This is a genomic window from Tractidigestivibacter montrealensis (genome assembly GCF_024741235.1).
GTDB classification, from domain to species: domain Bacteria; phylum Actinomycetota; class Coriobacteriia; order Coriobacteriales; family Atopobiaceae; genus Tractidigestivibacter; species Tractidigestivibacter montrealensis.
The window spans coordinates 517,080-632,422 of record NZ_JANSKA010000001.1 but is presented as its reverse complement, the minus strand read 5'-3'; the positions used below and the strand labels follow the sequence as shown (position 1 = coordinate 632,422).

Annotated in this window: 90 protein-coding genes, 5 tRNA genes and 1 other RNA gene (2 of these 96 cut by a window edge); 69 read left to right on the top strand and 27 right to left on the bottom strand. The window is 62.9% G+C overall.

Features of this window, described 5'->3' with window-relative positions:
• The 6 genes from NVS32_RS02745 to NVS32_RS02720 form a co-directional block, all read left to right on the top strand.
• Window positions 1-63, top strand: partial view of a hypothetical protein gene (locus NVS32_RS02745; protein ID WP_258498547.1) — the final stretch only. The gene continues 597 nt to the left of window position 1, outside the view; 63 of the gene's 660 nt are visible here — the last part of the coding sequence; its start codon lies beyond the left edge, outside the window; the stop codon is at window positions 61-63.
• A 359-nt stretch (window positions 64-422) separates the two neighbouring features.
• Window positions 423-3,977, top strand: coding sequence for a pyruvate:ferredoxin (flavodoxin) oxidoreductase (gene nifJ, locus NVS32_RS02740; protein WP_258498546.1), 3,555 nt, complete (start codon window positions 423-425; stop codon window positions 3,975-3,977).
• Window positions 3,978-4,284: 307 nt separating this feature from the next.
• Complete coding sequence (locus tag NVS32_RS02735; RefSeq protein WP_258498545.1) at window positions 4,285-5,508, top strand: hypothetical protein; 1,224 nt, start codon at window positions 4,285-4,287, stop codon at window positions 5,506-5,508.
• Window positions 5,501-6,844: a sensor histidine kinase gene (locus NVS32_RS02730; RefSeq protein ID WP_258498544.1), complete on the top strand. Its 1,344-nt coding sequence runs from the start codon at window positions 5,501-5,503 to the stop codon at window positions 6,842-6,844. Before NVS32_RS02735 ends, NVS32_RS02730 begins: the two co-directional genes overlap by 8 nt.
• Before the next feature lie 85 nt (window positions 6,845-6,929).
• Window positions 6,930-7,649, top strand: a complete 720-nt coding sequence (locus tag NVS32_RS02725) for a LytR/AlgR family response regulator transcription factor (RefSeq protein WP_199589539.1) — start codon at window positions 6,930-6,932, stop codon at window positions 7,647-7,649.
• Between the two features lie 48 nt (window positions 7,650-7,697).
• Entirely contained in the window at window positions 7,698-8,159 is a 462-nt protein-coding gene (locus tag NVS32_RS02720) for a metallophosphoesterase family protein (protein WP_258498543.1), read from the top strand.
• An 18-nt stretch (window positions 8,160-8,177) separates the two neighbouring features.
• On the opposite strand, the gene NVS32_RS02715 is transcribed toward NVS32_RS02720, so the two are convergent.
• Both NVS32_RS02715 and trxA read right to left on the bottom strand, forming a co-directional pair.
• Window positions 8,178-8,855 (bottom strand): phosphatase PAP2 family protein, encoded by a 678-nt coding sequence (locus NVS32_RS02715; protein ID WP_118111619.1) that lies wholly within the window; start codon window positions 8,853-8,855, stop codon window positions 8,178-8,180.
• 131 nt (window positions 8,856-8,986) lie between these two features.
• Window positions 8,987-9,307, bottom strand: coding sequence for a thioredoxin (gene trxA / locus NVS32_RS02710; RefSeq protein ID WP_032110617.1), 321 nt, complete (start codon window positions 9,305-9,307; stop codon window positions 8,987-8,989).
• Window positions 9,308-9,466: 159 nt separating this feature from the next.
• Here trxA and NVS32_RS02705 point away from each other — a divergent pair, with 159 nt between their 5' ends.
• The 3 genes from NVS32_RS02705 to NVS32_RS02695 all read left to right on the top strand — a co-directional run bounded on the left by NVS32_RS02705 (window position 9,467) and on the right by NVS32_RS02695 (window position 13,529).
• On the top strand, window positions 9,467-10,024 hold the full coding sequence (locus tag NVS32_RS02705) for a hypothetical protein (RefSeq protein ID WP_258498542.1): 558 nt from the start codon (window positions 9,467-9,469) through the stop codon (window positions 10,022-10,024).
• 68 nt (window positions 10,025-10,092) lie between these two features.
• Complete coding sequence (pgi, locus tag NVS32_RS02700; RefSeq protein WP_258498541.1) at window positions 10,093-11,787, top strand: glucose-6-phosphate isomerase; 1,695 nt, start codon at window positions 10,093-10,095, stop codon at window positions 11,785-11,787.
• 380 nt (window positions 11,788-12,167) lie between these two features.
• The gene (locus NVS32_RS02695; RefSeq protein ID WP_258498540.1) at window positions 12,168-13,529 is read left to right on the top strand and encodes an ATP-binding protein; all 1,362 of its coding nucleotides are present in this window, start codon (window positions 12,168-12,170) and stop codon (window positions 13,527-13,529) included.
• An 8-nt stretch (window positions 13,530-13,537) separates the two neighbouring features.
• Here NVS32_RS02695 and NVS32_RS02690 read toward each other — a convergent pair whose 3' ends face one another.
• From NVS32_RS02690 to NVS32_RS02675, 4 genes are all read right to left on the bottom strand, one after another.
• On the bottom strand, window positions 13,538-14,383 hold the full coding sequence (locus tag NVS32_RS02690) for a radical SAM protein (protein WP_258498539.1): 846 nt from the start codon (window positions 14,381-14,383) through the stop codon (window positions 13,538-13,540).
• Window positions 14,380-15,783, bottom strand: coding sequence for an AmmeMemoRadiSam system protein A (gene amrA, locus NVS32_RS02685; RefSeq protein ID WP_258498538.1), 1,404 nt, complete (start codon window positions 15,781-15,783; stop codon window positions 14,380-14,382). The genes NVS32_RS02690 and amrA overlap by 4 nt, the downstream gene beginning before the upstream one ends.
• 109 nt (window positions 15,784-15,892) lie before the next feature.
• Window positions 15,893-16,486, bottom strand: coding sequence for a hypothetical protein (locus NVS32_RS02680; RefSeq protein WP_258498537.1), 594 nt, complete (start codon window positions 16,484-16,486; stop codon window positions 15,893-15,895).
• Between the two features lie 372 nt (window positions 16,487-16,858).
• Window positions 16,859-17,578: a GntR family transcriptional regulator gene (locus NVS32_RS02675; RefSeq protein ID WP_118078273.1), complete on the bottom strand. Its 720-nt coding sequence runs from the start codon at window positions 17,576-17,578 to the stop codon at window positions 16,859-16,861.
• A 229-nt stretch (window positions 17,579-17,807) separates the two neighbouring features.
• Between NVS32_RS02675 and NVS32_RS02670 the strand changes: the two genes are divergently transcribed.
• The 8 genes from NVS32_RS02670 to NVS32_RS02635 all read left to right on the top strand — a co-directional run bounded on the left by NVS32_RS02670 (window position 17,808) and on the right by NVS32_RS02635 (window position 28,255).
• On the top strand, window positions 17,808-19,214 hold the full coding sequence (locus tag NVS32_RS02670; protein WP_258498536.1) for a glycoside hydrolase family 1 protein: 1,407 nt from the start codon (window positions 17,808-17,810) through the stop codon (window positions 19,212-19,214).
• A gap of 37 nt (window positions 19,215-19,251) precedes the next feature.
• Complete coding sequence (locus tag NVS32_RS02665) at window positions 19,252-20,715, top strand: PTS sugar transporter subunit IIC (protein WP_118078263.1); 1,464 nt, start codon at window positions 19,252-19,254, stop codon at window positions 20,713-20,715.
• 229 nt (window positions 20,716-20,944) lie between these two features.
• Window positions 20,945-21,247 carry a PTS sugar transporter subunit IIB gene (locus tag NVS32_RS02660; protein ID WP_118078262.1) on the top strand — a complete coding sequence of 101 codons (303 nt, stop codon included), beginning with the start codon at window positions 20,945-20,947 and terminating at the stop codon, window positions 21,245-21,247.
• A 76-nt stretch (window positions 21,248-21,323) separates the two neighbouring features.
• Complete coding sequence (locus NVS32_RS02655) at window positions 21,324-21,665, top strand: PTS lactose/cellobiose transporter subunit IIA (RefSeq protein WP_118078261.1); 342 nt, start codon at window positions 21,324-21,326, stop codon at window positions 21,663-21,665.
• Between the two features lie 200 nt (window positions 21,666-21,865).
• An RNA gene (ffs, locus tag NVS32_RS02650) (signal recognition particle sRNA small type) lies at window positions 21,866-21,961 on the top strand.
• A 96-nt stretch (window positions 21,962-22,057) separates the two neighbouring features.
• Window positions 22,058-22,717 carry a DedA family protein gene (locus tag NVS32_RS02645; RefSeq protein ID WP_258498535.1) on the top strand — a complete coding sequence of 220 codons (660 nt, stop codon included), beginning with the start codon at window positions 22,058-22,060 and terminating at the stop codon, window positions 22,715-22,717.
• A gap of 1,061 nt (window positions 22,718-23,778) precedes the next feature.
• The gene (locus NVS32_RS02640; protein WP_258498534.1) at window positions 23,779-25,098 is read left to right on the top strand and encodes a CapA family protein; all 1,320 of its coding nucleotides are present in this window, start codon (window positions 23,779-23,781) and stop codon (window positions 25,096-25,098) included.
• Window positions 25,099-25,288: 190 nt separating this feature from the next.
• On the top strand, window positions 25,289-28,255 hold the full coding sequence (locus NVS32_RS02635) for a glycoside hydrolase family 3 C-terminal domain-containing protein (protein ID WP_258498533.1): 2,967 nt from the start codon (window positions 25,289-25,291) through the stop codon (window positions 28,253-28,255).
• An 81-nt stretch (window positions 28,256-28,336) separates the two neighbouring features.
• On the opposite strand, the gene NVS32_RS02630 is transcribed toward NVS32_RS02635, so the two are convergent.
• From NVS32_RS02630 to NVS32_RS02610, 5 genes are all read right to left on the bottom strand, one after another.
• Window positions 28,337-29,194 carry a MetQ/NlpA family ABC transporter substrate-binding protein gene (locus NVS32_RS02630; RefSeq protein WP_258498532.1) on the bottom strand — a complete coding sequence of 286 codons (858 nt, stop codon included), beginning with the start codon at window positions 29,192-29,194 and terminating at the stop codon, window positions 28,337-28,339.
• Between the two features lie 74 nt (window positions 29,195-29,268).
• Complete coding sequence (locus NVS32_RS02625) at window positions 29,269-29,940, bottom strand: methionine ABC transporter permease (RefSeq protein WP_258498531.1); 672 nt, start codon at window positions 29,938-29,940, stop codon at window positions 29,269-29,271.
• Window positions 29,933-30,679 carry a methionine ABC transporter ATP-binding protein gene (locus NVS32_RS02620; protein ID WP_258498530.1) on the bottom strand — a complete coding sequence of 249 codons (747 nt, stop codon included), beginning with the start codon at window positions 30,677-30,679 and terminating at the stop codon, window positions 29,933-29,935. Before NVS32_RS02620 ends, NVS32_RS02625 begins: the two co-directional genes overlap by 8 nt.
• Window positions 30,680-30,969: 290 nt before the next feature.
• Entirely contained in the window at window positions 30,970-32,193 is a 1,224-nt protein-coding gene (locus tag NVS32_RS10990; protein ID WP_258498529.1) for an ATP-binding protein, read from the bottom strand.
• Window positions 32,194-32,366: 173 nt separating this feature from the next.
• Entirely contained in the window at window positions 32,367-33,083 is a 717-nt protein-coding gene (locus tag NVS32_RS02610; protein ID WP_258498528.1) for a LytR/AlgR family response regulator transcription factor, read from the bottom strand.
• Between the two features lie 145 nt (window positions 33,084-33,228).
• Here NVS32_RS02610 and NVS32_RS02605 point away from each other — a divergent pair, with 145 nt between their 5' ends.
• The 13 genes from NVS32_RS02605 (at window position 33,229) to rbr (ending at window position 49,180) form a co-directional block, all read left to right on the top strand.
• Window positions 33,229-36,351 (top strand): glycoside hydrolase family 3 C-terminal domain-containing protein, encoded by a 3,123-nt coding sequence (locus tag NVS32_RS02605; protein WP_258498527.1) that lies wholly within the window; start codon window positions 33,229-33,231, stop codon window positions 36,349-36,351.
• A gap of 476 nt (window positions 36,352-36,827) precedes the next feature.
• Window positions 36,828-39,335: a glycoside hydrolase family 3 N-terminal domain-containing protein gene (locus NVS32_RS02600; protein ID WP_258498526.1), complete on the top strand. Its 2,508-nt coding sequence runs from the start codon at window positions 36,828-36,830 to the stop codon at window positions 39,333-39,335.
• A gap of 112 nt (window positions 39,336-39,447) precedes the next feature.
• Window positions 39,448-40,158 carry a LytR/AlgR family response regulator transcription factor gene (locus tag NVS32_RS02595; RefSeq protein WP_258498525.1) on the top strand — a complete coding sequence of 237 codons (711 nt, stop codon included), beginning with the start codon at window positions 39,448-39,450 and terminating at the stop codon, window positions 40,156-40,158.
• A complete protein-coding gene (locus NVS32_RS02590; RefSeq protein ID WP_258498524.1) occupies window positions 40,158-41,528 on the top strand; it encodes an ATP-binding protein in 1,371 nt (456 codons plus the stop codon). The genes NVS32_RS02595 and NVS32_RS02590 overlap by 1 nt, the downstream gene beginning before the upstream one ends.
• 214 nt (window positions 41,529-41,742) lie before the next feature.
• Window positions 41,743-43,959 carry a DNA polymerase III subunit gamma/tau gene (gene dnaX, locus NVS32_RS02585; protein WP_303646452.1) on the top strand — a complete coding sequence of 739 codons (2,217 nt, stop codon included), beginning with the start codon at window positions 41,743-41,745 and terminating at the stop codon, window positions 43,957-43,959.
• Window positions 43,960-44,018: 59 nt separating this feature from the next.
• Window positions 44,019-44,366, top strand: a complete 348-nt coding sequence (locus tag NVS32_RS02580) for a YbaB/EbfC family nucleoid-associated protein (protein WP_258498523.1) — start codon at window positions 44,019-44,021, stop codon at window positions 44,364-44,366.
• A gap of 2 nt (window positions 44,367-44,368) precedes the next feature.
• Window positions 44,369-44,974, top strand: a complete 606-nt coding sequence (gene recR / locus NVS32_RS02575) for a recombination mediator RecR (protein ID WP_258498522.1) — start codon at window positions 44,369-44,371, stop codon at window positions 44,972-44,974.
• Window positions 44,975-45,025: 51 nt separating this feature from the next.
• Window positions 45,026-45,871 (top strand): hypothetical protein, encoded by an 846-nt coding sequence (locus NVS32_RS02570; RefSeq protein WP_258498521.1) that lies wholly within the window; start codon window positions 45,026-45,028, stop codon window positions 45,869-45,871.
• A gap of 215 nt (window positions 45,872-46,086) precedes the next feature.
• Window positions 46,087-46,163: transfer RNA gene (locus NVS32_RS02565), tRNA-Asp, on the top strand.
• Between the two features lie 239 nt (window positions 46,164-46,402).
• Window positions 46,403-47,140 (top strand): HAD family hydrolase, encoded by a 738-nt coding sequence (locus NVS32_RS02560; protein WP_258498520.1) that lies wholly within the window; start codon window positions 46,403-46,405, stop codon window positions 47,138-47,140.
• Between the two features lie 25 nt (window positions 47,141-47,165).
• Window positions 47,166-47,645, top strand: a complete 480-nt coding sequence (locus tag NVS32_RS02555) for an RrF2 family transcriptional regulator (protein ID WP_258498519.1) — start codon at window positions 47,166-47,168, stop codon at window positions 47,643-47,645.
• Complete coding sequence (locus tag NVS32_RS02550) at window positions 47,645-48,544, top strand: HhH-GPD family protein (protein WP_258498518.1); 900 nt, start codon at window positions 47,645-47,647, stop codon at window positions 48,542-48,544. The genes NVS32_RS02555 and NVS32_RS02550 overlap by 1 nt, the downstream gene beginning before the upstream one ends.
• Before the next feature lie 90 nt (window positions 48,545-48,634).
• Complete coding sequence (gene rbr / locus NVS32_RS02545) at window positions 48,635-49,180, top strand: rubrerythrin (protein ID WP_059052776.1); 546 nt, start codon at window positions 48,635-48,637, stop codon at window positions 49,178-49,180.
• Between the two features lie 98 nt (window positions 49,181-49,278).
• Here rbr and NVS32_RS02540 read toward each other — a convergent pair whose 3' ends face one another.
• On the bottom strand, window positions 49,279-50,028 hold the full coding sequence (locus NVS32_RS02540; RefSeq protein WP_258498517.1) for a DUF975 family protein: 750 nt from the start codon (window positions 50,026-50,028) through the stop codon (window positions 49,279-49,281).
• 409 nt (window positions 50,029-50,437) lie between these two features.
• Here NVS32_RS02540 and NVS32_RS02535 point away from each other — a divergent pair, with 409 nt between their 5' ends.
• Window positions 50,438-51,757, top strand: a complete 1,320-nt coding sequence (locus NVS32_RS02535) for an O-acetylhomoserine aminocarboxypropyltransferase/cysteine synthase family protein (protein WP_258498516.1) — start codon at window positions 50,438-50,440, stop codon at window positions 51,755-51,757.
• Between the two features lie 184 nt (window positions 51,758-51,941).
• On the opposite strand, the gene nth is transcribed toward NVS32_RS02535, so the two are convergent.
• Window positions 51,942-52,619, bottom strand: coding sequence for an endonuclease III (nth, locus tag NVS32_RS02530; protein ID WP_258498515.1), 678 nt, complete (start codon window positions 52,617-52,619; stop codon window positions 51,942-51,944).
• Window positions 52,620-52,905: 286 nt separating this feature from the next.
• Here nth and glgB point away from each other — a divergent pair, with 286 nt between their 5' ends.
• The 15 genes from glgB to NVS32_RS02450 all read left to right on the top strand — a co-directional run bounded on the left by glgB (window position 52,906) and on the right by NVS32_RS02450 (window position 78,651).
• A complete protein-coding gene (gene glgB / locus NVS32_RS02525; protein ID WP_258498514.1) occupies window positions 52,906-55,128 on the top strand; it encodes a 1,4-alpha-glucan branching protein GlgB in 2,223 nt (740 codons plus the stop codon).
• Between the two features lie 130 nt (window positions 55,129-55,258).
• Window positions 55,259-57,688 carry a glycogen/starch/alpha-glucan phosphorylase gene (locus NVS32_RS02520; RefSeq protein ID WP_258498513.1) on the top strand — a complete coding sequence of 810 codons (2,430 nt, stop codon included), beginning with the start codon at window positions 55,259-55,261 and terminating at the stop codon, window positions 57,686-57,688.
• Between the two features lie 73 nt (window positions 57,689-57,761).
• The gene (locus NVS32_RS02515; RefSeq protein WP_258498512.1) at window positions 57,762-58,907 is read left to right on the top strand and encodes a glucose-1-phosphate adenylyltransferase; all 1,146 of its coding nucleotides are present in this window, start codon (window positions 57,762-57,764) and stop codon (window positions 58,905-58,907) included.
• A gap of 3 nt (window positions 58,908-58,910) precedes the next feature.
• Window positions 58,911-60,005 (top strand): glucose-1-phosphate adenylyltransferase subunit GlgD, encoded by a 1,095-nt coding sequence (gene glgD / locus NVS32_RS02510; protein ID WP_258498511.1) that lies wholly within the window; start codon window positions 58,911-58,913, stop codon window positions 60,003-60,005.
• A gap of 11 nt (window positions 60,006-60,016) precedes the next feature.
• Window positions 60,017-61,516, top strand: coding sequence for a glycogen synthase GlgA (gene glgA, locus NVS32_RS02505; protein WP_258498510.1), 1,500 nt, complete (start codon window positions 60,017-60,019; stop codon window positions 61,514-61,516).
• Window positions 61,517-61,519: 3 nt separating this feature from the next.
• Window positions 61,520-64,795 carry a 4-alpha-glucanotransferase gene (locus NVS32_RS02500; protein WP_258498509.1) on the top strand — a complete coding sequence of 1,092 codons (3,276 nt, stop codon included), beginning with the start codon at window positions 61,520-61,522 and terminating at the stop codon, window positions 64,793-64,795.
• A 260-nt stretch (window positions 64,796-65,055) separates the two neighbouring features.
• Window positions 65,056-66,825: a phosphotransferase gene (locus tag NVS32_RS02495; RefSeq protein WP_258498508.1), complete on the top strand. Its 1,770-nt coding sequence runs from the start codon at window positions 65,056-65,058 to the stop codon at window positions 66,823-66,825.
• 23 nt (window positions 66,826-66,848) lie between these two features.
• Window positions 66,849-67,793, top strand: coding sequence for a DMT family transporter (locus NVS32_RS02490; RefSeq protein WP_118310723.1), 945 nt, complete (start codon window positions 66,849-66,851; stop codon window positions 67,791-67,793).
• A 197-nt stretch (window positions 67,794-67,990) separates the two neighbouring features.
• A complete protein-coding gene (gene mfd, locus NVS32_RS02485) occupies window positions 67,991-71,461 on the top strand; it encodes a transcription-repair coupling factor (RefSeq protein WP_258498507.1) in 3,471 nt (1,156 codons plus the stop codon).
• Between the two features lie 232 nt (window positions 71,462-71,693).
• Entirely contained in the window at window positions 71,694-73,805 is a 2,112-nt protein-coding gene (gene mazG / locus NVS32_RS10985; protein WP_117651981.1) for a nucleoside triphosphate pyrophosphohydrolase, read from the top strand.
• Between the two features lie 136 nt (window positions 73,806-73,941).
• Entirely contained in the window at window positions 73,942-74,730 is a 789-nt protein-coding gene (locus NVS32_RS02470; RefSeq protein WP_052009808.1) for a septum formation initiator family protein, read from the top strand.
• Entirely contained in the window at window positions 74,730-75,728 is a 999-nt protein-coding gene (locus NVS32_RS02465; RefSeq protein WP_117651983.1) for a Ppx/GppA phosphatase family protein, read from the top strand. Before NVS32_RS02470 ends, NVS32_RS02465 begins: the two co-directional genes overlap by 1 nt.
• A gap of 17 nt (window positions 75,729-75,745) precedes the next feature.
• A tRNA-Leu gene (locus NVS32_RS02460) sits at window positions 75,746-75,830 on the top strand.
• A 171-nt stretch (window positions 75,831-76,001) separates the two neighbouring features.
• Entirely contained in the window at window positions 76,002-77,660 is a 1,659-nt protein-coding gene (locus tag NVS32_RS02455; RefSeq protein WP_233516537.1) for a thiamine pyrophosphate-binding protein, read from the top strand.
• The gene (locus NVS32_RS02450) at window positions 77,653-78,651 is read left to right on the top strand and encodes a transketolase family protein (protein ID WP_258498506.1); all 999 of its coding nucleotides are present in this window, start codon (window positions 77,653-77,655) and stop codon (window positions 78,649-78,651) included. The genes NVS32_RS02455 and NVS32_RS02450 overlap by 8 nt, the downstream gene beginning before the upstream one ends.
• Window positions 78,652-78,684: 33 nt before the next feature.
• On the opposite strand, the gene NVS32_RS02445 is transcribed toward NVS32_RS02450, so the two are convergent.
• The 4 genes from NVS32_RS02445 to NVS32_RS02430 all read right to left on the bottom strand — a co-directional run bounded on the left by NVS32_RS02445 (window position 78,685) and on the right by NVS32_RS02430 (window position 81,291).
• Window positions 78,685-78,981: a PTS sugar transporter subunit IIB gene (locus NVS32_RS02445; protein ID WP_032110590.1), complete on the bottom strand. Its 297-nt coding sequence runs from the start codon at window positions 78,979-78,981 to the stop codon at window positions 78,685-78,687.
• 162 nt (window positions 78,982-79,143) lie between these two features.
• Window positions 79,144-79,218 (bottom strand) — tRNA-Glu (locus NVS32_RS02440).
• 31 nt (window positions 79,219-79,249) lie between these two features.
• The gene (locus NVS32_RS02435; RefSeq protein WP_258498505.1) at window positions 79,250-80,221 is read right to left on the bottom strand and encodes a hypothetical protein; all 972 of its coding nucleotides are present in this window, start codon (window positions 80,219-80,221) and stop codon (window positions 79,250-79,252) included.
• On the bottom strand, window positions 80,218-81,291 hold the full coding sequence (locus NVS32_RS02430) for a tetratricopeptide repeat protein (protein ID WP_258498504.1): 1,074 nt from the start codon (window positions 81,289-81,291) through the stop codon (window positions 80,218-80,220). Before NVS32_RS02430 ends, NVS32_RS02435 begins: the two co-directional genes overlap by 4 nt.
• A gap of 421 nt (window positions 81,292-81,712) precedes the next feature.
• Between NVS32_RS02430 and NVS32_RS02425 the strand changes: the two genes are divergently transcribed.
• From NVS32_RS02425 to deoC, 3 genes are all read left to right on the top strand, one after another.
• Entirely contained in the window at window positions 81,713-83,569 is a 1,857-nt protein-coding gene (locus NVS32_RS02425; protein WP_258498503.1) for a carbon starvation CstA family protein, read from the top strand.
• A gap of 374 nt (window positions 83,570-83,943) precedes the next feature.
• On the top strand, window positions 83,944-85,170 hold the full coding sequence (locus NVS32_RS02420) for an iron-containing alcohol dehydrogenase (protein ID WP_032110588.1): 1,227 nt from the start codon (window positions 83,944-83,946) through the stop codon (window positions 85,168-85,170).
• A gap of 623 nt (window positions 85,171-85,793) precedes the next feature.
• Window positions 85,794-86,435 carry a deoxyribose-phosphate aldolase gene (deoC, locus tag NVS32_RS02415; RefSeq protein ID WP_258498502.1) on the top strand — a complete coding sequence of 214 codons (642 nt, stop codon included), beginning with the start codon at window positions 85,794-85,796 and terminating at the stop codon, window positions 86,433-86,435.
• Between the two features lie 92 nt (window positions 86,436-86,527).
• Here the strand turns inward: deoC and NVS32_RS02410 are convergent, their stop codons facing one another.
• From NVS32_RS02410 to NVS32_RS02395, 4 genes are all read right to left on the bottom strand, one after another.
• Window positions 86,528-87,367, bottom strand: a complete 840-nt coding sequence (locus NVS32_RS02410; RefSeq protein ID WP_258498501.1) for a YjjW family glycine radical enzyme activase — start codon at window positions 87,365-87,367, stop codon at window positions 86,528-86,530.
• An 11-nt stretch (window positions 87,368-87,378) separates the two neighbouring features.
• A complete protein-coding gene (locus NVS32_RS02405; protein WP_258498500.1) occupies window positions 87,379-88,893 on the bottom strand; it encodes a YjjI family glycine radical enzyme in 1,515 nt (504 codons plus the stop codon).
• Entirely contained in the window at window positions 88,890-89,627 is a 738-nt protein-coding gene (locus NVS32_RS02400; protein ID WP_118343495.1) for a Crp/Fnr family transcriptional regulator, read from the bottom strand. The genes NVS32_RS02405 and NVS32_RS02400 overlap by 4 nt, the downstream gene beginning before the upstream one ends.
• Window positions 89,628-89,774: 147 nt before the next feature.
• Window positions 89,775-90,890, bottom strand: a complete 1,116-nt coding sequence (locus NVS32_RS02395) for a PfkB family carbohydrate kinase (RefSeq protein WP_118343496.1) — start codon at window positions 90,888-90,890, stop codon at window positions 89,775-89,777.
• Window positions 90,891-91,109: 219 nt separating this feature from the next.
• Between NVS32_RS02395 and NVS32_RS02390 the strand changes: the two genes are divergently transcribed.
• The 8 genes from NVS32_RS02390 (at window position 91,110) to NVS32_RS02355 (ending at window position 99,867) form a co-directional block, all read left to right on the top strand.
• Complete coding sequence (locus NVS32_RS02390; protein ID WP_258498499.1) at window positions 91,110-92,300, top strand: phosphopentomutase; 1,191 nt, start codon at window positions 91,110-91,112, stop codon at window positions 92,298-92,300.
• A gap of 2 nt (window positions 92,301-92,302) precedes the next feature.
• Window positions 92,303-93,031: a purine-nucleoside phosphorylase gene (gene deoD / locus NVS32_RS02385; protein WP_258498498.1), complete on the top strand. Its 729-nt coding sequence runs from the start codon at window positions 92,303-92,305 to the stop codon at window positions 93,029-93,031.
• 96 nt (window positions 93,032-93,127) lie between these two features.
• On the top strand, window positions 93,128-94,225 hold the full coding sequence (locus NVS32_RS02380) for a BMP family ABC transporter substrate-binding protein (RefSeq protein ID WP_258498497.1): 1,098 nt from the start codon (window positions 93,128-93,130) through the stop codon (window positions 94,223-94,225).
• A 97-nt stretch (window positions 94,226-94,322) separates the two neighbouring features.
• Window positions 94,323-95,852: an ABC transporter ATP-binding protein gene (locus tag NVS32_RS02375; RefSeq protein ID WP_303646451.1), complete on the top strand. Its 1,530-nt coding sequence runs from the start codon at window positions 94,323-94,325 to the stop codon at window positions 95,850-95,852.
• Entirely contained in the window at window positions 95,849-97,153 is a 1,305-nt protein-coding gene (locus tag NVS32_RS02370; RefSeq protein WP_258498496.1) for an ABC transporter permease, read from the top strand. The genes NVS32_RS02375 and NVS32_RS02370 overlap by 4 nt, the downstream gene beginning before the upstream one ends.
• Window positions 97,143-98,060 carry an ABC transporter permease gene (locus NVS32_RS02365; RefSeq protein ID WP_258498626.1) on the top strand — a complete coding sequence of 306 codons (918 nt, stop codon included), beginning with the start codon at window positions 97,143-97,145 and terminating at the stop codon, window positions 98,058-98,060. Before NVS32_RS02370 ends, NVS32_RS02365 begins: the two co-directional genes overlap by 11 nt.
• A gap of 29 nt (window positions 98,061-98,089) precedes the next feature.
• Complete coding sequence (locus tag NVS32_RS02360; RefSeq protein ID WP_258498495.1) at window positions 98,090-98,545, top strand: cytidine deaminase; 456 nt, start codon at window positions 98,090-98,092, stop codon at window positions 98,543-98,545.
• Window positions 98,542-99,867: a pyrimidine-nucleoside phosphorylase gene (locus NVS32_RS02355; protein ID WP_258498494.1), complete on the top strand. Its 1,326-nt coding sequence runs from the start codon at window positions 98,542-98,544 to the stop codon at window positions 99,865-99,867. Before NVS32_RS02360 ends, NVS32_RS02355 begins: the two co-directional genes overlap by 4 nt.
• 102 nt (window positions 99,868-99,969) lie before the next feature.
• On the opposite strand, the gene NVS32_RS02350 is transcribed toward NVS32_RS02355, so the two are convergent.
• On the bottom strand, window positions 99,970-101,508 hold the full coding sequence (locus NVS32_RS02350) for a Mur ligase family protein (RefSeq protein WP_258498493.1): 1,539 nt from the start codon (window positions 101,506-101,508) through the stop codon (window positions 99,970-99,972).
• 94 nt (window positions 101,509-101,602) lie between these two features.
• On the opposite strand from NVS32_RS02350, the gene NVS32_RS02345 reads away from it, so the two are divergent.
• From NVS32_RS02345 to nagB, 4 genes are all read left to right on the top strand, one after another.
• Window positions 101,603-101,678 (top strand) — tRNA-Val (locus NVS32_RS02345).
• 86 nt (window positions 101,679-101,764) lie between these two features.
• The gene (gene rph / locus NVS32_RS02340) at window positions 101,765-102,508 is read left to right on the top strand and encodes a ribonuclease PH (RefSeq protein WP_258498492.1); all 744 of its coding nucleotides are present in this window, start codon (window positions 101,765-101,767) and stop codon (window positions 102,506-102,508) included.
• 43 nt (window positions 102,509-102,551) lie between these two features.
• Complete coding sequence (gene rdgB, locus NVS32_RS02335; RefSeq protein ID WP_258498491.1) at window positions 102,552-103,175, top strand: RdgB/HAM1 family non-canonical purine NTP pyrophosphatase; 624 nt, start codon at window positions 102,552-102,554, stop codon at window positions 103,173-103,175.
• Between the two features lie 254 nt (window positions 103,176-103,429).
• On the top strand, window positions 103,430-104,164 hold the full coding sequence (gene nagB / locus NVS32_RS02330; RefSeq protein WP_258498490.1) for a glucosamine-6-phosphate deaminase: 735 nt from the start codon (window positions 103,430-103,432) through the stop codon (window positions 104,162-104,164).
• 203 nt (window positions 104,165-104,367) lie between these two features.
• On the opposite strand, the gene NVS32_RS02325 is transcribed toward nagB, so the two are convergent.
• On the bottom strand, window positions 104,368-105,444 hold the full coding sequence (locus NVS32_RS02325) for a M24 family metallopeptidase (RefSeq protein ID WP_258498489.1): 1,077 nt from the start codon (window positions 105,442-105,444) through the stop codon (window positions 104,368-104,370).
• A 196-nt stretch (window positions 105,445-105,640) separates the two neighbouring features.
• Between NVS32_RS02325 and NVS32_RS02320 the strand changes: the two genes are divergently transcribed.
• The 3 genes from NVS32_RS02320 to NVS32_RS02310 all read left to right on the top strand — a co-directional run bounded on the left by NVS32_RS02320 (window position 105,641) and on the right by NVS32_RS02310 (window position 106,939).
• Window positions 105,641-105,940 carry a Veg family protein gene (locus tag NVS32_RS02320; protein ID WP_032110571.1) on the top strand — a complete coding sequence of 100 codons (300 nt, stop codon included), beginning with the start codon at window positions 105,641-105,643 and terminating at the stop codon, window positions 105,938-105,940.
• 16 nt (window positions 105,941-105,956) lie between these two features.
• Entirely contained in the window at window positions 105,957-106,847 is an 891-nt protein-coding gene (locus tag NVS32_RS02315; protein WP_052009806.1) for a 4-(cytidine 5'-diphospho)-2-C-methyl-D-erythritol kinase, read from the top strand.
• Window positions 106,848-106,862: 15 nt separating this feature from the next.
• Window positions 106,863-106,939, top strand: a tRNA-Pro gene (locus NVS32_RS02310).
• Window positions 106,940-107,033: 94 nt separating this feature from the next.
• Here the strand turns inward: NVS32_RS02310 and NVS32_RS02305 are convergent.
• Window positions 107,034-107,351 (bottom strand): MGMT family protein, encoded by a 318-nt coding sequence (locus NVS32_RS02305; RefSeq protein WP_032110658.1) that lies wholly within the window; start codon window positions 107,349-107,351, stop codon window positions 107,034-107,036.
• Window positions 107,352-107,728: 377 nt separating this feature from the next.
• Between NVS32_RS02305 and NVS32_RS02300 the strand changes: the two genes are divergently transcribed.
• On the top strand, window positions 107,729-108,553 hold the full coding sequence (locus tag NVS32_RS02300; protein WP_032110570.1) for a Cof-type HAD-IIB family hydrolase: 825 nt from the start codon (window positions 107,729-107,731) through the stop codon (window positions 108,551-108,553).
• A 23-nt stretch (window positions 108,554-108,576) separates the two neighbouring features.
• Here the strand turns inward: NVS32_RS02300 and NVS32_RS02295 are convergent, their stop codons facing one another.
• The 3 genes from NVS32_RS02295 to NVS32_RS02285 form a co-directional block, all read right to left on the bottom strand.
• Entirely contained in the window at window positions 108,577-109,188 is a 612-nt protein-coding gene (locus tag NVS32_RS02295; RefSeq protein WP_032110569.1) for an NUDIX domain-containing protein, read from the bottom strand.
• A gap of 93 nt (window positions 109,189-109,281) precedes the next feature.
• A complete protein-coding gene (locus NVS32_RS02290) occupies window positions 109,282-110,589 on the bottom strand; it encodes an alpha-amylase family glycosyl hydrolase (protein WP_032110568.1) in 1,308 nt (435 codons plus the stop codon).
• 138 nt (window positions 110,590-110,727) lie between these two features.
• Window positions 110,728-111,543, bottom strand: a complete 816-nt coding sequence (locus NVS32_RS02285; RefSeq protein WP_258498488.1) for a spermidine synthase — start codon at window positions 111,541-111,543, stop codon at window positions 110,728-110,730.
• A gap of 167 nt (window positions 111,544-111,710) precedes the next feature.
• Between NVS32_RS02285 and tatA the strand changes: the two genes are divergently transcribed.
• The 4 genes from tatA to NVS32_RS02265 form a co-directional block, all read left to right on the top strand.
• Complete coding sequence (tatA, locus tag NVS32_RS02280) at window positions 111,711-112,052, top strand: twin-arginine translocase TatA/TatE family subunit (protein ID WP_258498487.1); 342 nt, start codon at window positions 111,711-111,713, stop codon at window positions 112,050-112,052.
• Window positions 112,053-112,103: 51 nt separating this feature from the next.
• Window positions 112,104-112,583, top strand: coding sequence for a transcription elongation factor GreA (greA, locus tag NVS32_RS02275; protein ID WP_258498486.1), 480 nt, complete (start codon window positions 112,104-112,106; stop codon window positions 112,581-112,583).
• 206 nt (window positions 112,584-112,789) lie between these two features.
• Entirely contained in the window at window positions 112,790-115,030 is a 2,241-nt protein-coding gene (lysS, locus tag NVS32_RS02270; RefSeq protein WP_258498485.1) for a lysine--tRNA ligase, read from the top strand.
• A gap of 148 nt (window positions 115,031-115,178) precedes the next feature.
• Window positions 115,179-115,343, top strand: the start of a protein-coding gene (locus NVS32_RS02265; RefSeq protein WP_258498484.1) for an ATP-dependent Clp protease ATP-binding subunit. Its footprint extends 2,433 nt past the window's final position; only the first 165 of its 2,598 coding nucleotides appear in the window; it begins with the start codon at window positions 115,179-115,181; the stop codon falls past the right edge of the window.

Here is a 115,343-nt window from a genome sequence, read left to right as displayed (position 1 = left end):
CGTGGTACCAAGCTTGCCGATGGCTACGCAAGGCTTCTCGACGCGCAAAAGAAAAAGCGATAGGTGCACCCCACATTGCGGTAAACGGTTCAATAATTGCGGTAAGCGGTAAGGGGGTTTGGCAAATTCCTGATATGCAGCAGCGGCGCCTCCAAAACCTACGAGGCGATACGGACCGCATCGCCCCAGTTCAATGAATCCCTAGTTAGAACAGGGTATTTAAGCCAACTTGAGCCCTGCTGTTCGATGACCTGCGATGCTCTCGTTGCTGTGTGAAGCCGGGTGTGTTGCGGTATCATAAAATTGTCTGGGTAACTGCTTTTCGCAGTTTTCAAGGCACAAGTCTCGGGGCCAGCCAGTCCCCGGGTCACAAAGTTTGGCAACTTCCGTCATGACGGCGGTATTGCTGAGAAGGAGAGGATATGGCGAGAAAATTCAAGTCGATGGACGGCAACGAGGCTGCGGCTTGGGTGTCGTATGCCTACACGGAGGTGGCGGGCATCTACCCGATCACGCCGTCTAGCCCCATGGCCGATCATGTCGACCAGTGGGCCGCCAAGGGCATGAAGAATGTCTTTGGTACTCCGGTGAAGGTCGTTGAGATGGAGTCCGAGGCCGGCGCCGCAGGCACCGTTCACGGCTCTCTTGGCGCGGGCGCCCTCACGAGCACCTACACCGCATCCCAGGGCCTGCTCCTTATGATCCCCAACATGTACAAGATTGCTGCCGAGCAGCTCCCCACGGTCTTTCACGTGAGCGCTCGTACGGTTGCTACGCAGTCGCTGAACATCTTTGGTGATCACTCCGACGTTATGGCTTGCCGCCAGACCGGCTTCGCCATGCTTTGCGAGAGCAACGTCCAGCAGGTCATGGATCTTTCCCCTGTTGCGCACCTTGCTGCCGTCAAGGGCAAGACCCCGTTCCTCAACTTCTTCGACGGCTTCCGTACCTCCCACGAGATCCAGAAGGTCGCGACGTGGGACTTCGACGAGCTGGGCGAGATGCTCGACATGGGTGCCGTGCAGGCCTTCCGTGACCACGCGCTCAACCCTGAGCACCCCCACGCCCGTGGCTCCCACGAGAACGGCGACACGTTCTTCCAGAACCGCGAGGCCTGCAACACCCTCTACGACGAGCTTCCCGACGTCGTCGAGGCCTACATGGACGAGATCAACAAGCGCATCGGCACGGACTACAAGCCGTTCAACTACTACGGCGCTCCTGATGCCGACCGCGTCGTGGTCTGCATGGGCTCCTTCTGCGACACGCTCAAGGAGGTCATCGACTACCTGGTAGCCAAGGGTGAGAAGGTCGGCCTGGTCGAGGTTCACCTGTATCGTCCGTTCTCCATCAAGCACCTCGTGGCCGTTCTGCCCGAGACTACCAAGAAGATCGCCGTCCTCGACCGCACCAAGGAGCCCGGCTCCGTGGGCGAGCCCCTCTACGAGGATGTCGTCTCTGCTCTGTACGAGGCTGGCCTCTCCAACATCACCGTCATCGGTGGCCGTTACGGCCTTGGCTCCAAGGACGAGCCGCCCGCGGCAGCATTTGCCGTGTACGACGAGCTCAAGAAGGACTCCCCCAAGCAGGAGTTCACCATCGGTATCGTGGACGACATCACCAACCTGTCGCTGCCCATGGATCCCGATGCCCCCAACACCGCTGCTCCTGGCACCATCGAGTGCAAGTTCTGGGGCCTTGGCGGCGACGGTACGGTTGGCGCCAACAAGAACTCGATCAAGATCATCGGCGACCACACCGACAAGTACGTCCAGGCGTACTTCCAGTACGACTCCAAGAAGACCGGCGGCGTCACCATCAGCCACCTGCGCTTTGGTGATTCCCCCATCCGCTCGCCCTACTACGTCACGAAGGCCGACTTCGTGGCTTGCCACAACCCCAGCTACATCGTCAAGGGCTTCAAGATGGTCCGCGACGTCAAGCCGGGCGGCACGTTCCTCGTGAACTGCCAGTGGGACGACGCTGAGTTCGCCGAGAAGATGCCTGCCGCCGGCAAGCGCTACATCGCGCAGAACAACATCAACGTCTACCTGATTGACGCTATTGACCTCGCCGCCAAGGTTGGCATGGGCAAGCGCACCAACACGGTGCTCCAGTCCGCGTTCTTCTCGCTGGCCAAGGTGCTTCCGCCCGAGGACGCCATCAAGTACATGAAGGACGCCGCGACCAAGTCCTACATGAAGAAGGGCCAGGCCGTCGTCGACGCCAACCACAAGGCCATCGAGGCCGGCGCCAGCGCGTACCGCAAGTTCGAGGTGCCTGCTGACTGGGCCAACGCTACCGACGAGCCCTCTACTCTCACCCTCGAGGGTCGCGAGGCCATCGTGAAGCAGGTCAAGGAGCTGCTCACCCCGATTGACATGATGGACGGCGACAGCCTGCCCGTCTCCGCCTTCGAAGATCACGCCGACGGTCAGTGGGAGCTCGGTGCTTCCGCATACGAGAAGCGTGGCGTTGCCGTTATGGTGCCGCGTTGGGATCCCACGAAGTGCATCCAGTGCAACACCTGCTCGTATGTGTGCCCGCACGCCACCATCCGTCCGGTTGCCATGACCGAGGAGGAGGCCGCTGCTGCCCCCGAGGCCATGCGTACCACCGACCTCAAGCTCCCCAAGGGCACCGGCTACAAGTTCACCATCGCCGTGTCCCCGCTTGACTGCATGGGCTGCTACAACTGCGTTGCCATGTGCCCCAAGAGCGACGTCAAGGAGGGTGGCGCCCTCACGATGGTGCCCCAGGAGGCCGAGGCCGATCAGGCAGAGGTCTGGGATTACGCCGTCAACAAGGTCACCGAGAAGAGCGAGCTTGCCGGCGATGCCAACATCAAGGCGTCCCAGTTCCACAAGCCGCTGCTTGAGTTCTCCGGTTCCTGCGCCGGCTGCGCCGAGACCAGCTATGCTCGCCTCGTGACCCAGCTCTTTGGCGACCGCATGTTCATCTCCAACGCCACCGGCTGCTCCTCCATTTGGGGCAACCCCGCGGCCACCTGCCCGTACACCACGAACGCCGAGGGCCACGGCCCCGCGTGGAACAACTCGCTGTTCGAGGACAACGCCGAGCACGGCTTTGGTATGGAGGTTGGCTACGAGGCCGAGCGTGACCGCGTTGTGGCCATGACCGAGGCCATGCTTGAGTCCGGCGCTTCCGACGAGCTCAAGACCGCTGCCACCGCATGGCTCGAGGCCCGCAACGACGCCGATGCCTCCAAGACCACGGCTGCTGCCTTCGTCAAGGCGCTTGAGGCTGCTGGTACCCCGGAGGCCGAGAAGCTCCTGGCCGAGAAGTCCTATCTCACCAAGAAGTCCTTCTGGATCTTCGGCGGCGACGGTTGGGCGTACGATATCGGCTTTGGCGGCCTTGACCACGTCCTGGCTCAGAACCGCGACGTCAACGTCTTTGTCTTCGACACCGAGGTCTACTCCAACACGGGTGGCCAGGCCTCCAAGGCCTCTAACCTTGGCCAGGTCGCGCAGTTCGCTGCTGCCGGCAAGACCACCAAGAAGAAGTCCCTCGCCGAGATTGCCATGAGCTACGGCTACATCTACGTCGCTCAGGTTGCCATGGGCGCCAACCCCATGCAGACCCTCAAGGCCATCCGTGAGGCTGAGGCCTACAATGGCCCGTCGCTGATCATCGGCTACAGCCCCTGCGAGATGCACTCCATCAAGAAGGGCGGTATGATGCACTGCCAGGAGGAGATGAAGCGCGCCGTCGATTGCGGCTACTGGAACCTCTTCCGCTTCGATCCTGCTGCGCCCGATGGCAAGAAGTTCGCGCTCGACTCCAAGGAGCCGAAGGGTGGCTACCAGGACTTCCTGATGAACGAGGCACGCTATGCTCGTCTCGTCAACGAGTTCCCCGGCCGCGCTCAGGAGCTCTTCGCCGAGAACGAGGAGGCCGCGATGGCTCGTTACGCGCACCTTCTCAAGCTTAAGGACATGTACGCCGACGCGTAGCGTGTCCATCTAGCAAGACTCGCTGCCGGCTTGTCCGTACAGCAAAGGAGGCCCCTGCCCTACGGCGGGGCCTCTTCTTGTGGACAGCCTGGCTTCTCTCGTCCCCTTTGTTCCTTATCGGTATTTAAGAATTACGCCGCTCGCCAACTGGGCAAACATGGGGTTCGATTCTCAAATACCGATAAAGAACGAGAATGGGACTGTGGGGTGCCGGCGGACCGGCCGGCAGAGGACCGCCCGCGTGCGGTACCATGGGACACACCACTCTGCAAGGCTGTGGCAAACGTTCGTCCAACCGGAGGCTTCCGTGAATCCCGTCATCGTGATTCCCTCGTACTGGGCCGAGAGCCAATCTCACGGCCGGCTGGGAGAGCGCGGCTCCTACGACTACTCCACGCCCATTACCAAGCCGCTGCCAGAGCTCGAGATATGCCTCTCGTCGCTTGAGCAGGTTCGCGGCGTGGATCGTGTCATAGTCCTCCTTGTTGCCGCCCCGTCTTGCGCCAAGTCCGCGCGCGCCCGCGTGAACTCCATCTGCCGCAGCCATATGGACCTGAACCCCATCGTTATTGGTGACGAGGAGGCATCGGCGGTTCAGGAGCAGTGCTCCGGCATGTATGCCAAGCTGCAGGGCGACCCCATTGCGCTGCGGGGCTACGGTGCCATTCGCAACATGGGCCTGGCGGTTGCCTCGGCCTTTGGCCACGACGCCGTGGTCTTCCTTGATGACGACGAGGTGGCGCTCAACGAGGACTACCTCATCGACGCCGTCTACGGCCTTGACTCGCTTACCCGTCAGGACCTGCCCATCCTTGCAAAGAGCGGCTGCTACGTAGACGTGCGCAGTTCCCCCTACGCGCCCGTCCAGACGGAGTGGTGCGAGCGGCTGTGGTCCAAGCACGTTGGCTTCAACGAGATGATGAAGCGCTACCTCACCTCGCCAACGCGCATTCTCCGCTCGAGCTATCTTTGCGGCGGGTGCTGCTCCATCCACGCCTCCGCGTTCACGCGGGTGCCCTTCGACCCCTACATAACGCGCGGAGAAGACCTCGACTACCTTCTTGACCTGCGTGCCAATGGCATCGACGTGTGGTTTGACAACACATGGCACGTGCGCATGCAGCCTCCGGAGGAGATGGCGTCTACGCCATCCATCTTCATGCAGGACGTCTACAGGTGGTTCTACGAGTACCGCAAGCTCGAGGCCATGAACGGGCGCCGAGACCTGCGCACCGTCACCCCCGAGTCGCTCATGCCGTACCCGGGACCATGGCTTACCCCACAGGTGCGCTCGCGCGTGAGGGGCACGGCCACCCGACGGGCCCTTGTGGGGCGCGACCGTGCAGACTACCTGCGTATCCTGCGCACCGGCTGCCGTGAGGCGGATCGATACGCGCAGGTAGCAACCACGCGCTACCTCTCGTTTGCAACTATCTGGCCGAGCATTGCCTCGTCCATCTGGAACAGTCGATATCTCCAGCGTGAGCTCCTAAGCACGGGCTCGCCCGCGAAAGGAAGCTCCCATGAGTAATGACAACTCGGCCTCGCTCTCGCCAAGCGTCATAAACATCGCCCTTAGTGCCGTGACGGCATTCCTGCTGCTTCTTGTAGCGTGGGGCGTCGCGGAGGGTAACGTCACGGCCTCCATGCTTGCGGGTGCGGGGCTTGCCGTGGTCATCGTTGCCTTTGGCACCATCAACCTGGTGCCAGACACCATGCGCGCCGAGGCAACCGAGAGGACCCTTGCCATTGCCTCCGAGACCCTTCGCAGCTGCAACCATGGCCTCACGCCCGATAACGCCGCGCGCATCTGCCGCCTGCTGCTTCCCGAGACGGCAGCGGTGGGCATTGCCGTAACCAACACCAAGAAGGTCCTTGCCTACGAGGGCGAGCACAGCGTAGGCACGCCTGCTGGCAGCGAGAACACAGTTCCCACGCTTGAGGTCCTCGAGAGCAAGCGCATGGAGACGTTTGTATCGATGGACGACGGTGACCAGACCACGCGCCACTTCAACCTGGTCCAGAATCGCTCTGGTCGCGCCTTTGGCATCATCGTGCCGCTTCTGGTGCAGGACGAGCCCATGGGTACAATCAAACTCTACTACCGCAGCGGCACGGACATCGACCGGACGCAGCTGGCCATCGCCAAGGGCTTTGGCGAGCTCCTCTCGACGCAGCTCTCGTCCTATGAGCTTGACCGCCAAGCCGAGCTTCTCGCACGCGCCGAAATCAAGGCGCTCCAGGCGCAGATCAACCCGCACTTTCTCTTCAACACGCTCAACACCATCGCGTCACTCACGCGCACGGACCCAACCAAGGCGCGCGACCTTCTCCGCGAGTTCTCGATCTTCTACCGCCGCACGCTCGAGGGGTCCGATCAGCTCATCCCACTTTCGCGCGAGCTCGAGCAGACGCGGCGCTACCTCAAGATCGAGAAGGCCCGCTTTGGCGAGGACCGCATTCTGGAGGAGGAGTTCGTGGAGCCCGGCTGCGAGAGCCTCCCCGTGCCCTCGTTCCTGGTGCAGCCCATTGTTGAGAATTCCGTGCGCCACGCCATGCGCGAGGAGGGCGCGCTCCACATAGACATCCACGTTGCCGTGGACGGCAACGACGTGCTGGTGGCAGTGGCAGACGACGGCCTTGGCATGGACCAGAAGACGGCCGACAGGCTCTTGGCCGCGGCCTCAAAGCCCTCTGGCGAGGAGAAGGGCACCGGCATTGCCCTCAAGAACGTTGCCGAGCGCGTGGAGCGCTTCTATGGCACGGGTTCCGGTGTGGAGATCATCTCCAAGCCAGGAGAGGGAACCTGCGTGACCCTGCGACTGGGCGAGGCGGCCCTGACGTTGCATAACGGGTCCAAGGGGTAGCATACTAACGGTAAACGGTAGGCAAAGATGCTTCTTTGCGTGTCTGCGGCGGGATGTGTGCCGCAGCGGAAGGTAGGTTGTTGCAATGCTGCGTGCGATGATTGTCGATGACGAGGCTCCCGCCCGTTCCGAGCTGCGTTACCTCCTCGAGGAGACCGGGCGCGTGGATGCCATCACCGAGGCGTCAAGCGCACGCGAGGCGGTCGAGCGACTCATGGAGGCGCGTGCGGACGTCATCTTCCTTGACGTCTCGATGCCCAAGACCAACGGCATGCAGCTCGCAGAGGCGCTCCACAAGCTTAAGAACCCGCCTGCGGTAGTCTTTGTGACCGCCTACAGCGAGTATGCACTCGAGGCCTTTGAGGTCGACGCCATCGACTACCTCATGAAGCCTGTCGAGACGGACCGCCTCAACCAGGCCCTGGACAAGGTGCAGTCGCGCGTTAAGCCGCAGCCCCAGTCGCACTCCTCGGTAGAGCGCATCCCCGTGGTGAAGAGCGGCCGCAAGGTGCTCGTCCCCATCGACCAGATTCGCTACATCGAGGCCAAGGACGACTATTCCTGCATCTACACGGACGACGACCGCTACCTCTCCACGATTTCGCTTGCCAAGCTCGAGCAGAAGCTCGCGCCGCACGGCTTCTTCCGCGTGCACCGCGGCTACATCGTGAACCTCGAGTACGTCGAGGACGTCGAGGTGGTTTCCAGCGGCATCCTTCAGCTGGGCATCAATGGCATTGAGGGCAAGAAGATCTCGGTCTCGCGTCGCCGCGTGGTTGCCCTTAAGCGCGCGCTTGGTCTCTAGGGCCTGACGGGCAGCGGGAGCGACAGGGTAAGAGAGAGCAAGGCTAGGATGCGCTACGACATCATCTCGGACACGCATGGGTACCTCTCGAAGAGGCTGCTCGACGAGCTTCAGGGTGCAGACACCATAGTCCACGCGGGGGACATCTGCTCCGCGTCCGACTACCGCGCGCTCGGCCAGATTGCTCCGGTACAGCTATGCCTGGGTAACAACGACTGGTCATACGACTTTGGCCCCGAGGTCAAGCGTGTCAAGGTTTTCTTCTCGAGCGGATTGCGCTGGGAGGTCTGCCACTATCGCGAGCGGCTTGATCTCAAGCTCTGCGACATTGCCATCTGCGGCCACACGCACCGCCCGTTTGCCGAGAGGGATCGTGCAACAGGCGTGCTGGTAATGAACCCCGGCAGCCCTACCTACCCGCGTTCCGGTGGCCCCAGCATGGGGCGCATCATCTGCGAGGAGGGCAAGGTCGTCTCGGCACGAATCATCCCCCTGGATGAGGGCGAGTAAGCACCGTATCGCCGGCTATCAACGTATTGCTGCGTCCTTCTCGTCCAACATCAGCGGCACCACAAGCTTGGTGTAGAGCGCAAGCCAGATGAGCGAAACGCAGAAGCCAGCAATCACGTCGGAGGCGTAGTGGACGCCCAGGTAGATGCGGCTGATGCCGATGAGGGCGATCACCAGGCCAAAGCCAATCACACAGAGCCAGCGCACAAAGCGGTCGCGCTCGTAGTGCCACACCATCCAGGCGAGAAGTCCGTAGAACGCCATTGCCACCATGGAGTGTCCGGAGGGGAAGCTGTAGCCCGTCTCGGCGATAAGGCGAAAGCCATCCGGCCTGGGTCGCTGCACCAGCTGCTTGAGCAGGACGTTGAGCGCTACCGCGCACACCAGGTTCACCGCTGCGCAGGCTCCCGGCCGGCGGCCCGGGGCAAACGCCTCTACCGCCAGCAGCATGGCGAGAAGCGCTACGGGCTGGGCCAGCTCAGAGATTGACTCCATGTACGGCGTGAGCCACGGCTGGCGAAGCGTCTGAACAAAGAGCAGGTAGGCACCGGTGTCCAGCTTGGTGAGCTCGCCTTCGCCAACCTCCTCCAGAAGCCAGATGAAGATGCATGCAGCCACGGCCGCAAGAACCAGGCGAAGGTTCTCTCGCACCAACCTCCCAAAGGCGTGGCCCTTCTCTGCCAGCTGATCGGCCATGCAAGTCCCTTCCCGAGTACAGGGTACAAAAGGGGCGGATGCCGCAATGGCATCCGCCCCGCGTTACGTACAAGTCTAGGCCATGTGGCGCCCTGCCAGGCGGCAACGCGCCACGCACCCAGCGCCAACCCTTACAGGTAGGCCTCGAGCTCCTTCTTGAGCTCGGCCTTGGGCATGTTGCCCACCATGGTGTGGACGGGCTTGCCGTTCTTGAACAGGATGAGCGTGGGGATGGAGACAATGCGGAACCTGGTGGCAAGGTCTGCCTCCTCGTCCACGTTGCACTTGTAGACGTCGAGCTTGTCGCTCAGCTCGCCAGAGATCTCCTCGACCACGGGGCCAAGTGCGCGGCAGGGGCCGCACCAAGAGGCCCAGAAGTCCACAAGGACGGGCTTTGCGGAGCTAGTAACAACGGAATCGAACTTGTCAGTGGTGATAGGGGTTGTAGCCATGTCTGCCTCCCAGCGGATGCGGACGCCTTCGCCCGCGGTTTCGTGTCGAGACGGCTTATACCCGATTTACACTGGGTGTGACATGGGGCGCAAAATGCTATCTCCATTATCACATGTGAACGGTCGCTTGCCGTGGCGAGTGGCCCTTGGGAGAATGCAATGGCAACAGAGCGGGACAGGCGTCGCGAGGCGTACGTGGAGAAGGCCAGGGCAGAGCTTTCTGACCTGGCGGCGCGCGGCGTGCGCATGGGTGGCAACGCCTTCTCCGCGGTTGTTCTCGCCAAGGGAGATCTCTCTCCCGAGGAGCAGGCTGGCGCAGAGCTTCTTTCTGGCCCAGACGGTGTGGCGCTGAGAAAGTCGCTGGCCAAGTTGGGCTACGAGCCGGAGGATTGGTGCACGATCTGCCTTCCGGAGCCGGGGAGTCCTGGTGTGCTGCCTGCCCCCCTTGTGCGAGAGGCGCTTACGGCACTTGACCCCGCAACCCTTGTATGCTGCGACGAAGCGGCGGCGCAGGCCGTGCGTGATGCCTACGCGGATGACCTTGCGGAGCTCCAGAGCTTCCAGGAGGCGATGCTGGAACCTGGTTATGTTGTCTCTGTGCACGGGGTGCGCGTGCTTGCTCTTGGCGGGTTTGCGTCCGCCCTGAGCGACCAGCACCAGAAGCAGCTCATGTGGGCTCGGCTCAAGCAGATACCTCCCTTGGGCGAGCCCTTCTGACGTTCAAACAACCTCCAGACGCGGTATCCTTGAGCTGTATGCTGTCCATTGCGACAAGGAGCTACGCCATGCCAAACATTCCCGCACCTGTCGACGCTACCAAGACCGCGGCCTGGAAGGCGCTTCAGGACCATTACGACAAGCTGGTCTCTGAGGGCATTAGCCTCAAGGAGTGGTTCGCCGAGGACGCAGACCGCGTGGACAAGTTCTCCTACGACCTCAACGACCTTCACTTTGACCTCTCCAAGAACCTTGTGACTGAGGAGACCGTCAAGCTCCTATGCGACCTCGCGCGCGAGGTGGGCGTCGAGGAGCACCGCGATGCCATGTTCGCTGGCACGCACATCAACACCACCGAGGACCGTGCCGTGCTGCACACCGCGCTGCGCCGTCCTGCCGCAGACGCCGGCAAGCTCGTGGTGGACGGGCAGGACTGCGTCGCCGACGTCCACGAGGTTCTCGACCGCATGTACGCCTTTGCCGAGCGCGTGCGCTCGGGAGAGTGGAAGGGCGTCACGGGCAAGGCCATCAAGAACGTTGTCTCCATTGGCATTGGCGGCTCCGACCTGGGTCCGGTCATGGTGTACGAGGCCTTGAAGCCCTATGCCGACGCTGGCATCAACGTGCGCTATGTCTCCAACATCGACCCCAACGACATGGCCGAGAAGGTCAAGGGCCTCGACCCCGAGACTACGCTGGTGATCATCGTCTCCAAGACCTTCACCACGCTCGAGACCATGACCAACGCGCGCGAGGCCAAGGCATGGTTGCTCAACGGCCTCAAGGCGTCTGATGCCATCGACGGCTCTGACGCCTCTGTGGCAGAGGCCGTGAAGCACCACTTTGTGGCCGTCTCCACCAACCTCAAGCTCGTCGAGGACTTTGGCATTGACCCGCAGAACGCCTTTGGCTTCTGGAGCTGGGTTGGCGGGCGCTACTCCGTGGACTCCGCGGTGGGCCTCTCGCTCATCATTGCCTTTGGCTCCAAGGTCTTCGAGCAGTTCCTCGCCGGCTTCCACGACGTTGACCGCTATTTCTGCGAGACGCCGCTCGAGAAGAATGTCGTGGCGCTCATGGGCCTCATCAACGTGTGGTACACGGACTTCTTTGGCGCCGAGAGCCATGCGGTACTTCCGTACAACCAGTACCTGCACCGCTTCCCGGCCTATCTCCAGCAGCTCACGATGGAGTCAAACGGCAAGTCCACGCGCTGGGACGGCACGCCTGTGACCTCCACCACCGGCGAGATCTTCTGGGGCGAGGCGGGCACCAACGGCCAGCACTCCTTCTACCAGCTCATTCACCAGGGTACGCACCTAATCCCCGCGGACTTCATCGCCTTTGTAAACACGCCCAACCCCGCCAAGGATGGCGAGCAGGACGTGCACGAGCTGTTCCTCTCCAACTTCCTTGCGCAGACCAAGGCCCTCGCCTTTGGCAAGACAGCCGACGAGGTCCGCGCCGAGGGCACGCCCGAGTGGATGGTGCCTGCGCGCTGCTTCTCTGGCAACCGTCCCACCACGTCCATCTTTGGCGTCAAGCTCAACGCGCATGCGGTGGGCGAGCTCATTGCGCTCTACGAGCACATCGTGTTTGTCGAGGGCACGGTCTGGGGGCTCGACTCCTTCGACCAGTGGGGCGTCGAGCTTGGCAAGCAGCTCGCCAAGCAGATCACGCCCGCGTTCCACGACGACGAGGCGCTGGCGAAGCAAGACGCGTCGACCCAGGCGCTCATCGCGTTCTATCGCGCTCACAGGGAGTAGACGGCACGCGGGCCGCGACCAAAACTCCGCTTCGGGCGTCAATCTGACGCCCGAAGGACCGTTCTAGCAGGAATTACGTATGAAGTGGCCTCTCGGGCGTCAATATGGCGCCCGAGAGCCCCTTTTTGTGCCAATCGTGTTCGGGATTGCCCTTTGGGTGCCGTTTTCTCGCCGAAGCATACGTTTCCGCAGTGGCGGTGCGCCGCGGTTCCGGTCCACTCCCGCTCAGGCGATGAGAATGTCATTTCGTGTACACCTTGTACACGAAATGACAGAAAAACGTGTACAGACTGTACACGAAATGACATAAAAACGTGTATATCATGGTAGAAATAGCTTACGATCGTATTTGATGAGCTTGGGCGGGGATGGAGGAGACCTTGTCACAGGACTCGTTTTACATGGGGAGAAAGATCGAGAATGCCATCCGCGCTTGGTTCAAGCGCGGCGCCATGCATCCGCTGCTTATTCGCGGCGCCCGCCGCACGGGAAAGACCAGCGCCATAGAGCACGTGGGGAAAGAGCTTGCGGGTGAGGGCTTCGTCAAGCTCGACTTCCAGACGGACCTAGAGAACATCGAGCGCATCTTCGACGGTCCCACTGATGACCTCAATCGCATTGCGTCGAGAATCGCTGAGTACAAGCGCCTCTCGCTTGATCCTGAGCGCACCCTGCTCTTCTTTGACGAGGTTCAGCTGTCTGAGAAGGCCCTCAATTCCCTGAGGTTCTTCTCCGGCTCGCCATGGCGCGTCATCGCGAGCGGAAGCCTCTTGGGCGTGACCACAAAGAGCCGCCGACTCCCGTTTCCCTCGGGAGTTCGTCAGCTTGAGATGCACCCCATGGACTTTGAAGAGTTCCTTTGGGCATCTGGCGAGAAGGCAATGGCAAACGCCATACGCGAACATGCACAAAGCTGCGAGCCGTACGTGCTTCACGAGCATGTGCTCAATCTCTATCACCGCTTCCTGGTGGTAGGAGGCATGCCTATGCCTCTTCACGTCTGGCTTGAGACCGGCTCGCTTGACATGGCCATGGAAGAACTTGCGGAGATTGACGCCACCTATACGGCAGACATGACTGATCCCGAGAATGGCATCAGTGGGATTTCTGCTAAGCGTATTTGGGATAGCCTGCCCAAGCAGCTCCTTCGCGCCTCCACCAAGAAGTTCAAGTACGCCGACGTTGTGCGTGGTGGTCGGCGCGCTCGTCTGTTGGAGCCATTAGAATGGCTCGAGGCCGCTGGCGTTGTGACTCGCAACGAACTCACCAAGGATACGCATGTCCCGCTCAGCGCATATAACGACGAGGAAGGCAGTTACTTTAAGGTGTACGTTGCGGACACGGGGGTTATGTTCAAGAAATATGGCATTTCCCCGTCACTCTTCTTGGACGCCACGATTGCTTCGCAGCTCTCTTCCGACTTCCGTGGTGCTCTTGCCGAGAACTTCGTGATGCAGTCCCTGCAGGCAAATGACATCAAGACGTTCTACTGGATGCCAGAGGAGGACTCGTCGCGTGGTGAGGTTGATTTCGTCTTTCAGAACGACCACGCCGAGGTAGTGCCTGTTGAGGTCAAGTCGGCGCGCAACGTGCGTGCGAAGAGCCTACAGCGCCTTATGGCAGAGGGAGGATCACCGTATGCCATAAGGCTCTCAGAGCAAAACTTCTCGCGGAGTACCAACGAGACGGGCACTGAGCTTAGGTCGCTGCCTCTGTACGCAGCCTTCGCGATAGGATGCTAGCCCTCGCCCTAGCAGTTGCCCACGTGGACGTGCGAGAGGTACTCTCGCGCCACGTCTGCCAGGCGCATCACGGTCGCAACGGGGGTGGGCTGCGCGTTGACCATGTGCCAGCGTGGGAAGAAGCGCGTGACGTGCAGCACAATCTTCTCGTCCACGCTGACGAGCCATGCCGCCTCCTGGCGCATGGCGGCCTCGGAGTCGCTCACCCCAGGCACCACAAGCGTGGTCACCTCAAGATGGCATGTGCTGCTCGTCCCCAGCGCCTCTATGGTGTGCCGCACATCATCAAAGCTGCCACCTAGCTCGCGGTATCCCTCTGCCGAGAAACACTTAAGGTCGATGTTCGCCGCATCCACAAGTGGTGCCAGCGTGTCGATCACGTGGGCGCTGGCACAGCCGTTGGACACCAGCACGTTGGCAAGGCCGGCCTTGTGCGCCAGCACCGAGCAGTCGTGCACGTACTCCCAGCCCACCAGGGGCTCGTTGTAGGTGTGCGCAATGCCTATGACGCTTGGGTCGCGCTCCGCGCACTCAAGCGCTAGGTCAACTAGCTCCTGAGGCAAAACCTCGCGCCAGGGAACGCCCTTCTCGCCCTCCTGAGATATCTCGAAGTTCTGGCAGAAGGGGCAGCGCATGTTACACCCGTAGCTCCCCACCGAGAGCACACGCGCTCTAGGATGCCACTCTGCCAGTGGCTTCTTCTCAACAGGGTCGATCGCCACCGAGGTGAGCCGGCCGTAGTTGCCCGCCACCACGTCCCCGTCCTGACTGGTGCGCGCACGGCAGAAGCCCGTGCCGCCTTCCGGAACCACGCAGTGACGCCAGCAGACATCGCATGTTGCGCCACGGCTCACGTGTGCCTCACGACCTCAAAGCGCTCGAGCGCGCAGTCGTCGCGCCTAAGGTCAATGTGACCCTTGCCGGCGGCAATGCGCAGCTGCTCGGAGACCGTGTCCACGCCATCAAGATCTGGCAGGAGAAGCCCGCGCCGGCCATCCGCGGTGCTTACGATGACGCCGTAGCGCTTGGGATCCAGCTGGTCTGCGGACTCCACGGGTTCCGGCGCGCCCAGCACGTCCACGTCGTAGACAAGCTCGTCAAGCTCGCTGGCCGTGACCGGCGGAAAGCGCGGGTCGTGGCGTCCGGCCGAGATGGCGTTCGCGCATATCTCCTCGGCAAGGCTGTCCTGCACCGGCGCGATGGTGCCAATGCATCCCCTCAGCTCGCCGTCCTTCTTGAGCGAGACAAACGCCCCAGCGCGGGTGGAGAGCAGCTCTGCGGGCAGGCCGGGCTTCTCGTCCGGCGTGATGCGCCGCCGCTCGCGCACGTAGGTCTCGAGTGAGAGGCGAGCCAGCGAGACGTACGGGTCCTCCGCCGCCTTGCGGCGGGCCAGGTCTGCCTTGTGGAAGGCCTCGTACTGCTCGAGAAGCGCGCGGCTCTCGTCTGCGCCCTCCTTGCCAACGGGCGTGAACGCCGCCACGCCATAGCCCACGCCAAAGGGTCCCTCGTAGGAGAGAAGCTCGGGCTTGATGGCCGTGCGGTCGAGCGCGCCGGCCATGATCTGGAAGCTGCGCAGGCCGCACTCGGCCGCGCGCTCGGCAAAGCCACGGTCCATCGTGAGCAGGGGCAGCAGGTCGCCGGTCGAGAAGGCCTGCGTGACCTTCTCGTCAAACTGTGGGCCTTCCGGCGCAAAGCCGTAGGGGCCGCTCTCGAGCAGCTTGTGCGAGAGGTCGCCGGAGGCCACGTAGACCACGCGCCGGCCAAGCTCGCGCGCCACGCGCTGCACCAGCATGCCCATGTGGTAGTGGTCCTTGGGCGAGAGGCCCGAGATGCCCATGCGCACCACCTGGAAGTCCTTGGTGTGGCGCTGGATAAAGTGAAGCGGAATCATGGTGCCGTGGTCGAGCGTTGGGTCCCTCTCGCCTTCGCAGCCGGCCGAGAGGCCCTCCTGCTGGCAGGCGCATGCCAGCGCGCGAACAAACTCCTGGTCATAGGTTACCTCGTAGCGGGCCTGGGGTGCACCAAACATCGAAAAGCCGCCCCGCGCCCCGCGCCCGGGGGAGATGTGGATGTAGTCCGCGTACATGATGGCGTGCGGGCTCGAGATGACTACCGTGTCCGGCGCAAGCTCGGCAATGCGACGCCCCACCTCGTCATATGCGGCGATGGTGGCAGAAATCTTCTCCTTGCCGGAGCCCACTCCCGGAATGATGAGCGGCGGGTGCGGAACGGCGAATGCGGCAACAATGCTCATGGCAGGACCTCCTTGGTCGCTACCAGAGTCAATACCCGTTGTGGTGGGCTGTGCGCACTAGTTTCGGCATCCGGATGCCCGGCGCCGCCAAAGGCGCGAGGCGTCCTGCCTAGTGCTTACCCTTCTTGGGCTCGTGGTCGAGAAGGAAGCGAACAAGTGCCTGGTAGCGGCCCTCACTCATGGGAGCGCGGGGAATGTAGACACAGCGCTTGCTGCCAAAGTCGACAACGGTTGCCTCGTTGCTCGAACGAGAGTGCTTGAGCTCGGAGAGGGGGTACTCCACCACGCGGTCGTCCGGGCCCTCCTCAACGAGTTTGTCCTCGGTCACCACGATGTGATGCTGGTTGTTCTCGCCCATGAGGCCCAGCGTGCTCTTGCGTGCGAGGAAGGTGGCAAAGCGGCTCCAGCTGGTGGTGATGGAGGAGGTCACAACGGCAACCACGAGCAGGACCATGGTCAGCACGATGTTGTCGCCCATGGTTACAAGCACAAAGATGAGCAGGGCCAGCGAGAGAATCGCGGCACCGTTGAAGAGGTCCTTCATGCGGTCGGGGCCGTAGAGGTTGGCGGCGCGGGCCAGCTCGTACTCGCTCATCTCGTAGGTGAGCGAGAAGAGCGGCTTGCCGTACTTCTCGTCGAGCTTTGACTGGCGAACGGCTTCCTCGTTTGCCTTGCGAGCCTTTGTGCTGGGCTTCTTTGCCATGGGTCCTCCTTGTTGCCATCGCATACGTGCAGCATGGTAGCGCATCGAGGCACGCAAAGCGGACGCCGACGAGTGCGGAATGCGGCAAGCAAGGGTTGTGGGGGGGGTGTGGGGTAATTGTCAGCCAGGTGTGCTTCTCCGATGAAAAGGACCGTTCGCGCCCGCGGAGTGGTTGAGGCGCGCGCGTTGGGGAATGATATACAGCAAGCAGAGGAGCGCTGCGTGACTGGCATAGGCCTTACGCTGCGACCTGCGTGAGCTTTAAACAGCTTGGCAGCTGCCAAAAGTGGGGGCCTTCGGATCTGATCAATCCGTGGGCCCTCGTCCATTATCTGGGGCGAGAGGCTCACGGCAGCGCCGACCCTCCGCTTCCTACTTTGTCGATATTGAGTGGAACTCGTAGTCGTGGACGTGCCTCGAGACGGAGTACTCAAACGGCCGTCCGTCATCGAGGTAACCCACCTGCTCGACCTCCAGCAGCGGCTCGCCCTCGGGGACGTTGAGCCTCTTGCGCTCCTCGGCCGAGGGCATCACGGCGCGAATGACGCGATGCGCGCTGGCAATCTTGAGGCCAAGGTCCTTCTCGATAAACGAGTAGATTGATGTCTGGACGTTCTTGAGCTTGAGATCCGTCACAACATCGATGGGCATGTAGGTGTACTCAATCACGCGGGGGATGTCGTTTGCGCGCCTAACGCGACACACATGGTAGGTGAAGGAGTCGTCATCAACGTCAAGAGCCTCGGCCACATGATGTGGCGGGCGAACGACGGAGAAGTCGTACACCTCGGTCCTCACGGATTCGCCGCGCGCCTGATGCTCGGCGAGGAAGCCCGTCATCTGGCCGGAGGTATCGTTTGCGTCCGGAGCCGCGCTGGAAGTCTCGACCTTCTTCACGAACGAGCCAGACCCACGTCTGCGTGAGATAAGACCCTGTGCCTCTAGCTCGCCCAGCGCCTTGTTGATGGTGATCTTGCTTACCTCGTACTGCTCGCACAGCTTGCTTACCGAGGGAAGCTGGGAGTAGGCCGGATACGTCCCGTTCTTTATTGCAAGGCGCAGGTCATCAATGACGATTTGATACTTGAGCACGTTCTCGCCCCTCTCGGTAATAGACATGTCAACTGTAAACCGAGTACCTACCTCTGGCAGCTGGGACAACCGTCCACCGCTAAATATCTACCGCTAAAAGTAAACCTGCTCTCAATCTAGACAAAGCAGCCATGCAAATATAATCTAACATGTGAAGTTAGAGACAAGCACATGTCCAAATGACACTCGACATCCGGCATTAGCCGGAAGGGAAGGGGGTAAGCAAGCGGTGGCACAGCAGACCTACAAGCTGCCCGACGACTTCTTCTTTGGCGCTGCGATGTCTGGCCCGCAGACCGAAGGTCACTGGCGCGACGGCGGCAAGATTGAGAACCTGTGGGACACCTGGTCCAACCTCCGGATCGAGGACTTCCACAACCGCGTTGGCTCCTACGCAGGAAACGACTTCACCAACCGTCGCCACGATGACCTGGTGCTCCTCAAGTCTTTGGGGCTCACCTCGGTGCGCACGTCCATCCAGTGGAGCCGACTCCTCGACGCAGATGGCAACATCAACCCAGAGGGCGAGAAGTACTACCACGAGCTCTTCGCCGACGCCCGCGAGGTGGGCATCGAGATGTTCGTGAACCTCTACCACTTTGACATGCCCACGTACCTCTTCAAGCGCGGCGGCTGGGAGAACCGCGAGGTTGTTGAGGCGTACGCACACTACGCGGGCAAGGCATTCCGCGCCTTTGGCAAGGAGATTCGCTACTGGTTCACGTTCAACGAGCCCATCGTCGAGCCCGACCAGCGCTACACCAACGGTGTGTGGTACCCGTTCATCAGGAACTATGCCCGTGCCCGCGCGGTGCAGTACAACATCTCGCTGGCTCACTCCCTTGCCGTCCGCGAGTACCGCGCGGCAAAGCAGGAGGGATACCTTCTCGACGACTCGCGCATTGGCCTTATCAACTGCTTCACGCCGCCCTACACGCGCGAGAACCCCAGCGCAGCAGACCTCGAGGCCGTGCGCATGACCGACGGCGTGTGCAACCGCTGGTGGCTTGACCTCGTGACCAAGGGCGAGCTGCCCCAGGACGTCATCGACACGCTCGCCTCGCGCGGCATCGAGCTGCCTGCGCGCCCAGAGGACAAGCTCATCCTGGCTGACGGCAAGGTCGACTGGCTCGGCTGCAACTACTACCACCCCGAGCGCGTCCAGGCTCCCGCCCAGGACACGGACGAGAACGGCATCCCCAGGTTTGCCGACCCCTACGTCTGGCCCGAGGCCGAGATGAACAAGAGCCGCGGCTGGGAGATCTATCCCAAGGGCCTCTACGGCTTTGCCATGAAGGCCCGCGACGAGTACCCCGAGCTTGAGTGGTTTGTCTCCGAGAACGGCATCGGCATCGAGCGCGAGGACCTCAAGAAGGACGAGAACGGCGTCATCCAGGACGACTACCGAGTGGACTTTGTCCGCCGTCACCTCGAGTGGATTGCCCGCGCAATCCAGGACGGCGCCAAGTGCCGCGGTTACCACTACTGGGCCGTCATCGACAACTGGTCCTGGGCCAACGCCTTCAAGAACCGCTACGGCTTTGTTGAGGTTGACCTCGAGGACGGGTACAACAGGCGACCCAAGAAGTCTGCCGCCTGGCTCAAGCAGGTAGCTACGACCCACGTGGTCGACTAGCTTATATCTGGTAGCAAGATTGGAAAGGGGAGAGAACATGGCCGAGGACACCGCCGAGAAAAAGTCATTTCTCGACAGCTTTGCGGAGGTATCTGCAAAGGTAGGCAACCAGGTTCACCTGAGGAGCCTGCGCGACGCATTCGCGACCGTCATGCCCATCTACATCCTGGCGGGCATCGCGGTTCTTATCAACAACGTTGTGTTCCCGCTGTTCCTTACAGGAGACGCGCTGGCCAATGCGCAGTACTGGGGCAACGCGGTCACCCAGGGCACGCTCAACGTGGCAACGATCGTGCTCGCGGGCATCATCGGGTACTGCCTCGCCAAGAACAAGCGCTTTGAGAACGCTATTGCTTGCGTGGTCATTGGCATCGCGGCCCTGTGCATCATGATGCCCCAGAGCGTGAACAGCGCTGCGGCGTCCATCCAGGACTTCACCGAGCTCACCTACAAGAGCACTACGGACAAGGACGCGGAGCCCTACACCGTGACGCGCGAGGAGGTCGAGTCTGGCCTTGCCATCCCCGATGGCTACGAGATTTCTTCCGTTGGCTCCAACAGCGTCTCAAACGTGTTCACCAAGACCTACACCGGCACCAACGGCCTGTTTGGCGCCATCATCATTGGCCTTGTCGCCACCACCGTGTTCATCAAGTTCTCCCAGAACGAGAAGCTCCGCGTGAACCTGGGCGAGGGGATCCCGCCTGCGGTTGCAGACTCCTTCAACACCATGATCCCCATGCTCATCACGCTCGCGATCTTTGGCCTTGTCGCCGCTCTGCTCCACGGTATTTGGGCGACCGACCTCATGACGCTGATTAACACCTGCATCGCCGCCCCGCTCAAGGGCTTCGTGAACGCAGGCCCCTGGTTTGTCATCCTGGTCTACACGCTGGCCAACCTGCTCTTCTGCCTGGGCATTCACCAGTCCACGATCTCTGGCGTGCTTGCTGAGCCCATCCTCACCATCCTCATCACCGAGAACATGGCCATGTTCGCCGCTGGCGAGCCCATCCCCGCGGACCACTACATGAACATGCAGATTATCAACACCTTCGCCCTTATCGGTGGCTCTGGCTGCACGCTCATGCTCCTCGCCGACACGTTCCTGTTCTCCAAGAACAAGGCCTCGAAGGACATCGCCAAGCTGGCCCTGCTCCCCGGCATCTTCAACATCAACGAGCCCGTCATCTACGGCTACCCCATCGTGTACAACCTGCCCCTGATCATTCCGTTCGTGCTCATCCCCGACCTGTTCATTGGCCTGACCTACGGCCTCACCTGCGCCGGCATCCTGGCTCCCTGCGTGGTCATGGTTCCCTGGACCACCCCGGTCTTCATCTCTGGCTTCCTGGCCGTAGGCGGCGGCACCGCCGGTGTGGTCGCAGTGATCTGGCAGGTCATCGAGTTTGCGCTTGGCATGCTCATCTACCTGCCTTTCATGAAGGTTTCCGAGCGCGCTCAGGCCAAGCAGGCCGAGCTCGCCAACGCGGAGGCCTAGCGAAGGGCTACGTTCTATCGAGTTGTTCCCGGCCGGCGCGAGGTCGTGCCACGGCTTGCGCCGGCCGGTAGGGCGCCAAACCCCTGCAGGCGAGGCGCACCCGCGTGCCAGACCGCTGCGGCAGGCGAGGCGCACCAAGCGCTGCCCCCTGGGGAAGGCGCGCCAAGAGAGGGAAAGGGAAGTTGTCCCGTCGCGAGGGCGGCGAGGCCAAAGAAGTGGGAGTTTCACCATGAAGACCATTCTGCTCGCTTGCAATGCCGGTATGTCCACCAGCCTCCTCGTCCAGAAGATGCAGAAGGAGGCCCAGGCCCAGGGGCTGGACGTCCAGATCAAGGCAAACCCGCTGAACAAGGCGCTCGAGATGATTGACCAGGCGGACTGCCTGCTCCTTGGTCCCCAGATTGCTTATGCCAAGAAGGAGGCCGTCGAGGCCGCGGGCGACAAGCCCGTCGCCGTCATCGCGATGGTCGACTACGGTCGCATGAACGCCAAGAAGATCCTCGACGACGCCATGAAGCTGATGGGCGAGTAGGACCTGGCGCCTAGGCGCAGTGCACGGCACGGCATCACTTGTCATAAACAGGCGCGGAAGCGCGGAAGGGGACGGCATGGCCACCGAAGAAGACACCCTCGAGGCAAACCAGGAGACGGCATTCCAGATCATCGCCACCGTGGGTTCGGCAAAGTCGCAGTACATCGAGGCTATCCAGAAGGCGAAGGAGGGCGATATCGCAGGCGCCAAGGCCCTTATCGAGAGTGGCAACAAGGATTTCAACGAGGGGCACACCGCGCACCTGTCGCTTCTCCAGCAGTCCGCCATCGACAACAAGAACGTGACCTTCTCGCTCATCCTTGTGCACGCGGAGGACCAGCTCATGCAGGCCGAGTCGTTCCGCATCATCGCCGAGGACTTCATCGACGTGTACGAGAAGATTAACGCCAAGAACTAACCCAAGGCCTACCCGGGAGAGCTTCGGTTACATTGCCCCTCCCTCTTTGCGCCCGTCAGTCCCCTCACTGGCGGGCGATTTCTGTGCCGCGGATCGAGCTGGACGGTGCCTGCGGTCTTCTCGCCCTGCCGTTCTTTGTCGCGTTTTCGTGGCGCGAGAGTGACGCGGCGCCTTCTTTGGTACAGTGTTCTCCAGCGCGTTGGATGGGTGCGGGTGACGCAACACCTCGAACCTGGTCAGGGCCGGGAGGCAGCAGCCATAAGGGGCCTCTGGCGGGCACCCGTTCCCATCGAGCGCGCTGTCATGCCCCATGGGTCGTGGCAGCCACGGCCGCTGGGGCTTTTTTGTAGCCCGCTTGCTGGATGGCATTCTCGCCTGAACTGGGAGCCTTCATGGGATTTGTCGACTTTATCGCCAACCTGCTGCGCGATCCGCGTGCGGCCATCGCCGGCTGGATCGCGGCTGGGCCGGTTACCGCGTACGGCTTTGTCTTTCTCATCATCTTTGTCGAGACGGGTGTCGTGTTCTTCCCGTTCCTACCGGGTGACTCGCTGCTGTTTGCGTCCGGGTTCTTTGCGCAGGGCGGTGGGTTCAACATCTTTGCGCTTCTCGGCGTGGCTTGGGTCGCTGCCATCCTGGGAGACCAGTGCAACTTCATGATTGGGCACTTCTTTGGGACGCGGATTGTGGCTTCGGGTAAGGTCAAGGCCATGACCCCAGAGCGCATGGAGAAGAGCGAGAAGTTCCTGGACAAGTGGGGCCACCTGGCCATCTTCCTGGGGCGCTTCTTTCCGTTCATCCGCACGTTCGTGCCGTTTATCGCCGGCATGGGCGGCATGCACTGGCGCAACTTCGTGGTGTTCAACGTGCTGGGCGGCGTTACGTGGTCCACGCTGTTCACGCTGCTGGGGTACTTCTTCGGCGGGATTCCTGCGGTGCAGGAGCACTTCGAGCTGGTGGTCGTGGGCATCATCCTGGTGTCCGTGATTCCGGCCGTTGCCGGGGCGATTCGCGCGCGGCTGCACGCCAAGAAGGCCGCCGACGCCGAGTAGCGTGCGGTCGGGAGCGCTGGTCGCCGCCACAGGGCCGGGTTGTCGCCGCTGTTGCCAGCTTGCGTCGCAGCCCTCATTGCCTCGTTTCCCGAACGTTTAAGGTGGTCTAACTGGCGAAATCTCGCGGCATTTGCTTATTGCCGCGCTCTCAGAACGTTTAGGCGGGTCTAAACGTTCGGAATTTTCCTAAACGGTGAGAATCGGCGGCATTTGCCGCGAAGCGCCGGGAAACGGGGGATTGTCGCCGATGCCTTTTCGCATAGCGCAATAGTGTGTACAATTTTGCATTCAAGTTCCTGAAAATCCCAGTTGAGTTTTTCGGTGCGCTGCCAAATTGTACAGATTTGTTTATTGCGACACCGAACTCGTTGATCGATAGACCCGCAAACGGCTTCACTGCCGGTCGGGGAACGCAACATGCTGTTTGTGCCTTTTGAAACGCATCTTATGACGAAAGAACAAGACCTTAATCTCCGAGTCCTATTCTCAAGCCGTAGCGGCACCTCTCCCACATCATTTAGGCGCCGCCGCGGCATCCGGCTCTTCTCCCATTCCCTCCGGATGCATCCCGCGAGGGGCCTGGCGCTGTAGCTGGGCCCCCATTTTTGTGGCTCATGGGGCTTGCGCGGGCGGCGCAGATGCAAACGAGAAGAAATTCGACATTTTCGCCATTGAGAACGACGTTATCTGTCGAATTTCTTCTCCGCGGTACCAGCGGCGGGCGCCGATGAGGAGCGGGCGTCGATGAGGAGTTGGTGGGCAGAACCACGTCATGCGCCAATGGTGACAGTCAGACAACCATTCGCGCCAAATGGGGGATGTGGCGCGCGCGGCGCCGTACCGTATGTTCAGACGACAACCTCCCTATGCCGTCTTGCACCAACGTCCGGGGCTCTCCCTCCCGTTTACGGCCCGGACGCACCAGAGCACGTGGGGCCCGACCGCGCATCCGGGCCCCACTATTCTTATCTTGCTCAAGAGCGCGCCCGTCCGCCGGACGTCTGAAGAAGCGCTACATTACGGTGTGACAGCTGCAGCCACAGGCATTACAGAGGGAGCCCATGAGTCCCGACCACCTCGACCACCAAGGCTACAAGGACCCGCGGTCACGCCAGCCGCATGCACGCGCTGCTACATCGCACAGCGACGCCCCGCGCGCCCGTCAGGTCGCGCGCCGCGGCAGGCTGCAGCCCATAGCCCCGCTCGCACTTGTCCTGGCAGCCGTTATGGTGGTTGTTCTCGTCCTCGTTGCGCGGGGCTGCGCCACGGACAACGCGTCGGGCCAGATGGAAGCCGGTGCCCAACAGGCTGCGGATGACCGGACCTCCACGCAGCCCGCGGACAGCGTGAGCTTTTGTGCCGTTGGCGACAACCTTGCCAACGAGAGCACCCTCACCTACGCAGACTCGTGGTCGGGCACCACGGGCGACCTCATCTATGACTTTGGTCCGCTCTACGACAACGTTCGCAATGCCATCTCCGGCTATGACGTTGCCTTCGTGAACCAGGAGACAACCCTTGGCGTCTACCAGGGGCACGGCTACGCGGGTTATCCCAGTTACAATACGCCGGACTCCATGGCTCAGGCGGTGTCCGGCGCGGGCTTTGACGTGGTGAATACCAACTCAAACCACATCTACGACACCTGGACGGACTCAATCCTCAACGCCCAGAAGGTCTGGGCGGGCTACCCCAACATTACGGTCATTGGCTCCTATGCCAGCGAGCAGGACCGCCAGAACGTGCGGACGGTCGAGAAAAACGGCATCACGCTGGCGTTTCTCTCGTACAGTTACGGCCAGAACGGCTACACGCAGAGTCAGCTGCCAAACGACTACTACGCCGTCCCCTGGGACGAAGAAGCCATGAGGGAAGACATGGCCCGCGCCAAGGAGAAGGCAGACTTTGTGATTGTCTATCTCCACATGGGGACCGAGTACACCAACACGCCAAACGAACAGCAGGTAGAAGCCGCGCAGGCATGCGCGGATGCGGGCGCGGGGCTGGTCTTGTGCAGCCATGCGCACGTGATTCAGCCCATGGCGTGGGTCCAGCCTTCGGATGGCTCTGGCTCCACGCTCGTGGCGTATGGGCTGGGGGACTTTGTCTCGGGCTACCACAAGCCCGACTGTGTTCTCTCGGGCATGCTGAGCTGCGACTTTGTCCGTGGCGAAGACGGTGCGGTGGGCATCCAGAACGTGGTGTGGCACACGCTCATCGAGCACGCGGAGGGTGATACGGATACCGTCTACCTGGCGCGTGACTACACCGATGACATGGCGTCTGCAAACGAGCTGCTGGCCGACCTCGACAATCCAGGAGAGTGGATTCGCTCCACCACCAGCGAGGTCATGGGCTCGGAGTTCCAGATAGACCAGTGACGGCATGGACAACGCCAACGCCGGCGCTGCTGGCATTGCCGCTGCCTTCCACCGCTGCTGGTCAGCAGCTGCAATTTGCGACGAATAATTGACCGGATGCGCCCCTCTTTGGTGCCGCGTACGCCCGCTGCCTACCCTTATCGTCGAACAAGCGGCCCTCGGGGCCGGAGGGAACGTAAGGGGAGTGGGAATGGCTAAGAGCACAACGAGAAGGAAGTTCATCGGCTCGACCATCGCGTCGGTTGGCCTGCTGGGCGTCACTGCCGCCGCAAACGTCGCGGCGAACAAGTTCAGCTCGCTTCTCGACCACTACGTGGGCGGACGTCCTGCGACGGTCGAGAAGGTCGAGGGCTCCGAGGGCTGGGATGCGGAGTACTACACTTCGGACTACCGCGGCCGCAACCAGGCAACCGAGGCTGCCAACGAGCTGGTCACCGAGATCGAGGCCGAGGGCATCGTCCTCATGAAGAACGACAACGCCGCGCTGCCGCTCTCCACGTCCGAGACCGTGAGTATGCTCGGTCGCTACGCAGCCGACCCGGTCTATGGCGGCGCTGGCTCCGGTACCGTTGACGCCAACTCCTGCATCAACTTCTACCAGGGCATCAGCCAGGCGGGCTTCACCATCAATGACACCGCCTACGACTGGATTAACGACAACTACTCCAACTACGCCAAGGCTGCCATCACCATGGACAACCCGGCCACGGCCTCCTACTACATTGGCGAGATTCCCTGGTCCGACTACAGCTCCGACGCCCAGTCTTCCATTAACGGCACCGTTGGCCTGGTCTTCATTGGCCGTGGCGGCGGCGAGGGCGGCGACCTCTCCCGCAACCTCAAGGCAGACGTGGAGTCCGGCGTCTCCGAGAACTTCACGGCCAACAGCGAGACGGCCAACTACGAGGACGGCCAGCACGAGCTCGAGCTCACCGCCGAGGAGAAGAGCGTCATTGCGGCTGCAAAGGCGGCCTGCACCAAGGTCATTGCGGTGCTCAACCTCTCTACCTCGATGGAGCTTGGTCCCCTGGTCTCCGGCGACTATGAGGTCGACGCGATTCTCGAGGTGGGCTCCATTGGCGCCACCGGCGCGGCTGCGCTTGGCCAGGTGCTTGCCGGTACCGTGAACCCCTCGGGTAAGACCACGGACATCTGGGCTGCAGACTTTACGGCAGATCCCACGTTCAAGAACTTTGGCGGCAAGCGCTACACCGACATCGAGAACTACTACGCCAAGAACGCCAACAGCACCGCTTCCGACGGCACCGCCTACTTCGTGGAGTACGCGGAGGGCCTCTACTATGGCTATCGCTACTACGAGACCGCAGCCGTCGAAGCCGAGGCAGGCAACTACGACGGTTTCGACTACGACAAGGCCGTTGTGTTCCCGTTTGGCTATGGTCTCTCGTACACCACGTTCTCCCAGACGCTCGACTCCGTGAATGCGGACGACGAGAAGGTCAAGGTTGAGGTCACGGTTTCCAACACGGGTTCCGTTGCCGGCAAGGACGTCGTAGAGGTGTACTACTCGGCCCCCTATATCGCAGGTGGGCTCGAGAAGGCAGCCGTCGTGCTGGGCGGCTTTGCCAAGACCGATGCGCTTGACCCTGGTGCGAGCCAGCAGGTCATCATCGAGTTCCCCGTGCGCGACATGGCCTCCTACAGCTCCGACGAGCAGGCGTACGTGCTCGACGCGGGCGACTACGTCATCAGCCTCCGCACCGACTCGCACACCGTCGTGGACCAGAAGACCGTGTCCCTCTCGGCCAAGAAGTACACGACCGACTCCGCCACCGAGGCGCAGATCACCAACAAGTTCGACGACATGACGGAGTACATGGAGAAGAACGTCAAGACCATGTCCCGCAAGGACTTCAAGGGGACCTTCCCCGAGGAGGCCGCCGACAAGAGCGCGGCGGACTGCGGCGTGGAGCTTGTGGAGTGGAAGCTCGAGGACCACGAGGACCCCAACGCCACGATGCCAACCACCGGGGCGGACAACGGCCTGCAGCTCATTGACATGCGCGGCCAGGACTTTGACTCCGAGGCGTGGAATGACATTCTCGACCAGCTCTCCGTTGAGGAGATGGCCGCCTGCCTGAACGACGATGCCTACAACACCCCCGAGGTCGAGTCCGTGGGCAAGCCCGCAACGGTAGAGCCCGACGGCCCTGCCGGCTTCACCTCGCTCACCGGTCCCACCGGCAACTGCTCCTACTGCTCCGAGGTCGTTATGGCGCAGACCTGGAACGTGGAGCTCATGCACCGCATGGGCCAGATGGTTGGCCAGGAGGCCCTGGCCTCTGCGTACAACGGTTGGTACGCGCCGGCCATGAACACGCACCGCTCGCCCTTCGCCGGCCGCAACTTCGAGTACTACTCCGAGGACCCGCTGCTTGCCGGCAAGATTGGCGCGGCAGTGGTGAGCGGTGCCGCCGAGAACGGCTGCTATGCCATGATCAAGCACTTCGCGATGAACGACCAGGAGTCCTACCGCGTGCAGCACGTCTGCACCTGGGCCACCGAGCAGGTTGCGCGCGAGATCTACCTGCGTCCGTTCGAGACCACCGTCAAGGAGGCCACGTACGAGATGAAGTACATCTCGGACGACAAGGGCACAGTCTCGACCAAGACCATGCCCGGCTGCACCGGTGTGATGAGCTCGTTCAACTACGTTGGCGCCGAGTGGGCCGGTGGCCGCAAGAGCCTGTGCACCGGCGTCCTGCGCGACGAGTGGGGCTTCAAGGGCATGGTCATCACGGACTTCGAGCTCTATGACTACATGAACAAGAACCAGGCCATCTATGCCGGCACCGACCTTCAGCTCACCTACTCGGCAATGACCGGCGAGTACCAGGGCACCAACACGGCGACCGTTGTCTCTGAGATGCGCGAGTCCATGCACCGCGTGCTCTACACCGTTGCCAACTCCAACGCGATGAACGAGATGGTGCCGGGCTCCAAGATTACCTACGGTGTTGCCCCGTGGCAGTACGGCGTGTGGGGCGGCTCGGCGGTGCTCGTCGCCCTGGCGGCGTTCTTCGGCTACAAGGCCGTGAAGAACCACAAGCTCATGGGCGCCGAGGGCAAGGACGGAGAGGCTGTCGATGTCCCCGAGGTCAAGAAGGGCGACAAGAAGGCGTCTGACGAGAAGTAGCAAGGCAGTTCTACTCGCATAAAGCAAGCGGCCCGTCCCCGGGTGGGGGCGGGCCGCCGTTGTGTGAAGTGCCTTCTCGCCTTAGAACGCGGGGAGGACGTCTTGGCCGTACGTGTCGGAGAGGTACTGCTTGAAGTCATCGCTTGTGAGGACACTGACCAGCGCGGCAATACGGTCGTCGTCCTTCTTGTCCGGCGTGGTCACGATGTAGTTGGCGTACTGCTCTACGGCCTTGCCGTCCTTGGACTCCACGGCCACGGCGTCCTTCACGTGGAAGCCCGCCTCGATGGCGTAGTTGCCGTTGATGACGGCAAAGTCAACATCTTGGAGCTGGCGCGGCACTGCAGCTGCCTCGACCTCAACAAACTGCAGGTTGTGGGGGTTCTCGGCAATGTCGACCGAAGTGGCCTCAAGGTTGTCGGGGTCCTTGAGCGTGATGAGGTTCTCCTGTTGGAGGAGAAGGAGCGCGCGGCCCTCGTTGGTGGGGTCGTTGGGAACGGCAATCTGCGCGCCGTCTGCGATGTTGGCGAGGTCAGAGGACTTGCCAGCGTAGATGCCAAACGGCTCGTAGTGGATGGCGGCCACACCCACCAGGTCTGCGCCGTTCTCGTCGTTGTAGTTGTTGAGGTAGTTGATGTGCTGGAAGTAGTTGGCATCGACCTCGCCCGAGCTGGTCACCTGGTTGGGGATGATGTAGTCGGTGTACTCCTTGGTCTGGAGGTCGATGCCCTGCTCCTTGAGCTTGGGCGCGGCAAAGTTGTTGAGGATCTCTGCGTGGGGTGAGGGGGACGCGGCAACCGTGAGCGTCTGGCTCTGCGCCGAGTCGCTGGCGGCAGAGCTGCTGGAAGACGAGCTGGAGCCGGAGTTCCCGCAGGCAGCGAGGGTGGTTGCGGCAAGTGCGGCGAGGCCGGTGCCAATGAAGTTCCTTCTGGTGAGCATGACGGGTTCCTTTCTGTTGGAAAAATGATGAGAGTGGTGGTAGGAGCGCTGCCGAGAAGCGCAACGCGTTCCTGCTAGCGGTGGTCGATCTTCTTTGCGATGGCGTCGCAGGTGCTCTGGATCACCTGCACCAGGATGATGATGAGCACGAGAGTGGCGATCATGACCTCGTCCTGGTAGCGGTAGTAGCCGTAGCGGATGGCGATGTCGCCCAGGCCGCCCGCGCCAACTGCGCCTGCGATGGCCGTGTAGCCCAGGACCGCGATCAGCGTGATCGAGATGCCGCGGACAATGGAGGGCAGGGCCTCGGGAAGCAGGGCGGAGACCACGATGCGCGGGATGGACGCCCCGCAGGCCTCGGCTGCCTCGATTGCGTCGCGCGGGACCTCGGCCAGGGACTGCTCGACCATGCGCGCCACAAACGGCGTGGTGGAGAGCACCAGGGGAGGAATCACGCCCTGCACGCCGGTGGTGGTGCCAACCAGGGCGCGCGTGACCGGGAACATCGAGACCAGAAGGATGATGAACGGGATGGAGCGCCCAATGTTCACCACCCAGCCGAGCACGGCATTCAGGGTGCGCATGGGGTGAAGCCCGCGCGGTGCGGTGACGCAGAGAACAACGCCCAGGAAGATGCCTATGACGTACGAGAAGGCCGTGGACACAAAGAGCATGACTAGCGTGTCGGCAAGCCCCTCGCCAAGAAGCGAGCCGTACTGGGTGAAGAAGGATGCGAGGCTACTCATCCCAGCTCTCCTTTCCCAGAAGCTGACGGGTCACTTCGTGCTGCGGGTTTGCGAAGACCTCGGCGACGCTGCCTTGCTCGACCACGTTGCCAGAGACAAGCACGGCAACGTCCTTGCAGATGTCCTCGACAACCTGCATGGAGTGGGTGATCACGATGATCGTGACGCCCGTCTCGACGTTGATCGTGCGCAGGAGGCGCAGGACCGATGCCGTGCTTGCGGGGTCGAGGGCCGAAGTGGCCTCGTCGCAGAGGATGTAGTCCGGATGGCATGCCAGCGCGCGGGCGATGGACACACGCTGTCTCTGGCCACCCGAGAGCTGCGCCGGATAGGAGCTGGCGCGGTCTGCGAGGCCAACGCGGTCCAGGTAGCCCAGGGCCTCCTCGCGGTTCTCTGCCGTGACCTTGCCCGTGCTAGCAAGGTAGGGGAAGCAGACGTTCTCCAGGGCGGTCTTCTGTGCGAGAAGACCAAAGCCCTGGAAGATCATGGCCACGTGGCGGCGGTACTCGCGGAGTGCGGCACCTTTGAGGTTGGTTACGTCCACGCCGTCAACCACCACGCGCCCGGAAGTGGGCTGCTCGAGGAGGTTGAGGCAGCGGACCAGCGTGGACTTACCGGCACCGGAGATACCAATGATGCCAAATACGTCGCCGGTGGGGATGGTGAGGGACACGTCGTTGAGGGCGTGGACGCTGCTGCCTCCCTCGAAGGTCTTGCAAAGATGTTCCAGAGAAATCAAAACGTGCGCTCCGCTCGATGCTGCCTGCTGGTAAAGTGCACGACCCTGTGCAAAAGCCGTGCTGGTAAGACGCCCGGTCCCTTCGCGCTGGCGGCCCGCGCCGGGTGATGCGGCAGGTTGCTAGCGACGAGGATGCCCGGGCTTGGGCATCTGCTGGCGCATGAGCGCAAAGGTGTATGTGCTGCTCGTCGTGTTCATGGTCCAACACTGTAGCTAGCGTCTGGCTGAATCTCAAATCGTTATTCGCGTTGACTGGCTATCGCGGTGGATGATAGCGGTGGGCAGAGCGCCTACGCGTGCTCCGGAATCACGGCATCCGCGCAGAAGGTCGACCCATTTGCCGAGAAGGCCAGCGTCCCGCCATAGCGCTCGACGATCGCCTTCATCGAGCGCGTCCCAAAGCCGTGGTTGAGAGGGTCGCCCTTAGTGCTTGCCGGCACGTCGCCTTTGAAGCTCTTTGCACTGGCAGTGGGGTCGTAGTAGTTCTCCACGTGGATGGTCACGGTTCCGGCGCGCCTGCGCACGATGAGCGAGGTGGACCTCCTTGCCGCATCGTTCAGGTGCTCTACGGCCTCGATAGCATTGTCGAGCGCGTTGCCAAAGAGGGCGTAGAGGTCCGCCGGCGCCATGAAGCCCAGCGACTCGCCGTCTGCCACGCAGGTGAGGGTGATGCCGCGGCCCTCGCAGAGCAGGCTCTTCTCGGTGAGGATGGTGTCCAGGGCGTCGTTGCCGGTGCGGACCTTGGAGTCGTACACGTTGACCTCGCGTGCGACGCTCTCGAGGACGTCCTTGTCAACCGTTCCGTCGCCCGCCGCAAGCGAGCGGATTTGGTGGCGAAGGTCGTGGCACTTGATGTTGATCGCCTCGATGTTCTCGCGCGAGAGCTGGTATTGGCGCTCCTGCTCGGCAAGGAGGCGCTCCGCGGCGGCCTTCTCGGAGGAGAGCTGACGCACCACGACCAGCTCAACCTCGACAATGATCACAAAGACGCAGATGAGCGCATGGAACGCGCGCAGGTACAGGACGATGCGCACGGGGAGGCTTCCGGTGACCACGTACTTCAGGATGAGGTCAAAGCCGATGATGCCAAAGACGACCACGACGATCATGGCGAGCATGGCGGGGTTGCCGCGCCCCTCGAGGCCCTTGGGGTCGACGTGCCTAATGAAGAGCAGGTAGGAGGCAACATAGATTGCCGCGCAGGCTCCAATGGTGAGCCACGGCGTGCCGCCCACCACAATTCCCGGCATACCTGCTGCGTCGAGGACGAGCGCTGCCGCCTCGCCGACACCGCTTGCTAGGTTCTGCAGAGCGTAGCCTGCGGTTGCGCAGAACACCGCGGCCCAGGGGCTCACCTCGAAGCAGAAGAGCAGGGCCGGCATGAGGGCGAGAAGAAACAGCGTGCAGCTGGCAAGCGCTCCTCCGAGCGCCAGCTGCGAGGACCAAGCGGAATTGGCCCCAAGGGAAAGGACGTTTCCGTTAGAGACTTCGTGGACACCAACAAGAAGGGACACAACGAGGCTAGTAACGAAGACTGTCGCAACCGCACCGAGGCCGCGCGTCCAAGCGTGGGGCTTTGTCGGCTGCCCGTGCGCAAAGAGACACGCTGCAACAAACAGCTCGGAGAACAGTGAGGAACATTGGATGGCGTATCCAAGACTTGTGGCAAGTGCTTCCCACGCTGCCGTCATATGGTGCCCCCAAAGTAGCGGGCGAGCGTCTCGAGGCACGGCTTCTTGCGTGAGCGGCTGAAGTACAGCGTGGTTCCGTCATCCATCTGGAGAGAGTCGGCCAGCACGGCACTCACGTGCGCCATGCTGGCCAGGCACCCCTGGCTCACGGTGATGAAGAGGCCCTGCGGAAGCTCTTCTCGTGCGCCGCTTATGCTGCCGCGTCTGCGCAGCGGCTGGGCAAGACCGGCAACATGGTAGAGAAGGTCGTGCTTCTCAAGCTCAACGAAAACGATGTCCCTTACGTCGACAACGCGCGTGCCGGCGGACGTCGGAAGTGCCATGGTGTGCGTCGCGTTCTTCTCCATGGCCTTGAGAGCCCGCCCCATGCGCATGGCAAAGTCACCATAGCCTACGGGCTTGACCATGAAGTCCAGCGCATCCACCTGGTAGCCCTTGACCGCGTACTGAGCGAGGTTGGTCACAAAGATGAGGGGCGTGGTGGCGTTCTCCTCGCGCAGGAGCTGGGCTGCCTCCATGCCGTTGATGCCGGGCAGGTCGATGTCCATGAAGATGAGGTCAACGGCTTCTGCGGAGGGAAGCTCGAACGCGGTTGCCAGTCGGGTCACCAGGAAGCGGACGTCCTTCTCGGCGCCAAAGCGGTCGAGGTGGGCTGCAAGCGTTGCTGCCGCCTCGTCATCATCTTCGACGACAAGCACCTTGTACGTGGCCAAGCGGCTGTCCCCTCCCGATTCTGTCTCGCCGGTGACGGATTTGGTCACCCTTTGCACGACCCAAGCTTAGCTGAACTACCTTGCCATCTGGTTTTGGATTACGGCGGGGAATGTGCCTCGCCTGCGGGAGCATCGGAGGGAAGAGATGGGAAAGAAGAAGCCCGGCGCCAGCGCCGGCGGCGCGCGGACCGTGAGCCGCGCGCGCAAGGTGGGGAGGGTCATCAAGACCATCCTCAAGTCCGCGTTGGTCGTGGTTCTGGCGGCGCTCATGGTTGCCGTCAACGTGATGCTACCTGGCTACGACAGGATGATCAACAGCATGCTTGGCATCAGTCAGTCGTGGAACAACACGGTGAGCACCGATGGCGTTGACCTGCAGTACAACAAGGCTGACTACACCAAGGACACCATTGGGGACGCCGAGAAGGCACTCGACCAGCAGATTGCTGCCGAGGGCGTCGTGATGCTCAAGAACGATGGCAACACGCTGCCCTATGCGGCGGGTACGACCTTCTCGTTCTTTGGCGAGAGCTCCAAACTCCTCGGCTCCTCGCAGTCGATGGTGAGCATGGTCACCGGTTCAAAGCCGACCAGCGACGCGCTGAACAACGCGCTTGAGGCCGAGGGCTTCTCCGTGAACACCACGCTGCAGGACTTCTACGCCAACGGCGCCGGCAAGGACTACAACATGGGATCCGGCTCTGTGAGCTTTGGAGACGGGGAGAACTTTGCCATCAACGAGTGCCCGCTCACGGTTATGCAGGACGCAGGCGTGCTCGACTCCACCAAGGGGACCACGCCGGTCTTCGTGCTTCGCCGCGTTGCGGGCGAGGGCCGCGACATGCCGCGCTCCATGTACAACCACGCTACAAGCGAGGAGGACAAGGAGAAGAGCTACCTCGAGCCCGACTCGACCGAGCTGCAGATCCTCCAGTACATCAACGACAACTTTGATGACGGCTTGGTGATCGTGAGCACCGCCTCCGCCGTCGAGCTGGACTGGCTCCAGCAGTTCCCCAACATCAAGGCGTGCCTGGTCGTTCCCTCCACGGGGACCGACGGCATGAGCTCGCTCGCGGGAATCCTCTCCGGGCGCGTGAACCCGTCCGGGCGCACGGTGGACACCTTTGCCGACGATCCGCTCTCCAGCCCTGCCGCGCAGAACTTTGGCGACTACCAGTACGCTGACAAGGACGGCAACCTCACCAAGTACAACTACGTGAGCTACGAGGAGGGCATCTACGTAGGCTACAAGTACTACGAGACGCGCTACGAGGACGCCGTTCTTGGCCAGGGCAACGAAGGCGACTACAACTACGACAGCGAGGTCTGCTACCCGTTTGGCTATGGCCTCTCGTACACCAACTTTGACTGGTCGGGCTTCTCGACCAGCTGGGATGACGAGAAGTGCACGGCGAGCGTGACCGTCACCAACACCGGTGACGTTGCCGGCAAGGACGTGGTGGAGGTCTACGCGCAGAGCCCCTACACGGACTACGACCGCGCGAACGGCGTCGAGAAGGCGTCCGTCCAGCTGGTGGGCTTTGCAAAGACCAAGCTCCTCTCTCCGGGCGAGAGCCAGACGGTCGACGTGGGCTTTGACCGCTCCCAGCTCGCCGCGTATGACTCGCAGGGCGCCGGAACGTACATCTTTGATGCCGGGACCTACTACGTGACCGCTGGGCGCAACGCGCATGACGCCGTGAACAACGTGCTGGCCGCCAAGGGCGCCAACGTCAGCGGCAATGCCGCCATGGCAGCGTCCTATGTGCCCGAGAACACCGAGGTCGACACCACGACCTACGCGACGGACTCGCTTACCGGCAAGAGCGTTACCAACAGGTTCGACGACGCCCGCGGCGACGTGACCTACCTCACCCGTGCGGACTGGACGGGCACCTTCCCCAAGCACGACGGCACCCCCTACCAGGGCGACATCTCCGATTGGGGCGGCGAAATTAACGCTACGGACGAGAATGGCAACCCCGTGCCCTACACCTGGTCCAAGGTCGCCTCGGATGACCTTCTCGCCAAGCTCGACTCGACCGATTCCGGTAACCCGGACGTGAGTGGCACCTTTACCGACACGCCCACCTACGGTGCCAAGAACGGTCTGACGCTTGCGGACATGCGTGGGCTCGATTACAACGACCCCACGTGGGACTCCCTGCTTGACCAGCTGACCGTTGAGGACTACGACGTCTCCATCAACCGCGGCGGCTACGGCACCATGCCGCTGGACTCTGTCGAGAAGCCCTTCAACGTTGATGCGGACACGGCAAGCTACCTCATCTACGGCGGCACTGGCCACGTCTTCGAGGGGCCCTCGACCCTTGCGCAGACCTGGAACCAGGAGCTCTACACCGCATTTGGCAACATGATTGGCAACGAGTCCCTGATTGGCGGGGCAGCGGGTTGGTATGCCCCCTCGATGAACATCCACCGCACGCCCTTCTCCGGGCGCAATGGCGAGTACTACTCGGAGGACGGCTTCCTGTCCGGCGAGGTTGCGTCTTGCTCCGTCAAGGCTGCCGCCGAGAAGGGCCTCTACGCCACGATCAAGCACTTCGTCCTCAACGACCAGGAGAACCACCGTGGTGACCGCGCCGGGCAGTACTCCATCGCAACGTGGGCAAACGAGCAGGCAATCCGCGAGATCTACCTCAAGCCCTTCGAGATGGTAATGAGGGCCGGCAACGTGGAGGAGAGCTACGTCGAGAAGGGTGCGGACGGCGCACTTGTCGCGAAGACCCGTGAGATTCCCGTCGCACAGGCCATCATGACCGGCTTCAACCGCATTGGCGCCACGTGGGTCGGCGGAGACTACGACCTGCTCACGGGCGTGGTCCGCGGCGAGTGGGGCTTCAACGGCTGGATCATCACCGACAACGCCAACACGGGCACGTTCATGGATGCCAAACAGATGATCGAGGCGGGCGGAGACACCAAGCTCACCTACCAGAGCAACGCCGGCAACGTCTGGACGTTCGAGAAGGACAACCCCGAGGCGTACCACTACGCCCGCGAGGCCATGCATCACCTGCTGTACGTGACGGCCAACAGCCACGTGATGAACGGTGCGGCGCCGGGCGCTACCATCAACTACGGTCTGCAGGCGGTGGACAAGGTGCGCATCGGCGTGACCGTTGGCGGTGCCGCTGGAATCGCGCTAGTGTTCTGGACCGGCTGGCGCAACCACAAGAAGCGCGCTGCCGAGAGGGCTGCCGCGGCAGCGGGTACTGCTGCGGGCGACGGCGACAAGGCGTAGCGGCCGAACGGTGAACGCGTAGCCACGCTGGTGCGTTTGACTTGGCGGGCCTGTCCTTTTGGGTGGGCCCGCTTTTCTCGGCACGGGCACGGTTTCGTGCGTGCTTGCTGCGCAGATGTGCCCCCCGGCGAGGAATTGACGCTGGAGGCAGGGTTCCGTACGCCGCCGCTGCGCAGATGCGCCCTCCGGCGAGGAATTGACGCCGGAGGGCCCGCTTCAGACGGAATTCCGTACGAAACACCTGCTTCGGCGCCCGTTTCTCGCCGGAGGCGCGTTTTTCTCCGCCGCGACCACGCCGCGACCACGCCGTGACGTCCCACCGCTCGCGTGCCGGTAAGCGGCGCATCCTTCGCAATCCACGGCACCGGCACCGCAGGCTGTGACAGGTGGGGCAAAGCTGCTCCCGTGGCCCTCTTAATGGACTCTGAAATCACCCCATGCGGGGCAAGGAAGGGAAGTCCAAACAGGAGGGAACCATGGAGGAGAGAAGCGTAACGAGAAGGAACTTCCTCGCGGGGTCTGCGGCTGCCGCCGCGCTCGCGGGGCTGGCGGGCTGCTCGGCCGGCACGGCCGGCGGCGACGCGGGCGCGAGCGCCGCTGCGTCCGCGCCCAGCGCCGACAAGTACCCCATCGACCCGGACGGCTCGGACGTCCAGGCAAAGTGGACGAGCGAGGAGACCCGCGACGGCTGGACCCGCTACACCAACCCGGACGGCGGCGCCGAGCTGGGCGTGATGGACACCGCCAAGATCATCCAGGTGGACGGCCTGGCCTTCAAGGACATGAACGGCAACGGCAAGCTGGACCTCTACGAGGACTGGCGCCAATCGGACGAGGACCGCGCCGCCGCGCTGGCAGAGCAGCTCTCCGCCGAGGAGATCCTGCCCCTCATGTTCCACAACGGCATGATGAGCGCCACCGCCCCGCTCGATGATGACTCGACCGAGCTTCTCGACGAGGGAATGCGTGCCGGCGTCTCTCGCGCAAATTCGGATATCGATTCCTTTGCCTCGGACATCAAGTGGATCAATGCGGTCCAGGAGTACTGCGAGAAGAACGGCGGCTGGGGCATCCCGTACATGAACTCGACCGACCCCTACCAGCTCTATGACATCCCCGACAACCACTGCCTCACCGCTGCGATGGACCCGGAGCTCTGGAAGAAGGCCGGCATGTACACCGGCAGGGCTTGGCGCGCTACGGGTGCCCGCGTAAACCTCGGTCCCCAGGTGGACATTGGCACGAACGTGGTTTGGACCCGTCTCGGCGGCTCCATGTGCGAAGATCCCGCAGTGAACCGAGATATGACCAAGGCATTCGTTGGCGCCATGCAGTCGACCACCGATGACAACGGCAACGACCTGGGCTGGAGCACCGATTCGGTCGCCTGCATGCTCAAGCACTACTGCGGCCCCGGTGCAACTGAGGGCGGCCGCAACGACCACAACGACGCCGGCAAGTACGACGTCTTCCCCGGCGACAACTACGACGCCCATCTCATCCCGTTCATCGACGGCGGCATGCACCTCGACGGCGAGACCGGCGAGATGGCCGCGATCATGCCCAACTACGGCATTGCCTACAGCGATGACGAGGAGTACGGAGAGATCGTTGGCGGCGCCTACAACAAGAAGGCCCTCGACATTCTGCGCGAGACCGCCGGCTGGGACGGCATGATCACCACCGACTGGCAGATTCTTCGCGCGACCGACTTTGGCAACCGCTGCTTTGGCACGGTGGCAGACCTCACCGAGCCGGAGCGCTTCGAGAAGATTCTCGACGCTGGCGTCGACCAGATCGGCGGGGACTGGGCGCCCGACGTGGCAAAGGACGGCTACGCGCTGTACGCCAAGGACAACGGCGAGGACGCCGCCCTGGCCCGCGTGCGTACTTCTGCCCGCCACATCTTCACGGTCATGAACGACGTCCAGCTCTTCGACAACCCCTACAACGACTCGAGCAGGGCCAAGGAGGTCCTCGAGGACTCCGACGCTGCGGCGTTTGGCCAGGAAGCGTCCAACAAGGCCATCGTCATGCTCAAGAACAAGGGCAACGTTATCTCAAAGCAGGGCATCACCGGTAAGCCCAAGTGCTATATCCCCCAGAAGCTCTCCGGCGGCGGGATGTTCGGCGGCGGAAGTGCGAGCTTCTCGCTTGCCATCGACGAGGACGCGGCGAACGAGCTCTTTGATGTCGTGACCGACACGGTCGGCGAGCCAACGGGCGAGCCGCAGGCCTTTGGCCCCATGGCCGCTCAGGTAGATACGAGTAAGAAGGTCTACCAGGAGTCCGACTGCATTCGCGCGACGGCTGATCAGCTTGCCGATTGCAAGTACGCGATTCTCGTCATCGCCAGCCCCAACACCGGTGCCGGCGAGGGTGGCGGCGGGATGTTCTCGAGCGAGCCTGTTCCCGAGGACCAGAAGTATCTGCCCATCTCGTTGCAGTACCGCCCCTACACTGCCGACGGTCCCAACGTGCGCCGCGTTTCTCTCGCCGGCGACAAGCTCGAGGACGGGACGAAGGAGAACCGCTCCTACTACGGCAAGTCGGTCACCGCTTCCAACGAGAGCGACCTCGACATGGTGCTCAACACCCGTGCCGCGCTTCCCGCCGACGCCAAGCTCATCGTGATCGTCGAGGGCACCAACAACGCCCAGTGCTTCCACGAGTTTGAGCAGGCTGCGGACGTCATCCTCTGGTCGTGGGCCTCTTCCGGCCGCAACTTTGGCAAGGCTTACGGCAGGATCCTCAAGGGCGAGGTCGAGCCCTCCGGCCTGCTCCCGTGCCAGATGCCCAAGGACATGGACACCGTCGAGGCCTCCCTCGAGGACGTGCCCCGCGACCTCGATCCCTACGTGGACTCCGAGGGCAACGCGTACGACTTTTGCTTTGGCCTCAACTGGTCCGGCGTCATCGACGACGACCGCACCAAGACCTACAAGGTCGCGCCCCTCACCAAGCCCGAGACAATCACGCGCTAGCAGTCGCACTACCGCACGCCCGGCATCATGCGCATGCCGGGCGTGCCTTGCTTTCAGGTGAAATACACTCAAGGGGAAGGGGAAACCGGGGGGGGGAAGTGATGGGGGTACCATGTTCAAGGTACTTATCGTCGAGGACAGGGCGCCTGATGCTCAAGCACTCAGGCGCATGCTGGCCCACTATGGGCAGGAGCATTCCGAGGAGTTCCAAGTCACGACCGTCTCCACTGCCATGGAGCTCCCCGAGGATCACAATCCCTACGACCTCATCTTCATGGACATCGGTCTCCCCGGCATCAATGGCATGGAAGCGGCGCAGCTCCTGCGCAGCTACGATACCCAGACCCCGCTGATCTTCGTGACCGACCTCGCGCAGTACGCCGTGAAAGGCTACCAGGTCGACGCCCTGGACTTCATCGTGAAGCCGGTCGAGTACTATGACTTTGCCCTTAGGCTCGACCGTGCACTCCGCATTGTGCGACGGGGGAGGGCTGAAAAGGTCACTGTTGTCACCCGCGACGGTATGCGCATATTTCCCATTTCTGAACTCGTGTTTGTTGACATCCTCGGCCATGATCTGAGCTACCATCTCGCGAACGGAGAGATTGTCTCGCTACGTGGAAGCCTTACCAAAGCCGCTGGGCAGCTTCCCGAGGAGAGCTTTGTCCGCATCTCAAACAGCTGTTTGGTCAACATGGGACACATCTGCGCCGTGCAGCGCGACTGCGTTCGTGTGACCACAGGGGAGAGCCTTTTCTTCAGCCGGCCCAAACACAAGGCGGCTCTTGCGTCCATTACCGACTACCTGGGAGGCAGCTTCTGATGGGGTTTCTCAGCTCTAATGTCCCCTACCTTGTCAGCCCTATTCTCACGACCGTACAGATTGCTGTTGCCATGTGGCTTTTTGCCCGCAGCTTGCCAAAGAGGGAGGGCTTTGTCTGGCGCGCGGTGGTTGCCGCTTGTGTTGTGGTTTCGTTTGTCTCGGTCATGACGCTTCTGGGCTCGTCGCTCGGCGAGCTTCCCTTTGTTCCCTCGGGCCTATCATGGCCCAATGTCTCCGTGGTTGTGTTCGTGTCTCAGTTCGTCACGTTTTCGCTGGTTATCGCCCTCTGCTACGGCCTTGTGCTTCTCCTTTTTGAAGCTACCTCTCCGGCGGCGCTCTTTTGCGTCTCGGCAGGCTACATCATGCAGAACATTGCGAGCGGTCTGGACGGGCTTGTGCGAACCATCTTGGTGCCCATGGGTCTTCCCGTTGATACGTGGGGCTTTACGCTGGTGGGGATGGTTGGGCTGTGTGCTGCGGTGTATGCCGTGTGCTATCGGACAATCGTCCGCAAGATTGAGCGGTATGGCTTCTCGCCCGTTCAGGGTGGGTCGGCGCTTGTCGTCGTGATGATGGTCGTGCTGGTGTGCCTGGCCTTTGACCTTGCCAACAAGTGCTTCTTAACCGCCTACGGCTTGCCCACGCGCATTGTTGTACTGTACCGGGCAGTCCACTTTGCCACCTGCATGTTTGTGCTCTGGATGGAGTTCGAGCTGCTATACAACAAGCACCTCGAGCAGGATGTTGCCGTGATGCAGCGCGTCCGCTCCGACGAGGAGCGCCAGTACCAGCTCTCCAAGGACACCATCGACGCCATCAACGTCAAGTGCCATGACATCCGGCATCAGATTCGCCACCTTGAGGAGGGTGGAGTGGCGGTCGAGAAGGGCGCCCTCGAGGACCTTGCCCAGGAGGTGCGCATCTACGACTCCAAGGTGAAGACTGGAAACGACGCGCTGGACACCATCCTCAGCGAGAAGCGTCTGCTATGCGAGCGAGAAGGCACGCGGCTCACCTGTATTGCCGACGGTGCCGCGCTCTCGGGCCTCTCGCCTGCGGATCTGTACTCGCTCTTTGGAAACCTCCTCGACAATGCCATCGAGGCGGTGCGCCGTCTGGACGGCGCAGAGCGCAGAACGATCAGCCTGGTTGTCTCGCGGCGCGGTGACATGGCGGTGATTCACGAGGAGAACTACTTTGACGGGGACGTGCGCTTTGAGGGCGGGCTGCCCGTCTCGACCAAGGGCGACCCCCTCAACCACGGGTTTGGCACGCGGTCGATGAGCCAGATTGTGGAGCCCTACGGCGGTTCGATGAGCATGCGCGCCGAGGGCGACCGCTTTGGGGTCACTATCGTGCTTCCGGCGTAGAGGTTGACGCCGCAGCGGCGGTTTCGGGACGCGTCCCTGTTTCTCGTCGGAAGCGCGTTTACCGCTGGAGGCGCGTTATTCTCCCCTCAGAAGGTGGTGCCGAGTGAGGCCGTGGTCGCGCGCGGCCGTCGTTCAAGGTGACGCGGTGGAGCATGGCCCATCCCCAATGCCCGCGGGTATACTGGGACTCTCAGGCAAGAGGCGCGGAGGTCCCATGGAATCGCTCTACACGAAGTACCGCCCAAAGACGTTCGAAGAGGTCGTCGGCCAGGAGCACGTGGTCGAGACCCTCAAGCGCGCGGTTCTCGAGGGCAAGGTGAGCCACGCGTACCTCTTCTGCGGCCCGCGCGGCACCGGCAAGACTACCATGGCGCGCATCCTGGCAAAGGCCCTCATGTGCCAACGCGGCGCAGGTCACCTGCCCGACGGCACCTGCGAGGAGTGCCAGCTCATCGCGGCGGGCGAGCACCCGGACGTGCTTGAGCTGGACGCCGCCTCGCGCACGGGCGTCGACAATGTCCGCGAGGAGATCATCAGCCGCGTCAACTATGCGCCCGTTCGCGGCAGCTACAAGGTCTACATCATCGACGAGGTCCACATGCTCACGCCAGCGGCGTTCAACGCGCTGCTCAAGACGCTCGAGGAGCCCCCGAGCCACGTGGTCTTCATCATGTGCACCACCGACCCGCAGAAGATCCTGGCCACGATCCTCTCGCGCGTCCAGCGCTTTGACTTCCACGCCATTGGTCCCAACGAGATGCAGGCCCACCTAGCGTACGTCTGCTCGCAGGAGGGCTTTACCTATGAGGACGCCGCGCTCGAGCTTATCGTTCGCCACGCACGTGGCGGTATGCGAGACGCCCTCACCTCGCTCGAGCAGGTCTCGGTCTTTGGCGACGGGGCAATCACGCTCTCGGCCACCCAGGACCTCTTTGGCGAGGCAAACGGTGCCGTTCTGGGCAACGTCACAAAGGCAATTGCCGAGAGGGACGTGGCGTCACTTTTTGAGGAGGTCTCGCGGCTCGCCTCAGAGGGACGCGACCTGCTGCAGTTTGCGCGCGAGCTTGCGTCGCGCATGCGCGACGTGTACGTGACTGCGGTGGTTGGCGACCCGTCCAAGGTCATCGCGGCATCCCCGGAGGAGCTTGCGAACCTCTCGTCCGAGGCTGCGGCATTTGGCTCTGCGGACCGTATCGCGCGCGTGCTGACCATCCTGGGCGAGGCCTCAAGCGAGATGCGCACGGCCACCAACCAGCGCCTCGTTCTTGAGATTGCGCTGACGAGAATTGCCCGGCCAGAATCCGACCTCACGCTGGAGTCGCTTGCCGAGAGGATCGGAAACCTCGAGCGACAGGTTGCCGCGCTTTCGGTGCCCGGCCGCGTGGCGGCGCCGGCTCCCGCGCCGGCTGTGCCAGCACCAGCTCCCGCGTCTGCCCCAATCGTCGCGCCCGTCTCGGCACCAGCCCCGGCTCCGCAGCCGGTGGCCCCCACGCCGCGCCCAGCGCCTGCGCCAAGGCCAGCCCCCGCTCCGGCGCCGCGGCCAGCTCCGGCACCTCGTACGGCACCGCAGCCCGCGTCTGTCTCGGCTCCTGTCCCGCATTCGGAGCCGGCACCGCAGCACGCTCCCGCCCCGCGTACTTCGGCTGCGCCGAAAGCTGGCGCTCCCATCACCGATGGCGCCACACTGCAGCGCAACTGGAAGCGCGTCACCGAGGGCCTCATGACCAAGTCGGCGTCCAGGGGTTCTCTGCTCCTTAACTCCAGCATCGTCTCGGACGATGGTGCAAAGCTCACCGTGTCCTTGCCTACGGGCTCGCACTTTGCGGCCCGCATGCTCGAGCGTGCGGATGTCCGCGAGCTCTACCTGCCCATTGTTGCGAGCGTCTTTGGGCCACGCGAGGTCATCTTTGTTGAGTCGAGCCTCTCCAGCCAGGCGATAGCCCAGTCCGACCGAGCTGCGACGGCTCCGCGCCCGGTATCCGCTCCTGCGCCTCAGCCAGTACCTGCACCTGCGCCACAGCAGGCGCCAACGTCGTACCCCATGCCGTGGGATCCCGTAGCTCCCGCGGAGCAGCCCGCGCCCGCTCCGGAGCCCCCTGTGGTCGAGCGGGTTCCGTACAGCGATGCTGATGCGTCGGCGTATGAGGAGGACGCAGAGTTTGGCGCCCCCACTCCGGCTCCGGCACCGCGGCCCGCGCCGGCACCCAAGCCAGCACCGGCGCCTGCTCCGGCCCCCAAGCCAGCACCGACGCCTGCTCCGGCCCCCAAACCGACTCCGCCCGCCACGCCCCCGGCAGACGACGCCCCGGTCCTCACCGAGGAGTTCGCGAACATCGCGGCGATGCTCGAGGACGCCTTTGGCGGATCCGTTGTCGTGAAGCCAGACTCGCCTGGTGCGCCTACCGCTTCGGATGGGGAGGGCACAGACTAGCCAACGTTCTTATCGGCCTTATACCAGCACGCATATCAACCAGCAACCAGGAGGAAGACATGTCCAAGGGACCCAGAGGCGGATACAACATGGGCGGTATGAACCGCAACCAGATGATGGCCCAGGCCCGCAAGATGCAGGAGCAGCTCGTTGCCGCGCAGCAGCAGGCTGCGGCAACCGAGGTCTCGGCCTCGGCGGGCGGCGGCTCGGTAAAGGTCACGGCCACCGGCGATCTGCGCATCAGCTCCATCACCATCGACCCGCAGGCGGTTGATCCAGAGGACGTTGACATGCTGCAGGACATGATTCTTGCCGCCGTGAACGACGCCCTTGAGCAGGCCGAGTCTGCCACCGAGAAGGCTATGAGCGCCGTCACCGGCGGGCTCAACATCCCGGGGCTCTTCTAGGGATGGACCAGCTCAACGACGGGCACGCGCTGCAGCGCCTCCTCGACGAGCTGGGCAGGCTACCGGGCATTGGCCCAAAGTCCGCCCAGCGCATCGCGTACTACCTCCTCGAGGCCGACGCAGAGGAGGCGCGCAGGCTGGCTACGGCGATTCTCGAGGTAAAGCAGCAGGTTCACTTTTGCCCCATCTGCTTTAGCTACGCCACGCGCGACACCTGCGACGTGTGCTCTGACGCCTCGCGCGACCGCACGACAATCTGTGTGGTCTCCGAGCCGCGCGACGTCTCGGCCATCGAGCGAACGGGCAGCTACCACGGGCTCTACCACGTGCTTGGCGGCGTGATTTCGCCCATGGACAAGATCGGCCCCGAGCGGCTCCACGTGAAGGAGCTGCTCTCGCGCCTTGCCTCGGGCGAGGTTCAGGAGGTCATTCTCGCCACCAACCCGGATGTCGAGGGCGAGACAACCGCCACGTACCTCTCGCGCATCATCCGACCGCTGGGCGTGCGTGTGTCTCGCCTTGCCAGCGGGCTTCCCGTTGGCGGGGACCTCGAGTATGCCGACGAGGTGACGCTTGGCCGCGCCATCGAGGCGCGTCGTGAGGTATAGCAGCGCGGAGGGCTAGGATGGTACGGGTTGGACAATGCAGGGGGAGACAAGATGGGCTACGCATCGAATGACGAGAGGTACAGGCACTCCGTGCACGCTGCGGGAAGGCATGCCGCCGGCGGCCACAGGGTCTCCGGGGTTGGGGCGCACGCCATTCCTGAGGACGTTGACGACAGCACCGCTCCGCGTCAGTGTGCCGCGCCGGTAGACTCTCTCCAAACGCTTTCTGCGGGCCAGGGTGCCCGCGTGACCACGCGCGAGAACGCTGCCGAGGCAGCCGACATCGCTCGCGACCGTGCCGAGCGTCGTTCGCGTAACCGTCGTCTCAGCGGGCGCAACCGTCCGGAGTACGGCTCGAAGCCCGAGCGCAAGCCTGCGAACCTCAAGTCTGTCCTGCTCGTTATTGCTGGCGTGGTGGGGCTCTTCGTCATTCTCGCCATCGTTGCCTTTGTCACCTTCCTTGGCGCGCAGGATAACACGCAGAGTGCCGAGCCCGCTGCCACCACGGCGGAGGAGCCGCAGCAGGTCCAGACCACTGCGGACGGATCCGTTACGTATCAGGGTGTCTCCTACGCCATCGAGGCTGCCGGCGACGGTACCTATGCCGTGGTGGCAACCGACTCCCAGGGCAACAAGACGCAGGAGTTCACCGTGAGCGGGACTCCCGTTACGCTCATCCTGCACAACTCGGTCATTGTGGTTCCGGAGAATAAGTCCGATGGGACCTGGGACGTCGTGGCGTACACGATTGGTGGCGACTCGGAGCCCGTGGCGGTGGCTGACTCCTCGGGCAACGCCATTACGGGTACAGGCACCATTGCGTCCGCTGCGCTTGACGGTTCCGTGGTCCACGTGACGGACTCGACCGGTGCCACTACGGATGTGTCGCTCGAGTAGGTAGGTGCTCCGTAGGGCTCCGCTTTAGCCGCGGATTCCGAACGGTTAGCCGCCCCTAAACGGCGAAATACCGCGGCAAGCGTTCCGCCGGCCCCACGCCAAGCGAGGCTTGAGAAAGGCATCCTGCCGTCTTGTCTTGCCCACAAAACTTTCTTAATTTTGGGCTAGACAGACCTTGTGCACTCTGCGTATAATAGCTCCCGCACAACGCGCGTGGGGTATTAGCTCAGCTGGTTAGAGCGCCGGCCTGTCACGTCGGAGGTCGCGGGTTCGAGCCCCGCATATCCCGCCATTGTGAACTCAAGGAGCCCCGCAAGGGGCTCCTTTCTTATGCGTATGAGATGTGCGAGAAGCGCTTGCCAAACGGTGTGCGCCTGCCTACCGGCTGTGTCATTCCGGCAACGCATTACGGCAGCGTCTCCACCACTCGTCCGAATTGATACGTCAAATAGTACAATTCACCCCGTGCCGTTACCGGACTGGTATCATTGGCACGATACGATTCCCAACCGCACTATGGAGACGCCCAGCATGCTCGCTACCACGAACGACAGCGCGCAACTGCAGAGAAAGACCAAGCTCGCCGTATTCGACTTCGACGGCACGTCCATCGACGGCCAGTCCGGCGCGCTCTTCTCGGTGTACCTGTGGCGTCACGGGCTCATGTCTGTTCCGCGAGCCCTCGCGCTCGCCTGGTGGGGCCTGCGCTACAAGCTGCACTTGCCCCAGAGCCAGGACGAGGCTCGCGAGCTCGTCTTTGGCGCGCTCGAAGACCTGAGTCATCGGGACATCGACAAGGTCATGCACGAGTTCTACGAGAGCACCCTCAAGGACCGCTATCGCCCGGAGGTCGTCGCAGAGGTCGCCAAGCGGCATGGCGAGGGCTGCGTCACGCTGCTTGTCTCGGCAACGTTTGCACCCATCGCCGCGGATGCCGCCAAGGCGCTTGGCGTGGACGACTACATTGCCACCGGCATGGAGCGCGACGCCGAGGGCAACTATACGGGTCGCGTCGAGGGAACCGTGGTGCAGGGACCCGAGAAGGTCGCGGCGGTCACGCGTTGGGCGGACGCCCACCTGGGCAAGGGCGCATGGACGCTTGCATATGCCTATGGCGACCACCATACGGATGCAGCGCTGCTCTCGGCGGCCGCTAAGGGTTATGCAGTGTGCCCGGGAGAGACGCTTAGGAAGTTGGCACGGCAGCACGGCTGGGAGATCCTCGAGTGGGGAGACTCTCCTGCAAAGATGAGCCGGAGGAGAGGCTAGCCCATCGGGCTGCCAGGAGGTAGCAATGGAAATCTCGAGAAAGACAGACTACGCACTTCGCATGCTTGCGGCTCTCGTCCAGAAACCGGAGGGCGTGGTTTCGGTGCGCACAGCCGCTAAGGACAATGATGTCCCGTACTCCTTTGCGCGGTCTATCCAGCACGACCTTGCTTTGGCAGGCATCGTTGAGAGCACGCGTGGTGCCCATGGCGGCATGAGGCTGGCCGTCGACCCGCGCACCACGTCGCTTCTCAAGCTCGTCGAGGCAGTGCAGGGCCCCATCCTCATTGCCGCCTGTGACTATGCGGGGGAGGACGGCGGCCCCTGCCCGCGCATGGCCGAGTGCCACTTCAACCCCGTCTGGTGCAACGCCGAGCGCATGCTGCGCGTCTACTTTGACTCCGTGACCCTCTACCAGGTTGTGATGGAGGGTAAGATGCCGCAGATGACGGGCTCGTTCAAGCTCGTGGGCAGCAAGCGCAAGCCAAAGGCCGCGGACGAGTAATGCCGCCCGTCGCGGACCCCGGTGCCCTGCCGGCCGTAGAGGATCTCGCCGCGTTTCGCTCCACGGTGCTTGCGCGTGGGCGCGAGCTCTATCGTGACCTGCCGTGGCGCCGCACGCGGGACCCCTATGCCATATGGATCTCTGAGGTAATGCTCCAGCAGACGCAGGTCTCGCGTGTGGATGGCCGCTGGCAGCACTGGCTGGAGCTCTTTCCCACGGTTGACGCCCTGGCCGCCGCGGACTCTGCGGACGTCTTGGACGAGTGGCAGGGCCTGGGCTACAACAGACGAGCGCTCTCGCTCTGGCGCGCGGCGCAGGAGGTCTCGGAGGCGGGCGGCTGCATGCCATCTGACGAGGCTGCGCTCAAGGCGCTTCCCGGTGTGGGCCCGGCGACGGCTGCGGGAATCCGCGCGTTTGCCTTCGACCTGCCTGGGGCCTACCTCGAGACAAACGTGCGCGCCGTTCTTCTCCACGAGCTCTTCCCTCGGGAGGAGAGCGTGCCAGACGCGCGGCTGGTGCCCATCGCGCGTGCCACGTGCCCGCCGGATGCCAGCGACCCAGCGGATGACACGCGCACCTGGTACTATGCGCTTCTCGACTATGGGGCGCACCTCAAGGCGACCGTCCCCAACCCCTCGCGCCGGTCTCGCTCGCACGTGCGACAGTCGCGCTTCGAGGGCTCTCACCGGCAGAAACGCGCCGAAGTCCTGCGCATCCTTCTCGCTCACCGAGCCGATCCGCGCGGGGGCGTGGACATTGAAACTCTTTGCGTGGAGCTTTCGCGCAAGGAACGCGCAGCGGGTAGAAGAGGTGTGGACGTATCGGATGCCCAGGCGTTACTGGTGGAACTCTCGAGAGAGGGTTTTTGTCATAATAACGGTAACATTTGGTGCACCTGATGCTACTATGGGTACCGCCTGCGAAGGCAGGTGGGGCACGGCTTCGTGACCCAATGTTTCCCCCAAAGAGGGGGAAGGAGAGGAGCAGTAATGGCAGTCGATTTCGAGAACTCGCAGACCAAGAAGAACCTCGAGGCAGCGTTCGCTGGTGAGTCCCAGGCCAGCCGCAAGTACTCCTACTATGCGAGCAAGGCCAAGAAGGAGGGCTACGTCCAGATCTCTGACATCTTCACCGAGACCTCCGGCAACGAGTCCGAGCACGCCAAGCTCTGGTTCAAGTATCTGCACGGCGGCGACGTGCCCGACACCCTGACCAACATCAAGGATGCCGCTGCCGGTGAGAACTACGAGTGGACCGAGATGTACAAGGGCTTCGCCGAGACCGCTGACGAGGAGGGCTTCAAGGAGATCGCTGCCAAGTTCCGCCTGGTTGGCGAGGTCGAGAAGCACCACGAGGAGCGCTACAACAAGCTCGCCGAGCGCGTCGAGAAGGGCGAGGTCTTCAACCGTCCGGGCGTCAAGGTCTGGAAGTGCCTCAACTGCGGTCACCTGCACGTTGGCCCCGAGGCCCCCAAGGTCTGCCCCGTCTGCAACCACCCGCAGAGCTACTTCGAGGAGCAGGCGATCAACTACTAGCGCTTGCCGCATAGGTTTCGCCAATCTGACGAGAGACAAGAGGCGCCCGTCCCGGATTCCCGGGGCGGGCGCCTTGCTTGTGGGGCGAGAGGTTCGCTTTATTTCTCGGGCAGAGCAGATGTCTGGTCGTTCCCGTAACGAAGGGCCTCGTACAACGCTGCGTTGGTGCTGTTCTCGTAGGGCGAGACATAGAAGAGGCCAACGAGTCCAAGCGTGAGGTGCGAAAGGATGTTCCAGCCAATGAACGACAGGTCAAGCACAAAGGCATTCCACTTGTTGCCGTCCATGAGGGTGCGGCTCTGCTCGCACGCCTCTGCTGAGGAGAGCGCGGGGTTCTCGGCGAGGAGAAATGGAATCAGCCGATATTCGTAGGCCTTCACAACGCCGGGAATCACGAGCAACAGGGCCCAGGCGAAGATTTTGAGGTCCCGCAGGAACATGACTTTCACGATATTGAGGTAGCTGCTGTCAAATGCCCAAAGAACTTCTCGTACGTTTGCCGGCTCGCGGAGGTTGAGGAACAGGAAGCGTTGGCAGCCCACCTGGAGGGGGAGAACGAGTAACACTCCGATCAGGATGCCGAGAACCGCGATGACAACTAGGGCTGTAAGCCCAATACCCACGAAGAATCCTGCAACCAACTGGCTGTTGGTCGAGAGGGCAGAGGCGGGGTCCGCGAGCATGTGGGTGGTTTCGGAGAGGCCCTTGCTGCTTGCGTCGGAGGAGCCGCGTGGCAGCGACGACGAATAGGTGAGCAATGACAGGATGGCGGCGACAAGGACCGTCTTCCAGTAGTTGCGCTTAAATGCGGCCTTGCCACGGTGCTTGAGCTCTGCCCTGGTCCACATGATGCGCCTCTTTCTATGGGTCTGGAAGTGAACTGCTTGGGCCAATGGCCCTGGTGACAGCATACGGCAAGAGCGCCGAAAGAGGCACTAGTGCCGCTCAATGACCAGCTTGGCGGCCCGGAAGTCACCACGGGACCCACTATGGGACTTGTAATTATCGCTTAGAACGATAACAACCTATCCAAACCTTGTGGAACTACGAGGGTTCCTTCTCGTCGCAAGGGTGGCTATAGTTGGGAACCATGAAGAGGACACAGACATACCAACCAATTCTGGGCAGGCAGATGCTTTAGCCCGACCGCGAGTAACAGTGACGTTGCCACGCGCTCGGGCTCATCCGGAAGCACTAGCTATCAGCAATTGCGATATCACGCTTTCAGCGCATTACGAGAAACAAGGAGCAAACATCATGGCTTTCGAACTCAACCCCGACTTCGCCAAGGACCCCGAGAAGCACTTCAACACCCTGCAGGTCCACGCCGGCTGGTCCCCCGATCCCACCACCGGTTCTGCGGCACTTCCCGTCTACGCCTCCGCTGCCTTCGAGTTCAAGGACGCCGAGGACGGCGCTTCCAAGTTCGCCCTCTCCCGCCCCGGTAACGTCTACGGCCGCCTGACCAACACCACCACCGACGCCGTTGCAGCTCGTGTGGCCGCGGTCGAGGGTGGTACCGGTGCCGTTGCCGTTGCCTCTGGCCACGCGGCCGAGATTCTCGCCCTTACCAACCTGGTGGGCGCGGGCGACGAGATAGTCGCCTCTGACTCGCTCTACGGCGGCACCTGGAACATCTTCCTGCACACCCTTGGTGACCTGGGCGTGAAGACCACCTTCGTCGAGAACAACGACATCGACGCCTTTGTCGCTGCCACCACGCCCAAGACTAAGCTCTGGTACGTGGAGACCATCGGCAACCCGCTTGTGGACGTCGCGGACGTCCCGGCGTTGGTCCGGGCTGCCAACTCCCTGCCGTCCCCGGTGCCCGTCTTTGTCGATAACACCTTTGCTACCCCGTACCTCTATCGTCCGGCCGAGGATGGCGCGGCCGTCGTGATCGAGTCCCTCACCAAGTGGATTGGCGGCCACGGTGCCACGCTGGGCGGCGCGGTCATCGATACCGGCAAGTTCAACTGGAAGCAGGACCCCGAGAAGTGGCACACCCTTGCCAAGCCCGACCCCTCCTACCACGGTGCCGTCTTCGCGGACGTCGCGCCCGCCGCGCCGTTCTCCACGCGTGTCCTAGCCAACAAGCTGCGCGACTTTGGTCCCACGCTCTCTCCGTACGCCGCACAGCTCATCGGCATCGGCCTCGAGACCCTGTCCCTGCGCGTCCAGCGCCATTCCGACAACGCACTCGCCGTCGCCAAGTGGCTGAAGGACAACCCCAAGGTCGCGTGGGTCCGCTACTCTGGACTCGAGGATGACCCTTCGCACGAGGTTGCTTCCCGTCTCCTCAAGCACGGCTTTGGCGGCGTAGTGGTCTTTGGCGTCAAGGGCGGTCGTGAGGCCGGCCTCAACGTGGTGAACAACGTGAAGCTCTTCACACACCTCGCCAACGTGGGCGACGCAAAGTCCCTCATCATCCACCCTGCCTCCACCACGCACTCGCAGCTCACTCCCGAGCAGCTCAAGGCAGCGCACCTCTCCGAGGACCTCATCCGGCTCTCCGTTGGCATCGAGGACGTGGACGACATCATCGCCGACCTCGACCAGGCGATTGCCAACGCGTAGGCTGTCGGTAGCGACTCCCCAGCCCCTCTCGCGCTCCTAGCGCTTGTCGCCAATACGCTGCTTTTGGCGAGAATTGCAACACATACGGCCCTCCGGCGACAATCGGTCGCCAGAGGGCTTGTTTTGTGCGCAGTGGCTGCAATAATGTGCCTTTCGGCGACATTGGGGCACGCCCCCGCGCACGCTAGTTCCTTCGATTGATGTAGCGGTCGGGCTGGCCGGCACTCGGGCAGACGTCGGCCATGGGGCACCCTGCGCACTTGGGCGAGCGTGCCGTGCATACGTCGCGCCCAAAGTGGATCCACTCCTCGTTAACGTTGCACCACAGCTCGCGCGGAATCACGTCGAGAAGGTCCTTCTCGGCAGCCGCTGGCGTCGTTGCGCGGGTGAGCCCAAAGCGCGTTGCCAGGCGAAACACGTGGGTGTCCACCGCAATGCCATCTACTACGCCAAATGCCTTGTTCAGCACGATGTTGGCCGTCTTTCTCCCCACGCCCGGCAGTCGGCAGAGCTCCTCCATGGTCCCGGGAACCTCTCCGCCAAAGTCCGAGACGATCATCTGTGCCGTCTCCACGCAGTGCTTGGACTTGGCACGCCAGAAACCAATGGAGTGTATAACCTCGCCAACCTCCTCGGGGTCTGCGGCGGCCATGGACTGGGCGTCAGGCCAGCGCGAGAAGAGCTCCGGCGTCACGCGGTTCACGCCGGCATCGGTGGTCTGTGCCGAGAGCAGCACGCATATCACCAGCTCGAATGGGTTCGCAAATGTGAGGGCGCTCTTTACGCCGGGGTACAGCTCGCCCATGCGCCGGCAGATCTCTGTGGCGCGCTCCCGCTTTGACTTCTTTGACTCCCGTGGCATAGCAGCTCCTCTCGTCTGTCGTCAATGATACCCAGTGGGCCGCAATTTGACATGGCGGCAATGCTCGCCGTGGCCATTCCACCGGGGCTTCGACAAAGCCGCTCGGGCACCCAAAATCACCGCTCGCACCGTTATGTGGAACCGTTCCCGCACTCATTTGCCCAACACCTGTGCGTCCCCGGTCAGTTTGCGTTTATGGAATATAATTGGAGAATGACGGGGGCGACGGCCAATAAACCGCACGTCACACCCCATGGGGGACACAAACGACGCGTGAGGAGCGAGCATGCAGACTCGTGACAGTTCTCTGTACTTGAGCGACGACGACCTCTACCTGCTGGCAAAGGGCGAGTGGTACCGCAGCTACGACAAGATGGGTGCGCATCAGGCCGTCGACGAGAACGGCACCGAGGGCTTCCACTTTGCCGTCTGGGCGCCCCAGGTGAAGAGCGTTCACGTGATTGGGGAGTTCAACAACTGGGATGAGGGGGCCAATCCGCTTGCCAAGACCAAGACCGGCGATGTCTGGCAGGGCTTTGTCCCCGGCGTCCAGATGGGCTCGCTCTACAAGTTTGTGATCGAGACAAACTCCGGCAAGCGCCTCTACAAGGCAGACCCGTACGCGTTCTTTGCCGAGAAGGCCCCGGGCACGGCCTCGCGCACGTATGACATCAATGGCTATACCTGGAGCGACGAGGCGTGGCTTGCCAAGCGCGCAAAGGAAGACAAGCTCAAGTCCCCGCTCAACATCTACGAGGTGCACCTTGGCTCGTGGCGCCGCCACGGAGACGAGCCGCAGGGAGACCCGCGCCCGGATGGCACCTACCCTGGCCCCGGCGACCCGTTTCCCGCGCAGCGCGGCGAGTTCTACTCGTACGATGACCTCTCCGTCGAGCTGGTGGACTACGTGCGCACCATGGGCTACTCGCACATCGAGCTCATGCCCGTCATGGAGCATCCGTTTGACGGCTCGTGGGGCTATCAGGTGACGGGCTACTTCGCCCCAACCTCGCGCTACGGCGAGCCCAAGCAGTTCAAGCACTTTGTCGACGCCTGCCACAAGGCCGGCATCGGCGTGATTCTCGACTGGGTGCCCGGTGGCTTCTGTGCCGATGAGCAGGGCCTTGCCACCTTCAACGGCGAGATGCTCTACGAGAACGAGGTTCACCCCAACTGGGGTACGCACAAGTTCGACTTCTCGCGTGGACAGGTGCGCACCTTCCTTATCTCCAACCTGCTCTACTGGATTGACGAGTACCACGCCGACGGCATCCGCATGGATGGCGTCACCTCCATGCTCTACCTCAACTTTGGCGTGGACGACCCGCGTCTCAAGAAGTTCAACTCGCGCGGCACCGAGGAGGATGACGACGCCATCGCGTTTGTCCGCCAGTGCAACTCCACGGTGGGCAAGTACTACCCGGATGTCTCGATGATTGCCGAGGAGTCCACGGCGTGGCCGCTCGTGACCTACCCGCCCGTGGACGGCGGCCTGGGCTTCAACTTCAAGTGGGACATGGGCTGGATGAACGACACGCTGCACTACATGCAGACCGACTTCCCCTATCGCCCGGGCAACCACAGGTTGCTTACGTTCTCCACCATGTACCAGTTCAACGAGAACTTCGTGCTGCCGCTTAGCCACGACGAGGTGGTCAACGGCAAGTGCTCGCTCATCACGCGCATGCCCGGCGACTACTGGTGCCAGTTTGCAGGCATGAGGGCGCTTGCCTTCTACCAGATGACACACGCGGGCGGCAAGCTCAACTTCATGGGCAACGAGATCGCCCAGTTCATCGAGTGGCGCTACTACGAGGGCATCCAGTACTTCCTTGCCGAGCAGTACGACACCCACCGTCACCAGCAGCAGTTCGTTGCTGCGCTCAACGCGTTCTACAACGCGCACCCTGCGCTCTGGCAGCGCTCCTACACGAGCGACGGCTTCGAGTGGATCGACGCCGACAACGCCAAGCAGTCGATCATCTCGTTCATCCGTAGGGGCGACAACCCCAAGGACGACCTCGTCATTCTCATCAACTTTGACGTGAACGCCCGTGAGGACTTCCGCCTTGGCGTGCCCGAAGAGGGCTACTACGAGGAGCTCTTCAACTCCGACGCCGAGCAGTTTGGCGGCTCCGGGGTGGTGAACATTGGCAAGCTCGAGACCAGCGAGACTCCGTGGAACGGCCGCGAGCAGACTGTTGTCCTGCGCGTGCCGCCGCTGGGCGGCCTCATCCTGCACCGCACCGGAGCGTTGAGGAAGCGTCGCGCCACCACTACGCGCGTAAAGACCGCCACGACAAAGGCCACGGCGGCAAAGAAGCCGGCAGCAAAGGCAAAGGCTGCAGCCGCCGAGAAGAAGGCGCCCGCCAAGCCTGCAACAAAGAAGCCCGCGGCCAAGAAGACGGTGGCGAGCAAGACTACGACAAAGCCCGCAGCTAAGGCTGCCGCAGAGAAGAAGCCCGCGACTCGTCGAGCGTCTTCGACAAAGGCGCCAAAGACCAAGTAAACCGTCATTCGTCACGCGCGCCATACCGTCAGGCAACGCGCGCGTGACGAATGCGCCCGTATAATGAGACGGGAACGTTCCCATGTAATGTTGGGGCGTTCCGTCCCGCAGAGCATGACATTGGAGTCACATGGCACAGGAAAAGATCTTCAAGGACACCGCAGATTTCGAGAAGCAGTATCGCGAGGCTTGCATGGCAGACCTCAGCAAGAAGTTCGAGGACTGCACTCAGCTCGAGCGCTACCAGGTGCTCGCGACGCTCATCGCGAAGAAGTCTCGTAACGTTTCTGTGGCAACGCACCAGAGGGGCGAGAAGAAGGTCTATTACTTCTCCCTCGAGTTCCTCCTTGGTCCGCTGCTTGACAACTATCTTCTCAACCTTGGCGTTCACGACCTTGTCGCTAAGGGCGTGGAGGACATGGGCGGCTCCCTCGAGACCATTTGCCGCCAGGAGGCAGACCCTGGCCTGGGCAACGGCGGCCTGGGGCGTCTCGCCGCATGCTTCCTCGACTCCATGGCACACGAGGGCATTGCCGGCTACGGCAACGGTATGCGCTACCACTATGGTCTCTTCCGCCAGGTCATCGAGGGCGGTCGCCAGGTCGAGAAGACCGACAACTGGCTCGAGAACGGCTTCCCCTGGGAGTCTCGCCGCGACTCCGACACGGTGATTGTCCAGTTTGGCGGCCAGGTCGTGCGCCACGAGGACGAGACTGGTCGCTACTGGTTCACCCAGGAGGGCGGCGAGAAGGTGCGCGCCGTTCCGTATGACGTGCCCATCGTTGGCTATGGCACCAAGAAGATTAATCGCCTGCGCCTCTGGAGCGCCGAGCCCTACGAGGAGAACTTCGACCTCGACGCGTTCAACGCCGGCGACTACGCCAAGGCGAACAAGTTCCGCTCCGACGTCGAGGCCATCTCTACGATCCTCTATCCCAACGACTCCGGCGAGCACGGCAAGATTCTGCGCCTGAAGCAGGAGTACCTGTTTGTCTCCGCTGGCCTGCAGACCATCCTCGGCACCTACGAGCGCGACTTTGGCCCCGACTGGGAGCACCTCGCCGACCACGTGGCCATCCACACCAACGACACGCACCCAGCCATGTGCGGCCCCGAGCTCATGCGCATCCTGGTAGACGAGCGCGGTGTGGACTTTGACCTAGCGTTCAAGATTGCCAAGCAGACCATCTCCTACACCAACCACACGGTCATGCCCGAGGCACTGGAGAAGTGGCCCATCGACACCTTCCGTGCCCTCATGCCGCGCCTGTACATGTTCATCGAGGAGATTGACCGCCGTTATCGCGAGAGCTTCCCCCACTCCTTCGACGACTGGGGAGAGATGCTCAAGAACACCGCCATCCTCTGGGACGGCCAGGTGCGCATGGCAAACCTCTCGATCATCTTCAGTCACTCGGTGAACGGCGTCTCCGCGCTTCACACGAGCATCCTCGAGGAGGGCGTGCTCAAGGACTTCTACCGCCTCAATCCCGAGATGTTCAACAACAAGACAAACGGCGTCTCGCACCGCCGCTTCCTTGCCGAGGCCAACCCCTCCTACGCGCGCCTGATTTCCGGTGCCATTGGCACGGGCTGGCTGGACGACGCCTTCGAGCTCGAGAAGCTCACGGCCTACGAGCAGGATGCTGGCTTCCTGGACGAGATGGAGAAGGCCAAACTTGCCGACAAGCAGCGCCTTGCGGCGTACGTGAAGGAGACCTCCGGCGTCGACCTCGACTGCTCCATGGTCTTCGACGTGCAGGTCAAGCGCTTCCATGCCTACAAGCGTCAGCTGCTCAACGTGTTCAAGAGCCTGGACATCTACAACCGCATCCTCGCAGACCCGCACTTTGACCCGCGTCCCACGGCGTTCATCTTCTCGGGCAAGGCTGCCCAGAGCTACACCTTTGCCAAGGAGGTCATCCGCCTTATCAACTCGGTGGCCGACGTGGTGAACAACGACGCGCGTGTGAACGACAAGATCAAGGTCGCCTTCGTTCCCAACTTCGCCGTGTCGAGCGCCCAGCTCATCTATCCTGCCGCCGAGATCTCCGAGCAGATCTCGACCGCCGGCACCGAGGCATCCGGCACCTCCAACATGAAGCTCATGATGAACGCGGCCATCACGCTGGGCACCTATGACGGTGCCAACGTCGAGATTGCAAAGCTCGTGGGTGACGAGAACATCAAGATCTTTGGCCTGCGCACCGAGGAGGTCGAGGCGCTGCGTGCCTCTGGCCACTACTTCGCTTGGGACCAGTACAACGCCGACCGCGAGCGCCTTGGCCGTGTGGTGGACATGCTCTCCGACGGCTCGCTCGCACGTCTCTCGGGCAACTTCGAGAGCATCCACGACTACCTCATGGTGAGCAATGATCCGGACCTCGTTCTGCGCGACTTCCGCTCCTATGTTGACGCTTGGGACGAGCTCACCACCGCCTACGGAGACCGTGCCGCATGGAACAAGGCGGCGCTGCACAATACCGCCAAGGCCGGATACTTCTCTAGTGACCGAACCATTCGCGAGTACATGAGTGACATCTGGCATATTGAGGCATAGGAACTACCCCGCAAACCTGCGGGTTGAAGGCATGAGGCATGTGTTGGGACGTTAGAAGGGAATGGGGGACCTTATGAGCAAGAAGGAATGCATCGCGATGCTTCTTGCCGGAGGGCAGGGCAGCAGGCTTGGCGCGCTCACCAGCAACGTGGCAAAGCCGGCAGTTTCGTTCGGCGGCAAGTTCCGCATCATCGACTTCGCGCTCTCTAACTGCGCGAACTCGGGCGTCTCGACGGTGGGCGTGCTTACCCAGTACCGTCCGTACCTGCTGCACTCCTACATTGGCACCGGCGAGGCGTGGAACCTCGACGAGCGTGACGGCGGCGTCTCGATTCTGCCGCCCTATGCCACCCAGACTGGCGGTGCCTGGTACGAGGGCACGGCAGACGCCGTGACGCAGAACCTTGGCTACATCGACCAGAACGACCCGGAGTACGTCCTCATCCTCTCGGGCGACCAGCTCTACCGCATGGACTACGGCAAGATGCTCGAGAACCACAAGCGCCACAACGCCGACCTCACCATCGCCGTCATGCCGGTGCCCTGGGAGGAGGCCTCGCGCTTTGGCATCATCACGCAGGACGATGACGAGCGCATCCTCAAGTTTACCGAGAAGCCTAAGAAGCCCGATTCCAACCTCGCGTCCATGGGCATCTACATCTTCAACGCCGACCTCCTCGAGAGCTCCCTCAAGGAGGACGCCGTCGACCAGACGTCCGAGCACGACTTCGGGAAGAACATCATCCCCAAGCTCCTGGCCGACGGCAAGCGCCTCTACACCTACGAGTTCAGCGGCTTCTGGCGCGACGTGGGCACCATCTCGAGCTACCACGAGACGAGCATGGACCTTCTCGGCCCCAACCCCGCCTTTGACCTGTACAGCGAGGACTTCCCCATCATGAGTAACGCCTCCACGAGGCCGCCCGCGTTCGTGGGCCGCGATGGCGATGTCGATGACTGCCTGGTCGCAAACGGCGTTCAGGTTTACGGCAAGGCCAAGCACTCGATTCTCTCGGTCGACGCCTACGTTGGCGAGCATGCCACGGTTGTCGACTCCGTCCTGCTCCCCGGTGCCGTCGTGAAGAACGGCGCGCACGTTGTTCGCGCGATCCTGGGCGAGAACTCTGTCGTCGAGGAGAACGTGAACCTCGGTAGCGTCGACTCTACGAAGGACACGGCCGTCATTGGGAATGACGTCGTTGTCGGGAAGGGGGAGTAAGCAATGGAAAAGGTCATCGGCCTCATTACGTGCAACTACTCGGCCAAGTCCCCGAGCGCGCTCGTCGAGAGCCGCCCGGTTGCGTCCATGCCGTTCCTCGGCCGCTATCGCCTGGTGGACTTCCCCCTGTCCAACATGGTGAACGCTGGCCTGCGCACCGTGGGCATGGTCATGCCCTACAACTACCGCTCGATCATCGACCACGTGGGCTCTGGCAAGGACTGGAACCTCGACCGCAAGAACGGCGGCCTGTTTGTCCTCCCTGGCTCTGCCTTTGGCACCTCTCGCACCGGCGCGCGCTTCCTGCTGCGCGACCTGGTGCACAACAAGGTCTTCTTCACGAGGTCCAAGTCTGACTACGTGATCTTCTCGACCGCCAACTTTGTCTACAACATGGACCTCAACGAGCTGTACGACGCCCACGTTGCTTCCGGAGCCGACGTCACTGTGCTTACCAAGCAGGCCAGCGGCAATGATGCCGACGTCACCGGCTTCGAGCTGGACGGCTCTCGCGTCACGGGCGTGAAGCACGGCGTCTCGTTTGGCGACACCGCTTTCCTCGATTGCTTTGTGATTAGCCGCCAGCTGCTGCTCGACATGTTCGACTGGTACGCTGCCACCGACTACCTCGACCTTTTTGAGGCCATGGGCAACGACTACGGCCGCGTGAACGTTCAGGCGTACAACTTTGACGGCTATGCCGCGGCCGTTTTCAACAAGAAGAGCTACTACCGTTCTAACATGGACGCGCTTGATCCTCGCATCAACGCTGAGCTCTTCCCCGAGGGCCGCTTCATCAAGACCAAGGCGCATGACACCTCGCCAGCAAAGTTCGAGGTGGGCTCCCACGTCACTAACTCGCTTGTCTCCGCGGGCTGCCGCATCTTTGGCAACGTGGGCGACTCAATCCTGGGTCGCAACGTCATTGTTGAGAGCGGCGCCACCATTCGCGGTTCCGTGGTGATGCAGGACTGCGTCATCAAGAGCGGCGCTCGTGTTGAGAACGCAATTGTCGATAGGAACAACGTCGTCCCAGCAGGCACCGAGCTTCGTGGCACTCCCGAGGACGTCCTCATCAAGGAAAAGGGTCGCGAGTAGAGGTGGGAACCATGCCAACAAGCGCACACCGCAGGAAGCTGAGGATTCTCTTCGCATCCTCAGAGGCGGTGCCGTTCGCCAAGACTGGCGGCCTGGGTGACGTGGCGGGATCCCTCCCGCGCGCGCTCAAGCACGCCGGTGCTAAGGCGGCAGTCATATTGCCCAAGTACGGGACCATCCCCCAGGAGTACCGTGACCGCATGAAGCATGTCGCGGACTTCTACGTGCCCCTGGCGTGGAGGAACGTTTACTGCGGCATCGAGAAGCTCGAGCTTCAGGGTCTCGACTTCTACTTTGTGGACAACGAAGCCTACTTCAAGCGCGACGGGCTCTACGGTTACTTCGACGATGGCGAGCGCTTCGCCTTCTTTTCAAAGGCCATCTGCGAGGCCATTGTCAAGGTGCCCGAGCTCGCCTGCGACGTCTTGCACTGCAACGACTGGCAGACTGCGCTCTGCCCTGTCTTTCTCCGCGAGCTCTACCGCGGCGCCCCGCAGTGCAACAACGTCAAGACCGTCATGACGGTCCACAACATCAAGTTCCAGGGTCAGTACGGAGACAAGATGCTCTCCGACATTCTTGGCCTTGCCGACATTCCCGCCGCTCGTGACCAGCTCTATTGCGACAAGGACTCAATCAACTTCATGAAGGGCGGCCTGTGCTACGCGGACGCCCTCACTACCGTGAGCCCGAGCTACGCCTACGAGCTGCAGATGCCGTTCTACGGAGAGGGGCTCGACCCCATCTTCCGTAGGCGCTCCAACATCCTGACGGGCATCCTCAACGGTATCGACACGAGCATCTGGAACCCCAAGACCGACGGCATGATCACGGCCAACTACTCTGCCGATGACCTTGCCAACAAGGCCGAGTGCAAGCGTGCGCTCCAGGAGGAGCTTGGCCTGCGCCAAGACCCCACGCGCCCGCTTGTGGTGATGATTGGCCGCCTTACCAACCAGAAGGGCCTGGGCCTTGTCCGCTATGCCATGGACGGCATCATGAGGCGCGGCGTCCAGGTTGCCATTCTCGGCACCGGTGACGCAGACCAGGAAGAGGCGTTCCGCTACTTCGACCAGAAGTACGGCGACATGATGTGCGCGCGCATTGCCTTTGACAACGCGCTTTCGCACCGCATGTACGCTGGCGGCGACATCCTGCTTATGCCGTCCGAGTTTGAGCCCTGTGGTCTCTCCCAGATGATTGCCATGCGCTACGGCACGCTTCCCCTCGTGCGCGAGACGGGCGGCCTGCGCGACTCGGTGGTCCCATACAACAAGTTCACTGGCGAGGGCACCGGCTTCCGCTTCTCCAACATGAACGCGGACGAGATGGCGGACACCCTCCTGGGGGCCTGCGAGCTTTTCTGGACTAACCAGGAGCTCTGGACTAAGCTCATGCTCCAGGCTATGGCGACAGACTTTAGCTGGCGCCGTGCCGCAAACGATTACATGGACATCTACCACGGGCTTCATCCTGAGGTCATTAGGTACAACAAGAGAAGAGACAGGTAAGGCTTGAAGGCGCGGCACGTAACTTCCGAGAGGGAGTACAGAGATCCCTTTGGCGCCGTCCGGTTGGGCGGCGCCGTTACTGTAGGCATCGACGTCTGGGATGACGAGGTGGTGTTCTGCACGCTTCGCACCTGGACGGACGGGGTGGGCGAGCGCCTGCTCGAAATGCATGGTGAGAAGCGCGGTGGCGTGACGCACTTCTCGGTCACCTTTACCCCGGACAGGACCGGCATCATCTGGTACAGCTTCGACATTGAGGCATCAGACGGCGCCGTGTGGCGCTATGGTGCGCAGCCTGGCTGGACTACCGGCGAAGGCGCGTTTGCCTACGGCGACCCCCCGTCGTTCCAGATAACCGTCTACAAGCAGCGCGCCATCCAGCCTAACTGGTATCGCGGCGGTATTGTGTACCAGGTCTTTCCCGACCGTTTTGCCCGCGGGGAGGACTGGCGCCGCAGGGCCGACGTTGCCATGGAGCGCCCGCACATCGCCGGCCCAGGTCGTGCCGTGGTCGACGATTGGTCCACGCCTCCTGCCTACGACAAGGACGAGAACGGCCGCATCAAGCGCTGGGACTTCTATGGCGGAACCCTCGAGGGCGTTCGCGAGAAGCTGCGTTACCTCAAGGATCTGGGCGTGACGGTGATCTACCTCAATCCCATATTTGAGGCCGCAAGCAACCATCGCTACGACACCGGTGACTACATGGCCATCGACCCCATGCTTGGCGACGAAGAGAGCTTCCGCCGCCTGTGCGTGGACGCCGAGGAGATGGGCATCTCGGTGATCCTGGACGGCGTCTTCAACCATACCGGCTGCGATTCTCGCTACTTCAACAAGTACGGGAACTACCCAGACTCCGTGGGCGCGTACCAGAGCACCGATTCGGTCTATCGCTCGTGGTACACATTCCACGATGACGGGACTTACGACAGCTGGTGGGGCGTGGACGACCTTCCCGCCATCAACGAGAACGACCCCTCCTACCACGAGTTCATTTGCGGTCGCGAGGGCGTGGTGCGCCGGTGGCTGCGCGATGGCGCACGCGGCTGGCGCCTGGACGTTGCAGACGAGCTGCCCGACAGCTTCATCGCGGACATCAAGCATGCGGTTCTCGCTGAGAAGCCCGACGGCCTTCTCATTGGCGAGGTGTGGGAGGACGCCAGCAACAAGACGGCCTACGGCTCGCTGCGCCAGTACTTTGAGGGCTCGGAGCTTGACGGCACCATGAACTACCCGCTGCGCGAGGGACTTCTCGCCTTCATGCGCAACGAGATTGGCGCGCAGGAGCTCACGAGGCGCCTGGAGCAGCTGGGCGAGAACTACCCTGGCCAGGCGCTCTACAGCGAGCTCAACCTCCTGGGCAGCCACGATCGCGAGCGCCTCTTCACGACACTGGGCGGCGCGCCCAACCCCGACACGCTCTCCGAGTCCGAGCGTGCGTCGTATCGCCTTGACCCCGGTCAGCGTAACCTGGCCAAGAGCCGCCTGTGGGCAATTACGTTGCTGCAGATGACCCTGCCCGGCGTCCCCTGCATCTACTACGGGGACGAGCGCGGCATGGAGGGCTTCCGCGACCCCTACAACCGCGCGGCCTACCCCTGGGGCGGCGGTGACAAGGACTGCTTTGACATCTACCGCAACGCCATTGCCGTGCGCAAGACGCTCGACGTGCTGGTGGACGGCAGGTTCAACCCGTTTGCGGTGGGCGATGACGTGTTTGGGTTCTGGCGCAGGAGCCGAACCAAGAGCGACTGCGTGTGCGTGCTGGTCAACGCCAGCCTGAACAACTCACACACTGTGCGGATTCCCATCGAGAGCGGCATGGAGGTCTCGGATGTTGTCTCCGGCCGCGACCCCAAGGTATCGCAGGGCCAGGCGGAGGTCTTCCTCTGGCCGCTGGGTACGGCGGTGCTGCACTTCCATAGGCACGAGCGACTCCAGAAGCCGCTCGAGCGCGGCATGGGCGTGTTGTGCCACGTGACCTCGGTGCCCAACAACGGCAAGCCGGGAACGCTGGGGGCGCCGGCCAAGCGCTTCGTGGACTGGCTGGCCAGCTGCGGCCAGCACTACTGGCAGGTGCTTCCCGTGAACCCCACGGACGAGTTTGGTTCGCCCTATGCCGGCCTGGCCGCCAATGCAGGCAACGTTGCCCTTCTCGAGCGAGATCCCGAGGAGGTTCTCGCCGACGACACGCTCTTTGGCGACGGCCACTTCGCCGAGTTCTGCGACGATAACGACTACTGGCTCACGCCCTATGCCACGTTCTGTGCGCTGAAGGACAAGTTCGACGGCGCACCCTGGCAGGCTTGGCCAGAGCAGTATCGCAGCTATTCGCCGCGCCTTGCGGATGACCCCGAACTGGCGCCGGGCATCGAGACGGCGCGCAAGCTGCAGTTTGAGTTCCAGCAGGAGTGGAACGAGCTTCGCGCTTACGCCAACGAGCGTGGCGTGCGCATCGTGGGCGACATGCCCATGTACGTCTCGGCGGACTCCGCGGACGTGTGGAGCGAGCCGGACATCTTTGACCTGGATGGGGACGGGCATGCGGCCATGCAGGCCGGCGCCCCTGCCGACCAGCTCTCCGCCGAAGGGCAGCTCTGGGGCAACCCCACCTACGATTGGGACGTCCTGCGCTCTGACGGCTACGACTGGTGGCTTCGCAGGCTTGACCGCGCGTTCAAGCTCTATGACTATGTGCGGCTTGACCGCTTCATTGGGTTCTCCTCGTACTACGAGATTGAGGCCGGCAAGCCGGCAACCGAGGGCGCGTACGCCTTTGGCCCAGGCGCCAACCTCTTCCGTGCGGCCAACAAGCTCTTTGGCGGGCTGCCACTCATTGCCGAGGACCTGGGCAACGTCACACCGGCAGTGCGCGCCCTTATTGCCGAGACGGGCGTGCCCGGCATGAGCATCGTGCAGTTTGCCGACCAGGACGTACGCAACGAGTTCACGCCCAACAGGGGTTCTGTGGTCTATACGGGCACGCACGACACTGAGACCCTTGTGGGCTGGTGTGCTCGCAGCTTTGCGGACGGCGATGCCGAGAAGGCCGTCGAGCTTGCGCGTGACATCGAGCGTCGTACCGCTGGCGTGGAGAATGACGTGGTGATCATGCCGCTGCAAGACGTGCTGCTCCTGGGCAACGATGCGCGCATGAACGTGCCCGGCGTCGCCGAGGGCAACTGGACGTGGCAGGCGGATGCGGCAGACGTTGAGGCTGCGGCCGCCTGGCTTCGCGAGCTTGCCGATGAGTCCGGAAGGGCAGTCGAGGGGTAAGGGCTTCGGAGAATAGCTCTTTTTCTTAATGGGCCGTTGTGTTTGCGCAGGTCGCGACTATCGCGCTTAAGAAAGGGAGCTATTCTCCGGTCCTTTGCGCTTTCTGTTGCGACGCTTTCCGATATCGACGAGGGTCGTGGGGCCGTGTCGCTTACGTAAATTATCAACAACGTTAAGAAATCCCAAAATCATTTGTAAGCGTTCAGTTATGATTGGCAACGTCCTTTACATGAACCTTATCTTTGTCCAAAGGATCTGCCATGGCACTCACGCGCAAAGAGTTCGACGTCCTTAGCACGCTTGCCACCTCCCCGGACGATGCCCGCGCTCAGGCTGCCTCTCCGGAACTGGATGAGCTTCGCAGCATGGGGCTTGTGTCAGGTACCGCCATCACCGAGCTTGGCCGCAAGGCGCTGGAGCCCTATCGCGTAGAGAACGCGGTCATCATGGCCGCTGGCCTCTCGTCTCGCTTTGTGCCCGTCTCGTACTGGCGACCCAAGGGGCTCACGAGCGTACGCGGCGAGGTCCTCATTGAGCGCCAGATTCGCCAGCTCCACGAGGCGGGGGTCACAGACATCACCGTTGTTGTTGGCTATCGCGCAGACGAGTTCGCCTACCTTGCCGAGAAGTACGGCGTTCGCCTGGTGACCAACGACCTCTATGCTGAACGGAATAACAACTGGACGCTCTGGCTTGTTCGTGACCAGCTGAGGAACACCTACGTCTGCTCCTCGGATGACTACTTTGCCCAGAATCCCTTCGAGACCTACGTCTACCGCGCCTACTATTCCGCCGTCTACATGGACGGCCCCACGGACGAGTGGTGCCTGGGCGTGGACGAGAATGACCGCATCACCTCCGTGACGGTTGGCGGCAAGGATGCGTGGGCCATGCTCGGCCACGTGTACTTTGACCGCGCCTTCTCCAACACCTTCGTGCGCATTCTCGAGAGCATCGTGCGCAGCCCGTTCTACGAGGAGAAGTACGCCGACGAGCTCTGGGAGACCATCTTTGCACGCAACCCCGACTGCCTCTCGATGGACATGCGCCGCTATCCGGCAGACCAGGTCCTGGAGTTTGACTCGGTGGACGAGCTGGTTGAGTTTGACCCCGGTTTTCTCTCCACTGTCGAGTGCCTTGCCATCGACAACATCGTGGACGTCCTGGGGTGCGAGCGCACGCAGCTGCACGACTTCTATCCCATCAAGAACGGGCTCACCAACCTCACCTTCCACTTTGCCGTGGGGACAGACGAGTACGTCTATCGCCACCCTGGCATTGGCACCGAGAAGTTCATCAACCGCACTGCCGAGAAGGACGCAGACACCGTTGCCCACGAGCTGGGCATCGACCGCACCTTCGTCTACGAAGACGCCGAGAAGGGCTGGAAGATCTCGCACTTTGTGCCCAACGCAAAGAACGTGGATCCGTTCGACTCGAGCGAGGTTGCTCGCGCCATGCAGCTTGCCCGCACCTTCCACGAGTCTGGTGCGCGCATTGACGCGACATTTGACTTCTATCGGGACGGTCTGGGCTACGAACGCCTGCTCAAGAGCCACGGGAACATCAACATTCCCGGGTACGACGAGCTGTGCGAGAAGGTCACCCACCTCAACGAGTACTGCACCGCTGACGAGGGCTTCTCTGCCTGCTTCTGCCACAACGACTACCTGCCGCTCAACTTCCTCATTGGCGAGGACGGCTCGATGAGCGTGATCGACTGGGAGTTTGCCGGCATGGGAGACCCTGGCAACGACACGGCGACCTTCATCATCTGCTCCCAGTACAACGAGGAGCAGGCCAACGCCGCCATTGACGCCTACTTTGGGCGAGCGGCGACCCCGGTCGAGCGGCGCCACTTCTGGGCACGCGTGGTGCTCGGCGGTTGGTGCTGGTACGTCTGGGCGCTCGAGAAGGATGCCGAGGGGGCGGGCGTGGGCGAGTGGCTCGACATCTACAAGAGCTACGCCGTCACATATGTTGACAAGGTTCTCTCGTGGTACGAGAAGAACGACACCATAGCTGCCTAACAGGCTGTTGAGAGGGGACAATCATGCCGTATGGCTTTGGCGCTGCGCTTACCTGGGCGCTTGACACGGTAATTCTCGGCATCGCGCTGGCCAACCCAGCCTTTGCCGCCACGCCGCAGGCAATCGCGCTCGCCGCCTTCACGAGCACCTTCCTGCACGACGCGAGCTCGGCGGTCTTCTCGTTTGCCTACATGGGAATTCGCCGCAAGCTGGGTGAGACCTGGCGCACGCTTCGCAGCAAGAGCGGCCTGGTCATCGTGGGGGCAGCCCTCATTGGAGGTCCCATTGGCATGACGGGCTACGTGGTTGCCATTAACAACATTGGCCCTGCCTACACGGCGGCCATCTCGGCCTTCTTCCCAGCCTATGGCGCCGCGCTCGCGACTGTGGTCTTGAAGGAGCGCATGCGGCCCTACCAGTGGGCAGGACTTGCTGCGTGCCTGGTTGCGGTTGCCGTGCTGGGCTGGACGCCCGTCGATGGCGTGCCTGGAAGCTGGACCGTGGGCATCATTGGCGCTCTGGTGTGCGTTCTTGGCTGGGGCACCGAGGCCGTGGTGATCGACTGGGGCCTGCGCAACGCGAGCGTGGACGACGAGTGCGCCATGCAGATACGCCAGACCACCTCTGCCCTTACGTACGCGTTGGTCATCCTGCCGCTCCTCGGTGGCTGGCCAAGCGCCATCGTGGCTCTCACCTCGAGCGCCATGTCAACTATTGCGCTTGCGGCGCTCTCGGGCACGGTGTCGTACCTGCTCTACTACAAGGCAATCGCCACCCTTGGCGCCTCGCGCGCCATGGCGCTCAACATTACGTACTCTGCCTGGGCCATTCCCTTCTCGCTTCTGCTTCTGGGCACGATGCCCGACGTCCGTGGCGTGGTGTGCGCCGTTGTCATCATCCTTGGCGCCATTACGGCGGCAACGGACGTGAAGACCCTCTTTGGGCACGGGGAGAAGGCCGCTGCCTAGACTGCCCGTGAGACAAAGGGACAGTCCCTTTGTCTCATTTGCGAGGACGCTTCGACCCTGGTCTCGTCACCTGCTACAATCGCTGAGAAAAACAGTCAACATGCGAGCCCGCGCGCCTGCCGTGCGGGCCGCTTTGCATGTTCTTTGGCAGACCGTACGCCTGGCTGCCATGAGATGCCTCCCAAGGAGCCGCCTCCATGTTCATTAACAGGGTTTCTCGCCAGCTGCTCTCCGCGCCGGAGCTCGTACCGCTCCTGCACGAGCTGGGCTCTGGCAACGACGCATCCCTTGCCGTGGGTCAGAGCGCCCGACCGCTGGTGATTGCGGCCCTCTGGGCGCGCGACCCGCGTCCGTGCCTTGTTGTTGTCTCGGGTGAGGAGGCGGCGGACCGCACCGCTCGCGCGCTCGCCGCATGGCTTGGCCAGGACGTTGTTGCGCGCTATCCCATGCGCCGCGACCATCCGTGGGCCGAGGCTGCCCCGGATGATGCCGTGATTGGTACACGCTGCCGTGCGATTGCCCGGCTGGCCGCGGGCGAGAAGTGCGTCGTGGTGGCGTCTGCCCCAGCGCTCTTGCGTCGCGTGCCGCCGGCGGGCTCTGGGTACTTTGCCTCAAGCACGTTCTCCGTTGGCGACGAGGTCCCCTTCGAGGATGTGGCGCCACTGCTGGTGGGCATGGGATACACGGACGTGGGTGACGCCGAAGATGTGGCAGTGCCCGGCACTTTCCACGTGCATGGCGACTCCGTCGACGTCTTTCCCGCGCAGGCAACGTCCCCGGTGCGCATCGAGTTCTTTGGCGATGAGATCGACCGCGTGCGTCGCATGGTGCCCTCCACGGGCCAGACCATTGGCGAGCTGGACTCCGTTGACGTTGTGCCCTGTCGCGAGATGGCCTTCACCAACGAGACCATCGCCCGCGCGGAGAAGGCCCTCTACAACCGCGCGCAGAACGATGCCAAGGTGGCAGCCGACCTCGAGGCAATCCAGGCGCGCTCCGCTCAGCCCTCGCTCGAGAAGTACCTCCCAGCGCTTTATGGCGGCTCGGCCAGCCCCATCGAGCACATCTCGAAGGACGCCCTTGTGGTTCTTGCCGAGCCTCGCGCGCTCTTCGACGACTGCCAGCGCGCCATGGATGACATCTTGGCCTCCGCGTCCTCGGCGCACGTCTCGACGGAGGGACTCTACACAAGTCCGCGCGAGATGGACTTTGGTCGCCAGCAGCGCCTGTCCCTCTCGTCGATACTTCGGGTGGGCGGCTCGGTGACGGCGGAGCTCAAGGTGCGCCAGCCCAACGTGGCAGGTGCGGACACCAAGCTCATTGGGGTTGTGCGCCAGCTTGTAAACGACAACGTGAGCGTGGTGTTTGCCGCGCCGGACCGCGGGGCCCGCGAGTCTCTTGAGCTGCGCCTTACCGACGAGCACATCCCCTTTGCGGAGTCGCTTGGCTCGGCAGCCGAAAACGCCGTGCCCGTTACCTCGGCAGACGCCAACGGTGCCATTACGCCCCTGTGTCGCGGCTCCGTGACGTTCACGGACGCCCCGGTGCCCGCGGGCATCGTGGTGCCTTCGGCGCACTTGGGCGTGCTCTCGATCTCTGACCTCACGCCGCGCACGGCGCGCAACCGCCGTCGCGCCAAGCGCGTGGACCCCACAAGCGTGACCTTCCCGTTCAAGCCCGGAGACTACGTGGTTCATGCCACGCACGGCATCGCGCTCTTCTCGCAGATTGTGCGCCAGGAGGTTGCCGGGCGCATGCGCGACTACTTCCTCTTGGAGTACGCCGGCGGCGACAAGCTCTACGTGCCGCTTGAGCAGGTCGACCGCATCACGCGCTACGTGGGGCCAGACGGCTCCTCCCCGCGCCTCACGCGCCTCAACACGGCGGACTGGTCGCGCGCCACGGGCAAGGCACGGCGCTCCGCCAAGAAGCTGGCGTTTGACCTGGTGGACCTCTACACGCGCCGCGCCTCGGTGACAGGCTACGCCTTCTCGCCGGACACCCCCGCCCAGCTGGACATGGAGTCGAGCTTCCCCTATGACCTCACGCCCGACCAGGCCTCGGCCGTGGCGGACATCAAGGCCGACATGGAGGCGAGAAAGCCCATGGACCGGCTGCTCTGCGGCGACGTGGGCTTTGGCAAGACCGAGGTTGCCCTGCGCGCGGCGTTCAAGTGCTGCCAGGACGGCAAGCAGGTCATGGCGCTGTGCCCCACCACCATTCTGGCCGAGCAGCATTTCGAGACGTTCTTTGCGCGCTTCTCGCCCTTTGACCTGGACGTTCGTGTGCTCTCGCGCTTTGTGACGCCGGCCCAGCAGCGGCAGGCGCTTGAGGGGTTTGCCGCAGGCACGGTGAACGTGCTCATTGGCACGCACCGGCTCCTCTCGGCAGACGTCAACCCGCATGACCTGGGGCTCGTTATCATCGACGAGGAGCAGCGCTTTGGCGTGCAGCACAAGGAGCAGCTCAAGAATATGCGCGAGCAGGTCGACGTGCTCACGCTCTCGGCCACGCCCATCCCGCGCACCATGCAGATGGCCATGAGCGGCGTGCGCGACATGAGCCTCATCATGACGCCTCCGCCGGGACGCCTGCCCGTGAAGGTGCACGTGGGGGAGTGGGACCCGGACCTGGTTTCGGCCGCCATCCGCAACGAGCTTGAGCGCAAGGGGCAGGTCTACTACGTGAGCAACCGCGTGACCACCATCGACGACGCCGTGGCGCGCGTGATGGAGGCGGCGCCCGAGGCGCGCGTGGGCGTGGCGCACGGCAAGATGAGCGCCCGCGAGGTCGAGGACGTGATGCTGCGCTTCCAGGAGCACGAGATCGACGTTCTGGTGGCCACCACCATTATCGAGAGCGGTATCGACAACCCACGTACCAACACGCTGATCATCGAGGACTCGCAGCGTCTGGGCCTGGCCCAGCTCTATCAGCTCAAGGGTCGCGTGGGGCGCGGGCGCACGCAGGCGTACGCGTACTTCATGTTCCCCTCCACGGCGCCGCTCACCCCCGAGGCAACCGACCGCCTCACTGCCATCAACGAGTACCAGGACCTGGGCAGCGGCATGCGCATTGCCATGCGTGACCTCGAGATTCGAGGCGCGGGCTCGCTCATGGGCGCCGAGCAGCACGGCAACCTCTCCAGCGTGGGCTTTGACCTCTTCACCCAGATGCTGGGCGAGGCCGTGGCCGAGGCTCGTGGTGAGACCGCCGAGGTGGAGGTGCCTGAGGTCACCATCAACCTCTCGGCCGACTTCTACCTTGCCGAGGAGTACATGCCCGAGGTGGACCAGCGCGTGCTTGCATACCGCAGGCTTGCCGCGGCTACCGAGCTTTCCGACGTGGATGCGCTCCAGCGCGACCTCGAGGAGAGCCACGGTGCGCTGCCGCTTGCCGGTCGCAACCTCCTTGACCGGGCGCGCATTCGCATCCGCGCGCAGCGCCTGGGCTGCACGTCCGTCTCGCTTACCAACGGGCGCCTGGTCTACCAGGGGATTGATGTGCCGAGAAAGACGGCGCTCAAGCTCAAGGAGCGTGGGGCCCTGGTCTACCCCAAGACGCACAAGCTGGCGTATCCCTTCCGCGCAAAGCAGGAGGAGGTCATGCCTGCCGCGCTTGGCGTGCTGGAGGAGATTGGCGGCGGAGACGAGACGGACGACGAGTAGGGCGGGGCTTGGCGCCGGCTTGCGCCGGGTGGCGGTGGGCGGCAGCGCTGCGGGCCGGCGCGCCGCCACACGTTTGGGCCCGAAGCTGTATCCCGCGCAGGCCGATACACGTTCGTGCCCCGAATGTGTATCGGCTCGCCACACATTCGGTGCCTCGCCGTCCCCGTGCCGCCTCTTGCCCTATGCTGACGAGAGCTGACAACCAGCGTGACGCGAGGAGAGGGACGACCCCATGGCTTTGAGCAAGGATGATAGGGCAAGGCTCATCAAGTCTGGCAAGCTGGCACGCACGGCGCTTGCGGCTGCGCACATGGGGACGAGAATGACGCCGCATTCCGGCGAGGATGCGGCCCCGTCCGAGGTATCCCTGCCCGGTGACATCACCGAGTACCTTCGTGGCGCCCTTCTCGTCGAGGACGCGGGCGACGGTCTTGTGCAGCCCTACCGCTTCTCCGAGAAACAGCTTCGCTACCTGGACTCCGTTGGTCGCGGGCGCCGTGCCCGCGCGACCTCGGGCATTTGCCTGGCGCTTGTGACCACGGGCAGTGAGGTCTCCTTTGACTGCCACGTGACGGCTGCCCTGGATCCCGCGCACCCGCTCTACTCCGAGGTCATGGAGCACCTGGGCAGTCTTGGGCAAGCAGAGGACGGCCTTATCGACGGCATCGACGCCGTGGTGGAGGGTGGCCAGTCCCATACCGTCGCCGTGCGAGACGGTCGTATTGCCGTGCGCTTCGACAATCCGGAGCACCTGCCCCTCGAGGTTCGCATCTACCTGCCGCTCATTATGTCCGTTGCCGTGGGACGCCTTGTCTCGAACGGCACGGCCGCCCCGGCACCCCGGCGCGGCTACCTGCTGGCCCTTGGCGACTCCATCACCCAGGGCTTTGTGGTGGGGTGCCCTTCACTCTCGTACCCGGCGCTCCTCTCGGCGGAGCTTGGCCTTGACCTGGTGAACCAGGCCGTCTGCGGTTACGTCTTTGACCAGAAGACGCTTACGGGTATAAAGGCGCTGCGCAAGGAGCCGCCTGCGGCAATTACCGTGGCCTACGGGACCAACGACTGGGGCTGCGAGGGCTCGGGCAAGGAGATTCGCCGCGACGCCTCCGCCTACCTTGACCGCCTGTGCAAGCTCTTCCCCAACACGCCCATCTACGTGCTCACGCCGCTCTGGCGCGCCGACGAGGCGGACGAGGCCACGCTGGCTGGCATCCCTAATGGCAAGTCGCTTTCGTGGGTGCGCCGTGCCATTGAGCGCGCGTGCCGTGGCCACGAAAACGTGACGGTGGTCGACGGAGCAAGCATCTTGCCGAGAAGCCCCCTCATGTTTGCTGACGGTCGGCTGCATCCCGGCTCCACCGGTGCGGGGATTGTCGCCGAGGCGCTCGCCGCAGCAGTGCGCAACGGCGGCGGCGTCGGGGTGGGCGGCCGCGGGCCCCAAGCGGACCCCGTGTCCGCGCCCGTGCCGGGGCCGGAGGTCGCTACGACCGCGGACGCCCTTTGCGCCGTGGACGCCGAGAGTCTCTCGCGCCCCGGCGTTCCCGGAACGCACTGCGAGTTCGACCGGCTCGTGCGCACGGTCTGGCGCCTGCGCCAGGAGGACGGCTGCCCGTGGGACCGCGAGCAGACGCACGAGTCGCTTGTGCGCTACATGGTTGAGGAGGCCTACGAGGCTGCCGAGGCCCTGCGCGCAGATGACGCCTCCCACATGGCGGAGGAGCTCGGCGACGTGCTCTACCAGGTGGTCCTCAACTCGCAGGTGGCTGCGGAGGAAGGCGCTTTCACCATCGATGACGTGTGCCGCGCCATAGATGAGAAGCTCGTGCGCCGTCACCCCCACGTCTTTGGTGGCGTGGATGCCGAGACGCCCGAGGACGTGGCTCGCATCTGGGACAACGTGAAGCGTCGCGAGCGCGAGACGGCGGGCGCCAGCGCCAGGGAGCCTGAGGTCGGGCTTCTCGACTCCGTGCCGCGCGCTATGCCGGCGCTCATGCAGTGCCAAAAGATCAGCGCTCGCGCGGCAAAGGTCGGCTTCGACTGGGATGACGTCTCTGGCGTGTGGGACAAGGTGCACGAGGAGCGCGATGAGTTCGAGCGCGAGCCGACAGGATCACAGGCCCGCGCGCTCGAGTTTGGCGACCTGCTCTTCTCGCTGGTGAACGTAGCGCGCATGGAGGGCATCGACGCCGAGGGGGCCCTGGCACAGAGCAACGAGAAGTTCCGTCGCCGCTGGTCTCGCATGGAGGACCTGGCGCGTGAGAAGGGCTGCGACCTTGACGCACTCTCGACTGCGGAGCTGAACGAGCTTTGGGACCGTGCGAAGCAAGAGGAGAGCCACTCCTGAGCCTGGCCGCGGGCACTTCTGGTATACACTGGGACACGCGGTGCATCCGCGCTGTCACGCCAAACCAAACTAGAAACGAAGCAACGGCATGAGCAGATATTCGGGCACAGAAATTGCGTTGAGAGGCTCCACAGACGTGTCGCCAAGACCGGCGGTCTACACCTATTCTGCAGGTAGAACCCATCGTTCGGCCTTCTCCTCCGTGATGGAGGGCGTTCGCGTTGAGGAGGACGGTCCTACCGGTCACCACGTGGGCACGGGCACCGCTACGCGCTCGTGCTCCGGTCGCGCCCAGGCTTCCGCAGTTCGCCGGCGCGCCTCCCGCGGCGCCTCCGTCAGTCGCGCAATCGCGACCCGCTCTGTGGGTGCCGCTAGTACTACCCGCACCCGCACGCGCACTCGCACCGGGCACCGCTCGCAGCGTGCTGCTGAACATGCCCCCAGCGCCGTCTCGGATGTTGCCTCAAGGGCAGCAGATGTCGCGTCGGGCGCTACGTCTGCGGCCTCCGCGACGGTCTCGCGTGCTGAGGAGTTTGCGGGCGCGCATCGCCTCCCGGTTATCATCGCCACCGTTGTTATCGTCACGGTGATCATGCTCTACGGCCCCGCATGCAATCTGTACGCCGCCTGGCGCTCGGGGTTTGACCTCCAGGCCACCTACGACGCCACCACTCAGAGCAACGACCAACTCACCAGCGAGGTCGATGCCCTCATGACACCAGAGGGTGTCCAGGACCTCGCGCGCGAGCGCGGCTACGTTGGCGAGGGTGAGACGGGCGTGGTGGTCGAGGGCCTCTCGGATACCAGCGCCGACGCCACTCCCATGGGCACGGGTACGGTCGTCTCGGCGGATGTCCCCTGGTACGTGAACGTCGCAGACGTCATCTTCCAGTACCACACGGATACCTCGGGAAGCGGTAACTAATGCGCAGGGTTGCAGTCATCGACATTGGCACGGTCACCTGCCGCCTAGCGGTGGCGGACGTCGAGGGGTCCCGCGTCGTGCGACTGGGCAAGCAGTCGAATATCTGCAACTTGGGGCAGGACGTTGACAGAACGGGCAAACTTGCGCAGGAGGCCATGGAGCGCGTCTTTGCCTGCGCAAAGGCGTATGTGAACTCGGCGCGCGAGTCTGGTGCCGAGGCCGTGTGCTGCACCCTCACAAGTGCCGCACGCGACGCCTCCAACTCGCCCGAGCTTGGTGCGGCGCTTGCCTCGCTTGGCCTCGATCCTCTTATCATTCCAGGGCAAATTGAGGGTGCCCTCACGTTCATGGGCGTTGCGCAGGACTTCGACGGGCGTCGCATCCTGGTGGCCGACAACGGCGGCGGCTCGACCGAGCTGGCCGTGGGCGAGCTTTCCGGCGGCACGCTTGACCTGGGGTGGGTCACCTCGGTCCAGGTTGGCTGCAGGCGCCTCACGGAGCGCTTCCTCTCTCGCGAGGATCCGCCTTCCGCAGAGGACCTGGCCCAAGCCCACGAGTACGCCGCACAGACCTTCTCGCAGGCGCTTAAAGAGGCAGGGGGTCGCCTTGGTGACCCCAAGACGCTCGTGGTCACGGGCGGCACGGTCACCACGCTGGTGGCCATCGACGCCGGTCTCGACCCATATGACCCTGCGTACGTGCACCTTCACGAGCTCTCTGGCGAGAAGGTCGATGAGCTCGAGCGCCGCCTTGCCTCACTCACGCAGGAGGAGCGTGCCGCGCTCAAGGGAATCCAGGCCAAGCGCGCTCCCGTGATCCTGGGCGGTGCCGTTGCGGTCTCAGAACTTGTGCGCCAGACGGGCTTCTCGAGCCTTACGGTGAGCGAGAGCGACCTTCTCTTTGGCCTTTCCATTGTCGCTGCTGCTATGCTAGATGGGCGCGAGTCTCCGGTGGTGTGGAAGCCCACCATGAGACCGCTTCGGCCGTCTGGGGAGTAGGGTTCCCAAGACAAGCTGGGGGCGTGGCGGAATTGGCATACGCAGGGGACTTAAAATCCCTCGCCGAAAGGATTGTGGGTTCGAGTCCCACCGCCCCTACCAGCCTTTGTTAATCCTGTGCCGCGGTCTTGGCCAACAGGTTCGCCGGTCTGCCGCTGGCGTGTTGTTTTGGCGCATGCGCCCAGAACATCCCGTTGCGTGTCCTACGTAGGGACAAGTGGTGTACAACTATGTCTCGCAACTTCGATGCGCTTGGAGTGGGGGAGGGGCAGCATGGCAGAGAACGGCATGGATGCGTTTGGGGGCGCGCCACAGGCGGTGGCGAGCAGGTCCACAGAGCGCTCTGCAGGCAAGGCGGGCTCTGCCCCGGTGTACTCGCAGCTGGCCGCCCTCCTGCGCGAGAAGATCGGCCTGCACGAGTGGGCCCCCGGTTCACGTATTCCCTCCGAGCACGAGCTCATGGCCCGCTTTGGCATTTCGCGCGGTACCGTGCGCCGCGCCATCAGCGAGCTCGTGGACGAGGGATTTCTCGTCCAGGTGCGCGGCTCGGGCACCTTTGTCTCGGAGCGCGCTCTCTCGCATCCCGCAGGCGAGCGGTCCCTCTCGTTTGGCGAGTCCCTCCGCGAGCAGGGCAAAGACTTTGTGACCCACGTCCTCGAGAAGCGCGTGATCCCCGCTCCCGCAGACGTTGCCGAGCACCTGCGCATACAGCCGGGCAGTCCGGTGCTCTACCTGCTGCGCGTTCGCACTGTCGACGGCAAGCCGGTCATCTGCCAGGAGGGCTGGGAGAACCTGGGGGAGTGCCCGGGCCTGGAAGATGCGGACTTCTCGTGTGAGACGGCTTTCGACGCCGTGGAGCGCTGCTCTGGCCGAAAGATTACCTGGTCGAAGTTGCGCTACTCCGCCTCTTCGGCAGGGGAACGCGCGGAGGCGCTGGGATGTGGCGAGAACGACCCCGTGCTGGTGCTGCGCCAGACCATAGGCCTTGCGGACGCAACGGTCATCGAGTGGGGCCTCACCTGGCTGCGTGCCGGCCAGGAGGTGGCTGGGACCTCGGTCCAGGACGGCTGGCTACCCACGGCGCTTGCCCCCGCGCTTGCCCCCTCTGAACGGCGTCGGCTCTCCGGTCTGGCCCTGGACATTCGCAAGACCGTCGTCGAGTTTGCGCACGCTAACCCAAACATGCCGTTCCACCTGGGTGGCAGCCTCTCTGCGGCAGAGATTCTCGCCGTGCTCTACGGGGGCGTTATGCGCACTGGAGCGGACGGCACCCCCTGGGAGCAGCGCGACCGCTTTGTGCTCTCCAAGGGTCACGCCTCTCTCGCGCTCTACCCGGCCCTGCTTCATGCGGGCCTGGTCTCGCAGGAGGACATTGACCGCGGGCTTCTCGGCCCCAATGCGGTGCTGTTCAAGCACCCCAGGCGAGACCCCGCTCGTGGCATCGAGACCTCCGGTGGCAGTCTGGGCATGGGGCTGGGCTATGCGTGCGGCCTTGCGATTGCCGCAAACAGGCGTGCGAGCGGCTCACGCGTCTTCTGCCTTCTTGGCGATGGCGAATGCAACGAGGGCTCGGTCTGGGAGGCTGCCGCGCTTGCAGGGCATATGGGGTTGGCGTCGCTCACGGTTATCGTCGACGTCAACGGGCTGCAGCTCGATGGCCCTACGGCGCAGATTCTCGACACGGGCAGCCTCGCGGAGAAGTTCCGCGCCTTTGGCTTCGAGGCAATCGAGGTGGACGGCCACGACGTGAGCGCCCTCTGGAGCGTGCTTGCGCCAAGCCATACGCGGCCGCGGGCCGTGCTTGCCCACACCACCAAGGGGAAGGGCCTCTCGTTTGCCGAGAACTGCGTGGAGTGGCACGACAACAAGCTGACCGACGAGCTCTATGCGCGGGCGGTCAGGGAGCTTGGTCGGGAGGTGGGCCATGTCTAGGGAAGCTGTTGCTGTGGAGTCTGCGGTCGTCGCAGACCCGGCCGAGTTCGACCGGCTGGACTCGCGCGTGGCCTTTGGCCGGGCGCTTGGAAAGATTGCCGAGAATGACCCGCAGGTCATGGCCGTTGTCTCGGACTACGGCCGCCGACTTGCGCTCGATGTGCTGCGCTCAAAGCTGCCGGGCTCCGTTGTTCAGTGCGGTATTGCCGAGCAGAACCAGGTCGAGGTTGCATCCGCCCTTGCCAACGAGGGCTTCCACGTGTTTGCGCCGTCCTATGCGCCGTTCATCACGGCCCGCGTGCTCGACCAGGTGCGCGTCAACTTGGGAATGATGGAGTCGCCGGTCGTGCTGGTTGGGCTCGGCGCAGGCTACCACGCGGGCATCCTTGGCCCCAGCCACATGGCCCTGGAGGACCTTGCGTGCATGCGCTCTATCCCGGGCCTCACCGTGGTGGCACCGGCGACCAACACCGAGCTTGCCTGTGCGCTTGCGGAGCTCGCGCGCAATCCGCGACCGGCCTACGTGCGCATCACGCAGGCGCCCGCGGGCGACCCTGCGCTTCCCAGTGGGGACTTCGAGCTTGGGCTCTGCCGCGTACTTGCGGATGACGCGCCCGGCCGCATGGCAGACGTTGCGATTGCTACCTGCGGCTCCATCGCGTCTCGCGCGCTAGCTGCCGCCCAGCTGCTGCGTGGGCGGGGGCTTTCCTGCCGCGTGGTGACCGTGGGTACGATAAAGCCCCTTGACCAGCACGTTGTTGAGCTTCTCGCCAACGCGCGGCTTGACGTGACGGTGGAGGAGCACAGCGTGGTGGGCGGACTTGGCGGACTTCTCGCCGAGGAGCTGCTCGACCGCGGCGCTACCCCTGGGCTGCTGCGCCTGGGTGCGCCCGACGGCTATCCCGAGGCGGACGAGCAGGCTCGCCTGCTGGAGCGCGCGGGGCTCACGCCCGAGGGCATTGCGGCCTCCGTGCTTGCCAGGCTGGGGTAGGTTGGCGCTCCGCCGCGCGGCGTAGCCGCGGACCTACTGCTCCATGAGGTGCAGGATCTGCTCGTTAGTGGCGTTCTCGCCGGTGCCGGTGAGGTAGGGGGTGCCGTCGACAAACGGGCAGCTCAGCTCGGAGGGATGGATGGCGGTTGCCACCATGAAGTCGCAGTCCTTCGACTTCTCGGGTGCCGTGCTCAGGGGCACCTGCGCAATCTCGTAGCTGCCCTTGTAACCGTGCGCGTCGAGAAGCTCTTCGATCTTCTTGCGCGCGATTGTCGAGGTGACAATGCCGGAGCCGCATGCGATGAGGATGCGCTTCTTCTTGTCCGACATGCTCGAGCTCCCTTCGGTGCGGGCGGCACGGCGCCGCTCGTGGGCACGTGACCTTATCAGCCATAGTAGCGTGATGGCGCGGTTCGCGGGGGCGGTGCCGTCTGTTCTGTCTGCGAAAAAGCGGCCGCCCCTGGGTTAGGGACGGCCGCTGCCTGGTGCAAATGGTGCCCCCAACGAGACTCGAACTCGTGTCGTCGCCTTGAAAGGGCGATGTCCTGACCGCTAGACGATGGGGACGCAGGTGAGAGTATATCAGAGCGACGCCACTCTACCAGTCGTATCCGTGCTCCTCCGCATATGCCTCGCCGGCAGCATGGAACCACGGGAAGCCGTCCGCCCAGGCGATGAAGTCTGGCACGTCCGCAATGATGGGCTCCGCCTCGTGGACGGCAAACGTTGCCTCCTCGAAGCCCCCTGCGGGAACCTCGGGCCTGTCGGGGAGGTAGATCTCTACAAACGTGGGTCTGAGCAGGGCGTACGCCGCTCCCTCGCAGAGCTCGCCGTACCCGCGTAGCGCACGGCGCGCGGCGTTCATGCGGCCCAGCTTGTAGAGGAGGATGGTGCGCCCCAGATTGAGCCAGGAGTTCTCACGACCGGCAAGGCGTGCGTCAAGCTCGTTGAAGCCCTCCTCGTCCTCCAGACGCGCCAGGGCAAGCGCAGCTGTGAGCCTGCCGCCAACCTGGTCTTTGGGTGACGCCGCCATGAGGCCGCGCGAGACGTCGAGCGCCATGTGGTAGCGGCCACCTGCAAGGCAGGTGCGTGCGATGGCGTCCCACAGGCGCAGCCGCGGCCGCGTGAAGACGTCGTCCCAGGCGTCACCCGTGCTGCCAAGGGTGAGCTCGTTCGCCGCGTCTGCCTTGGCCTCGATCTCGAGAAGAGCGTCGAGCCTGTCGTCGGGGTCCAGGTCTGCGGCAAGCACCTGCACGAGCCGTGCGTCCAGGCAGCCGCCGTCCTGCGAGAGCGCCTGGTCGCATGCTGCCGAGAGCGTCTGCAACCTGCGCTCGCGTGCCGCGCGGAACTCCTCGTCGTCGAGAAGGTCATCATCGGCGCCGGCGCGGTGGAATGCGTCCAGCGCGCCAACGAGCGTGGCGAACGACGCCTGCTCGGGGGAGTCGACAAAGGCCGAGGGATTCTCTCGCACGGCCAGGCACAGCTCGGCAAACCCCTCGTCAGATAGGGTGCCTATCTTCTCGCGGCGCCGCTGGGCGCACCTGAGCACAAGCTCCTCTCGTCCGTTCACGAGGCATCACCGTCCTGCGGGCCCTTCTCGTCCTGCTGGTAGTAGGGGGCGGAGAACTCCTGCGCCTCGGCGAGCGCCTCGGGATAGAGCTTTGCCGTGGTCCGCGCGACCCAGGAGCCAAGTACGCCGCGCCCGCTCTTGTCGTCGCCTTCCTGGAGCAGCACCGTTGCCTCGGAGACGGCAAGGATGAGCTCGTCCTCGCTGTAGGGCGGCACGGCGAGACGGGCAAAGACGCCGTCCGGCAGCTCCGTTTGCGTAATAAGCGCGGACGCGCAGCCCGGATAGGCGGCGATCAGGCGCTCGAGAAGCTGCCGGGTCTGGCCCATGTCGTGGCTCTTGTGCGCTAGTGCCAGCCGTGCGATTCCCATCCAGGCGTCGTCTGCGGGGCGTGCAGGGATGATGGTGCCGTAGCGCTTGGCCAGCGCGTCAAGGGATGCCTCATCCTCGAGCTTTGCGTAGGCAAGGGCAAGCGTGAACCGAACGTCCGCCTGGTCCGAGGGGTCCTGCTCCAGCAGGCGCTCGCCGGCCTCTATGCAGCTGCGATTGCGGCCACAGATGAGTGCCTCCTCGGCCAGCGCGGCCATCCACCGCCTATAGGGACGAAGGGCGATGTCGCGGCCAAGGGCAATGCGCTCATCGTCCCCGTCGTTTGGCACGGCGTCGCGAGCCTCCTGGCAGGACGCGAGAACCTCGTCCGCGCCTTCGTGGAGGAAGGAGAACTGGGCATCAAAACTGGGACTCACGCGCGAGGCGCGCATGCGGATAGCGTCGTGGCACTTGGGGTCGAGCGAGATGGCCTCGTCGAGAAGGTCGCGCCCGCGGTTGATGAGCGCGTCCGCCCTTTCTTCGCTCGAGAAGGGAAGCTGGTAGTCGATGACCTCGGCGGCAACGGCCACGAGGTGGAAGGCGCGGTCGGCATCGGATTGGGGAAGCGTGTCCCGATCACGGGCAAAGCGGCGGCCAAAGTCCGTGAACGCCTTGGCCGCGGCAACGGGGTTCCCCTTGGGCAGCGACAGCGCATAGCGCAGCGCCAGACGCTGGTAGTCCTCTCTCCTGGGGTCAAACGCCACGGTGCGCCTCCTTTCGTCGCTCTCATGGTATCCCATGCGTGGCACGACAAAGGACGCCACGGATAACTGGCCAGCCTGCCCATAAACGAGAGTTGCTATCTCTCGAATACCACGAGCGGTCATCAAAATGGGGTGAACGGTTGAAAAATGTTTCGAAACGAGGTCCCAAACGATTACATCTTGGAGAACGTTTGAAGGGAGGTGTATTGCGAACAGTGTTTTTGAACTATCGAAAAATATACAATACTTGATAAAACTATTTGGAAGATATCCAAAAATATCCAGAAATTATTGAAAATATCCAATACTCTAGGGTAGTTGAGTGAATCCCCAACTCCTTCTCAAGGTTGTACCATGCCGCGCACCGAGCGCAAACAGCGGAAACGGTCCGCAGCGCCCTACCCTAAGGAGGTAAGACGACATGAATGGCATCACGATCATCTTGATAAGTGCGGTGGTCCTGATTATTGGCTACCTCGGGTACGGGCGCTGGCTAGCTAAGTCATGGGGCGTCGATTCCAAGGCCCTCACCCCTGCGGTCCGCATGGAGGACGGCAAGGACTTCTCGCCCGCACAGCGCTTCTCCGTGTTTGCCCACCAGTTCTCCTCGATTTGTGGCGCTGGCCCTGTCACGGGTACCATCGTCGCCATGATGTTTGGCTGGCTCCCCGTGCTTCTCTGGGTCCTTGTCGGCGGCATCTTCTTTGGCGCCGTTCATGACTTTGGCGCCCTGTACGCCTCCGTCAAGAACAACGGCAAGTCGCTTGGCCAGCTCATCGAGAAGTACATTGGCAGGACCGGTCGCCATCTGTTCCTGGCCTTCTCGTGGCTGTTCTGCTGCATTGTCATCGCTGCGTTCGTCTCGATGGTGGCGGGCACGTTTGCTACCACCGCTGCTGCCGATGGTTCCGTTGACTTCGCCAAGTCCTACGCCGGTGGCTGCGCGGGTACCATCTCCATCTTGCTCACCTTCTCCGCCATCTTCTTTGGGTGGGCGTGCCGCAAGTGGGACCTCAAGGGCGTTGCAAAGTTCCTGTTTGCCCTTGCGTGCATCGCGGTTCCCTTTGCGCTTGGCATGGTGTTCCCGATTTACCTCAACGCCACTGGCTGGATTGCCGTCGTGACGCTCTACTTGATTCTCGCAAGCGCCATGCCCATCCAGACGCTCAAGACCCCACGTGACTTCCTTACGACCATCATGATGGTCGCCATGATCGCGTGCGCCGTCCTCGGCATCATCGCGCTGGGCATCAATGGCCAGGCCACTATAACGGCGCCGATGGTTGTGAGCTCCGAGACGCTCGACGCCCTGGCAGCTAAGGGCAACTACATCTTCCCGGTTCTGTTCGTCTCTGTTGCCTGCGGTGCCCTGTCCGGCTTCCACAGCCTTGTCTCTTCCGGCACCTCCTCTAAGCAGATTTCCAACGAGACCCACATGCTTCCCGTTGGCTACGGCGCCATGGTCCTCGAGTCCTTTGTGGGCGTGCTTGCCATCGTGACCGCTGGCATCATGTTTGGTGACATGAATACCGCCGGCACGGGCGCCCTCAACGCTGGCACCGCTTCAACGCCGTTCCAGATCTTCGCCGCCGGCGTTGCTCGCGGTATGGAGCTCATGGGCTTCAACGCCACGTTTGCTACGGTCTTCATGACCATGAACGTCTCTGCGCTGGCACTCACCTCCGTTGATGCCGTTGCCCGTATTGGTCGCACCAGCTGGCAGGAGTTCTTCTACGAGACCAACGACGCCGCCTCCCGCTCTTCCGAGCAGTCCGGTGCCCGCAAGGTCGTCACCAACACGGCCTTCTCCATCGCTGTCACGCTGGTCCTGGGCATCGCCCTGTGCTTTGGCGGCTACCTCAACATCTGGCCGCTGTTTGGCGCTTCCAACCAGCTGCTTGGCGGCATGACCATGATCACTCTCGCCGTCTTCTGCAAGTGCACTGGTCGCAAGGGTTGGATGCTCTACGTGCCCGTGGCATTCCTGCTCGCATGCACCTTCACGTCGCTTGGCATGAGCATCTATAGCTGCTGGACTGCCGTTGCCGCCGACCAGTCTTTTGCGGTGATCGCGACCAAGGGTCTGCAGCTCGTAATCGCCATCCTGATCGTGGTCCTGGGTGTCATCGTGGCGTACAACTGCCTGAAGGAGCTCTTCACCAAGAAGCCTGGCTCCATTCCCGACGAGGAGCCCGAGTGGTCTGAGCTTGGCCGCAAGCACGTTGAGGAGTCCAAGCGCGACGTTGCGGTGGACACCAAGACCGAGGTCACTGCGTAAGGCGGGTTCTCGCAGAGTGTTTGGCTGGGCGTCTGGTGCCGGTGGCATCGGACGCCCTTCCCGTATTCCTCCTGCTTCAAAATGTGATGAAAATATGTAGTTTTAGTCACAGCGGGGTGTCGGAGAAGACCAAGGGTATGGACGTCGGTGGAGCAGGGATACGGCCTTGTTCCTGCGCGAAGCCGCCTGCCGTAAGTGGCCTCTCGCTGGCGTCTATCTGATAGGATGGGGCCGCATTCAGGTTCGGACTGGCGGTGCGTTTTTCGCTGCTCGTCCGGCTTCAAGTTGTTCCAGGTAGGGCATCAGGGAAGGCCGAGGGGTCTTCTCAGGCATTTGCCGCCATCGGTGGCGGCCGGTGAATTGGAGGATGTGCTATGGGACGTTTTACCAACCCGCGTGACCTGTACTTTGGTGAGGGCGCTCGCCACGAGGTGAAGAACCTCAAGGGCAAGAAGGCCGTCATCGTCTCCGGTGGCCACAGCATGCGTCGCGGCGGCTTCCTGCAGGACGTTCAGAAGGACCTGGAGGATGCTGGCTTTGAGGTCAAGCTGTTCGAGGGCGTCGAGTCCGACCCGTCCATCGAGACGGTGCAGAAGGGCGCCAAGTTCATGCAGGACTTTGGCCCGGACTGGATTGTTGCCATCGGCGGAGGCTCGCCTATCGACGCCGCGAAGGCCATGTGGGTCTTCTACGAGTATCCCGACGAGAAGTTCGATAACATCATTCAGCCGTTCTCGTTCCCCGAGCTGCGCCACAAGGCTCACTTCTGCGCTATTAGCTCCACTTCCGGCACCGCTACCGAGGTAACGGCCTTCTCGGTCATTACCGACTACGAGCATGGCATTAAGTACCCGCTGGCAGACTTCAACATCACGCCTGACGTTGCCATCGTCGACCCCGAGCTCACCTACTCCATGCCTCAGAAGCTCTGCGCACACACCGGTATGGATGCCCTTACGCACTGTCTCGAGGCGTACGTCTCGACAGCAGCCTCCATGTTCACCGACGCCGACGCGCTGCACGGCATCCGTGAGATTACGCAGTGGCTGCCCGTCTCCTACACCGGCGATCATGAGGGCCGCAAGCACATGCACGAGGCCCAGTGCCTGGCCGGCCTGGCGTTCTCCTCTGGCCTGCTCGGCATCGTGCACTCCATGGCCCACAAGACCGGCGCTGCCTTCGAGAACGGCCACATCATTCACGGTGCCGCCAACGCCATGTACCTGGGCAAGGCCATCCAGTGGAACTCCAAGGACCCGCGCGCTCACGAGCGCTACGCCTATGTTGCCAAGGAGATCCTGCACCTTCCCGGCACCACCGACGACCAGCTTATCGACTCGCTTGTGGAGAAGATCCGCAGCATGAACGACGAGCTGCACATTCCGCAGAGCATCAACAACTACGCCAATGGCGGCGTGAAGGCTGACGAGACCGGCGAGCCCGTCATGGTCTCCGAGAAGGAGTTCCTCGAGAAGCTCCCCACCATTGCTGCCAACGCAGTTCAGGATGCTTGCACGCCGGAGAACCCGCGCGAGACCAAGGCGGAGGACTTCGAGAAGATCCTCAAGTGCTGCTACTACGACGAGCCGGTCAACTTCTAGTTCTTGCTCCAAGTAGCATTGGCGTTACCACCCGAGGGACGGAGCCTTTTGGCTCCGTCCCTCTTTTCCTTTGGCTAACCGCAGAGCTGTGGGCTGGTTCCTCGCCCTGCCTGGCAAGAATTTCTGGTTGGGATGCGGTTTTTGAGGGTACCCCCAAGTATCAAATGGTTCGAAGTTTGTTAAAGCGCAGGTCAAAGAATTGCGATATGCATAATGACATATAAAGACTTGAACAATAACTGCTGCTAACCGGAAGTGCGATGACCCTCGGCGCCCCTTGGAATCCGAGCGCTTGTACTGATGCAAAAGGCGACTTCCGGTTGGCAGCAGTTTTGGTTTCAATAATGATATGTAATCGTCATGATGGCAATTCGTCTACCAGGTGTTTAACAAATCTCGAACCAGTTTGTACTCAGTGGGTGCCCGATAAACCGTATCCCAACCGTCAATTGATGCCAGGAATCAGTATTGGGCGAACTAGGCCTCACCTGGGTCTGTGTGTAGCCGTCAGTGATGAGTGGGATGCCATACGGCTGCCGAGGCGCTCATTGCGTCAGCATCTTGTTTGTGCCAAGGTGTGGGCTGGAAGCTATGGGAGGGTCTTCGTAAGACGGGAGTTTGTTATGGAACTCAATGGCTACATCGATCACACCAATCTCAAGCAGAACGCGACGCAGGCAGACATCGAGCGCCTGTGCGACGAGGCGGCCAAGTACCACTTCGCGACGGTTGCAATCAACTCGTGCTGGACGGCGATGGCTGCCAAGCGCCTTGCGGGCACCGGCGTGGGCGTGACCACCTGCATCGGCTTCCCTCTGGGTGCCTGCTCCACGCAGGCGAAGGCCGCCGAGGCCGCCCAGGCCGTGGCGGACGGGACCACAGAGATCGACATGGTGGTCAATGGCGGTCACCTCGTCGCTGGCGACGACCAGTACGTCATCGATGACATAGCAGCCGTCGTCAGGGCTGCCCAGGGCCACCCCGTGAAGGTCATTCTGGAGTGCTGCCTGCTCAATGACGAGCAGATTGTCCGCGCCTGCGAGGACGCGGTTGCAGCGGGCGCCTCGTTCGTGAAGACCAGCACCGGCTTTTCGACGGGTGGCGCCACGGTGCACGACGTGGCGCTCATGCGCAAGACCGTGGGCGACCGCTGCAAGGTCAAGGCTGCGGGCGGCATCCACACCAAGGAGGAGGCGCTTGCCATGGTTGAGGCAGGAGCCGACCGCCTCGGCTGCAGCGCGGGCATCAAGATTGTCGAGGGCTGACGTCTGGTTTCATGGGGGCCGCCATACAACAACGGCCGTCCTGGCTCAATCCGCGCCAGGCCGGCCGTCTACCTTCGTCGGTATGATCCTAACTAGCTCACCACAACGGTGCCAAAACCCAACGACCTCGCAAGCTCCTCCATGGCGCCCATGCGCTCGTCAGTAGGGGAGGGCGCCCCCTCCATCTCCCCACGAACGCCAAAGTGGCGAAAGCGCATGAGCCTCAGCCTCGTGGAGGCCACCTTCTCCCCAAGCACCCCGGCTGCCCCACGCACCGCCACTTCGGGGTCGTTGCGGCCCACGGTCACAATGACGCGCAGCTCAGCAAGCTTATCCTGCTCCGCAAGAAAGGCGAGGTTCTTGCGGACTGCCTTTCCGCCTGTCCCCGTGAGCGAGACAAACCACGAATCATCCCAACACTTGAGGTCGAGCATCACGCCATCAGAGAGCGCAAGAAGGTCCTGATGCCCGGCAAAGTCTACCGTTCCGTTGGAGTCGATGAGACAACCAAGACCTACGCCTCGGCACAGCCCAAAGAGCTCGGAGAGAAACTCCGGATAGAGCATGCACTCGCCACCCGAGCAGGTGACCCCCCTAATGAAGGGCATGTACGACTTCACGCGCTCAAAGACCTGCTCCGCGTCGAGGTAGAGGATGCGGGGCGACGAGTGGTTGGGGCACACGTGGATGCACGTGTCGCACTTCACGCATGCGTCCTGGTCCCACTCGACGGCGCCACACACCATCTTGAGGGCTCCCGCCGGGCACGATCTCACGCAGGCGCCGCAGCCAACGCAGAGCCGCTGGGTCTCTGGGTTGTGGCAATACGCGCAGTGGATGTTGCAACCCTGGACAAAGATCGAGCAGCGCGATCCAGGGCCGTCCACCAGCGAAAACGGGATGATGTTGTTAATCGGTACATGAACGGACACCGCAGCGCTCCCTACAGACGAACCTTGCGGTCGGCAAGGTCGTTTGCCCGCCAGTTGCCCTCGCCGTCATGCGAGGTATCGGCGAGCACTGCCTCGCCACGGGCGAACTTCTCCATCTCCGAGCGCTTCACCAGGAAGCCCGTAATGCGAACCAAGTCCCCGTTGGACGAGTAGAACGAGAGGTACTTGTCGTCGATGGCAAAGGCGCCCTTCACAACGTCGAGAACGGCGTCGGGGTTGGACTTGGCCGTGGGCTCAACGGGGAAGATGTCGGAGACGCCGGCGTTGAAGAAGCGATGCATGCGGGCACTGTGACGAATGTGGTCGTAGAAGACCTCGGGCTCGTCGCCAACCTTGATGCGGACGCCCGGAGTCACGCCCGGCATGTCGGAGAAGCCAGCCTGCGCATGCAGCGTGAAGCGGTTGCCGGAGACCTCCGAGTACACGGCTGGGAACCCCAGGACCTGCTTGTAGACCTGGCACATGATGCGGTCGGCAAGGTCGTTGGCCTCGTCGTCAGTTCCGTAGGCGCGGCCGTCGTGAAGGCCAAGCAGCTTGGCCACGCATTCACTCATGCCGGCTACGCCAAACATCGCGCAGAAGCGGTCACGGCTGATGAGGCCCTCCTTGGCGAGGAACGAGGTCTCGAAGAAGTTCGACGTCTCGACAAGGAACTTGATGCGGGAGTTCATGTACTCGAGAAGCGCGCCCGTGGCAGACGGGAGGATGTTGTCCATGAAGTCATCTACGCTCGACGCCATGTCAGCAAGGCGCGGGAACAGCAGGCGGTCGAGGCAGTAGGCGCCGCCGCCCATGGGCAGCACGTTGTAGCAGCTTACCACCGTGTAGTCTCCGGGATAGGTCTCGCGGTGGATGCGATCGTTGGCAAAGGCGGGGTTGGCGCAGGTGAGCGTGGCCTTCACGGCGAGACGGGCAAAGTCGTCGGGCGTGACTGCCGGATCGTACTTCAGCGTGAAGTTGGGCACAGCGTTGGCAAGCTCCTGCTCAACCTCCATGAGCAGCCGGCCGGCACGCGTCTCCTCGGGACCAATGTTGGCGTGGCAGTAACCGCTTGCAACGGTGCGGTCAATGTAGTTGAGGAAGCGACGTAGGCGCGCCTTTACCTCCTCGTCGCTATAGCCGTCGAGGTAGGGGTCGAGCATGCGGTCAAGCTGGCCCACGTAGACGGGGCGGCTGGTGACCGAAGGCACGTTGTCGTAGACCATCGCGAGGTTCCAGAGCGCGTCATCCAGGGACTCCGCCGGCCTAAGGCGCAAGAACTCGCTCCCCTGGGCGAGGAACTTGCCGTAGTCCGGGCAGATGTAGCGCGGGCGGTAGGGCGCGTTGCCCTCGCACATGTAGTCAATGCCGCCGTGCTCGAAGAAGTAGTCTGCCTCCTTTGGCCGCTCGATGGGGTCGACGCTGTTCTCGGCTGCCTGCGCCAGGTGCAGAAGCTTCTGCTTGTACGTGAGGTTGCTTGCCGTGCAGATGTCGTAGAACTCCTTGGTGTTGTCGATGGTCTTCATGAACGAGCACTCCCCTCTCTTCCGCGTGAGCTTTGGCCAAGCTCGTCACGGAGCATGTCCTCGAGAAGCTCAAATGCCTCTCGGTCAATCACGATCTTTCTGCCCTCAAGGCGTGCCATCCCGCCATCCGCAAGCGAGGCTATGGAACGGCTCACCGTCTTGGTGCTTACGCCCACGCGTTCTGCCAGCTGTGCGCGCGTTAGCGGCACCACCAGGCATTCCTTCCCGCCCTCGCCATAGAGCTGACAGAGTGCGTAGGCAACGCGCTTCTCGCCAGTCCAGGCAAGCAGGGAGCGCTCGTGGCTCGATTGGCTCGCAAGTCGCTGGACAACCCAGCGCGAGCGAGCAAGCAAGGCGTCGGCGTCGCCGGAAAGCCATGCGAGGTAGTCCTTTCCGGAGGCGCGGATAAGCTCGGCATCTGTGGCCGCCATGAGCGAGCTGTGGTAGAAGGGGCTAGCGCCAATGGCCTCCATCTCACCAAAGGCTGCCGGTGCATGGAACTCGTCTATCACGTAGGTGCCGCCGTCAAGCAGCGGGCTGGTAGAGGCGATGGTGCCGCGCGTGAGGACGTAGACGGAGCCAAAGCGGTCAAGCTCGTGCACAAGCTCGTCGCCCTTGTCTAGTTTGACGAGCGCGCACCTGCTGAGAAGGGCGGCGGGGATTCGGCCTGCCCAAGGGGCGAGCCTGTCGCGAACCTCTGCATCCAAGGTTTCGAGGTAGCCAAGCGTGTCCATGTCCCCTCCTCCCCAAGATTCTTGGGTGCATGCTAAGGCCAAGCGCTCAGCAAGAAAAGGACATTTGTCCACTTTATGAGACGACCATGTCCACTTGTCGGTGGATGGCGTGGGGTCTGTCCCAAGCGGCCGCGCTGGACGCAAGAGCTAGCTTGCCGAGAGAAGCTTTCCTGCCGCACCAGCCTCGTTCATACGCTGCCTTACTGCTTGGGCAGTGAGGTTGGGGTTGACGGTAGAGGCAGACTCCGTGCAGATGGCGGCGACCGCAAGGCCGGCGGCACAGGTTCCCTCCAGGTTCTCACCCTGCAGATACGCCCAGATGATTGCCCCCATCATTGCGTCACCGGATCCCGTGGCGCTCACCACGTTTGCGCTGTAGCTGGGGAGCCGAAGCATCCCGTCTTGTCCCGCGCAGAGAAGCCCGTCGGCTCCAAGTGAAATGAACACCTGGTCAAGCCCGGTATCGAGAAGCTTTTTTGCTGCCAGCTCCAGGCTCTTCTCGTCGTGGATTGCGACTCCCGTGAGAGCTTCGGCCTCAAGGGCATTTGGCTTCATGGCGTGGAAGTGCCCCAGCAGCCCGGAGAGCTTTGCAGCCTTGGTGGTGGAGACGGGGTCGCAGAACAGGGGAGTGCTCACGTGCTCGGCAAGGAAGCGAAGGCTCTCGTGGGAGATGTTGGTGTCGACGAAGCATGCCGCGGCTCGATCGATGAGGTCGAGCCTGCGCTCCAGCACGCTGGGGGTGAGGCTGTCGAGAATCCCCATGTCAGCGATGGCCTGGGAGAGGTCACCGTGCTCGTCCAGGATAAAGACGCAGGTTGAGGTGGTTCCGCCGGGGACGGTCACCGACCCCTCGAGGTCCATGCCCATTCCCATGCACCCCTCGGAGAGCTCCCTGGCGCGCACGTCTTCCCCAAATGCGGTCACCAGCTTGGTGCTGGTTCCCAGTAGCGTGAGGTTGTGCGCAACGTTTCGCGCGGTGCCGCCGGGTGAGACCACGATGGTGCCTGGCGTGACGTCTCGCGGGGTGGGAACCCCGCCCGGCTTGCCAACCACATCCATGTTGGTGGCTCCCACCACAACGACATAGGGGGTGTCGGCAAGCACATATTGCCTGCCGAGAATCGCGCCCTTCTTGGTGAGGTTCGAGATATGGACGGAGACAGACGATCGAGAGATGCCCGCGCGGTCGGCGATCTCCTGCTGGGAAATGGAGGGGTTTGCGCGAATCCACCCAAGGATCTGCTGTTCTCTGTCAGTGAGCATTGCGTTCCCTCTCTCGTGCGTCGCCCTGCATTGCAATTCTAAACAATTATTTATTGTTACTAAGCATTTGCCGCTTGTCGAATTGTTTGTACCGGCTGCCCCACTTATCCGCCGCTTCATGAGCGGTCAAACAATACTAGTCATGTCGGTAGTTTCGACTTGTCATTTGTTGTGGCGTTACGCAGCGGCATCAGAGAGATGCCTGCGGAGGGGGCGACCATGGGCAAGCGCGTGTTTCTTATCGTCTTGGATAGCTTTGGCATCGGCGCCGAGCCAGATGCCGCAGAGTGGGGTGACGAGGGGAGCAACACCTTGTGCGCCTGCGCCACCACGGGTGAGCTCAACATCCCCAACATGACGTCTCTTGGCCTTCTCAACATTGAAGGCGCGCTCGAGTCCCCCTATGACGTGGACCTCAAGCCGGTCGCCTCGCCCACCGGTGCGTTTGCCCGCCTTCGCGAGGCGTCTGCCGGCAAGGACACCACGGTTGGGCACTGGGAGATGGCGGGCGTCATCTCGCCCAAGCGCTTCCCCACGTATCCCAACGGTTTCCCCCAGGAGGTGCTGGACGAGTTTGAGCGCCAGACGGGTCGTGGGGTTCTCTGCAACAAGCCATACTCCGGTACGCAGGTGATCAAGGACTACGGCCGCGAGCAGCTCAAGACTGGCAAGCTCATTGTCTACACCTCGGGCGACAGCGTCTTCCAGATTGCGGCGCACGAGGACATGGTGTCCCCCGAGCAGCTCTACGAGTACTGCCGCATCGCGCGCAAGATCCTCACGGGCGAGCACGGCGTCGCCCGCGTCATCGCGCGCCCCTACACGGGGGACTGGCCAAACTACGTGCGCACCCCGCGCAGGCATGACTTCTCTCTGGAGCCCACGGGCACCACGATGCTCGACGTGCTCAAGGACGCGGGCCAGGACGTGCTCTCCATTGGCAAGATCTACGACATCTTTGCCCACCGCGGGATAACGGACCACGTCTTTACCTCAGGAAACGAGGAGGGCATCGAGCGCACCGTCGAGGCGACCGGCCGTGACTTCACAGGCCTCTGCTACACCAACCTCGTGGACTTCGACATGGTCTACGGCCACCGCAACGACGCGCCCGGCTATGCGCGTGCCCTGAGCTACTTTGATAGCCAGCTCCCGCGCATCGTTGCGGGCCTGCGCGACGATGACCTGCTTATGATTACGGCAGACCACGGCTGCGATCCCGTGACGCCCTCGACTGACCACTCGCGCGAGTACGTCCCATGGATCGCGTGCGGACCGCGCGTGCGCGCCGGCGTCGACCTGGGCACGCGGCCTACTTTCGCGGACGTCTCAGCAACGGTTCTCGACTACCTTGGCTCACCCGCACTTCCCAACGGCACGTCCCACCTCGATCAGATTCTGGAGGCATAGCTATGGCACGAACCCCTACGCCGCACAACGAGGCCGTTGCAGGCCAGATTGCGCCGTTCGTCCTGATGCCGGGCGACCCGCTCCGCGCCCAGCGCCTTGCCGAGGCCTACCTCGAGAACGTCGAGCAGTTCAACGGCGTTCGCAACATGCTGGGCTATACGGGCACCTACCAGGGCAACCCCGTGTCGGTAATGGGCAGCGGCATGGGCATGCCCTCCATTGGCATCTACTCGTACGAGCTCTTCAACTTCTACGGCGTCGAGTCGATCGTGCGCATTGGCACTGCGGGCGGTGTGGCACCAAGCGTGCGCCTGCGCGACATCGTGCTTGGGATGGGTGCCTGCACCGACTCCAACTATGCCCACCAGTTCAACGTTCCGGGCACGCTTGCCCCCATCGCGGACTTTGGTCTCCTGCGCCGTGCGGCTGACGCAGCGGAGCGCCTGGGTTACCCCGCGCGTGTGGGCAACGTTCTCTCGTCGGACGTCTTCTACAACGACGACCGCACTGCGGAGCAGCGCTGGGCCAAGATGGGCGTCCTTGCCGTGGAGATGGAGTCGGCAGCGCTCTACCTCAACGCGATGCGCGCCCGCAAACGCGCGCTCACGATTCTCACCGTGACGGACGTTGTCTCTCGCGGCGAGGCCCTCACGGCAGAGGAGCGTCAGGAGAGCCTTACGCAGATGATGGAGGTCGCGCTGAGCTTGGCGACGCCAGACTTAAATGCATAGGGGCAACACGAGGGAGAGTCTCCCTCTGTAGATAGGAAGTTTGACTCCATGGGGTACCTCGTTCGGGAGAGGACGGGGCGGAGAAAGGGGACAGAAATGCCAGATCAGAGCAGCTTTACTCGGCGTGGCTTCCTGAAGGGCCTTGCTGGCGCATGCGCACTGGGCGCCACCGGAGCACTCGTAGGGTGCGGCGGTTCGTCCAGCGACTCGTCTTCCAGCAGCGACACCTCCAGCAGTACCGCCACGTCCGGGACCACGCACAAGGTTGAGATGGTTACCGATACCGGTGGCGTTAACGACCAGTCGTTCAACCAGATTTCGTGGTCCGGCCTCCAGCGGCTCCAGCAGGAAGAGGGCTGGGATGTCAGCTACCTCGAGTCCAAGCAGGAGTCCGACTACGCTACCAACCTCGACAAGGCAGTTGACGATGACGCAGAGCTCATCTGGGCAATTGGCTTTGCCATGGCAGACGCTGTGGGCAACGCGGCCAAAGCCAACCCCAACGTCCAGTTTGGCATCATCGACAACGCCAACCCCACCGACGCCTCCAATATCACCGGCGTTCAGTTCCGTGCCCAGGAGTCGTCGTTCATCGTTGGCTACATTGCCGCCTGCGTGAGCAAGACCGGCATGGTTGGCAACGTGCTTGGCGTCGAGAGCGACGTCCTGCGCCAGTTCGAGTTTGGCTACAAGGCCGGCGTTGCCTATGCCAACAAGGAGAAGGGCCTCAACGTTCAGTGCGAGTCCCAGTACGCCGAGAGCTTTGGCGATGCCGCCAAGGGCAGCTCCATCACGCAGCGCATGGTTTCCGACGGCTGCGACGTTGTGTTCCAGGCAGCTGGTGGCACCGGCGTTGGCGTCATCAATGCTTGCAAGGATGCCGGCATCTACGCCATTGGTGCCGACATGGACCAGTCCTACCTCGCTGAGGGCACGGTTCTCACCTCCGCCCTCAAGGAGGTCGACGTTGCCATCGTGGACGTCTCCAAGCGCCTTCTCTCCGGCGACCTTAAGGGCGGCTCCAACATCACCCTGGGTCTCTCCGACGGCGCAGTGGGCATCCCCGAGGACTACTCCCTCATGGGAGAGGACGTATACAACGACGCCCTCGCTGTGGAGGAGCTCATCAAGTCCGGCGACATCGTGCCTCCTGCGACCTCGGATGACTACGACAAGTTTGTCGCTAGCCTCTAGACGCGCAGTTGGGGGGTGCCTGGCGTGCGCGTCGGGCACCCCTCTTGGTTTGATTGCTGGGGGGCCATGGCCCCTCGCTTTTATGAGGAGGTGGACTATGGAGGCCAGTCCCGACTATGCCGTGCAGATGCATGGCATCACGAAGACCTTTGGCTCGTTCAAGGCGCTCGATGGCGTTGACCTCGACGTGAAGAAGCAGACGGTCCATGCCATCCTTGGCGAGAACGGTGCGGGCAAGAGCACGCTCATGAACGTGCTCTACGGCCTGTACCAGGCCGACGAGGGCGAGGTGTACCTCGGTGGGCAGAGCGTCCAGATACAGAGCCCGCTCGACGCGATTGCTCACGGGATTGGCATGGTCCACCAGCACTTCATGCTCGTCGAGAACTTCACCGTCACCGAGAACATCATTCTTGGCGACGAGGTCTGCCACTCGATGGGTGTCCTTGACATGGCTCGTGCCAAAAAGGAAGTCGAGAAGATCGTCGACGAGTATGGCTTTGAGGTCGATCCGGACGCGAAGGTCGAGGACATCACCGTTGGCATGCAGCAGCGCGTCGAGATTCTGAAGGCGCTCTACCGTGGTGCGGACACGCTGATTCTCGACGAGCCCACGGCAGTCCTCACGCCGCAGGAGATCACGCAGCTCATCAAGATCATGCATGAGCTTGTCGCCAAGGGTAAGACGATCATCATCATTACCCACAAGCTCAAGGAGATCATGGAGTCCGCCGACGCCTGCACCATCATTCGTCGTGGCAGGTACATGGGCACGGTGGACGTGAGCAAGACCACCGAGGAAGAGCTCGCGTCCAAGATGGTTGGCCGTCATGTGAGCCTTACCGTCGAGAAGGGGCCTGCCAACCCAGGCAAGACGGTTCTCTCGGTCAAGGACCTGCACGTGAAGGACGCCCGTGGAATCGAGCAGGTATGCGGGCTCAACATTGACGTTCGCGCCGGAGAGATCGTGGGCATAGCCGGCATCGAGGGCAACGGCCAGGACGAGTTCGTAGAGGCCATCGATGGCCTTGCGAAGGTGGATTCCGGCACCATCTCCGTGAATGGCGAGGAAATCCAGAACACCGTCCCCAGAAACGTGCTCGACCACAAGGTGGCGACCATCCCTGCGGACCGTCAGCGCTTTGGCCTGGTGCTGCCCTTCACCGTTGCCGAGAATGTCATTCTCGAGAGGCACCAGGAGGAGGCGTTTGGCAAGGGCGCGACACTCGACTATGGAAAGGTCCGCTCCTTTACCAACGGCCTCATCAAGGAGTACGACATCCGCCCCGCCGATTGCGTCGACAGCCTTGCCGGTGGGCTTTCCGGCGGCAACCAGCAGAAGGTCATCATTGCTCGCGAGGTTTCGAGCGAGCCGGATCTTCTCGTTGCCGTGCAGCCTACGCGCGGCCTCGACGTGGGCGCCATCGAGTTTGTCCATAAGGCGCTTATCCGCGAGCGCGATCGCGGCGCGGCAATTTTGCTTATCTCGCTCGAGCTTGACGAGGTCATGGACGTGGCGGACACGATTGCCGTCATCCACCACGGAAAGATCGTGGGCACGTTCAAGCAGGGAACGGTGAGCGAAGAAGAGGTTGGCCTGCTTATGGCTGGGGGTGGCAAGCAGTGAACAACACGGTCATCAAGGTGCTGAGGAAGCCCATCACCTCGGCAATCATAGCCATTCTCATTGGCTTTCTGGTCGCGGCAATCGTTCTTGCCAGCGCAGGATACGATCCGGGTGCCTCGTTTGCAGCGCTCTTCTCGGGCATGGTCGGCCGTCCTCGCTACATAGTCAACGTAATTATCAAGGCCACGCCGCTTCTGTTCTGCGGCATTGCCGTTGCCTTTGCCTTCAAGGTTGGCCTCTTCAACATTGGCGCCGAGGGCCAGTACATCCTGGGTACCGTCGCTGCGACCATCGTGGGCATCACCTGCGACCTCCCCGCCGTTCTCGAGATTCCGCTCGTTGTGCTCTCGGGCACCATTGCGGGCGCGCTGTCTGGCGCCCTCATTGGATGGCTCAAGGCAAAGTTTGGCATCCACGAGGTCATCACCAGCATCATGTTCAACTGGATCAGCCTCTACCTCTGCAACTACGTGGTCTCGCTCGACGTGTTCCACCAGCCCAACACCACGGGGACCTATGCGGTGCACGACTCCGCGTTCACGATGATCCTCCCCAACTGGAAGCTCTCTGACGATGGCCAGGCGGCGTTGGTAAACTTCCCCGTGCTTCGCGACGTCCTTGTGCGCTGTGACGTCAACGTTGGCATCGTTGTTGCCGTGGTGGCGGCTGTATTCATCGGGTGGCTGCTCAAGCGCACCAAGATGGGCTACGAGATGCGCGCCGTTGGCCTCAACAAGGATGCCGCCCGCTTTGCCGGCATCAACGTCGAGAAGAACATCGTGCTCTGCATGGTCATCTCCGGCGCCCTGTGCGGCGTTGCCGGCGCCCTCAACATCACCGGCATCTCGCCGCACGGCATTTCTACGCTCGCCGCGTTCGAGAACAACGGCTTCAACGGCCTCTCGGTGGCGTTCATTGCGGGCTGCTCGCCCGTTGCGTGCATTCCGGCGTCCCTGCTCTTTGCCGGCCTCATTTACGGAGGCCAGACGGTGCAGCAGACCATGGGCGCTCCGTCCGAGATCATCAGCATCATGATTGGCACCATCGTGTTCTGCATGGCCCTGGGTGGCGTGATTCCCATGCTCGCCGAGCACATCCAGCGCTCTCGCGCCGAGCGCGCCGAGCAGGCGTGCAAGCTTGCTGCCGAGGTGGGGGCCACTCCCGCCGCGCCTGCAGGGGAGAGCGGCTCCCAGAAGACCGAGAACGCGGCCGACCCCAAGGCACCGGCGGAGGCGTCTTCGAAGGTCGCCGAACCTACTGACTCTAGCGAGAAGAAGGGGGCTGATGGCGATGCTCGATAATCTTGTGCTCGTCCTCTCCATTACCCTCATGTACTCCACGCCCCTTGTCTTTGGCGCCCTCGGCGGCGTTATCTCCGAGCGCTCCGGCGTCACGAACATCGGCATCGAGGGCATGATGAACGTCGGCGCGTTTGCCGGGGTTGCGGGAAGCTACGTCTCGGGCAACCCCTGGATTGGCCTTCTCTGTGCGGGCTTGGCGGGCGGGCTGGTTGCCCTGCTCCATGCGGTGGCGTCCGTTACCTTCAACGCCGACCAGACCATCTCTGGCGTGGCAATCAACCTGCTGGCCCCCGGCATCGCGCTCTTTGCCTGCCGCCGCACGTTTGATGGCGCGGCAATGTCTTCCGTGGTCAACACGCTGCCCAAGCTCGTTGACACCTCGGGCTTTGGCGACTCTCCGCTCTCGAGCCTCAACCTCGACGTCACGGTGCTTCTCGGCCTTATCGCTGCCGTGGTCATGTGGTTTGTTCTGTACCGGACCAAGTGGGGCCTTCGCGTTCGCTCCGTGGGCGAGCACCCCGAGGCCTCCGAGACCCTGGGCATCAACGTCTATCGCACGCGCTACGTCTGCGTGATTCTCTCTGGCGTGCTCGCGGGCTTTGGTGGCGCGTCCATGACGCTCGCCATCATCTCTCAGTACACCCAGACGGCTATTAGCGGTCAGGGCTTCATTGCCCTTGCGGCAGTGATCTTTGGCAAGTGGACCCCACACGGCGCCTACCTTGCCTGCCTGCTCTTTGGCTTCACGCAGGCGCTTACCGTGATGCTGGGCGGCGGCTCTGTGGTGCCAACGCAGATCCTGGCAATGTTGCCGTACGTGATGACCGTCCTCGTCCTGGTGTTCTTTGTGGGACGCTCCGTTGCGCCAAAGGCAGACGGTGTGCCATACATCAAGGGCAGCAGATAGCAAGCGGCATAAGGAGCCTCTGAAAAGACATGGAACTAACCGACGAGCAGCTCGTGGGAAGGGCACTCGAAGCCCGCGAGCATGCCTATGTGCCCTACTCGCACTTTGCCGTTGGGGCGGCGCTTCTTGCGGAAGACGGCACCGTCTACCAGGGATGCAACATCGAGAACGCGGCATACACGCCAAGCAACTGCGCCGAGCGCACGGCCTTCTTCAAGGCGGTCTACGAGGGGCAGCGGCACTTCTCGGCTATTGCCGTTGTGGGAGGCCCGGAGGGGCAACCCGTCTCGGATTGGTGCACACCGTGCGGCGTGTGTCGCCAGGTGATGCGCGAGTTCTGTGACCCGGACTCGTTTATAATCATCGTTGCCCGCTCCCCGGAGGAGCGCCGCTCGCTTCTGCTGCGTGACCTTCTCCCCGAGGGCTTTGGGCCGGAGGACCTGGGGCACCATCGGGCTGACGAGGCGGGAGGCGGCGCCGCGTGAGGATGTACGACATCATCGAGAGCAAGCGAGACGGCCACGAGCTTACCGACGAGCAGATTGACTTCTTCGTTAATGGCTACGTGGCGGGTGACATTCCGGATTACCAGGCCTCCGCGCTCTGCATGGCTATCTTCTACGAGGGCATGACCGACCGCGAGATCGTGCGTCTCACCCTTGATATGGCGCACTCAGGTGACGTGGTGGACCTCTCGCCCATTCCCGGCGTCAAGGTGGACAAGCACTCCACCGGCGGCGTGGGAGACAAGACCACCCTGGTGGTGGCACCTGTCGTGGCGTCGCTTGGCGTGCGCGTTGCCAAGATGAGCGGACGTGGTCTAGGGCACACCGGCGGTACGCTTGATAAGCTAGAGTCCATTCCCGGTCTTACCACCTCTATTGACGAGCAGCGCTTCTTTTCCATTGTGGGCGAGATTGGATGCGCCGTTGCCGGCCAGACCGGAAACCTGGTGCCCGCAGACAAGAAGCTCTATGCGCTGCGAGACGTGACGGCTACGGTTGACTCGCTGCCGCTCATTGCCTCCAGCGTTATGAGCAAGAAGATTGCCGCTGGGTCTGACAAGATCCTTCTCGACGTGAAGTGTGGCAGCGGCGCGTTCATGAAGACCGTTGACGATGCCGTCGCGTTGGCGCAGGAGATGGTCCGCATTGGCGAGGGCGTTGGTCGCACGACGGCGGCACTCATCACGAACATGGACCGTCCGCTTGGCTGTTGCGTGGGCAATGCCCTTGAGGTGGGGGAGGCCGCCCGGACCCTCATGGGCGAAGGGCCGCAGGACCTTAGGGACATCTGCGTGGAGCTTGCGGCAAACATGCTCGAGCTTGCGGACAAGGGCGACATTGTCGCCTGCCGCTCGATGGCCCGTGCGCAGATAGAGAACGGTGCGGGTCTGGAGAAGCTCGCCCAGATGGTTGCCGCCCAAGGCGGGGATGCGTCCTACGTGCGCGACCCCAGCCGCTTTGGCTCTGATGCCTGCATGCGTGACGTGCGTTCCGGGCGCGACGGCTGGGTGCGCCACATGAACACCGAACGCGTGGGCATTGCCTCGGTGGCACTTGGCGCCGGGCGGGCGCGCAAGGAAGACTCCATCGACCCGCTCGCCGGAATAATCCTTCAGAAGAAAGCCGGCGACAAGGTGACGAAGGGCGAGGTTCTCGCAACGCTTCACGCGTCGAGCGAGGCGCAGCTCGACGAGGGGGAGCAGATTCTTCGCGACGCCTACGAGATTGGTGACGAGCAGCCTCAGCCTGAGCCTCTCGTCTATGCGCGCGTAACCCGCAACGGCGTGGAGCGGCTCGCCTAGGCGGGGGCTAAGAGCGTCCGCACAAGCGTGCCCCGCAAGTCCGGCTCTCTCGCCGTGGCTGCGGGGCACGTTCATTGGCGGCTGGAAATCGCCTCGCGCGGGCTATGCCTCGGGGTGTGACGGGTGCCAGTTGCGAACGGCCTCCTCGTAGATGTCGCCGTCCGTGCGGCAGGGGACAAACTCGTTGCCCTCATGCTGGCGCGTCTCGTCGCCCTTGGCCAGAAGGCAGAGAATGGCCGGACTCTCGCCCTCGTAGCCAAGCTGGACGGCGCGGCGAATGGCCTCCTCGCGGTCGAGAATGACCTCGTATGCCGTGCCCTCCGGCGTGGCATCTGCCATTTGCTGGCAGATCTCCTCTACGGGGTCGTTTGCCGGGTCCTCCTCAGTGTAGATGAGGTAGTCGGCGTACTTGGCGGCCTCCTGGGGAAGCTCGTGGCGGCGCTCGTACGCCTTGCCACCGGGGGCGCCAAAGACGGCAATGATGCGATACCCCGGGAACTCCTCCTTGACCGAGGGAAAGAACCGCTGGTAGGAGAGCTTGTTGTGAGCGTAGTCAACCAGCGCCACAACCTTGGTGTCGGGGCTGGGGAGAAGCTCCATGCGGCCGGGGACGCGCGCGCGAGAGAGCGGCTCGGCAATCCTCTCGCACCCAATGCCCAGGACCTCGCAGATGGCGATGGTTGCAAGGGCGTTGTCTACGTTGAAGAGGCCCGGCATGCCCAGGCAGATGGGCCCCTCCCAGCTTGGAGTGTGCGCGGTGAACGAGACCATGCCGTAGGCGCTCTGAATGTCAGATGCCCAGACGTCCGCCGAGCTGTCCTTGGCCGAGAAGGTCACCACGCGCTCGCAGCGCCGGGCGCGTTCGAGGATGGTATGGATCTCGTCGGAGTCGAGGTTCACCACGGCAACGCGCGCCTGATCAAAGATGCGGAGCTTGCTCTGGAAGTAGTCCTCGAAATTGGGGTGCTCAACGGGCGAGATGTGGTCGCGCCCAATGTTGAGGAAGCATGCAACTGCAAGGTCAAGGCCCAGGACTCGGTCGTACTTGAGGGCCTGGCTCGAGACCTCCATGTCCATGTAGGCAAGGCCGGCCTTGCGGGCGTTGGCGAGGTGACGCCAGAGGTCCGGGGACTCCGGCGTGGTGTTGTGGCTCTCCTCGCGCTCGATGCCGTCGAAGGTCTCGATGGAGCCCATGACGCCGGTACGTGCGTGCGTCTCGTTGCCGTCAAGCACGGCGCGGAGCATGTAGGACACCGTCGACTTGCCCTTGGTGCCGGTGATGCCAATGACAGTGAGGTCGTGGTCGGGGTGGCCAAAGGCCTCGGCCGAGGCGAACGCCATGGCGCGGCGCAGGTCCGTGGCGATGAGTGCGGGCGTCCCGGGGGCAACGTCTGCCAGCTCGGCTGCGCGGTCCCTGTCGCAAAGGTAGGCCACGGCGCCCTTTTCGAGCGCGGAGGTGAGATAGGCTGGCTTGAAGGCGGCGCCCTTGCACACAAAGACATGCGCTGGGACAATGACGCGCGAGTCGCAGTCGACCCCGGTGATGGGCGTGGCGCCCTTTTCGGCGGTGATGTTTGCTGTGGTGGCCAGCAGCCCCTCATTGTCGAGGAGCTGGGCAAGAGATGTGAGTGTAGTATTCATGGGTCAAGTATAGCAGGCGAGATGGGCGCGGGCTGCGCCGGGTGCGGGCGATGCGTGTGCCGCTTCCGGGTTCCGTGGTACACTCGCTAAACATGGGCGATTGGCGCAGTGGCTAGCGCAGGTGCCTTACACGCACAAGGTCGGCGGTTCGAATCCGTCATCGCCCACCATGAGAAGAGTCGGGGCCGGTCGGCGTGAGCCGGCTGGCCCCGTTGCATGAGCGCCGGCGGATGTGCGCCGGCAGACGGGAGACACCATGCCCCAGGAGAGCGCCACCCAGTCTGAGCGCAGCTTTGGCCGGTCTGTTGCCGAGATGCGCCCGGTCACGCTAACGCCAAACGTGATGAAGAACGCCGACGGCTCGTGCCTGGCGGAGTTTGGCGACACGCGCGTGCTGTGCGCGGCGACCATCGAGGAGGGTGTGCCCAAGTGGCGCGGCGCGAGTCGCGACGGCTGGGTCACGGCGGAGTATGCCATGCTCCCGGCTGCCACCAACCGCCGCACTCCGCGCGAGTACAAGGGCCGCAAGGGCCGCTCGATGGAGATCGAGCGCCTGGTGGGACGCTCGCTGCGTGCCGTCTGCGACCTCCGCCACCTGGGCGAGTTTACGGTGACGGTGGACTGTGACGTGATCCAGGCAGACGGCGGCACCCGCACGGCCTCCATTACCGGCGCCTGGGTGGCGCTCTACGAGGCGCTCGCAGCCGCCTGCGCGAAGGGGCGCATCAAGCGCGTTCCCCTTACGGGACAGGTCGCAGCCATCTCGATGGGAGTCGTGCGTGGCGTCGAGCTTCTCGACCTCGACTACCCGGAGGACTCGCACGCGGACGTGGACATGAACCTGGTGGGCTCCTCCGATGGCCGCATTGTTGAGGTTCAGGGCACGGGCGAGCGCGCGACCTTCGACCGCGAGCAGCTGGGGCGTCTGCTTGACCTTGGGCAGAAGGGCATCGACCAGCTTCTCCAGATTCAGCGTGAGGTCACGGGCTTTGGCGCATAGGCATCGCGGGGCGGATGGCCCGTTGCGGCGAAAGGACACTGGCATGGCGACAATCGACATCAAGGCGCTTGACCCTGAGCACACCGTGGTGGTTGCCACGGGCAATCCCCACAAGGTGACCGAGATCGAGGCAATTCTCTCAAAGTCCGTTCCCGGCGTGCACTTTGTTGCCCTGGGTGAGCTTGGGGACTTTCCCGATCCCGTCGAGGACGGCGCCAACTTCTTCGAGAACGCCCTCATCAAGGCGCGGGCGGCAGTCGCCGAGACGGGCCTCCCCATGGCCATTGCGGATGACTCCGGGCTCTGCGTGGACGCGCTTGATGGCGCTCCCGGGATCTTCTCGGCCCGCTGGGCTGGCGAGCACGGCAACGACGACGCAAACAACGACAAGCTCGAGCGCCTTATGGTCAACGTTCCCGATGAGCGTCGCGGTGCGCGCTTCCACTCCACCGTGGTGCTCGTACGCGGCGGCGAGGTCCTGCGTGGCGACGGCGACTGCGAGGGCACCATTGGCCACGAACGCCGTGGGGACCACGGCTTTGGCTACGACCCGCTGTTCCTGCCGGCAGACACCCCAGGCAAGACGATGGCCGAGCTCACGCCGGGCGAGAAGAACGCCATCTCGCACCGCTTCCACGCACTGGAAGACCTGGCGGGGAAGCTGTAGGCATAGACGCTATTTGCGCTCCTCGTTTGAGGAGTCTTTATTGGTTTGTCTCTTCTTCCGCATGGCACGCATGTAGAATGAAGCCGTCTGAGGCATGTGCCCCAGGCCACCATGGACGGGCAGGGGCCTCGACGTGGTGGACCCTTCTCATAGCAAACGCGACCTCGCCCTGGTGGCCGCACACGTCAAGCGTGGCTTAAAAGCCACGGGCGGGTGCCACGGGAGGTCACCCGCTTGCAGAAGGAGGGACTCCCATGAGAATCATCCGCACCAAGGACTATCGGGACATGAGCCGCAAGGCGGCGAACGTGATCTCGGCCCAGGTGATCCTCAAGCCCACCAGCGTCCTCGGCCTTGCCACCGGCACCACGCCCATTGGCACCTATGAGCAGCTTGCCGAGTGGAACCACAAGGGCGACTGCGACTTCTCACAGGTTAGCACCTACAACCTGGATGAGTACCGCGGCCTTACGCACGAGGACCCGCAGAGCTATCACTACTTCATGCGGCAGAACTTCTTCGACAAGATCAACATCGACCTTGCCAACACGCACGTGCCCGACGGCGCAAACCCCAACGCGGACGAGGCATGCTCCGAGTACGATCGCATAGTGCGCGAGGCTGGCTATCCTGACCTGCAGCTCCTCGGCATTGGCCGCAACGGTCACATTGGCTTCAACGAGCCCGATGACCACTTCTCCAAGGGCACGCACTGCGTTGACCTCACCGAGAGCACCATCCAGGCCAACAGCCGCCTCTTCGACAACGCCGACGACGTGCCGCGCCAGGCCTACACCATGGGCGTGCAGACCATCATGTACGCGCGCAGCATCCTCATCCTGGCATCCGGCCCGGAGAAGGCCCAGGCCGTCTACGACATGTGCTTTGGACCCGTTACCCCGCAGTGCCCCGCGTCCATCCTGCAGCTGCACACCAGCTGCACCGTGATTGCCGACGAGGCGGCGCTGGCGCTCTGCCCGGAGGCGTAGACTCGCGCCCGGCCTTCTCGTCCTTGGACAAGACCGGTTGGAGTTGCCTCTCGCAAAATGGCCCCTCCCAAAACTGCGGTTTAGTTGCAGTTTTGGGAGGGGCGTTGTTGATAGAAGCGCTGGTAAATTGATTGTGCCCTCTATGGGGGCTGCAATTAACCCGCAGGTTTTGCGAGAGGGGCTAATCCTTCTCTGCGGGTAGTCTACTTGAGCACCGCGAGTCCTTTGGAGTACGAGTTGAGCACCTCGCAGCCGTCCTCGGTCACGATGACCAGGTCCTCGATGCGCACGCCCACGTCGCCGGGGAGGTAGATGCCCGGCTCGATGGAGAAGCACTGGCCAGGGCGCACGGGCTCGTCGTGCGCTGACGAGACGTCGCCCGGCTCGTGGTCCTCAAGACCAATCTGATGTCCCAGCCGGTGCGTGAAGTACTGTCCCCAGCCCGCATCCTCGATGACGCCACGTGCGGCCCGGTCTATCTCGGCAAACGTGACCCCGGGCCGCACGATGGCCTCGGCCGCCTCGTTTGCGTGGAGAACGCACTCGTAGACCGCCCGCTGGTGCTCGGTGGGCTCGCCGTAGAAGAACGAGCGCGTCATGTCCGAGCAGTACATGTCCTGCCGGCAGCCCACGTCAAAGAGCACCACGTCGCCCTTGGCAAGGACGGTGCCGTCGGGGGAGTGGTGCGGGTCGGCTGCGTTTGCCCCAAAGCTCACGATGGGCGCAAAGGAGTGGTCCTGCGCGCCCAGCGAGCGATAGACGTCGAGAAGTCCGCCGGCAATCTCCTGCTCGGTTACGCCCTCGCGGACCTGGGCGGCGAGCCACTCCATGGCCTTGTCGTTGGTGCGCGAGGCGGTGCACATGAGCTCCTGCTCCTCCGGAGACTTTACAGAGCGGGCGTCGTCCACGGCTGCGGAGCCCAGCTTGAACTCTGACGCGGCGCCAGCCTCCTGGAGCGGCACCAGCCACCGTGCGGCGAGCTTCTTGTCGACGCCCAGCGGTGCGCTGTGGTCTGTGACCTCGGCGACCATGGGCACGGGGTCCTCGGTGTCGTCGAAGGTCCGCACGTCGTTGCACGCGGTGGTGGCGTCGGGGAAGAGACGGTTCGCAAAGAGCGTCGACGCGCCGTTGGCATTGAGGTAGAGCGCAAGGAACCTCTCGTAGGGCTCGGTGTAGTACCCCGTAAGGTAGTAGATGGACATGGGATCAGAAATGAGCGCCTGCGTGAGTCCCATATCGCGCAGGTTCTCGATCACCCGTGCCCTTCTCGTCTCGTCCATTGCGTCCTCCTTTGTCGTTGACGCCGGAAGTGTAGCACCTGGGACATGCGTCGGCGCGGCAGCTGGGCGCATGACTGCCAGCCCGTGGTCTTGTCGTGCTGTTTTCTTCCCTAACTGCAGGAACGGCGTTACGTCTGGGTATCATTACTTTTTGTGTATTCGATACTTGGTCCAACTATGGCCTGTTGGGAGTCTCATGGAGAACGACATTCCGCCAGTCAACCGCATTGACCAGATCCGCGAGGAGCTCAAGGCCCTCGAGGGTCAGCGTGTGAAGGTCCGCGCCAATATGGGCCGCTCGCGTATTGTCGAGCGTGCGGGCACCCTGGTTCACGTGCACCCGTCCCTCTTCGTGATTGAGGTCGAGGAGCGCCGCGGCCGCAAGGCTCGCCAGTCCTACCAGTACGTCGACGTGCTCACCGGCACCGTCGAGCTTTACGACATGAACACGGGCGAGCGCCTGCTCGACTACACGGCAGACCTTCCCGAAGAGTAGTCCCACCGGAGACCGCATGCCGCGCTCACGCCTACAGACCGTACAGGCGCCCTGCAAGATTAACCTTCACCTGGGCATCTATGCCGAGAAGGACGCGCGCGGCTATCACCGCGTGGACTCGGTCATGGTGCCGGTTGGTCTCTTCAACACCATTACGATTGAGTCTGCACCCGAGACCAGCGTCGCCTTTGAGCCTTCGTTCGATGGTCTTGTGCGAGGGAACGCCACCCAGCGGGCAATCGAGCTCCTCTCGCGGGCGCTGGGTGTGGAGGAGTGCGTCTCTGTTCGCATTGAGCGTCGCATTCCCAGCGGGGGAGGCCTTGGAAGCTCCTCGGCAGACGCCGGATCCGTTCTTCGCGCGCTTGCGGAGCGCTGGGATGTCGATCCGCTTGACCAGCGCGTTGTTGATGTCGCACGGCGCGTGGGCGCGGATGTTGCGTTCTTCCTCAACCCCGTGCCGTCGCTGCTGAGAGGCGCGGGAGACGTGCTCGAAAACACGTTCCCGGTGCTTGGGGGAGTGCCCCTTGCGCTGGTGATGCCGGCGGACTGCGCCAGCTCGACGCGCGAGGTGTACGAGGAGTTCGACCGTGTTCCAACTGCGCCGGAGAGTCCCGACGCACTGTGTGACACGCTCGCGAGGGGCGACGTCCCAGGCGTTGCGGCGCATCTCTACAACAACCTCGCACCGGCGGCGCTGCGCCTGAAGCCGGCGATGGGGGAGCCTGCGGCTTGGCTTGCGCAGCAGTCGGGCGTGATTGCATCGCAGATAACAGGCTCGGGTTCCTGCTCGTTTGCCATTTGCGAGTCTGCCTCTGGGGCCGAGCGTATTGCGCGGGCTGCGGAAAATGAGCATGGATGGTGGGCAAAGGCTGTGTTTACGGTTGGTTTGGACGGCCAAGTCTGCTAAAGTGTCGTCTGCTAACGGGACGTGGCTCAGCTTGGTAGAGCGCTCGGTTCGGGACCGAGAGGTCGCTGGTTCAAATCCAGTCGTCCCGACCATCTCAATTGCAGGCCAGGAGCGTGTGCTCCTGGCCTTTTTCGTGTGTGCTGTGTCCGCGACGCGATTTGCGACCTGCTCCAAGCGCCCGCACGGTCACGCTTCCCAGAGATATTGACGCAGATTCACCTTGCCATTTGGGAGAAACCCTACGCCCTCGGCCTCGAGCATCTTTCGTTGCTCGTCGGCACCACCAAAGGCAAAGCCAGGTGCAAGGCTACCGTCTGCAAACACAATCCTGTGGCAGGGAACTCCGCCCTTCATGCCAGGGCTTGAGTGCATGGCAAACCCAACGTATCGCGCCTTTCGCGGCTCGCCCATCATACGCGCTACCTGCCCGTACGTGGCAACGCGTCCCTCGGGCACCTGCCGGACAATGTCGTATGCCCGCTGGAAGAAGTCACTGCCTTCCATCATCTGCCTCACTTCGCCCGATGTCCTTGCCCTCTGAGCATACGCAAAAGCGAGCGCGCTGGCCTTGCTCGCCTGCGAGAGAAGGCTACTGCCATAGTGAAGTGGCCGTTCGGACGACGGCGGCACATCGCCAGCGACGTCCAGCGCCAGCCACACGTATCCCACCGCAGACAAAAGTCCTCTCGTGAGCCTTTCGAGTTCTGCCGTCGCCGGGGCTTGGATTCACATTGCATATTGTTAGTAGTTTCTAACATTTTGAGGTGTCGTAGGGCTTGCGTATGCACAGCTGCGGTGGAGATTGGCTGATGGCTGCCCATCCCGGTGTACATTCGACGGCGGTCGCAAGAAGACTGCGGGGATTTCACGGAAGGGATAGCATGGCCTTTGACCTCATAGCTTTTGACATGGACGGTACGCTTCTTGATGATGAGAAGCACGTGCTCCCCTCGACAATCGAGGCCATTCGTGCCGCGACAAGTGCCGGTAAGGTCGTGGCCATTGCCACTGGCCGCAGCCCCAGCATGATGCTGCCGTACCGTGAGCTGCTCCCGGATGTCTCCTACGCCATCTGCACCAGCGGCGCGCACCTGCTTGACCTGCGGCGTGACAGCCTGCTGGCCGAGCGCGCCTTTGATCCGGCAGTGATTTCCCAGCTCCTCCAGACGCACAAGGGCAAGGACGTGATGCTCGAGATCTTCTCGGGTACGGAGGCGTATGACGAGGCAGATAGCTTCAATCACCTCGATCGCTATGGGCTCCAGGAGTTCCACGACACGTTCGTGCGCGTGTGCCACGGGGTCGACGATATCGAGGGCTGGGTCCTCAACCACGCGTCGGCAATCTCAAAGTACATCGTGCATCCGGTCGTGGGCGAGGATGCGTGCGACGTCCTTGCCCGCATTCGGGAGCAGCACATCCCGGTGGAGGCCGCCTTCAGCCAGGCAAACTCGCTTGAGATCTCGCCCAAGGGCGTGAGTAAGGGCATCGCCCTCGAGGACCTCTGCGGGCTTCTCGGCATTCCCATCGAGAGGTGTATCGCGGTGGGGGACTCCGGCAATGATCTTGAGATGCTGCGCGCCGCGGGCCTTGGTATTGCTATGGGCAACGCCTCGCCTGACGCGGTGGACGCCTCGGACGTGACGGTTGCGGACAACAACCACGGCGGCTGCGCCGAGGCAGTCTACGACTACCTGCTGAAATGAGACAAAGGGACAGTCCCTTTGTCTCATTTCCTGTGCGCCAGCAGCAGCCAGGCGTCTGCGATAATCTGCGCGTGATCAAAGGCGAGGCCCTCGCCCTGCATACCGATTGAACGCGGGATGCCCGTAACGGCGCCGGCCTCTACGGAAAAACTGCTGGTCAGTGTAGTGTCGCCGGAGGTAAGCGTGAGCTGCGTGCGGCCGTCCTCCTCCGTGCTGTCAATGTCGAACCAGGCGGCAGCCGCAGCGTCGTCGCCGGCGTGCGCGGTTACGCCATGGTTGTCAACGGCCATGTGCGCCTGTGAGACAGTCCATCCGCGCGGGTCTCGACCGGGCGTGCTGTAGAGACCCACCGGCTCAAGCGCGAGGCCATCCACGCCGGTCTCCTCGAGGAGCTCTCGCCGCGAGGCCTCAAGCGCCGTCTCCCCAGGGCTCACAAAGCCACCCGGAAGGGCCCAGCACCCCAGGAACGGGTGGCCACCGCGGCGAATGAGCAGCAGCTTGATGGTGCCGTCTGGACCAACGCGAAAGATGCAGTTGTCTGCCGTGAGCGAGGGCCGCGGGTAGTCCTTGGGGCTGTAGGCTGCTAGGAACTCCTCCTCGGTAAGGCCGTTCTTGTCCCTGAGTGGTTCGGTCATGGCGAATGCGCTCCCTTTCTACGATAGGGGCCGGGCACCCGCAGTGGGATGTCCGGCCCCTATGCTACCGCGACCACGGATATACGCTGCCGTTTACACGCCCCAAGCGCGCTCCACATCCACCGCAAGCACAATGGGGGTTCCGGCGCATGCGAGCTTCCCGTCCCGCATGGTGATCGACGAGCCGTCAACGAGGTTCTCGTACGTGCCGTCGGGAAGCGGCACCTCCACCTCGGCCGAGCGGGACTTGAGCGAGAAGACGCCAACCTTGCGCCTTCCATCGTGCTCGCGGCGCAGGACGGCAATGTCATTCTCGTCATCTGCTGCCACGAAGAGGGCGTCGTCCGCGTCCAGCTCCTCGTGCTTGATCTTGGCCATGTGACGCATGAGGTCTGAGAGGTCGACCCCCGTGTTCCAGTCAACGGTGTCGCGGTCAAAGAGGCTCGGCAGGTGCGAGCAGGCAGCCTCCTGCCCCGCGTAGACGAGCGTGGTCCCCTTATTGAAGTAGAGCATTGCCGTGTGGTTGCGCAGGTCAGACTCGCTCTTTACGTGCGAGGCAATGCGCGGCACGTCGTGGTTCTCGAGAAAGCGCAGCTTGTCGTAGTTCTGTGGGTAGATGTTCTCCTGGAAGTCGAGAAGGTCGAGGTAGCACGAGAGGGGAATCTCTCCCTTGAGGTAGCGCACGAAGGCCTCTTGGATGTCGTACTCGTACTCCATGTCAAAGGCCTCGAAGGCCTCTGAATCGCGCGCGCAGGTCATGCCCGCGGCGCGGCATGCGGCGCCAAACGAGCGGTGGACCGTCTCTGCCAGCCACAGGCAGCCTGGACGCACCTTGGCAACCTCAGCGCGGGCACGCTTCCAGAACTCCACGGGCACGAAGGAGGCAACGTCGCAGCGGAAGCCGTCGACGATGCGTGCCCACTGGCACAGGGTCTCGATCTGGTAGTCCCAGAGTGCCGAGACGTTGTAGTCGAGGTCGATGACGTCGGACCAGTCGCCCACGTGGTTGCCCGGCTCGCCGTTGGGCTTGCGGAAGAAGAACTCTGGGTGCTCCTCAAAGAGGACGGAGTCGGGGGAGGTGTGGTTGTACACCACGTCGATCATGCACTTCATACCCTCCGCGTGGATGGCGTCCACCAGCGCGCGGAAGTCGCTCATCGTGCCGTACTCGGGGTTGACCGTACGGTAATCGCGGTTGGCATAGGGGCTGCCAAGCGTTCCCTTGCGGTTTTTCTCGCCAATGGGATGGATGGGCATGAGCCACACGACGTCGGTTCCCAGCGCGTGGATGCGCGGGAGGTCGGGAATCACGGCGCGAAACGTGCCCTCGGGCGTGTGGTTGCGCACGAAGACAGAGTAGATAACGAGGTTGCGGATGGAGGTGCTGGTGTCCTGTGCCATATGTGTCCCTTCTCGGCAGAAGCCGGGTAGTGCGGTCGATGCACATGGTGGACCATCGCGTGGCGAGACGCAATATTTGTTTAAACAAGATGATGATGACGGAGCGGTAGCACCTAAAAGGGCGGTGCCCCGGCGGGGCTACTTCACGACAACGGCGTCCTCGGGAAGTGTCAGCGTGGCATCTGTGGCTATGAGCACGTTGTTGCCGCGCTCCTCGGGCTTGTCCGGCCACTCAGGCACGTAGGCCACGTGCGCGAACTGCGCCGAGAAGGCCTGCTCTACTTCCTCGAGGATGCGCGCGTGACGTCCCTGCGTTGAACAGCGCAAGTTGGCAAGATACACCCCGCCCGGCGCGAGCTTCTCGCGGATGAGCCGCGCGCCCTCGCCGGTCCCCAGCTGTCCCAGCGGGTGGTTGCCCGAGAACGCGTCGTTCACAATGACGTCATAGGGCTTCTCGGCGCGGCGCAGGTAGTCCCAGCCATCATCGTTCACCAGTGATATGCGGCCCTTGCCGTACTTCTCGATGAGGTCGTCGAGAAAGAAGCGCTCGCGGGCAATGACCGTGACACGCGGATCGATCTCCACGGCATCGACGTGGAGTTTGGGACGGTGTGCAACAAGCCACTTGGGCAGGGAGTAGCCGCCACCGCCAATGACCAGTGCGCTCGTGGCGTCCGGCAGGTCGTAGCAGACCTCGGCCATGGTGCGATGGTAGACACACGCCAGCTCAAAGTGCAGGTCATCGGGTAGATAGCAGACGCTCTGGAAGGTGCCATTCACGTTGAGCAGGCGCACGGGCGTACCATCGTCGTCTGCTGCCTCAAAGATGAGCGCGGGACCAAACTTGGTGCGACGCATTTCGATGCCGCGGCGCTTGAGCAGCCACGGAAGCGCAAGGACAATCGCAAAGAGAATCCATGAGATAACGATTATGACGATGAGCCAGGTTGGCATGTGCGCTCCTAACGAGGTGTGATTGCGGCGGGGGCGGACAGCACGGGTGCCTATACCCAAACTCCCAGTTTCTATTGTGAGTAGGAAACATCCTCGGCTATACTAGCGGATGCGGCAGTACGCGACGTGTACTCGCCCCATTCATCCACATCTAGGAGGACCTCACCATGATTCTTGGACTTGGCATTCCAGAGCTGCTCATCATCGTTGTCGTTGTGCTGATCATCTTTGGGCCCAAGAACCTTCCCAAGCTTGGCTCCGCTCTTGGTAAGACCGTCAAGAACGTGCGCGAGGGCATGGAGGAGGGCGACGAGAAGGACTCCAAGAAGGTCGAGGAGCCTAAGGCCGACGAGGCCGAGGACGTCGTGGCCGACGAGGATGATGCCGACGTCGAGGACGCCCCTGCCGAGAAGGCCAAGGAGGACGTCCAGTTCTGCCCCAAGTGCGGTACCGAGAACGCCGCCGACGCTGCCTTCTGCAAGAAGTGTGGCGCCAAGCTGGGCGAGTAACCCAGGCGCCCAAGGCACGTACCTCCCACGCACTACGAGGAAAGCAGAGTCATGGATAACAGCAAGGAAATCACTCTTACCGCCGAAGGTCGCCAGAAGCTTGTCGACGAGCTGGCGTACCGCGAGGGCGAGCTTCGCGACGAGATTGTCGAGCGCCTGAAGGAGGCCCGCTCCTTTGGTGACCTCTCGGAGAACTCCGAGTACGATGCCGCCAAGGAGGAACAGTCCCAGAACGAGTCCAAGATTGCCGAGATTCGCCAGACGCTCTCGGTGGCAAGGGTCGTCGCTGACGCCCAGCACGGCGGCATCAGGGTCTCTATTGGTACGACCGTCGAGCTCGAGGACGATCGTGGCAAGAAGACCAAGTTCACCATCGTGGGCACCACCGAGACCAACTCGCTCGAGCACAAGATCTCAAACGAGTCCCCCGCCGGCCAGGCCCTCATCGGCTGCGGCAAGGGCGATCAGGTTGAGTTCACCACCCCCGCTGGCAAGACCAAGAGCTACACAATCGTGAACATCACGCGCTAGGCAGGTCTCATACCACGCAACCTTGGCCCCTCTCCGGAGGGGCCTTTTTATGAGACAAAGGGACAGTCCCTTTGTCTCATCCCGCGCCAACGCAACGGCCAAAACGCTACAGTACAATGGTTTGCGCCGCGGCCGCCCCATCTGGCCGGCCAGGCATGGGAGAGAACATGCGCGCCTATGGGCGCGCGCGAGTACGAGGAGCAGCAATGGCCGATCAGACCAAGACGGGCGAGAACAACACGAATGACGAGAGGGCCCAGCGCCGTGCCCGCCGCCAAGCGCTCATCGATGCGGGCGTGAACCCCTATCCCATTGCGAGTGAGGTCACGGCCCACGCGGCGCAGCTCGAGAAGGACTACGCAAGCCTTTCCGACGGTGAGGACACCCAGGACGTGGTCTCCGTCGCCGGCCGCATCCGCGCGCTCCGTCGCCAGGGCAAGGTTGCCTTCATCGTCCTCGAGGACGTCACTGGCCAGATTCAGCTCTTCTGCCGCGTGAACGACCTGGGCGAGGAGGGCTGGGGGCTTCTCCGCCAGCTTGACCTCGGGGACATCATCGATGCTACTGGGCGCGTGCTGCGCACCCGTCGCGGGCAGCTCTCCATCGCCCCCACCAAGCTCGCGCTTCTCTCCAAGTCGCTGCGACCGCTGCCCGAGAAGTTCCACGGCCTCACCGACCGCGAGGTCCGCTATCGCCAGCGCTACGTCGACCTCATCATGAACCCCGAGGTCCGCGACGTGTTCCGCAAGCGCAGCGCCATCATCAGCCTGATCCGCCGTTACATGGAGGCCGACGGCTACATGGAGGTCGAGACCCCCATGATGCACGCCATCCTCGGCGGCGCCAACGCAAGGCCCTTCGTCACGCACTTCAACGCGCTCGACCGCGACTTCTACCTGCGCATTGCCACCGAGCTGCCGCTCAAGCGCCTCATTGTGGGCGGCATGGAGCGCGTCTTTGAGATTGGCCGCCAGTTCCGCAACGAGGGCATGGACCTCACGCACAACCCTGAGTTCACCTCGATGGAGGCCTACTGCGCCTACTCAGATCTCGACGGGATGAAGCGCCTCACCGAGGGCCTGTTCAAGGCCATCGCGCGCGAGGTCTGCGGCTGCGAGGAGGGTCACGAGGTCATCACGTACCAGGGCCAGCAGGTGGACATGAGCGGCACGTGGCGCTCGGTGCCCCTCTCCGAGGTCGCGTCGCAGGTGGTGGGCGAGCACGTGGACATGGACACACCCATCGAGCACCTGCGCGAGCTCTGCCGCGCCAACGGCATCGAGACCGAGGACGGGTGGGGCGCCGGCAAGCTCCTCTTCGAGCTCTACGACGAGCTGGGCGAGTCCACGCTGGTCGACCCCACGTTCGTGTGCGACTACCCCGAGGAGGTCAGCCCTCTTGCCAAGCGCAAGGCTGACGACCCGCGTCTCACGGACCGCTTTGAGCTCGTGATCTGCGGCCACGAGTACGCCAACGCCTTTTCCGAGCTCAACGACCCCGTTGACCAGGCCGGCCGCTTTGCCGAGCAGGTCGCAGCCAAGGGCATGGGCGACGACGAGGCCATGGGCTACGACTACGACTACGTGCGCGCGCTCGAGTACGGCATGCCTCCCGCAGGTGGCATCGGCTACGGCATCGACCGCATGATCATGCTCTTCTGCGACCAGCCTGCCATCCGTGACGTGCTGCTCTTCCCGCAGATGAAGCCCGAGGTCGTTACCCGTGCGGACATCGCCTCGCAGCTTCCCGAGAAGACCGACAACGCCGCCGCGTCGGTGGACGTGATCGCGGACGACGCCGAGAACGGCGCCGCCAACGAGGCCGCGCGCGACGCCTCTGCGCCTGCCCTCTCCACCGGTCTCACGCGCGACCAGGCATTCGCCCTGCTCGAGCGCTATAACAAGGACCCCTTCCACATCCAGCACGCCGAGACCCTCGAAGGCCTCATGCGCTACTACGCCGAGAAGTACGACCCGGCAAACGTCGACTTCTGGGGCCAGGTTGGGCTTCTCCACGATCTTGACTGGGAGGAGTTCCAAGATCCCGTGCAGCACACGGTTAAGGCGGGCGAACTCATCGAGGCCGAGGGCGGCACTCCCGAGCTGGTGCACGCCATCCAGACGCACAACTCCGACAACAACCCGGAGCTGCCCCAGCCCGAGGCCAAGATGGAGCGCGTGCTCTATGCCGCTGACGAGCTGAGCGGCCTCATCCAGGCGGCCATTCTCATGCGTCCCAGCAAGTCGGTCATGGACCTCGAGGTCAAGTCGCTCAAGAAGAAGTTCAAGGACAAGCACTTTGCTGCCGGTTGCAGCCGCGACGTTATCCGCCACGGTGCCGAGCTCAACGATATGGAGCTCGACGATCTGCTCGCAAGCATGATTGAGGCCATGCGCTCCATCGCGCCGGACCGCGAGGAGTGGCTCAAGAACCACCCCGAGCAATAAGCGTACGTTTTGTCCGCATGTTTGCCCGCTCCCGCGCGTGGGTAAACAGAGACCCAAGCAGACAGCGCGGGGCACGCAACCCTGCGCGCGGACCTTCGGGCCCGCGCGTTTCTTGTCGACCCGCATGGCATTGAGGAGACGTCAGCGCATGTTCGAGAAATTCACTGACAGGGCCAGGAAGGTTATGAGCCTGGCACAGGACGAGGCAAGAAGCCTCGGCCAGATGTATGTGGGCACGGAGCACCTGCTCCTGGCCCTCATCAAGGAGGGGGATGGCATTGCCGCCCAGGCGCTCACCAAGCTTGACGTCACG

What these genes read in the sequence shown, in the direction of transcription:
- nifJ (WP_258498546.1), top strand. Translation starts at nt 423, where the DNA reads ATGGCGAGAAAATTCAAGTCGATGGACGGCAACGAGGCTGCGGCTTGG.
- NVS32_RS02730 (WP_258498544.1), top strand. Translation starts at nt 5,501, where the DNA reads ATGAGTAATGACAACTCGGCCTCGCTCTCGCCAAGCGTCATAAACATC.
- NVS32_RS02725 (WP_199589539.1), top strand. Translation starts at nt 6,930, where the DNA reads ATGCTGCGTGCGATGATTGTCGATGACGAGGCTCCCGCCCGTTCCGAG.
- NVS32_RS02720 (WP_258498543.1), top strand. Translation starts at nt 7,698, where the DNA reads ATGCGCTACGACATCATCTCGGACACGCATGGGTACCTCTCGAAGAGG.
- NVS32_RS02715 (WP_118111619.1), bottom strand. Translation starts at nt 8,855, where the DNA reads ATGGCCGATCAGCTGGCAGAGAAGGGCCACGCCTTTGGGAGGTTGGTG.
- trxA (WP_032110617.1), bottom strand. Translation starts at nt 9,307, where the DNA reads ATGGCTACAACCCCTATCACCACTGACAAGTTCGATTCCGTTGTTACT.
- NVS32_RS02705 (WP_258498542.1), top strand. Translation starts at nt 9,467, where the DNA reads ATGGCAACAGAGCGGGACAGGCGTCGCGAGGCGTACGTGGAGAAGGCC.
- pgi (WP_258498541.1), top strand. Translation starts at nt 10,093, where the DNA reads ATGCCAAACATTCCCGCACCTGTCGACGCTACCAAGACCGCGGCCTGG.
- amrA (WP_258498538.1), bottom strand. Translation starts at nt 15,783, where the DNA reads ATGAGCATTGTTGCCGCATTCGCCGTTCCGCACCCGCCGCTCATCATT.
- NVS32_RS02680 (WP_258498537.1), bottom strand. Translation starts at nt 16,486, where the DNA reads ATGGCAAAGAAGCCCAGCACAAAGGCTCGCAAGGCAAACGAGGAAGCC.
- NVS32_RS02665 (WP_118078263.1), top strand. Translation starts at nt 19,252, where the DNA reads ATGGCCGAGGACACCGCCGAGAAAAAGTCATTTCTCGACAGCTTTGCG.
- NVS32_RS02660 (WP_118078262.1), top strand. Translation starts at nt 20,945, where the DNA reads ATGAAGACCATTCTGCTCGCTTGCAATGCCGGTATGTCCACCAGCCTC.
- NVS32_RS02655 (WP_118078261.1), top strand. Translation starts at nt 21,324, where the DNA reads ATGGCCACCGAAGAAGACACCCTCGAGGCAAACCAGGAGACGGCATTC.
- NVS32_RS02645 (WP_258498535.1), top strand. Translation starts at nt 22,058, where the DNA reads ATGGGATTTGTCGACTTTATCGCCAACCTGCTGCGCGATCCGCGTGCG.
- NVS32_RS02640 (WP_258498534.1), top strand. Translation starts at nt 23,779, where the DNA reads ATGAGTCCCGACCACCTCGACCACCAAGGCTACAAGGACCCGCGGTCA.
- NVS32_RS02635 (WP_258498533.1), top strand. Translation starts at nt 25,289, where the DNA reads ATGGCTAAGAGCACAACGAGAAGGAAGTTCATCGGCTCGACCATCGCG.
- NVS32_RS02630 (WP_258498532.1), bottom strand. Translation starts at nt 29,194, where the DNA reads ATGCTCACCAGAAGGAACTTCATTGGCACCGGCCTCGCCGCACTTGCC.
- NVS32_RS02625 (WP_258498531.1), bottom strand. Translation starts at nt 29,940, where the DNA reads ATGAGTAGCCTCGCATCCTTCTTCACCCAGTACGGCTCGCTTCTTGGC.
- NVS32_RS02605 (WP_258498527.1), top strand. Translation starts at nt 33,229, where the DNA reads ATGGGAAAGAAGAAGCCCGGCGCCAGCGCCGGCGGCGCGCGGACCGTG.
- NVS32_RS02600 (WP_258498526.1), top strand. Translation starts at nt 36,828, where the DNA reads ATGGAGGAGAGAAGCGTAACGAGAAGGAACTTCCTCGCGGGGTCTGCG.
- NVS32_RS02595 (WP_258498525.1), top strand. Translation starts at nt 39,448, where the DNA reads ATGTTCAAGGTACTTATCGTCGAGGACAGGGCGCCTGATGCTCAAGCA.
- NVS32_RS02590 (WP_258498524.1), top strand. Translation starts at nt 40,158, where the DNA reads ATGGGGTTTCTCAGCTCTAATGTCCCCTACCTTGTCAGCCCTATTCTC.
- dnaX (WP_303646452.1), top strand. Translation starts at nt 41,743, where the DNA reads ATGGAATCGCTCTACACGAAGTACCGCCCAAAGACGTTCGAAGAGGTC.
- NVS32_RS02580 (WP_258498523.1), top strand. Translation starts at nt 44,019, where the DNA reads ATGTCCAAGGGACCCAGAGGCGGATACAACATGGGCGGTATGAACCGC.
- recR (WP_258498522.1), top strand. Translation starts at nt 44,369, where the DNA reads ATGGACCAGCTCAACGACGGGCACGCGCTGCAGCGCCTCCTCGACGAG.
- NVS32_RS02570 (WP_258498521.1), top strand. Translation starts at nt 45,026, where the DNA reads ATGGGCTACGCATCGAATGACGAGAGGTACAGGCACTCCGTGCACGCT.
- NVS32_RS02560 (WP_258498520.1), top strand. Translation starts at nt 46,403, where the DNA reads ATGCTCGCTACCACGAACGACAGCGCGCAACTGCAGAGAAAGACCAAG.
- NVS32_RS02555 (WP_258498519.1), top strand. Translation starts at nt 47,166, where the DNA reads ATGGAAATCTCGAGAAAGACAGACTACGCACTTCGCATGCTTGCGGCT.
- NVS32_RS02550 (WP_258498518.1), top strand. Translation starts at nt 47,645, where the DNA reads ATGCCGCCCGTCGCGGACCCCGGTGCCCTGCCGGCCGTAGAGGATCTC.
- rbr (WP_059052776.1), top strand. Translation starts at nt 48,635, where the DNA reads ATGGCAGTCGATTTCGAGAACTCGCAGACCAAGAAGAACCTCGAGGCA.
- NVS32_RS02540 (WP_258498517.1), bottom strand. Translation starts at nt 50,028, where the DNA reads ATGTGGACCAGGGCAGAGCTCAAGCACCGTGGCAAGGCCGCATTTAAG.
- NVS32_RS02535 (WP_258498516.1), top strand. Translation starts at nt 50,438, where the DNA reads ATGGCTTTCGAACTCAACCCCGACTTCGCCAAGGACCCCGAGAAGCAC.
- nth (WP_258498515.1), bottom strand. Translation starts at nt 52,619, where the DNA reads ATGCCACGGGAGTCAAAGAAGTCAAAGCGGGAGCGCGCCACAGAGATC.
- glgB (WP_258498514.1), top strand. Translation starts at nt 52,906, where the DNA reads ATGCAGACTCGTGACAGTTCTCTGTACTTGAGCGACGACGACCTCTAC.
- NVS32_RS02520 (WP_258498513.1), top strand. Translation starts at nt 55,259, where the DNA reads ATGGCACAGGAAAAGATCTTCAAGGACACCGCAGATTTCGAGAAGCAG.
- NVS32_RS02515 (WP_258498512.1), top strand. Translation starts at nt 57,762, where the DNA reads ATGAGCAAGAAGGAATGCATCGCGATGCTTCTTGCCGGAGGGCAGGGC.
- glgD (WP_258498511.1), top strand. Translation starts at nt 58,911, where the DNA reads ATGGAAAAGGTCATCGGCCTCATTACGTGCAACTACTCGGCCAAGTCC.
- glgA (WP_258498510.1), top strand. Translation starts at nt 60,017, where the DNA reads ATGCCAACAAGCGCACACCGCAGGAAGCTGAGGATTCTCTTCGCATCC.
- NVS32_RS02495 (WP_258498508.1), top strand. Translation starts at nt 65,056, where the DNA reads ATGGCACTCACGCGCAAAGAGTTCGACGTCCTTAGCACGCTTGCCACC.
- NVS32_RS02490 (WP_118310723.1), top strand. Translation starts at nt 66,849, where the DNA reads ATGCCGTATGGCTTTGGCGCTGCGCTTACCTGGGCGCTTGACACGGTA.
- mfd (WP_258498507.1), top strand. Translation starts at nt 67,991, where the DNA reads ATGTTCATTAACAGGGTTTCTCGCCAGCTGCTCTCCGCGCCGGAGCTC.
- mazG (WP_117651981.1), top strand. Translation starts at nt 71,694, where the DNA reads ATGGCTTTGAGCAAGGATGATAGGGCAAGGCTCATCAAGTCTGGCAAG.
- NVS32_RS02465 (WP_117651983.1), top strand. Translation starts at nt 74,730, where the DNA reads ATGCGCAGGGTTGCAGTCATCGACATTGGCACGGTCACCTGCCGCCTA.
- NVS32_RS02455 (WP_233516537.1), top strand. Translation starts at nt 76,002, where the DNA reads ATGGCAGAGAACGGCATGGATGCGTTTGGGGGCGCGCCACAGGCGGTG.
- NVS32_RS02450 (WP_258498506.1), top strand. Translation starts at nt 77,653, where the DNA reads ATGTCTAGGGAAGCTGTTGCTGTGGAGTCTGCGGTCGTCGCAGACCCG.
- NVS32_RS02445 (WP_032110590.1), bottom strand. Translation starts at nt 78,981, where the DNA reads ATGTCGGACAAGAAGAAGCGCATCCTCATCGCATGCGGCTCCGGCATT.
- NVS32_RS02425 (WP_258498503.1), top strand. Translation starts at nt 81,713, where the DNA reads ATGAATGGCATCACGATCATCTTGATAAGTGCGGTGGTCCTGATTATT.
- NVS32_RS02420 (WP_032110588.1), top strand. Translation starts at nt 83,944, where the DNA reads ATGGGACGTTTTACCAACCCGCGTGACCTGTACTTTGGTGAGGGCGCT.
- deoC (WP_258498502.1), top strand. Translation starts at nt 85,794, where the DNA reads ATGGAACTCAATGGCTACATCGATCACACCAATCTCAAGCAGAACGCG.
- NVS32_RS02405 (WP_258498500.1), bottom strand. Translation starts at nt 88,893, where the DNA reads ATGAAGACCATCGACAACACCAAGGAGTTCTACGACATCTGCACGGCA.
- NVS32_RS02400 (WP_118343495.1), bottom strand. Translation starts at nt 89,627, where the DNA reads ATGGACACGCTTGGCTACCTCGAAACCTTGGATGCAGAGGTTCGCGAC.
- NVS32_RS02395 (WP_118343496.1), bottom strand. Translation starts at nt 90,890, where the DNA reads ATGCTCACTGACAGAGAACAGCAGATCCTTGGGTGGATTCGCGCAAAC.
- NVS32_RS02390 (WP_258498499.1), top strand. Translation starts at nt 91,110, where the DNA reads ATGGGCAAGCGCGTGTTTCTTATCGTCTTGGATAGCTTTGGCATCGGC.
- deoD (WP_258498498.1), top strand. Translation starts at nt 92,303, where the DNA reads ATGGCACGAACCCCTACGCCGCACAACGAGGCCGTTGCAGGCCAGATT.
- NVS32_RS02380 (WP_258498497.1), top strand. Translation starts at nt 93,128, where the DNA reads ATGCCAGATCAGAGCAGCTTTACTCGGCGTGGCTTCCTGAAGGGCCTT.
- NVS32_RS02375 (WP_303646451.1), top strand. Translation starts at nt 94,323, where the DNA reads ATGGAGGCCAGTCCCGACTATGCCGTGCAGATGCATGGCATCACGAAG.
- NVS32_RS02365 (WP_258498626.1), top strand. Translation starts at nt 97,143, where the DNA reads ATGCTCGATAATCTTGTGCTCGTCCTCTCCATTACCCTCATGTACTCC.
- NVS32_RS02360 (WP_258498495.1), top strand. Translation starts at nt 98,090, where the DNA reads ATGGAACTAACCGACGAGCAGCTCGTGGGAAGGGCACTCGAAGCCCGC.
- NVS32_RS02350 (WP_258498493.1), bottom strand. Translation starts at nt 101,508, where the DNA reads ATGAATACTACACTCACATCTCTTGCCCAGCTCCTCGACAATGAGGGG.
- rph (WP_258498492.1), top strand. Translation starts at nt 101,765, where the DNA reads ATGCCCCAGGAGAGCGCCACCCAGTCTGAGCGCAGCTTTGGCCGGTCT.
- rdgB (WP_258498491.1), top strand. Translation starts at nt 102,552, where the DNA reads ATGGCGACAATCGACATCAAGGCGCTTGACCCTGAGCACACCGTGGTG.
- nagB (WP_258498490.1), top strand. Translation starts at nt 103,430, where the DNA reads ATGAGAATCATCCGCACCAAGGACTATCGGGACATGAGCCGCAAGGCG.
- NVS32_RS02325 (WP_258498489.1), bottom strand. Translation starts at nt 105,444, where the DNA reads ATGGACGAGACGAGAAGGGCACGGGTGATCGAGAACCTGCGCGATATG.
- NVS32_RS02320 (WP_032110571.1), top strand. Translation starts at nt 105,641, where the DNA reads ATGGAGAACGACATTCCGCCAGTCAACCGCATTGACCAGATCCGCGAG.
- NVS32_RS02315 (WP_052009806.1), top strand. Translation starts at nt 105,957, where the DNA reads ATGCCGCGCTCACGCCTACAGACCGTACAGGCGCCCTGCAAGATTAAC.
- NVS32_RS02305 (WP_032110658.1), bottom strand. Translation starts at nt 107,351, where the DNA reads ATGGAAGGCAGTGACTTCTTCCAGCGGGCATACGACATTGTCCGGCAG.
- NVS32_RS02300 (WP_032110570.1), top strand. Translation starts at nt 107,729, where the DNA reads ATGGCCTTTGACCTCATAGCTTTTGACATGGACGGTACGCTTCTTGAT.
- NVS32_RS02295 (WP_032110569.1), bottom strand. Translation starts at nt 109,188, where the DNA reads ATGACCGAACCACTCAGGGACAAGAACGGCCTTACCGAGGAGGAGTTC.
- NVS32_RS02290 (WP_032110568.1), bottom strand. Translation starts at nt 110,589, where the DNA reads ATGGCACAGGACACCAGCACCTCCATCCGCAACCTCGTTATCTACTCT.
- NVS32_RS02285 (WP_258498488.1), bottom strand. Translation starts at nt 111,543, where the DNA reads ATGCCAACCTGGCTCATCGTCATAATCGTTATCTCATGGATTCTCTTT.
- tatA (WP_258498487.1), top strand. Translation starts at nt 111,711, where the DNA reads ATGATTCTTGGACTTGGCATTCCAGAGCTGCTCATCATCGTTGTCGTT.
- greA (WP_258498486.1), top strand. Translation starts at nt 112,104, where the DNA reads ATGGATAACAGCAAGGAAATCACTCTTACCGCCGAAGGTCGCCAGAAG.
- lysS (WP_258498485.1), top strand. Translation starts at nt 112,790, where the DNA reads ATGGCCGATCAGACCAAGACGGGCGAGAACAACACGAATGACGAGAGG.